99 protein-coding genes, 1 pseudogene and 2 riboswitches are annotated in these 100,790 nt (G+C 66.6%); of the genes and pseudogenes, 36 read left to right on the plus strand and 64 right to left on the minus strand.

Features of this window, described 5'->3' with window-relative positions:
- Positions 1-1,528, minus strand: a 1,528-nt coding sequence (locus tag JMF86_RS25235; protein ID WP_200052658.1) for a helix-turn-helix transcriptional regulator, incomplete at its 3' end; no start/stop codon positions are given.
- A 397-nt stretch (positions 1,529-1,925) separates the two neighbouring features.
- On the opposite strand from JMF86_RS25235, the gene JMF86_RS25240 reads away from it, so the two are divergent.
- From JMF86_RS25240 to JMF86_RS25250, 3 genes are all read left to right on the plus strand, one after another.
- Positions 1,926-2,090 carry a hypothetical protein gene (locus JMF86_RS25240; RefSeq protein WP_166488164.1) on the plus strand — a complete coding sequence of 55 codons (165 nt, stop codon included), beginning with the start codon at positions 1,926-1,928 and terminating at the stop codon, positions 2,088-2,090.
- 76 nt (positions 2,091-2,166) lie between these two features.
- Positions 2,167-2,517 (plus strand): BON domain-containing protein, encoded by a 351-nt coding sequence (locus tag JMF86_RS25245; RefSeq protein WP_006479803.1) that lies wholly within the window; start codon positions 2,167-2,169, stop codon positions 2,515-2,517.
- Positions 2,518-2,570: 53 nt separating this feature from the next.
- On the plus strand, positions 2,571-2,768 hold the full coding sequence (locus tag JMF86_RS25250) for a CsbD family protein (RefSeq protein ID WP_006479804.1): 198 nt from the start codon (positions 2,571-2,573) through the stop codon (positions 2,766-2,768).
- Positions 2,769-3,006: 238 nt separating this feature from the next.
- Here the strand turns inward: JMF86_RS25250 and JMF86_RS25255 are convergent, their stop codons facing one another.
- The gene (locus JMF86_RS25255; RefSeq protein ID WP_011694514.1) at positions 3,007-4,035 is read right to left on the minus strand and encodes a DUF1338 domain-containing protein; all 1,029 of its coding nucleotides are present in this window, start codon (positions 4,033-4,035) and stop codon (positions 3,007-3,009) included.
- A gap of 224 nt (positions 4,036-4,259) precedes the next feature.
- Between JMF86_RS25255 and JMF86_RS25260 the strand changes: the two genes are divergently transcribed.
- Positions 4,260-5,207 carry a LysR family transcriptional regulator gene (locus JMF86_RS25260; protein ID WP_006479806.1) on the plus strand — a complete coding sequence of 316 codons (948 nt, stop codon included), beginning with the start codon at positions 4,260-4,262 and terminating at the stop codon, positions 5,205-5,207.
- Between the two features lie 193 nt (positions 5,208-5,400).
- Here JMF86_RS25260 and JMF86_RS25265 read toward each other — a convergent pair whose 3' ends face one another.
- The 3 genes from JMF86_RS25265 to JMF86_RS25275 form a co-directional block, all read right to left on the minus strand.
- Positions 5,401-7,530: a TonB-dependent siderophore receptor gene (locus JMF86_RS25265; protein WP_041489630.1), complete on the minus strand. Its 2,130-nt coding sequence runs from the start codon at positions 7,528-7,530 to the stop codon at positions 5,401-5,403.
- Positions 7,531-8,114: 584 nt separating this feature from the next.
- Positions 8,115-8,480: a hypothetical protein gene (locus JMF86_RS25270; RefSeq protein WP_011694512.1), complete on the minus strand. Its 366-nt coding sequence runs from the start codon at positions 8,478-8,480 to the stop codon at positions 8,115-8,117.
- Between the two features lie 140 nt (positions 8,481-8,620).
- A complete protein-coding gene (locus tag JMF86_RS25275) occupies positions 8,621-9,592 on the minus strand; it encodes an ankyrin repeat domain-containing protein (protein ID WP_012338783.1) in 972 nt (323 codons plus the stop codon).
- A 668-nt stretch (positions 9,593-10,260) separates the two neighbouring features.
- Here JMF86_RS25275 and JMF86_RS25280 point away from each other — a divergent pair.
- The gene (locus tag JMF86_RS25280) at positions 10,261-11,889 is read left to right on the plus strand and encodes an NADP-dependent glyceraldehyde-3-phosphate dehydrogenase (protein WP_011694510.1); all 1,629 of its coding nucleotides are present in this window, start codon (positions 10,261-10,263) and stop codon (positions 11,887-11,889) included.
- 74 nt (positions 11,890-11,963) lie between these two features.
- Here the strand turns inward: JMF86_RS25280 and JMF86_RS25285 are convergent, their stop codons facing one another.
- Both JMF86_RS25285 and JMF86_RS25290 read right to left on the minus strand, forming a co-directional pair.
- Positions 11,964-12,596 carry a LysE family translocator gene (locus tag JMF86_RS25285; protein ID WP_011694509.1) on the minus strand — a complete coding sequence of 211 codons (633 nt, stop codon included), beginning with the start codon at positions 12,594-12,596 and terminating at the stop codon, positions 11,964-11,966.
- Positions 12,597-12,890: 294 nt separating this feature from the next.
- Complete coding sequence (locus JMF86_RS25290; protein WP_166488163.1) at positions 12,891-13,040, minus strand: hypothetical protein; 150 nt, start codon at positions 13,038-13,040, stop codon at positions 12,891-12,893.
- Positions 13,041-13,185: 145 nt separating this feature from the next.
- On the opposite strand from JMF86_RS25290, the gene JMF86_RS25295 reads away from it, so the two are divergent.
- From JMF86_RS25295 to JMF86_RS25310, 4 genes are all read left to right on the plus strand, one after another.
- On the plus strand, positions 13,186-13,509 hold the full coding sequence (locus JMF86_RS25295; RefSeq protein ID WP_006484612.1) for a hypothetical protein: 324 nt from the start codon (positions 13,186-13,188) through the stop codon (positions 13,507-13,509).
- Between the two features lie 365 nt (positions 13,510-13,874).
- Complete coding sequence (locus tag JMF86_RS25300) at positions 13,875-14,360, plus strand: hypothetical protein (RefSeq protein ID WP_011694508.1); 486 nt, start codon at positions 13,875-13,877, stop codon at positions 14,358-14,360.
- Between the two features lie 241 nt (positions 14,361-14,601).
- Positions 14,602-16,077, plus strand: coding sequence for a PepSY domain-containing protein (locus tag JMF86_RS25305; RefSeq protein WP_011694507.1), 1,476 nt, complete (start codon positions 14,602-14,604; stop codon positions 16,075-16,077).
- Between the two features lie 40 nt (positions 16,078-16,117).
- The gene (locus JMF86_RS25310) at positions 16,118-18,241 is read left to right on the plus strand and encodes a TonB-dependent siderophore receptor (protein WP_011694506.1); all 2,124 of its coding nucleotides are present in this window, start codon (positions 16,118-16,120) and stop codon (positions 18,239-18,241) included.
- Positions 18,242-18,329: 88 nt separating this feature from the next.
- Here JMF86_RS25310 and JMF86_RS25315 read toward each other — a convergent pair whose 3' ends face one another.
- On the minus strand, positions 18,330-19,574 hold the full coding sequence (locus tag JMF86_RS25315; protein ID WP_011694505.1) for an NADH:flavin oxidoreductase/NADH oxidase family protein: 1,245 nt from the start codon (positions 19,572-19,574) through the stop codon (positions 18,330-18,332).
- Between the two features lie 79 nt (positions 19,575-19,653).
- On the opposite strand from JMF86_RS25315, the gene JMF86_RS25320 reads away from it, so the two are divergent.
- Entirely contained in the window at positions 19,654-20,112 is a 459-nt protein-coding gene (locus tag JMF86_RS25320) for a MerR family transcriptional regulator (RefSeq protein WP_011694504.1), read from the plus strand.
- Between the two features lie 190 nt (positions 20,113-20,302).
- Positions 20,303-20,623, plus strand: coding sequence for a DUF1330 domain-containing protein (locus JMF86_RS25325; RefSeq protein WP_011694503.1), 321 nt, complete (start codon positions 20,303-20,305; stop codon positions 20,621-20,623).
- 29 nt (positions 20,624-20,652) lie between these two features.
- Here the strand turns inward: JMF86_RS25325 and JMF86_RS25330 are convergent, their stop codons facing one another.
- Positions 20,653-21,489, minus strand: coding sequence for an NAD(P)-dependent oxidoreductase (locus JMF86_RS25330; RefSeq protein WP_011694502.1), 837 nt, complete (start codon positions 21,487-21,489; stop codon positions 20,653-20,655).
- Positions 21,490-21,559: 70 nt separating this feature from the next.
- Between JMF86_RS25330 and JMF86_RS25335 the strand changes: the two genes are divergently transcribed.
- A complete protein-coding gene (locus JMF86_RS25335; protein WP_011694501.1) occupies positions 21,560-22,669 on the plus strand; it encodes a LacI family DNA-binding transcriptional regulator in 1,110 nt (369 codons plus the stop codon).
- Between the two features lie 76 nt (positions 22,670-22,745).
- Here the strand turns inward: JMF86_RS25335 and JMF86_RS25340 are convergent, their stop codons facing one another.
- Positions 22,746-24,038 (minus strand): MFS transporter, encoded by a 1,293-nt coding sequence (locus JMF86_RS25340; protein WP_201317171.1) that lies wholly within the window; start codon positions 24,036-24,038, stop codon positions 22,746-22,748.
- Between the two features lie 322 nt (positions 24,039-24,360).
- Here JMF86_RS25340 and JMF86_RS25345 point away from each other — a divergent pair, with 322 nt between their 5' ends.
- Together JMF86_RS25345 and JMF86_RS25350 are read left to right on the plus strand one after the other, a co-directional pair.
- Positions 24,361-25,839, plus strand: coding sequence for a DNA-3-methyladenine glycosylase 2 family protein (locus JMF86_RS25345; RefSeq protein WP_011694500.1), 1,479 nt, complete (start codon positions 24,361-24,363; stop codon positions 25,837-25,839).
- Positions 25,836-26,369, plus strand: coding sequence for a methylated-DNA--[protein]-cysteine S-methyltransferase (locus JMF86_RS25350; RefSeq protein WP_011694499.1), 534 nt, complete (start codon positions 25,836-25,838; stop codon positions 26,367-26,369). Before JMF86_RS25345 ends, JMF86_RS25350 begins: the two co-directional genes overlap by 4 nt.
- A gap of 13 nt (positions 26,370-26,382) precedes the next feature.
- On the opposite strand, the gene JMF86_RS25355 is transcribed toward JMF86_RS25350, so the two are convergent.
- Positions 26,383-27,201, minus strand: a complete 819-nt coding sequence (locus JMF86_RS25355) for a helix-turn-helix domain-containing protein (protein ID WP_011694498.1) — start codon at positions 27,199-27,201, stop codon at positions 26,383-26,385.
- A 78-nt stretch (positions 27,202-27,279) separates the two neighbouring features.
- Here JMF86_RS25355 and panB point away from each other — a divergent pair, with 78 nt between their 5' ends.
- Entirely contained in the window at positions 27,280-28,134 is an 855-nt protein-coding gene (gene panB, locus JMF86_RS25360) for a 3-methyl-2-oxobutanoate hydroxymethyltransferase (protein WP_011694497.1), read from the plus strand.
- A 29-nt stretch (positions 28,135-28,163) separates the two neighbouring features.
- On the opposite strand, the gene JMF86_RS25365 is transcribed toward panB, so the two are convergent.
- Positions 28,164-28,655 (minus strand): Lrp/AsnC family transcriptional regulator, encoded by a 492-nt coding sequence (locus JMF86_RS25365; protein WP_011694496.1) that lies wholly within the window; start codon positions 28,653-28,655, stop codon positions 28,164-28,166.
- Positions 28,656-28,811: 156 nt separating this feature from the next.
- Between JMF86_RS25365 and glmS the strand changes: the two genes are divergently transcribed.
- Positions 28,812-30,641, plus strand: a complete 1,830-nt coding sequence (glmS, locus tag JMF86_RS25370; protein ID WP_011694495.1) for a glutamine--fructose-6-phosphate transaminase (isomerizing) — start codon at positions 28,812-28,814, stop codon at positions 30,639-30,641.
- A 210-nt stretch (positions 30,642-30,851) separates the two neighbouring features.
- Here the strand turns inward: glmS and JMF86_RS25375 are convergent, their stop codons facing one another.
- The 6 genes from JMF86_RS25375 to JMF86_RS35115 all read right to left on the minus strand — a co-directional run bounded on the left by JMF86_RS25375 (position 30,852) and on the right by JMF86_RS35115 (position 36,079).
- Positions 30,852-31,220 carry a DUF4160 domain-containing protein gene (locus JMF86_RS25375; protein ID WP_197285609.1) on the minus strand — a complete coding sequence of 123 codons (369 nt, stop codon included), beginning with the start codon at positions 31,218-31,220 and terminating at the stop codon, positions 30,852-30,854.
- A 267-nt stretch (positions 31,221-31,487) separates the two neighbouring features.
- Positions 31,488-31,820, minus strand: coding sequence for a hypothetical protein (locus tag JMF86_RS25380; RefSeq protein WP_153188191.1), 333 nt, complete (start codon positions 31,818-31,820; stop codon positions 31,488-31,490).
- A gap of 42 nt (positions 31,821-31,862) precedes the next feature.
- Positions 31,863-31,966, minus strand: a riboswitch (SAM-I-IV-variant riboswitch).
- Between the two features lie 125 nt (positions 31,967-32,091).
- The gene (locus tag JMF86_RS25385) at positions 32,092-33,477 is read right to left on the minus strand and encodes an ATP-binding protein (RefSeq protein ID WP_011694490.1); all 1,386 of its coding nucleotides are present in this window, start codon (positions 33,475-33,477) and stop codon (positions 32,092-32,094) included.
- Between the two features lie 51 nt (positions 33,478-33,528).
- Positions 33,529-34,203 carry a response regulator transcription factor gene (locus JMF86_RS25390; RefSeq protein WP_011694489.1) on the minus strand — a complete coding sequence of 225 codons (675 nt, stop codon included), beginning with the start codon at positions 34,201-34,203 and terminating at the stop codon, positions 33,529-33,531.
- Positions 34,204-34,211: 8 nt separating this feature from the next.
- Entirely contained in the window at positions 34,212-34,865 is a 654-nt protein-coding gene (locus JMF86_RS25395) for a MipA/OmpV family protein (RefSeq protein ID WP_227745914.1), read from the minus strand.
- Positions 34,866-35,275: 410 nt separating this feature from the next.
- The gene (locus JMF86_RS35115; RefSeq protein ID WP_011694487.1) at positions 35,276-36,079 is read right to left on the minus strand and encodes a hypothetical protein; all 804 of its coding nucleotides are present in this window, start codon (positions 36,077-36,079) and stop codon (positions 35,276-35,278) included.
- A 96-nt stretch (positions 36,080-36,175) separates the two neighbouring features.
- On the opposite strand from JMF86_RS35115, the gene JMF86_RS25405 reads away from it, so the two are divergent.
- Positions 36,176-36,427 carry a hypothetical protein gene (locus tag JMF86_RS25405; RefSeq protein WP_011694486.1) on the plus strand — a complete coding sequence of 84 codons (252 nt, stop codon included), beginning with the start codon at positions 36,176-36,178 and terminating at the stop codon, positions 36,425-36,427.
- Between the two features lie 140 nt (positions 36,428-36,567).
- Here the strand turns inward: JMF86_RS25405 and JMF86_RS25410 are convergent, their stop codons facing one another.
- The 9 genes from JMF86_RS25410 to JMF86_RS25450 all read right to left on the minus strand — a co-directional run bounded on the left by JMF86_RS25410 (position 36,568) and on the right by JMF86_RS25450 (position 45,216).
- Positions 36,568-37,656 (minus strand): porin, encoded by a 1,089-nt coding sequence (locus JMF86_RS25410; protein ID WP_011694485.1) that lies wholly within the window; start codon positions 37,654-37,656, stop codon positions 36,568-36,570.
- A 192-nt stretch (positions 37,657-37,848) separates the two neighbouring features.
- A complete protein-coding gene (locus JMF86_RS25415; RefSeq protein ID WP_011694484.1) occupies positions 37,849-38,184 on the minus strand; it encodes a Rieske 2Fe-2S domain-containing protein in 336 nt (111 codons plus the stop codon).
- 3 nt (positions 38,185-38,187) lie between these two features.
- Entirely contained in the window at positions 38,188-38,499 is a 312-nt protein-coding gene (locus JMF86_RS25420) for a YciI family protein (RefSeq protein ID WP_011694483.1), read from the minus strand.
- 108 nt (positions 38,500-38,607) lie between these two features.
- Entirely contained in the window at positions 38,608-39,675 is a 1,068-nt protein-coding gene (locus JMF86_RS25425) for a maleylacetate reductase (RefSeq protein ID WP_011694482.1), read from the minus strand.
- A gap of 7 nt (positions 39,676-39,682) precedes the next feature.
- On the minus strand, positions 39,683-41,149 hold the full coding sequence (locus JMF86_RS25430; RefSeq protein WP_011694481.1) for an aldehyde dehydrogenase family protein: 1,467 nt from the start codon (positions 41,147-41,149) through the stop codon (positions 39,683-39,685).
- Positions 41,150-41,205: 56 nt separating this feature from the next.
- A complete protein-coding gene (locus JMF86_RS25435) occupies positions 41,206-42,225 on the minus strand; it encodes a hypothetical protein (protein WP_011694480.1) in 1,020 nt (339 codons plus the stop codon).
- A gap of 37 nt (positions 42,226-42,262) precedes the next feature.
- Positions 42,263-42,757, minus strand: a complete 495-nt coding sequence (locus JMF86_RS25440) for a hypothetical protein (RefSeq protein WP_006479834.1) — start codon at positions 42,755-42,757, stop codon at positions 42,263-42,265.
- Between the two features lie 115 nt (positions 42,758-42,872).
- The gene (locus tag JMF86_RS25445) at positions 42,873-43,802 is read right to left on the minus strand and encodes a LysR family transcriptional regulator (protein ID WP_011694479.1); all 930 of its coding nucleotides are present in this window, start codon (positions 43,800-43,802) and stop codon (positions 42,873-42,875) included.
- A gap of 160 nt (positions 43,803-43,962) precedes the next feature.
- Positions 43,963-45,216, minus strand: a complete 1,254-nt coding sequence (locus JMF86_RS25450) for an MFS transporter (RefSeq protein WP_041489629.1) — start codon at positions 45,214-45,216, stop codon at positions 43,963-43,965.
- A gap of 637 nt (positions 45,217-45,853) precedes the next feature.
- Here JMF86_RS25450 and JMF86_RS25455 point away from each other — a divergent pair.
- Entirely contained in the window at positions 45,854-47,332 is a 1,479-nt protein-coding gene (locus JMF86_RS25455) for an aminotransferase class V-fold PLP-dependent enzyme (RefSeq protein WP_011548374.1), read from the plus strand.
- A 96-nt stretch (positions 47,333-47,428) separates the two neighbouring features.
- Here the strand turns inward: JMF86_RS25455 and JMF86_RS25460 are convergent, their stop codons facing one another.
- A complete protein-coding gene (locus JMF86_RS25460; RefSeq protein WP_011548375.1) occupies positions 47,429-48,220 on the minus strand; it encodes a helix-turn-helix transcriptional regulator in 792 nt (263 codons plus the stop codon).
- Between the two features lie 109 nt (positions 48,221-48,329).
- Between JMF86_RS25460 and JMF86_RS25465 the strand changes: the two genes are divergently transcribed.
- The gene (locus JMF86_RS25465; RefSeq protein WP_011548376.1) at positions 48,330-49,409 is read left to right on the plus strand and encodes a zinc-binding alcohol dehydrogenase family protein; all 1,080 of its coding nucleotides are present in this window, start codon (positions 48,330-48,332) and stop codon (positions 49,407-49,409) included.
- A gap of 15 nt (positions 49,410-49,424) precedes the next feature.
- Here the strand turns inward: JMF86_RS25465 and JMF86_RS25470 are convergent, their stop codons facing one another.
- Entirely contained in the window at positions 49,425-50,525 is a 1,101-nt protein-coding gene (locus JMF86_RS25470) for a DJ-1/PfpI family protein (RefSeq protein WP_011694477.1), read from the minus strand.
- 88 nt (positions 50,526-50,613) lie between these two features.
- Between JMF86_RS25470 and JMF86_RS25475 the strand changes: the two genes are divergently transcribed.
- Positions 50,614-51,624: a GlxA family transcriptional regulator gene (locus JMF86_RS25475; protein WP_011548378.1), complete on the plus strand. Its 1,011-nt coding sequence runs from the start codon at positions 50,614-50,616 to the stop codon at positions 51,622-51,624.
- 89 nt (positions 51,625-51,713) lie between these two features.
- Here the strand turns inward: JMF86_RS25475 and JMF86_RS25480 are convergent, their stop codons facing one another.
- The 10 genes from JMF86_RS25480 to JMF86_RS25525 form a co-directional block, all read right to left on the minus strand.
- The gene (locus JMF86_RS25480; RefSeq protein WP_226292281.1) at positions 51,714-52,106 is read right to left on the minus strand and encodes a 2-oxoglutarate dehydrogenase; all 393 of its coding nucleotides are present in this window, start codon (positions 52,104-52,106) and stop codon (positions 51,714-51,716) included.
- 82 nt (positions 52,107-52,188) lie between these two features.
- A complete protein-coding gene (locus JMF86_RS25485) occupies positions 52,189-54,036 on the minus strand; it encodes a peptidase S10 (RefSeq protein WP_011548380.1) in 1,848 nt (615 codons plus the stop codon).
- A gap of 698 nt (positions 54,037-54,734) precedes the next feature.
- Positions 54,735-56,549 carry an ExeM/NucH family extracellular endonuclease gene (locus tag JMF86_RS25490; protein WP_011548382.1) on the minus strand — a complete coding sequence of 605 codons (1,815 nt, stop codon included), beginning with the start codon at positions 56,547-56,549 and terminating at the stop codon, positions 54,735-54,737.
- Positions 56,550-56,718: 169 nt separating this feature from the next.
- Positions 56,719-57,660 (minus strand): CopD family protein, encoded by a 942-nt coding sequence (locus tag JMF86_RS25495; protein WP_011548383.1) that lies wholly within the window; start codon positions 57,658-57,660, stop codon positions 56,719-56,721.
- Complete coding sequence (gene copC / locus JMF86_RS25500; protein ID WP_011548384.1) at positions 57,657-58,037, minus strand: copper homeostasis periplasmic binding protein CopC; 381 nt, start codon at positions 58,035-58,037, stop codon at positions 57,657-57,659. Before copC ends, JMF86_RS25495 begins: the two co-directional genes overlap by 4 nt.
- Positions 58,038-58,053: 16 nt before the next feature.
- Positions 58,054-58,398 (minus strand): copper-binding protein, encoded by a 345-nt coding sequence (locus JMF86_RS25505; RefSeq protein WP_011548385.1) that lies wholly within the window; start codon positions 58,396-58,398, stop codon positions 58,054-58,056.
- Positions 58,399-58,464: 66 nt separating this feature from the next.
- Positions 58,465-59,760, minus strand: a complete 1,296-nt coding sequence (locus tag JMF86_RS25510; RefSeq protein WP_011548386.1) for a multicopper oxidase family protein — start codon at positions 59,758-59,760, stop codon at positions 58,465-58,467.
- Between the two features lies 1 nt (position 59,761).
- Positions 59,762-61,264 (minus strand): TolC family protein, encoded by a 1,503-nt coding sequence (locus JMF86_RS25515; RefSeq protein WP_011548387.1) that lies wholly within the window; start codon positions 61,262-61,264, stop codon positions 59,762-59,764.
- Complete coding sequence (locus JMF86_RS25520) at positions 61,261-61,530, minus strand: hypothetical protein (RefSeq protein ID WP_041489495.1); 270 nt, start codon at positions 61,528-61,530, stop codon at positions 61,261-61,263. The genes JMF86_RS25515 and JMF86_RS25520 overlap by 4 nt, the downstream gene beginning before the upstream one ends.
- A gap of 88 nt (positions 61,531-61,618) precedes the next feature.
- Positions 61,619-61,975: a hypothetical protein gene (locus JMF86_RS25525; protein ID WP_041489424.1), complete on the minus strand. Its 357-nt coding sequence runs from the start codon at positions 61,973-61,975 to the stop codon at positions 61,619-61,621.
- A gap of 232 nt (positions 61,976-62,207) precedes the next feature.
- On the opposite strand from JMF86_RS25525, the gene JMF86_RS25530 reads away from it, so the two are divergent.
- Positions 62,208-62,879, plus strand: coding sequence for a heavy metal response regulator transcription factor (locus tag JMF86_RS25530; RefSeq protein WP_011548390.1), 672 nt, complete (start codon positions 62,208-62,210; stop codon positions 62,877-62,879).
- The gene (locus tag JMF86_RS25535; protein ID WP_011548391.1) at positions 62,876-64,285 is read left to right on the plus strand and encodes a heavy metal sensor histidine kinase; all 1,410 of its coding nucleotides are present in this window, start codon (positions 62,876-62,878) and stop codon (positions 64,283-64,285) included. The genes JMF86_RS25530 and JMF86_RS25535 overlap by 4 nt, the downstream gene beginning before the upstream one ends.
- Positions 64,286-64,308: 23 nt before the next feature.
- On the opposite strand, the gene JMF86_RS25540 is transcribed toward JMF86_RS25535, so the two are convergent.
- The 4 genes from JMF86_RS25540 to JMF86_RS25555 form a co-directional block, all read right to left on the minus strand.
- Positions 64,309-65,517: an MFS transporter gene (locus JMF86_RS25540; RefSeq protein ID WP_011548392.1), complete on the minus strand. Its 1,209-nt coding sequence runs from the start codon at positions 65,515-65,517 to the stop codon at positions 64,309-64,311.
- Positions 65,518-65,608: 91 nt separating this feature from the next.
- A complete protein-coding gene (locus JMF86_RS25545; RefSeq protein ID WP_006479855.1) occupies positions 65,609-65,794 on the minus strand; it encodes a DUF1289 domain-containing protein in 186 nt (61 codons plus the stop codon).
- 2 nt (positions 65,795-65,796) lie between these two features.
- Complete coding sequence (gene dmeF / locus JMF86_RS25550) at positions 65,797-66,810, minus strand: CDF family Co(II)/Ni(II) efflux transporter DmeF (protein ID WP_011548393.1); 1,014 nt, start codon at positions 66,808-66,810, stop codon at positions 65,797-65,799.
- A 12-nt stretch (positions 66,811-66,822) separates the two neighbouring features.
- Complete coding sequence (locus tag JMF86_RS25555) at positions 66,823-67,098, minus strand: metal/formaldehyde-sensitive transcriptional repressor (protein WP_011548394.1); 276 nt, start codon at positions 67,096-67,098, stop codon at positions 66,823-66,825.
- 116 nt (positions 67,099-67,214) lie between these two features.
- A riboswitch (yybP-ykoY riboswitch) is annotated at positions 67,215-67,383 on the plus strand.
- Between the two features lie 69 nt (positions 67,384-67,452).
- On the opposite strand from JMF86_RS25555, the gene JMF86_RS25560 reads away from it, so the two are divergent.
- Positions 67,453-68,463, plus strand: coding sequence for a sodium:calcium antiporter (locus JMF86_RS25560; protein WP_011548395.1), 1,011 nt, complete (start codon positions 67,453-67,455; stop codon positions 68,461-68,463).
- A 94-nt stretch (positions 68,464-68,557) separates the two neighbouring features.
- Here JMF86_RS25560 and JMF86_RS25565 read toward each other — a convergent pair whose 3' ends face one another.
- From JMF86_RS25565 to gstA, 6 genes are all read right to left on the minus strand, one after another.
- The gene (locus JMF86_RS25565; protein ID WP_011548396.1) at positions 68,558-68,926 is read right to left on the minus strand and encodes a copper-binding protein; all 369 of its coding nucleotides are present in this window, start codon (positions 68,924-68,926) and stop codon (positions 68,558-68,560) included.
- Positions 68,923-72,129: an efflux RND transporter permease subunit gene (locus tag JMF86_RS25570; protein ID WP_011548397.1), complete on the minus strand. Its 3,207-nt coding sequence runs from the start codon at positions 72,127-72,129 to the stop codon at positions 68,923-68,925. The genes JMF86_RS25565 and JMF86_RS25570 overlap by 4 nt, the downstream gene beginning before the upstream one ends.
- Positions 72,126-73,649, minus strand: a complete 1,524-nt coding sequence (locus JMF86_RS25575) for an efflux RND transporter periplasmic adaptor subunit (RefSeq protein WP_011548398.1) — start codon at positions 73,647-73,649, stop codon at positions 72,126-72,128. Before JMF86_RS25575 ends, JMF86_RS25570 begins: the two co-directional genes overlap by 4 nt.
- A gap of 11 nt (positions 73,650-73,660) precedes the next feature.
- Complete coding sequence (locus tag JMF86_RS25580) at positions 73,661-74,953, minus strand: TolC family protein (protein ID WP_011548399.1); 1,293 nt, start codon at positions 74,951-74,953, stop codon at positions 73,661-73,663.
- 91 nt (positions 74,954-75,044) lie between these two features.
- Positions 75,045-75,431: a hypothetical protein gene (locus JMF86_RS25585; protein WP_011548400.1), complete on the minus strand. Its 387-nt coding sequence runs from the start codon at positions 75,429-75,431 to the stop codon at positions 75,045-75,047.
- 87 nt (positions 75,432-75,518) lie between these two features.
- Positions 75,519-76,151: a glutathione transferase GstA gene (gstA, locus tag JMF86_RS25590; RefSeq protein ID WP_011694476.1), complete on the minus strand. Its 633-nt coding sequence runs from the start codon at positions 76,149-76,151 to the stop codon at positions 75,519-75,521.
- A gap of 136 nt (positions 76,152-76,287) precedes the next feature.
- Between gstA and JMF86_RS25595 the strand changes: the two genes are divergently transcribed.
- The 5 genes from JMF86_RS25595 to JMF86_RS25615 all read left to right on the plus strand — a co-directional run bounded on the left by JMF86_RS25595 (position 76,288) and on the right by JMF86_RS25615 (position 80,753).
- Positions 76,288-76,668 (plus strand): helix-turn-helix domain-containing protein, encoded by a 381-nt coding sequence (locus tag JMF86_RS25595; RefSeq protein WP_011548402.1) that lies wholly within the window; start codon positions 76,288-76,290, stop codon positions 76,666-76,668.
- A gap of 17 nt (positions 76,669-76,685) precedes the next feature.
- Complete coding sequence (locus tag JMF86_RS25600; protein WP_011548403.1) at positions 76,686-77,060, plus strand: hypothetical protein; 375 nt, start codon at positions 76,686-76,688, stop codon at positions 77,058-77,060.
- 211 nt (positions 77,061-77,271) lie between these two features.
- Complete coding sequence (locus JMF86_RS25605) at positions 77,272-78,663, plus strand: MFS transporter (RefSeq protein ID WP_011548404.1); 1,392 nt, start codon at positions 77,272-77,274, stop codon at positions 78,661-78,663.
- Positions 78,664-79,134: 471 nt separating this feature from the next.
- A complete protein-coding gene (locus JMF86_RS25610; protein ID WP_011694475.1) occupies positions 79,135-80,019 on the plus strand; it encodes a helix-turn-helix transcriptional regulator in 885 nt (294 codons plus the stop codon).
- Between the two features lie 143 nt (positions 80,020-80,162).
- A complete protein-coding gene (locus JMF86_RS25615; RefSeq protein ID WP_012338829.1) occupies positions 80,163-80,753 on the plus strand; it encodes a GNAT family N-acetyltransferase in 591 nt (196 codons plus the stop codon).
- Between the two features lie 41 nt (positions 80,754-80,794).
- Here the strand turns inward: JMF86_RS25615 and tam are convergent, their stop codons facing one another.
- Positions 80,795-81,580, minus strand: a complete 786-nt coding sequence (tam, locus tag JMF86_RS25620; protein ID WP_012338830.1) for a trans-aconitate 2-methyltransferase — start codon at positions 81,578-81,580, stop codon at positions 80,795-80,797.
- A gap of 138 nt (positions 81,581-81,718) precedes the next feature.
- Between tam and JMF86_RS25625 the strand changes: the two genes are divergently transcribed.
- Entirely contained in the window at positions 81,719-82,615 is an 897-nt protein-coding gene (locus tag JMF86_RS25625; protein ID WP_006479871.1) for a LysR family transcriptional regulator, read from the plus strand.
- A 61-nt stretch (positions 82,616-82,676) separates the two neighbouring features.
- Here the strand turns inward: JMF86_RS25625 and JMF86_RS25630 are convergent, their stop codons facing one another.
- The 4 genes from JMF86_RS25630 to JMF86_RS25645 form a co-directional block, all read right to left on the minus strand.
- The gene (locus JMF86_RS25630; RefSeq protein WP_011548408.1) at positions 82,677-83,111 is read right to left on the minus strand and encodes a GNAT family N-acetyltransferase; all 435 of its coding nucleotides are present in this window, start codon (positions 83,109-83,111) and stop codon (positions 82,677-82,679) included.
- 149 nt (positions 83,112-83,260) lie between these two features.
- A complete protein-coding gene (gene cynS / locus JMF86_RS25635; RefSeq protein ID WP_011548409.1) occupies positions 83,261-83,731 on the minus strand; it encodes a cyanase in 471 nt (156 codons plus the stop codon).
- Between the two features lie 30 nt (positions 83,732-83,761).
- Entirely contained in the window at positions 83,762-84,421 is a 660-nt protein-coding gene (locus JMF86_RS25640; protein ID WP_011548410.1) for a carbonic anhydrase, read from the minus strand.
- Positions 84,422-84,514: 93 nt separating this feature from the next.
- Positions 84,515-85,567: an RNA-guided endonuclease TnpB family protein gene (locus tag JMF86_RS25645; protein WP_011548411.1), complete on the minus strand. Its 1,053-nt coding sequence runs from the start codon at positions 85,565-85,567 to the stop codon at positions 84,515-84,517.
- Positions 85,568-85,686: 119 nt separating this feature from the next.
- Between JMF86_RS25645 and cynR the strand changes: the two genes are divergently transcribed.
- Positions 85,687-86,583, plus strand: a complete 897-nt coding sequence (gene cynR / locus JMF86_RS25650; protein ID WP_011548412.1) for a transcriptional regulator CynR — start codon at positions 85,687-85,689, stop codon at positions 86,581-86,583.
- 197 nt (positions 86,584-86,780) lie between these two features.
- Positions 86,781-87,083, plus strand: coding sequence for a DUF3304 domain-containing protein (locus tag JMF86_RS25655; protein WP_012338832.1), 303 nt, complete (start codon positions 86,781-86,783; stop codon positions 87,081-87,083).
- Between the two features lie 60 nt (positions 87,084-87,143).
- Here JMF86_RS25655 and JMF86_RS25660 read toward each other — a convergent pair whose 3' ends face one another.
- Together JMF86_RS25660 and JMF86_RS25665 are read right to left on the minus strand one after the other, a co-directional pair.
- The gene (locus JMF86_RS25660; protein ID WP_011548414.1) at positions 87,144-87,347 is read right to left on the minus strand and encodes a hypothetical protein; all 204 of its coding nucleotides are present in this window, start codon (positions 87,345-87,347) and stop codon (positions 87,144-87,146) included.
- A 34-nt stretch (positions 87,348-87,381) separates the two neighbouring features.
- Positions 87,382-88,701 (minus strand): DUF3422 family protein, encoded by a 1,320-nt coding sequence (locus tag JMF86_RS25665; RefSeq protein WP_011548415.1) that lies wholly within the window; start codon positions 88,699-88,701, stop codon positions 87,382-87,384.
- Between the two features lie 162 nt (positions 88,702-88,863).
- Between JMF86_RS25665 and JMF86_RS25670 the strand changes: the two genes are divergently transcribed.
- Entirely contained in the window at positions 88,864-89,739 is an 876-nt protein-coding gene (locus JMF86_RS25670) for a LysR family transcriptional regulator (protein WP_006485479.1), read from the plus strand.
- 27 nt (positions 89,740-89,766) lie between these two features.
- Here the strand turns inward: JMF86_RS25670 and JMF86_RS25675 are convergent, their stop codons facing one another.
- Both JMF86_RS25675 and JMF86_RS25680 read right to left on the minus strand, forming a co-directional pair.
- Positions 89,767-90,333, minus strand: coding sequence for a hypothetical protein (locus JMF86_RS25675; RefSeq protein ID WP_011548416.1), 567 nt, complete (start codon positions 90,331-90,333; stop codon positions 89,767-89,769).
- A 128-nt stretch (positions 90,334-90,461) separates the two neighbouring features.
- Positions 90,462-90,812, minus strand: coding sequence for a hypothetical protein (locus JMF86_RS25680; RefSeq protein WP_011548417.1), 351 nt, complete (start codon positions 90,810-90,812; stop codon positions 90,462-90,464).
- Between the two features lie 324 nt (positions 90,813-91,136).
- Between JMF86_RS25680 and blaOXA the strand changes: the two genes are divergently transcribed.
- Together blaOXA and JMF86_RS25690 are read left to right on the plus strand one after the other, a co-directional pair.
- The gene (gene blaOXA, locus JMF86_RS25685; protein ID WP_011548418.1) at positions 91,137-91,949 is read left to right on the plus strand and encodes an OXA-1043 family class D beta-lactamase; all 813 of its coding nucleotides are present in this window, start codon (positions 91,137-91,139) and stop codon (positions 91,947-91,949) included.
- Positions 91,946-93,085, plus strand: a complete 1,140-nt coding sequence (locus JMF86_RS25690) for an acyltransferase (protein WP_011548419.1) — start codon at positions 91,946-91,948, stop codon at positions 93,083-93,085. Before blaOXA ends, JMF86_RS25690 begins: the two co-directional genes overlap by 4 nt.
- Positions 93,086-93,325: 240 nt before the next feature.
- Here the strand turns inward: JMF86_RS25690 and JMF86_RS25695 are convergent, their stop codons facing one another.
- Positions 93,326-93,916, minus strand: a complete 591-nt coding sequence (locus JMF86_RS25695; RefSeq protein WP_011548420.1) for a class I SAM-dependent methyltransferase — start codon at positions 93,914-93,916, stop codon at positions 93,326-93,328.
- 173 nt (positions 93,917-94,089) lie between these two features.
- On the opposite strand from JMF86_RS25695, the gene JMF86_RS25700 reads away from it, so the two are divergent.
- Positions 94,090-94,344: a hypothetical protein gene (locus JMF86_RS25700; protein WP_011548421.1), complete on the plus strand. Its 255-nt coding sequence runs from the start codon at positions 94,090-94,092 to the stop codon at positions 94,342-94,344.
- Positions 94,345-94,384: 40 nt separating this feature from the next.
- Here JMF86_RS25700 and poxB read toward each other — a convergent pair whose 3' ends face one another.
- Together poxB and JMF86_RS25710 are read right to left on the minus strand one after the other, a co-directional pair.
- Complete coding sequence (gene poxB / locus JMF86_RS25705; protein WP_011548422.1) at positions 94,385-96,106, minus strand: ubiquinone-dependent pyruvate dehydrogenase; 1,722 nt, start codon at positions 96,104-96,106, stop codon at positions 94,385-94,387.
- A gap of 293 nt (positions 96,107-96,399) precedes the next feature.
- Positions 96,400-96,900: an Lrp/AsnC family transcriptional regulator gene (locus JMF86_RS25710; protein ID WP_011548423.1), complete on the minus strand. Its 501-nt coding sequence runs from the start codon at positions 96,898-96,900 to the stop codon at positions 96,400-96,402.
- Positions 96,901-97,095: 195 nt separating this feature from the next.
- Here JMF86_RS25710 and JMF86_RS25715 point away from each other — a divergent pair, with 195 nt between their 5' ends.
- Positions 97,096-98,112 carry a 1-aminocyclopropane-1-carboxylate deaminase gene (locus JMF86_RS25715; RefSeq protein ID WP_011548424.1) on the plus strand — a complete coding sequence of 339 codons (1,017 nt, stop codon included), beginning with the start codon at positions 97,096-97,098 and terminating at the stop codon, positions 98,110-98,112.
- Between the two features lie 196 nt (positions 98,113-98,308).
- On the opposite strand, the gene JMF86_RS25720 is transcribed toward JMF86_RS25715, so the two are convergent.
- The 3 genes and pseudogenes from JMF86_RS25720 to JMF86_RS25730 form a co-directional block, all read right to left on the minus strand.
- Entirely contained in the window at positions 98,309-99,322 is a 1,014-nt protein-coding gene (locus JMF86_RS25720; protein WP_011548425.1) for a hypothetical protein, read from the minus strand.
- 130 nt (positions 99,323-99,452) lie between these two features.
- Positions 99,453-100,280, minus strand: a complete 828-nt coding sequence (locus JMF86_RS25725; RefSeq protein ID WP_011545763.1) for a hypothetical protein — start codon at positions 100,278-100,280, stop codon at positions 99,453-99,455.
- Between the two features lie 120 nt (positions 100,281-100,400).
- Positions 100,401-100,790: pseudogene (locus tag JMF86_RS25730) on the minus strand (SEL1-like repeat protein); the annotation flags it as partial.

Here is a 100,790-nt window from a genome sequence, read left to right on the forward strand (position 1 = left end):
CCTTGCCCTTCGCGCCGCCCTTGTCGCCGCGCGCGCCGTTCGCTTCGGCCGCGCCGACGATCCCGCGCTCGCGCGCCCACACGATCGCCTCGCCGCGACTGTGCACGTCGAGCTTCGCGTAGATCGTCGCGACGTGATTGCGTACGGTGTTCGGCGCCAGCCCGAGGCGGCCGGCGATTTCCTTGTCGGCCAGACCGTGGCACAGCAGGTCGAACACGTCGCGCTCGCGCGCGGTCAGGTCGGACAGCTGCGCGCCCGCATCCGGCGCATTCGCGCGCCGCACGTTCGCGAGCTTCTCGATCAGCGTGCGGCTGAACCACGACGCGTCCTGCATCGCCGTCTCGATCGCATAGACGAGCTCCATCTCGGTACGCTTGCGGTCGCTGATGTCGAGCAGCGCGACCAGCAGGCAATCGCGCCCGTGAATCGCGACGGGGTCGGCCGACACGACGCAATCGCGCACGTCGCCGTCGCGCGTGCGAATCTGCACGTCCACGTTGCGCACGTGACCGTCGCCCGCGAGCCGGCCTTCGATACGCGACCACGCGCCGCGTTCGGCCCACAGCCCGATCTCGTCCGCGGATTTACCAAGGAGATCGGCCTGCGCATGGCCCGTCATCGCGGCAAACCCGTCGTTCACGTCGAGTAGCTCGAAACGGTCGGCCGTGACGATCGCCATCGCGACCGGCGCCATCCGGAAGGCCGTCGCGAAGCGTTCCTCGCTTTGCATCAGCGCGCGCTCGGCCTGCTTGCGCGGCTCGAGATCCATGAACGTGAACAGCATGCATGCCTCGCCGTTCATGTCGATCGGCTGCCCGGCGACCACCACCGCCTTGGTGCTGCCGTCGGCCAGCTTGAGCACGGCCTCCATCTGCGGGATCGTCGCGCCTTCGCCGAGCCGCTCGATCGCCAGCTCGCGCCGCTCGGCCTGTTCGAGCACGTCGATCTCGTACACCGAGCGGCCGAGCACGTCGTCGCGCGCGTGGCCCGTCATGTCGAGAAAGCCCTGGTTGACCTTCACGTAGCGCAAGTCGTCGAGCCGGCAGATCACGGCCGGCGCCGGATTCGCGTTGAAGGTTCGCTCGAAGCGTTCCTCGGCGCTCGCCCATTCGGTCGCGTCGTGCAGCACGAGCGCCAGGCAGTCGGGCGCGCCGGCCGCGTTCGTCAGCACCAGGCTGCGGATGCGGTGCACCCAGCTCACCGACTCGTCGGCGGCCGATTCGACTTCAACCGTCACGTCGCTGAATTCCTCGCCCGCAATCACGCGATCCATCGGATAGTGGCCGTCGCGCACCGGATGATTGTTCCGGTAACGCAGCCGGAATCGCTCGCGGTATTCGGTGACGTCCGCGCCGAGCGCCTTCAGCTCGGTCACGCCATGCATCGCGAGCGCGGCCTCGTTCGCCCAGACGATCCGCTGGTCCGGCTCGATCAGGATCACGCCCTCGGTCAGCCCCGCGATGATCTGGTGCAGCTGGCGCCGGTCGGTATGCGACTTGAGCGCCTGTTCGTCTACTGGTTCGTTCATCGAATCGTTGTCCCTTCTCGTCAACATGAGCGATCAACATGAGCGCCGGCCGAGCGCCCGTTGCAGCGACATGCCCCGGCCGGCGCGTGCGGCGATGATCGCGTGCCGCGCAACGGCGCGACACGCGCGAATGCACTATCTCGAATAGTACATTCGCACGCCGCCCGTGATCGTGCGGTGCCCCGCCGAATGGTGCGGTGCGGCCAGCGCGCCTGTCGCGCCGCGTTGCCCGGGTCGTGGTGCATGTCCCTGCCCACCGTCTGTTCCGTCCCCCAGTGCAAACGCACTAACCGATCCGGTGAATTTGCGCGATGTCCGCTCGCGTTCGCGTCGGTACGCTGGTACTGCATCGGCGCTCATGCGCTGCCCTTTCATACCGCAGAGGGAGGACACACGGATGAAATTGCATCAGACACCCGATCCGACGCGGCCCGAACCGCCCCCGGACCATCCGCCCGAACCGGCGCCCGGCACCGACCCGCCGGTACCGCTGCCGCCCGACGTACTGCGCCCGGACATGCCGCCGCGCGAGCCCGGCTACGACACGCCGATCGCGCGCTGAACGCGCGGGCACCGCACGGGAACGCGCCGTGCTCCCCGACTGATTGATTCAACCCGCCAATCGAAGGAGAACATCAATGAACAAGACCTCGCACCTTTCGACCCTGCTCGCCGTCAGCGCGGCCTTCCTGCTTTCCGCCGCGCCGCTCACGAACGCGCATGCCCAGGCCTCGTCGACCGACAGCGGCATGGCGAGCGAATCGAATCAGCCTGTCACCGACACGTGGATCACGACCAAGGTGAAAGGTGAGCTCGCAACCACCGACGGCGTGAAGAGCACCGACATCAGCGTGAAGACGGTGGACGGCGTCGTCACGCTGACGGGCGTGCTGCCGACGAAGGTCGCCGTGAAGAAGGCCGTTGCCGTGACCCGCGCGATCAAGGGCGTGAAGCACGTCGACGCATCCGGCCTGAAGGCGAAGGCCTGAGCTACCCCGCGGCCGAGCGCCGCACTTTTCTCCCCTTACGAAAGGAGCACACCATGAACGAAGACAAGATCAAGGGCCAGTGGAAGCAGCTCACCGGCAAGCTGAAGGCCAAGTGGGGCAAGCTGACCGACGACGACCTCCAGGTCGCGGAAGGCAATCGCGATTATCTGGCCGGCAAGATCCAGGAGCGTTACGGGATCGCCCGCGACGAAGCCGAGAAGCAGTTGAAGGAGTTCGACCGCGAGCTGTAACGCGCCAGTCGTCTCACCCCGCCGCGACGCGCACCGCGTCGCGGCCACGAGGAGGACCACGACATGGGCAAATATCTGATCGCATGGCTGCTCGGCGTACCGATCGGGCTGCTGGTGCTGTTTTTTCTGGTCACGCACCTCTTCTGACGCGCACGACGCGTCGTCAATGAAAACGGGCCGACGGCTGAAACCAGCCGCCGGCCCTTCTCTTTTGCGTGCGGTGCGTGACGCGCCGCGCTTACTTCGCCGCGTTCGCCGTCATCTTGAAGATGCCCTGCGCGTTGCCCGCATCGAAGCGCAGGTCGGTCACCCAGCGGCGCGCCGCCTGGTCGAACGTGCGCTTGCGCGTGATGAACTCGTAGAACGAACCCGGCACGTTGCGCTTCACCGTGCCGCCGTCGCGGGTGCGGAACTCGCGCTCGACGGTATCCGCGCGATAGGCCGTCTGGAACACGCGGCCCGAGCGCGAGCGTTCGACTTCGGGCTTCATCGGCCGCCCCTTCGCCTTCTCGTCGTCGGACAGCTTGAACACGTCGGCGACGCGGTCGGTCGCGTGATTGAACGCGTTGCCCTCGGTCGCGATCCACGCCATTTCCGCCGATTCCATCAGCAGCGTCTCGTAGTCGAGCTCGTTCGGCACGTCGTGCTGGCGCGCGAACGCGCCGACGATTTCCGGCAGCAGCGCATGGGCGTCTTCGAGCGACAGCCAGCCTTCGCGCTCGACTTCCCACAGCCGCGCGACGGCCGCCGGCGACAGCGGGTCGCGCGACGCGCCGACCACGTTCGTCACGGCCTGCTGGAATTCCTTCGAGAAGCGCTCCGGATGCAGTTCGCTCACGAAGAACTGCGCGATTTCGTCCGGCGCGTCTTCATGCGCATACGCGCGGCCGGTCATGCCGAGCTTGTCGAGCGGGTAGCGGCCGTTCAGGCGGAAGCCGAGCGGACGCAGGATGCGCGTGAACGCCGCCTCGCCCGGCGGCAGTGCGCCCGTGTGCGGCCAGCGCACCGTGCGCAGCGCGCCGTGGTCGAAATAGACCGAGCCACCGTTTTCGATCGCCTCGGCCGTGTACGCGCGGCCGTTCGCCGAACGCTCGAGCAGCCCTTCGAACAGCGCCATGTTCATCGCCTGCGCAATTTCCGCGCGGGTCACGACGCCGTCTTCCCATTCTTCGAGGATGGCCGGCATGTTCAGGGTCGAGAACAGGGCGTCGGTCTTCGCCTGTCCCAGCAGCTTGGTCAGCAAGCTGTCGATATTCGGATTGCGCATCAGGATTCTCGTCTCGGGGACTCGCCGGCAAACGTGCCGGCCACTCGTCGGCCGGCCGCCCACGGGCGCCAAGCCTTGCATGGCAAGCATTATTCAAAGGGTTGCAGCGGGGCGTAAAGCGAGATTAAATTGATACGTGATGAGTTTTTGGAATTATCAGCCGCGCTTCGCTGGCGCTTCACCCCGGCGGCGTGCGGGTCCGTTCGTCAGACGAATCGAGCATCATGCGCAAATTCAAGATCCCCAACATGGGCGCGCTCGTGGCTTTCGAAGCCGCCGCCCGCCACGAGAGCTTCACGCACGCGGCCAAGGAGCTGTTCCTGACCGAAAGCGCCGTGTCGCGGCAGATCGCGACGCTGGAGGCGAGCCTCGGCGTGCGGCTGTTCGCGCGCGTGAAGCAGCGCGTCGTGCTGACGCGCGCCGGCAAGCTGTACGGCACGCAGGTGCGGCGCGCGCTCGAAACGCTCGACCGCGACACGCTGTCGATCATCGCGCACGGCAGCGGCGGCGGCTACCTGGAACTCGCGGTGCTGCCGACCTTCGCGTCGCACTGGCTGATCCCGCGCATCAAGAGCTTCTACGACCGCACGCCCGACGTGCGCGTGAACATGGGCAGCCGCACCGACCTGTTCTCGTTCGAGGACACGCACTTCGAAGCCGCGATCCACTACGGCAAGCCGACCTGGCCCGGCACGTCGTCCGACTACCTGTTCGGCGAGGAAGTCGTGCCGATCTGCTCGCCCGCGCTGCTGAACGGGCCGGTCGAGCGCGTCGAGGATCTGCTCGCGTATCCGCTGCTGCACTCGACGACGCGCCCCGGCGCGTGGGCGCAGTGGTTCGAGACGCACGGCGTCGAGGACATCCGCACGATGCAGGGCGTGCGCTACGAACTGCATACGATGCTGATCAGCGCGGCCGCGGCCGGGCTCGGCGTCGCGCTCGTGCCGAAGTTCTTCGTCGAGGAACAGTTGCAGCAGCTCGGGCTCGTCGTGCCGTGCGACGCGGCAACCGTCGGCGATTCGGCGTACTACCTCGTGTATCCGACCGAGTTCAGCCACAGCAAGCCGCTGGAATCGTTCCGCGGCTGGCTGCTCGAACAGGCGAGCGCGTATGCAGCGCCGGAACGCGACGTGCAAGACGCCGATGAAGAGGATGACGAAGACGTCGAGTAACGGCGCGGTCGCACCGGTGTCATGACGCGGTGGCGCCGGATGCGTGCCGCGCCGGCACGCCGGCCGAAAGAATCTTCACCAGCAGCGCGCGGGCGCGACCGCTCATGCTCGACACATCAAGCGCGAGCCGGATCATGGGCGCTCGAGTGCGAGGCATCGTGAGGAAGCCCCGCATCGTCGCGCACCGCGTGCGTTACATGTGCCACTTCACCGTGGCGGTCAGCGTGCGCGGATCGCCGGGCATGTTGTACAGGTCCGCGTTGCCGTGCGCGGCGATGAAGTAGCGGCGATTGAACAGGTTGTCGAGCGTGAGCGTCACGTCGACCTTCTTGCTGCGATAGCCGGCGCCCAGGTTGAACACCGTGAACGACGGCAGCGTGACGAGATCGCTCGCCGACGTGTAGCGCGCCGACTGGAACTGCATGCCGGCCGCCGCATAGAAGCCGTACGGCAGCTCGCGCTTGAGCCACAGGTTCGCGCTGTGGCGCGGCATCAGCCCCGGCGTATTGCTCGATACCGCGAGGCCGGCCGCCGTCGATTGCGCGGAGCCGTCCACCGTACCGTTCAGGTACGCGTAACCCGCATACACCGACCACTTAGGCGCGATCTCGCCGGTGAAACCGAGCTCCATTCCGCGTACGTGCTGGGTACCGATCGGCAGCGCATAGCCGGGATTCGCCGGGTCGCCGATCTGCTGGTTGGTCTGGCGCATGTCGAACAGCGCGACGCTGGCCGTCGCCTTGCCGCCGAGGTCGAAGCGTGAGCCGACTTCATACGCGGTGGTCTTCTGCGGCGCAAGCGCGGCGCCGTTCGTAAACGCGCCGGAACTGATCAGCGTGTCGGCCAGCGGCGAGAACGACTGGCTGAACGACCCGTACAGCGTCAGCCAGTCGAGCGGTTCGTAGATCAGGCCGACGCGCGGGCTCCACGCATGGTCGGTGCGGTCGAGATTGACGTTCGACGACGTGTAGTCGTGGCGGATCTGGTTCAGGTAGTCGAAGCGCAGGCCGGCAAGCACCTTCCAGTGTTCGGTCAGCGAGATCAGGTCCTGCGCGTAGACGCCCGCGAGCCCGACCACGGTCGACGCGTTCGTCTTCGCACGCGTGCCGGTCGGCACGCCGGGCAGGACGACCGGCTGCGGATTGAAGAGATCGTAGGTCGCGACCTTCGACACGCTGTAGATCGTGTCGAACTTCTGCTGCTGCGACAGTTCGAGCCCGTACAGCAGCTCGTGGCGCATGCCGAACAGCGACGTCTTCTGCGTGAGTTCGAACAGCCCGTCGATGCCGTGATCGGTGCGCTGGCGCGTCGACTGGTCGAGCGTGACGACCGGGTGCGCGGCGGTCTTGATCGGCTCGTACGTCACGTAGTTCTTCCGCTCGAGCGAGAAGTCGTACGCGCGGATCGCGCCGTGGAACGACAGCGAATCGTTGAAGCGATGATCGAGCGACACCGTCGCGCTTTTCGCGGAGACGTCGTTGTACGAACTGTTCACCCCGTCGGCCGACCCGTAGTACGTGTTGATCGGCACGTCGACCGGCCGGCCGCGATACGCGGGGATCCCCTGGTCGGACGTGCGGCGGTCGTGCAGGTAGTCGAATTCGACGTTCAGTACCGTGTCGCGGTCGAGCTTGAACTGCGCGGACGGCGCGATCGCCTGCCGGTTGAGCTGGAACTGGTCGCGGAAGCTGTTCGAATTCTCGGCCGCGCCGGTCATGCGAAAGCGCGCCGCGTCGTTCGCATTCCAGCCGAGGTCGAATTCGCCGCGCCGCTCGCCGCGCGTGCCGAGCGTCACGCCCACGTCGTTCACCGGGTTCGCGAGCGGCCGCTTCAGCACGCGATTCACGATGCCGCCCGCCGAGCCGCGTCCGTACAGCACGGCCGCCGGCCCCTTCAACACCTCGACGCGATCGACGTTCGACAGGTCGCGGTAGTACAGCGCGTCGTCGCGAATGCCGTCGACGTACTGGTCCGTGATGCTGTTGAAGCCGCGGATCGTGATCTGGTCGCGCTGACCGTCGCCGACCGAGAAGCCGACGCCCGGCACGTTGCGCAACGCGTCCTGCAGCGACGTCGCGTTCTGATCCTCGATCACCGCGTGCGGCACGACGTTCACGGTCTGCGGCACGTCCATCAGCGACATGTCGGTCTTGGTCGCCGCGCGCGAATGGCCGCCGTCGTACGACGCATGCTCGGCGGCCGCGTTGACGGAAATCGCGGGCAGGGTCGCCGCGGCGTCGGCCGCCTGCGCGCAGGCGGCGCGTGTGCCGGCAAGCGACGAGGCGATCAGAAGGACGTGGCACGCGCTCTTGTTGAATTTCATCGTTGAAGTAAAGGCAGAGGGAAAATGGTGAGCGCAAACGCGTGCGGCCGACGCAAGGTCATCAGCCGGCGACTCGACAGGCGAACGCGTGTCTACGCACAACGGACGGCGCACAGAGAATCGCCTCGTCGCCCCGGCCGGCATGCCCGGCACGAAAACGCCGTTGCGACGCGTCACGGCTCGTAATGGAGCGAAATATTAAACGAGAATGATTCGCGTTATTAATCAATTTCCAACATGTCGCCTTCGTGCAACGTACCTCCGGCTAACACTGCGGATTCCTGACGAATAACTTTCAGTTTTGCGCATCGACGCGCGGATTTCGTAAAGAAATAGAAAGAAATTGAGCGGGCGCGGTGTGTTATGACCGTATGGATCGAAGGGCTGCTTGGGATGCGTCGTTCGAGGACATGCACTTCGGGCGCGATCCACGACGGCAAGCCGACCTGGCGAGCGCGTATGCGGCGCCGGAGTGCGATACGAAGAGGCCGATGAGGAAGACGACGAGGACGTCGAATGACGCGAGCCATTGCGACATCCCGCCGGCGCGTCGACGGGCCGGCGCGGCCCGTCGACGCCGGGTCTTACTTCAGGCGGCAATCGCGAACGGTCGCGATCCCCGATGCAAAGTCGCCCACGCAATGCAGCGTGACGCGCTTGCCGACCAGCCGCTGCGCCTTCTGTTCGGCCGCCGCATCGACGAACGACGCGCGCACCGCCTGATCGGCATCCACGTCTTCGCCGATCTCCGCGAGCGTCTTGCCTGTGAAGCCCTTCTCGAGACCGAGCAGCGTGCCCGTCAGCGCGACCGGCTGGTCGAAATACTTGTCGCCGCCCGAACCCGTATAGGCCTCGATCATCTGCGCGGCCGATACCTTGAGCTCGCCTTTCGCGGCCATGGCGCCCGAGACGATCGTCAGCGCGAGGGCGGCAAGTGCGATTCGTTTCATTGCGTGGTTTCTCCGTGGTTGAACAGTGTTTTGAAAAAGTTGGCGCTCGCGCGCCGGCGGAACACGACGGCCCTGCACGCACGCGCCCCGTGTCCGCCCCACGGGCAACACGACGGCGCACGACGTGCACGGCCTGACGGTTATTTGCGTGGGGCTGCTTCGATCAGCGCGACGGCCCTGCGGTCGTACACGTCGGGCGTCGCCTTCGCGCCGCGCGCGACCGCTTCGCGCACGCTGCCGGTGGCGTCATCCTTACCCGCGCCGATCAGCGCGGGCGCATCCGGATCCGCGCCGGCATCGAGAAGCGCCTTCACGCAGTCAGGGTTGTGCACGATCGCCGCGCGCAGCAACGGCGTCTCGCCCCAGCGGACGCGTTGCTCGCCCAGCCGCGGCTCGATCGGCGTGCCGGGTTCATGCAGGATCGCGATGCGCTCGGCCGCGGTCGGGTCGGGCTGACCGTCCAGTTCGTAGCGTCGCTCGCACACGAAGCTGAGCGGCGTCTGTCCGGTCTTCGCATGCGCGTACGGATCGGCGCCGGCGTCGACCAGCAGCTTGAGGATGTCGAGATCGGATGCCGCGCGTCCGGTCAGCACCGTGTATCCATTCGGATCGGTGGCGCGGGCATCGGCGCCAGACTTCAACAGCATCCGGACGAGCTCGGGCGACGGGGTATACGCATTCGCGGCCATCGCCAGCGGCGGCTCGCCGCTCGGTGCGATCGCGTTGACGTTCGCGCCCGCGCCGATCAGCAGGCGGATCGTTTCGAGCTGGTCGGGCTTGAGTTCGCCGAGCGTCGCGTTGCTGATCGCGTACGTCAGCAACGTCCAGCCCTTGGGCGACATCGGCATGTTGATCGCAACGCCGGACGCGATGAACAGTGCAACGACGTCCGGCACCTGGCTGACGACGGCCAGCCCCATCGGCGTGAGTTCGGCATCCGGCATCGCGTAGCGCTGCTTCGCCGTCTTGTCATACGGACGCGCGCCCTGCTTGAGCAGCGCGCTGACGCGCGCCAGGTTCCGCGGGGTTTTATCCGCCGCGTAGTCGCCCATGGCGACCATCAGCTTCCATTCCTTGCCTTCCAGCGCGTAGCTTGCACTGGACAACGCCATTCCGGCGCACAGGCACGCCACCCCCCGTGCCAGCACGGTAGCGGCTTTTTTCGTTCTCGACCGCATGAACGCTCTCAGTATCGTTGTGTGTATTCGTGGCGCTGTCGCGCGCCGACATGATCGACGAAATACCGCACACGCACAATGTTCGCGCGATACCTTCTAAAGACAGGACGGGAAAGCAATCAGGAAGACGAGGATGGGAAGCGACGCGTGTGGCCCGCTGCGAATGTCCGGTGCGCGCCGGACCGGGCAACCCCGACCCGGCGCTCCGGGCAGCCGACCTCGTATCGGCGGCGCGGCGGATCTTCTTCTGTTCTTCACTACGTCTGCTCTCAGGTTCACTGCATTTTTTTCCTCACCGCGTCGGGCCATTATCCGCTCAATTCAGCCGAAGTAAAACGTTTGCGGTTGCACCATGGCTGTTATACCGGCGATTCGGCAACAATCTTTCCAAATGCTTACGGTCATTTCGACGCGATAGCACCCAGGTTGCATTCATTGCGGCGTTCCTTTTAAATGGAACTGGTTCCATTCATTGAATCGGCCATGTTCGTGCGTGACGAGCAGCCGCGTGCGCGTCATGATGCCGATTCAGGATCGAGGATCATTCCGCTCAGGATTCGCATCGCCCGTCCTTCCCGGACACCCCGTCAAACGAGACCGTCATGCCCGATTCCGCCTCCCTGCAGCACCTGTTTCCCGCCTTGCAAGAGATTCCCGCCGAATTCCGGCTGGCTTCGCCGATCCACCAGCGCGTGTCGCTCGTCGACGGCGAATTGCGCCCGTGGGACGGCGCAACCAAGACCGTGCTGTCGCCCGTGTGCGTGCGGCAGGCGGACGGCAGCGTCGAGCAGGTCGAGATCGGCAGCTACCCGGTGATGGGCGAAACGGAAAGCGACGCGGCGCTCGACGCCGCCGTGCGCGCGTACGACGCCGGCCGCGGCGAGTGGCCGACGATGAAGGTCGAGCAGCGCATCGCGTGCATGCAGGACTTCATCAAGCGAATGGTCGCGCAGCGCGAACTCGTCGTGAACCTGATCATGTGGGAGATCGGCAAGAGCCTTGCCGATTCGCAGAAGGAATTCGACCGCACCGTCACGTACATGACGCAGACGATCGACGCGCTGAAGGAGCTCGACAACGCGAACTCGCGCTTCGTGATCGCGGAAGGCACGATCGGCCAGATCCGCCGCACGCCGCTCGGCGTCGTGCTGTGCATGGGCCCGTACAACTATCCGCTGAACGAAACCTTCGCGACGCTGATCCCCGCGCTGCTGATGGGCAACACCGTGGTGTTCAAGCCGCCGCAGTACGGCACGCTGCTGTTCGAGCCGCTGCTGGAAGCGTTCCGCGATGCGTTCCCGAAGGGCGTGATCAACACGATCTATGCGCCGGGCGCGGTGGTCGTGCCGCACATGCTCGCGTCGGGCAAGATCAACGTGCTCGCGCTGATCGGCTCGAGCAAGGTGGCCGATCACCTGAAGAAGCAGCACCCGAAGTCGCACCGGCTGCGCGCGATCCTCGGCCTCGACGCGAAGAACGCGGCGATCGTGCTGCCCGACGCCGATCTCGACCTCACCGTGAAGGAGTGCCTGCTCGGCGCGCTGTCGTTCAACGGCCAGCGCTGTACCGCGCTGAAGATGCTGCTCGTGCATCGTTCGATCGTCGACGAATTCCTGAAGCGCTTCACCGCCGCGCTCGAACAGTTGAAGATCGGCATGCCGTGGGAAAAGGGCGTCAGCATCACGCCGCTGCCCGGCATGCATCGCACCGCGTACATGACCGACGCGATCGATGACGCGAAGGCGAAAGGCGCACAGGTCGTCAACCATCAGGGCGGCGAATTCAGCAAGACGCTGTTCTACCCGGCCGTCGTGTATCCGGTGTCCGAAGGGATGAAGCTGTACCGCGAGGAGCAGTTCGGGCCGATCATTCCGGTCGCGCCGTTCGACGACGTGGAAACCGCGCTCGACTACGTGACGACGTCGGAGCACGGCCAGCAGGTCAGCATCTTCGGTTCCGATCCGGCGCAGATCGGCGCGCTCGTCGATCCGCTCGTGAACCAGGTGTGCCGCGTGAACATCAACTGCCAGTGCCAGCGCGGGCCCGACGTGTTCCCGTTCGCGGGACGCAAGGATTCGGCGGAAGGTACGCTGTCGGTGAGCGACGCGCTGCGCGCGTTCTCGATCCGCTCGATGGTCGCGGCGAAGCAGACCGACAGCAGCAAGCAGCTGCTCGACTCGATCGTGTCGGATCACCACTCGAAGTTCATCAATACGGGCTTCATTTTCTGAAGCCGGCTTGACTGATACCGGAGCCTCCGTCGCACGCTAATGCGGCGGAGCGCTTCCGGCACACGCTGCGCGGGCTAGACGTTCGTCACCAGCAGCCGAACGCCCGCCACGCCGAACACGACGGCCAGACACGCTTCCATCGCGCGCCGGCCGCGCACATACAACCGGCGCGCCCCGTCCATCGAGAACACCAGCGCATAGCCGCCGAACACCAGGCAGCCGATCGCCAGACAGCCCGGCACGACGGCGCCATGCGCGCCGCCCGCGCCGTTCGACGACAGCGCGACGATCGACACCCACACGAGAATCGCCTTCGGATTGGTCAGGTGCAGCATCGCGCCGCGCACGTAGAAGCGCGACAGCCGCTGCTCGCGCGCCGCGTTCGCCGCTGCCGCCGGCGGCCCCGCCAGCGCCGTGCGGCCCGACTTGAACGCGAGCCACAGCAGGTACAGCCCGCCGAACACCTTGATCGCGACCAGCAGCTTCGACCACGCGAGCAGCGCGGCCGAGATGCCGAGCGCCGCCACCGTCGCCCAGCACATCGACCCTGAAATCACGCCGAGCGCGAATGCGAGCGCCGCCTTGCGGCCCTGGTTCGCGGCGACCGACATGATCGCGAGATTGCTCGGCCCGGGGCTGGCCGTGCCGATGAAATAGGCCGTGTAGGCGAGCAGCAGGTTGGCCGAGAAGAAGGTGTGGACGTTCATGCGAACCTCGCGGGGATGATCGGGAGATTGTTGGCAAACCCGCGCCGTCTGCCCATGGACAATTACGCGGCCAATCGCTGGGCCAGTTGCGTGGCCATGCAACCAATCGCCGCGCCGAACCGTCTCTGTTTTGAAACAACTGGCGCGTTCGCCGCCGGTTCGCGCGATGCGGCGGCGTGCGCTCCATGCAGCCGTTTCACGTCGGCGAACGCACGGCGGGCATGGCCGCACCGCGCGGCACGCATCGTTCCGGCCATTCGCCGGCACGAGCGCGCGATGCGCCGGACGCCCGCGTTACGTTACATCCGTGAAGCATTTCGCGTCGCCGCGCCGCGTCAGGCGCCCGACGTCGCTTACCTGCCGCCCGTAGATGCCCTCCTCGATCGCCTGCGCGATCCAGTCCCGGCGGGACTCGCCGACCGACGCCGGATCACGGCTCAACATTGCTCAACAATCGTCCGGCGGGGCTGGTACGGAATCTGCATTCCGTTCGGGCAGAAGCCGCGCCCGGTACCGCGCGGACATGATTTCACCCTCGGGCGCTCCCACGGATACGCCCGTACGATATGCACACGCAGCGAGGCTCTTCATGGATGCGCAGCCCAATTCGTCCGATACGTCATTCCAGCTCTTCCTCGCGAAAGTGCTCGAACAGCCACTGCCCGACTGGACCGAAAAACAGCAGATGGAACTCGAGATGGCGCGCACGCTGTCGACGCAAATGGTCACGCTCGCCGAAGACATGCGCGGCCGCACGCCCGATCTTGCTCGTTGCCTCGTGCTGCTCCGCTACGCGAAGGTGCTCGACTTCATGCTGACGTCGCTCGCCGCGCACCGCGACATCCATCCGCAGACGCTGCGCACGCTGTTCCGGCTCGCGAACCTGAAGGTCGACGATGCGTATCCGGTGTGAGCGGACGCAAGGGATCGGGCGCCGCGCACGACCGTCGCGGCAACGCCGGCCATGCGCGATTCGCGCGAATGTCGGATAACCTCGCCGCATGAGCGTTAGAAATAGAAACCGGACATCCCGGCTCGCCGGCGAATTCGGCTTCTTCGTGAAGCAATACGGTCGCAACGCGCGGAAGCATCCCGATCGAACGATCGCCGCTACGATCACGACACCGAGCGCATGATGAAGCGACTGTCGCCGGCCGATCGCGCCGATCTGCTGGCCGACGGCGAACGGGACGTCACCCCTGGCTCCCCCTGACTTGCCCCACTCCACACGCACGGCCCGCCTGCCCCTCCACGCAAACGGAGGTACAATCGCGCGCCATGAACGCACTTCGCCGCTTCCTGCTCCGGCCAGGCGTCGCACGACAGTGGCTGTGGGGGTTCCTCCTCGTGACGCTGCTGTCCCGCGCGCTGATGTCGGGCGCCGTGATGCTCGATCCGGACGGTCCGGATGCGGGCTCGGTGGTGCTGTGTTCAGGCCAGGGCCCGCTGATCGTCACCGCCGCCGCGCTGGCCGCCCGCTTCGACGCGAGCGCGCCGATCACGCCGGCCAACGATGCGCTGGCGCTCGTCGATGCACTGAAGCACGACGCGCACGCCGACAAGGCGGCGTCTTCCGGTAACGGCGACAGCCTGTGCGCATTCGGCGCCGCGCTGTTCACCGCGATCGCATCGTTCGTGCTGCTGGTGCTGCTGTTTCCCGCGGCGCCGCCGCGACGCTTTCGCGTTCACTTCGACAGTCTTCCTTTCGTGCGATCGGTATTCGACGATCGCCCGCCCTCCCGCGCCCCTCCTCGGTTCTGCTGAACGTTCCGCCCAGTGGCGCAGGCACGTCGACGTGCCTGCGCGTTCACGCCGTTCGTTTCACCCGACCTGATTCACGCGTTCACCCGCCTGCCCGCATCGCGCGGGCGACGCCGCCCTGCGCCCCGTTTGCGCAGCGCACCGCGCCGCCTGCTGCGGCGATGCCCGCACGCGGGTGCGACGCACGTTGACGGCCGCCGGCCCGCGCCGGCCCCGCCGCTCGACGAACCGAGGAGTTCACACCATGTCGACCACCGTCGATCGGGCCATCTCGCCCGCCCGTTCCGCCAGCGCCGGTTACCGGACGCTCTGGCGCTGGCACTTCTACGCCGGCCTGTTCGTGATGCCGTTCCTCGTGATCCTCGCGATCACCGGCACGCTCTATTGCTTCCAGCCGCAGATCGAGCCGCTGCTGTACCCGCACCGGCTGGTCGTCGAACCGCGCGCGACGCCGCGGCTCGATGCCGACACGCTGCTCGCCCGCGCCCGCACCGCGATGCCGGCCGACGCCACGGCGGTTTCCGTGCAGGTCTCCACCGCGCCGGACCGCAGCGCCGAGTACGTGTTCCGGTTGCGCGACGGCAGCCGCGAGAGCGTGTACGTGAACCCGTACGACGGCAGCGTACTCGGCACGCTGAGCGTCGAGAACCGCTTCATGCAGGTCGACCGGATGCTGCATCGCAAGCTGCTGCTCGGCAAGACCGGCGAGTTGCTGATGGAGCTCGCCGCCTGCTGGACCTTCGTGATGATCGGCACCGGCATCGCGCTGTGGTGGCCGCGCGGCGCGGCACGCGTCGGGCGCGCGCTGCGGCCCGACCTGTCGCTGCGCGGCCGGCCGCTGTGGAAGAGCCTTCATGCGACGGCCGGCATCTGGCTCGCGGCCGGCACGATCGCGTTCATCCTGACCGGGCTGCCGTGGTCGGGCTCGTGGGGCAAGAACTTCAAGGCGCTCGCCGCGACAGTGAACCTCGGCGCGCCGGAAGGCGCGTGGGGCGGCGCGTCGATGCGCTCGACGCGTCCGGGTGCCGCCGCGACGGCCGCGCATGCGCCTGCGCAGGCCACCGCGCCGTCCGGCCATCACCACGATTCCGACGAATCGATGCCGGGCATGGTGATGGACGACCTGCCGTTGCCGCAAACGCCGTGGGCGGTCGGCAACGTGCCCGTGCCGCATTCGCCGGCCGCGCCGACGCCCACACCCGCGCCGCTGCCGCTGGCCCGCGCGATCGCGATCGTCGCCGGGCTCGGCGTGACGAGCGGCTACACGCTCGCGCTGCCGTCCGGCCCGGACGGCGTGTTCACCGCGTCGTACTTTCCGGCCGACCCGAAGGCCGAACGCACGATCTACGTCGACCAATACAGCGGCGCGGTCTTGAAGGACATCCGCTATGGCGACTACGGCGCGGTATCGAAAGCGGTGTCGTACGGCACGTCGCTGCACATGGGCCGTTATTTCGGGCTCGCGAACCAGATCATTTGCGCGGTGCTGTCGCTCGGGCTGGCCGCGATGGCCGTCACGGGCACCGTGATGTGGTGGAAGCGCCGCCCGGCCGGGACGCTGGGCGCGCCGTCGCGCGAACGCGGCACGCCGCCGATGCGCGGCTGGCTCGCCGGGCTCGTGCTGCTCGGCCTCGTCTTCCCGTTGATGGGGCTGACGATCGTCGCGGTCTGGTTGCTCGACCGGCTGCTGTTCGGCCGCGCGGCGCGCGCCGCGGCGTGATCGACGCAAGCGCTTCCCCCATTCTAAGGAAACCGAAACAATGAAGTTCAGATTGATGCTGCCCGCCGCCGTGCTCGCGGCGCTGTCGCCGGCCGGGCAGGCACAAACACAGGAACGCAGTGTCGACGGCGCCGGCGCCATGCTCGCACCGATTCGCGTCGACGCGCAGAAGGCGCCCGCCCTGACGCAACCGCTCGACACGGGCAGCCATCTCGGGCTGTCGCCGCTCGAAACGCCCGCGAGCGTCGAGCAGATCAACCGCGCGACACTCGACACGCGCGGCGACAGTTCGATCATCGACGCCGTGAGCCGCGCCGCCGGTATCAGCGCGTCGCCGCATCCCGGCAACGGCAACTCGGAGCTCGCCGCGCGCGGCTTCGTCGGCGCGTCGTCGGTCACGCAGCTCTACGACGGCGTGCGCCCGTACGGCGCGATCGGCGTCACGTTCCCGTTCGATACGTGGTCGGTCGACCATATCGACGTGCTGCGCGGCCCCGCGTCGGTGATCTACGGCGAAGGCGCAATCGGCGGCGTGGTCAACATCGTGCCGAAGAAGCCGACGCGCACGCCGATCCGCAACGAACTGCAAGTCGGCGGCGGCACCGAAGGCACGGCACGCGCCGCGTTCGGCAGCGGCGGCGCGATCAACGACAAGCTGTCGTACCGCTTCGACATCAGCGGCAACCGATCGTCGAACTGGGTCGACCGCGGCGATTCGCGCAACCTGTCGGTGTCCGGCGCGCTGCGCTACGACGTGACGCCCGACCTGTACGTGACGGCGTCGTATGCGCAGGGCTTCATGCATCCGATGCAGTATTTCGGCGTGCCGCTCGTCAACGGTGCGCGCGATCGCGCGCTCGACAAGAAGAACTACAACGTCGGCGACGCCGACATCGCGTTCCGCGACAGCTGGGCCACCGTCTCGGCGAACTGGCAGCCGAGCGACAGCCTGAACGTGACGAGCACGCTGTACCGGATGAAGAGCAACCGTCACTGGAAGGATGCGGAGTACTACACGTACCTGCCGTCGAGCGCGCAAGTGCGGCGCAGCAGCTACACGGAAATCTTTCACGACCAGGAACAGTACGGCAACGTGACGACGGCCACCGTCGGCGGCGCGCTGCTCGGCATGCGCAACACGTTTTCGGCGGGCGTCGAGTTCAACCACACGACATTCCAGCACGACAACAATTCGCCGTATGCGGGCACGTCGACGGTCGATCCGTTCAACTTCGATCCGGGCAGTTTCATCAACACGGCCGGCACGTTTCCGAAGTACCGCAGCCAGTCGAACCAGTACGCGCTGTTCGCGGAGAACCGGCTCGAGATCACGCCGCGCTGGTCGGTGATCGGCGGGCTGCGCTACGACCATGCGAGCGTGAACCGCGACGATCTCGTGAACGGCGGCGCATTCACGAAGGTGTTCGCGAACACCGGCTGGCGCATCGGCACCGTGTACGACGTGCGGCCCGGCCTCGCCGTGTACGGCCAGTATTCGGTCGCGGCCGATCCGGTCAGCTCGCTGCTGTCGCTCAATGCGTCGAAGGCGAACTTCACGCTCGCGACCGGCCGGCAGATCGAGATCGGCGTGAAGCAGTCGTTCCTCGACGGTAAGGCCGAATGGACGCTCGCCGCGTACCGGATCGTGAAGAGCAACCTGCTGACGGCCGACCCGGTGAACCCGAACCAGTCGATCCAGGTCGGCCAGCAGTCGTCGCGCGGGCTGGAGGCGACGGTCGGCGCGGAGATCGCGAAGGACTGGCGCGTCGATGCGAACGTGTCGATCCTGCGCGCGAAATACGACGATTTCCAGCAGTCGTCCGGCGGCACGACCGTGTCGCGCGCAGGCAACGTGCCGGTGTCGGTGCCGCAGCGGCTCGCGAACCTGTGGGTGAGCTGGCGCTTCGCGCCGGACTGGACCGGCATAGCGGGCGTCAAGTACGTCGGCAAGCGATTCGCCGATACCGCGAACCAGCTCGTGATGCCGTCGTACACGACCGTCGACCTCGGCCTCGCGTGGAAGCCGCGCAAGGACACGACGATCACCGCCCGTGCGTACAACGTGTTCAATCGCCGCTACGTGCAGTCCGCGTACTACAACGAGACGCAGTATCTGCTCGGCAACGACCGGCGCGTCGAGGTGCTGGCGAACTACCGGTTCTGAGCGCGCAGGCCGCCGCGCAACGTGCCAGGCGGCACGGCCGCGGCGGCGTGCCGGTCAGCCTTCGGCATCGCCGGCGCGCGTCGATGCATCATGCACGCGTGCCCGCCGCGCGCCCGGCCATCCACTTCCGGTAGCGCCGCGTCTGGCACTGCGCGGCCAGTTGCTGCCGCACCAGCGCGCGCAGCGGCGATACCTGCGGATGCGTGCGGCGCCCTTCGCTCAATCGCGTGAGCTGGAACTTGACGACGGCCATGTTCGCCAGCGCGCCCAGCGCCTTGTTCTTCCAGCGGATCGGCTGCAGCACCGGCGCGCTGTCCTTGCCGGCGCGCCAGTCGCGCGGCAGGTTCGGGTCGATCGACAGCGCGGTCGCGATGCCGACCATCGCCACGCCGCTGTTCACCACCTGCTCGGCCACCGCACGACGCCGGATGCCGCCCGTGACCATCAGCGGCATCCGCGCGACGGCGGTGATGTCGCGCGCGAATTCGAGGAAATACGCTTCGCGCGCCAGCGTGCGGCCGTCGCGCGCCTCACCCTGCATCGCCGGCACTTCATAGCTGCCGCCCGACAGTTCGACGAGATCGACGCCGAGAGGATTCAGCAGTTCGACCACGCGCTTCGCGTCGTCCGCGCTGAAACCGCCGCGCTGGAAATCGGCCGAGTTCAGCTTCACCGCGACGACGAATGCCGGCGACACCGCCGCGCGCACCGCCTTCACGATATCGAGCAGCAGGCGCGCGCGATTCTCGATGCTGCCGCCCCATTGATCCTGCCGGCGGTTCGTCAGCGGCGACAGGAACTGGCTCAGCAGATAGCCGTGCGCCGCATGCACCTGCACGCCGGTGAAGCCGCTTTGCTCCGCGAGCTGCGCGGCGCGCACGAAGCGCTGCTGCACGTCGGCGATGTCGGCGGCCGTCATCTCCTTCGGCACCGGGAACTGCTTCGACAGCGCGCCGAGCGCGAGCGGCACGGCCGACGGCGCGAGCGTCGTCTGGCCGAGCGCCGCCTGCATCTGGCGCCCCGGGTGATTGATCTGCATCCACACGTGCGCGCCGTTCGAGCGGGCGATCTGCGCCCAGCGGCGGAAACGATCGAGATGCGCGTCGTTTTCGAGCACGACGCCGTTCGGCCCCGTCATCGCGCGGCCGTCCACCATCACGTTGCCGGTCAGGATCAGCCCGGCCTGACCGTCGGCCCACGCCTGGTACAGGCGCAGCAACGCGTCGGACGGCGCGTGATCCGCATCGGCCATGTTTTCTTCCATCGCGGCCTTGGCCAGACGGTTCGGAATCACCGCCCCGTTGGGCAGTGTGAGGGGCGCAAACAGATTCATGGTGGGACATCCTTGATTGACGATGGCCCACGATAACTTTAAAGTCAACTTTAAGGTCAAGCCCTTTTTGGAGCCCATCATGAAAATCGGCGAACTGGCGAAGGCGAGCGGCCTCGCGGCGTCGCGCATCCGCTTCTACGAAGCAAGCGGCCTGCTCGAACCGGCCCGCCGGCAGGCGAACGGCTATCGGGAATACGGGCCGGAAGCGTTGACGCGGCTCGCGATCATCGACCGCGCGCAGTGCGCGGGCTTCTCGCTCGACGAGATCCGCGCGGTGCTGCCGCCCGATCTCGGCGCATGGCCGCACGACGAACTGCTGGTCGCGCTGCGGCACAAGGTCGACGAAATCGCGCTGCTCGAACGGCGTCTCGCGCAGAACCGGCAACATCTGGAAACGCTGATCGACGAAATCGAGAACAAGCCGGCCGGCGAGGATTGCGCGGGCGCCGCGCAGCGAATGCTCGACCGGCTGTGCGAGCAGGCCGCCGAGCCGCTGGAGGCGACGCCCGTCGTGCGGCCGGCGCGCAAGCGGGCGTGATGGAGTGTGCTGCAGGATTGTGATGCGGAATCGCGCCGCGCCGGCCATCGATCGATGCGCGCCACGGCCTGAAACACGATGCGGTGCAGTTGTCCGGATTTGCTTACGTCGCAGGTAATCGACGCGCGCAGCCCGCGCCGCGATCATGGCTTCATCGACTCTCGAACCGCATCACGCCAAGGAGCCCGCCATGACCGCCTACGCCATCGCCCACCTGCACGACGTCGAAATGTGCGACGACATCGTCGAATACCTCGAACGGATCGACGGCACGCTCGCACCGTACGACGGCCATTTCGTGATTCACGGCGCCCGGCCGGAGGTACGCGAAGGCGTGTGGCGCGGCGACCTGATCGCGATCGCGTTTCCGGATCTCGACATGGCGCGCGCGTGGTACGACTCGGATGCGTACCGGCAGATCCAGCCGCTGCGTGAACGGCACGCGAGCGGCCCGTTGATCCTGATCGACGGCGTCGACGAACGGCACAAGGCGACCGACATTCTGCGTTGATCGCCGACGCCCGAGGCCGCCGCCCTGACTTATTTCACGTTGCGCTCCATCGGCTCGCCGACGACGAACCCGCCGCCCTGGAACCGCTGCGCGGGATCGTCGTATTCGGCCGTCGGCGCCGTCACCGGGAACAGCCCCGCGAACTGCTCGGAGCTGTCACGCGGGCGAAAGCCGAGGAAACCGACCTTCGTGTTGTCCCACCACTTCACCGGGTTGTCCGACGCGCCGTAGACGATCGCGTGGCCGACGCGGTTCGTCAGCAGCGAGCAGCGCACGAGCTCGATGAAATCGCGATAGCTGAGGAACGTGACGAGCATGCGCGGGTTCTTCGGCACCTCGAACGACGAGCCGATCCGCAGGCATACGGTTTCGATCCCGAAGCGGTCGAAGTAGTAGCGCGACAGCGATTCGCCGAAGCACTTCGTCACGCCGTACAGGCTGTCCGGGCGCAGCGGCGCATCGGCGTCGAGCACCTCGGTGACCGGATGGAAACCGATCGCATGGTTCGAGCTCGCGAACACGACGCGCTTCACGCCGTGTTTGCGCGCGGCTTCGTACAGGTTGTACGTGCCGGTGATGTTCGCGCCGACCAGATCGTCGAACGGCGCATCGACCGAAATGCCGCCGAGGTGAACGATCGCGTCCACGCCGTCGACGAGCTGCATCACGGCCGGCCGGTCGGCCAGGTCGACCACGCGGAGTTCTTCATGCGCGGCCGCGTCGCCGAGCGCCGCGATGTCGCTGACGCGCACGACGTCGGCCCAGTCGGCGAGCGCGCCGCGCAACTGGCGGCCGAGGTTGCCGGCCGCGCCCGTCAGCAGCAGGCGGCCGAACGGTTTGCGCGCGGCGGTGGATGAGGCGTTCATCGAATCTCCTTGATCTGACCTAAATCGGAAAACGTTTTCCAACTATACGCGTGCGCGGCGTCGAGCGTCAATGGTCGAATCTGCTCGCAGCCATCCGCACTTTCCCGATATCGACGGGTGGCTGCGCGCCGTCTTTTTCTGCCACAATCCGGCGTTATCGAACGAAAACGTTACCCTTCCGATGAAAAAAGTTTCCTCGACGATCCGCGACGTGGCCGCCGAAGCCGGCGTGTCGGTCGCGACGGTATCGAAGTACGTGAACGGCACGCAACGCTTCTCGCCGACCGTCGAGGCACGGCTCAAGGAGGCCATCGAGCGGCTCGGCTACCGATCGAATCCGCTTGCGCGCTCGATGATCACCGGCCGCACGCGCACCATCGGCCTCGTGATCCTCGACATCAGCAACCCGCACTTCACGAACGTCGTGAAAGGCGCGAACCGCGTCGCGCTGCAGCACGACTACACGCTGCTGCTCGTCGATACCGAGGAAAGCCAGGCGCGCGAACGTTCGCTGATCGAGGCGCTCGCGCAGCGCGTCGACGGGCTGATCGTCAGCACGCGGATGCCCGACGAGGAAGCCGGCTGGATGCTCGACCTCAACAAGCCGCTCGTGCTGCTGCGTCGCAGCCCCGGCCTGCCGATTCCGAGCGTCGGCATCGACAACCGGCTGTCGACCTACATGCTCGCGCGCCACCTGCTCAACCTCGGCCATACGCGCATCGCATATCTCGGCTTCGGCACCGCGCGCGTGAACGACGAACGAATCCAGGGCGCGCGCGACTGCCTCGCCGAAGCGGGGCTCACGCTCGACGTGCACGACGCGCACGCGCCGACCGCCGAGGCCGGCGAGCGCGCGTGCTCGCGCGTGATGCTCGGGCCGCAGCGCCCGCAGGCCGTGATCTGCTACAACGACCTGATCGCGCTCGGCTTCATGAAGGAAGCCGCGTCGCTCGGCTTCCGGCTGCCGCAGGACGTGTCCGTCGCCGGCATCGACAACGTGCCGTACGGCGCATACGCGGCGCCCGCGCTGACGACCGTCGACATCCAGAGCGAGAACATGGGCGAACTCGCGATGCAGAAGCTGATCGATGCGCTCGCCGGGCGCACCGACGCGAGCTATTCGACGTTCGAGCCGCGGCTGATCATGCGCGCGTCGACCGCATCGGCCGCGGCCGGATAACGCAATCGCGACGCGTCACGCCCCCGAACGAAAAACGCCGCCCCCGAGGGCGGCGTTGTTGCTTGCCGACACGCGATCACGCATCGAGTTTCGCGGGCTTCATCTTCGGCGTGAGCACGTGCATCACGGCCAGCGCGATCAGGTAGGCCGACGCGCCGATCGCAAACAGCACCCAGTAGTGGCCGGTGCGCTGCAGCACCTGGCCGATCACTTCCGAGAACAGCACGCCGCCGATCGAGCCGGCCATCCCGCCGATGCCGACCACCGACGCGACCGCGCGGCGCGGGAACAGGTCGGACGCCGTCGTGAACAGGTTCGCCGACCAGCCCTGGTGCGCGGCGGCGGCGAGGCCGACGATCAGCACCGCGATCCACAGGCTCTGCACCTGCGATACGAACGCGATCGGCAGCACGCAACATGCGCAGATCAGCATCGCCGTCTTGCGCGCCCGGTTCACGCTCCAGCCCGCGCGCAGCAGCATCGACGACAGCCAGCCGCCGCCGATACTGCCGACCGTCGTCAGCGCATAGATGCAGACGAGCGGCAAGCCGATGTGCTGCATGTCCATCCCGCGCGATTCGTTCAGCCACTTCGGCAGCCAGAACAGGTAGAACCACCACACCGGATCGGTCAGGAACTTGCCGATCAGGAAGGCCCACGTCTCGCGCTTGCGGATCAGTTCGCCCCAGCGCGGCGCGCCGGCGTTCGCGTTCGCCGCGTCGAGCGCTTCGGCTTCGTCGCGCGGCTCGTCGTATTCCGCGGCGAGCGCGCGCGTGTCGGCCGTGCGATACATCACCAGCCACACCGCGAGCCACACGATGCCGATAGCGCCGATGATCACGAACGCCGCGCGCCAGCCGTAGGCCACCGCGATCGCCGGGATGATCGCCGGCGCGAACACCGCCCCGATGTTCGCGCCCGAGTTGAAGATGCCGGTGGCGAGCGCGCGTTCGCGGCGCGGGAACCATTCGGCCGTCGTCTTGATCGCGGCCGGGAAGTTGCCGCCCTCGCCGATCCCGAGCAGCGCACGCACGAACGCGAAGCCCGTCACCGAGCCGACCGCCGCATGCAGCATCGCGGCGATGCTCCATACCAGCATCGCCACCGCGTACGACACGCGCGTACCGAGCCAGTCGACGATGCGCCCGAAGCCGAGCAGACCCAGCGCATAGAACGCCGAAAACGCCATCACGATGCGGCCGTACTGCACCTGGCTCCAGCCGATGTCGTGCTGGAGCATCGGCGCGAGCAGGCCGAGGATCTGCCGATCCATGTAGTTGATCATGGTTGCGAAGAACAACAGCGCACACACGGTCCAGCGGTAGCGGCTGGCGGCCGCGCGCACGGCGCCGACGACGGCAGATTGCATGAATGTCTCCGATGCGCGGTCGCGCCCGTCGCGCCGCGCGGTATTCGTTGACCGGCGACCGGCGCCGGGGTGAACGGCCCACGCGCTGACGCACCGGCCCTTTCACCAACCTATCTGGAAAACGTTTTTCAAAGGATAGGACGTCTGCCGCTGCCGTGTCAGTCGGGGATTTCGATGAGTCATCTCAAATTAGTCGCGGTAAAAGAGACGACTGTTTCGCAGAGTGGTATTAACCGTTTTTCCCCTGATTTTCCCGCTGCGGCGCGGCAGGCGCGCGGCGGCCGACACACATGTCCGATTCCAGCCAGAATCGACCGCGAGGATGGTTTACAGTCGCCCCATGCGCCTCGATCCTGACACCTGCTACGACGCCCTGCTTTCGCGGAACCGCCGCTTCGACGGCTGGTTCTTCGTCGGCGTCGCGACGACCGGGGTGTACTGCCGCCCGGTCTGCCCGGTGAAGCCGCCGAAAGCGCAAAACTGCACCTACTACCCGACCGCCGCGGCCGCCGAGAAAGCCGGCTTCCGGCCCTGCATGCGCTGCCGCCCCGAACTCGCGCCCGGCCACGGGCTGCTCGACCTGTCCGGCAATCTCGCCGACGCGGCCGCGACGCTGATCGACGACGGTTTCCTGAATGCGCATTCCGTCGCCGCGCTCGCACGGCGCGTCGGCGTGACCGAACGCCATCTGCGCCGCATCTTCGGCGCGCAGTTCGGCGTGTCGCCGGTCGAGTTCGCGCAGACGCAGCGGCTGCTGATGGCCAAGCGGCTGCTGACCGATACCGCGCTGCCGGTGGCCGTCGTCGCGTCGACGGCCGGGTTCGGCAGCGTGCGACGCTTCAACGACCTGTTCCGCCAGCGCTACGGCCTCAATCCGCTACGGCTGCGCAAAGGGGCCGGCGCGTCGGCCGACGGCGACATGACCTTCCCGCTGCCGTACCGGCCGCCGTTCGCGTGGGCCGACCTGATGCGTTTTCTCGCGCAGCGGCAGATCGACGGCGTCGAACGAATCGACGCGAAGGGTTATGCACGCATCGTCGAATTGCCGAATCGACACGACGGCGGCCGCGTCGCCGGCTGGCTGTCCGTCACGCACGTGCCGCAGCGCTTCGCGCTGGCCGTCACCGTGTCGCCCGCGCTGACGCCGGCCGTGCCGGCCGTGCTCGCACGCGTGCGCCGGCTGTTCGATCTCGACAGCCGCCCCGACGTGATCGACGCGCATCTCGGCGATCTCGCGAGCGGCTCGCCGGGGTTGCGCGTGCCCGGCGCGTTCGACGGTCTGGAGATCGCGATCCGTGCGATCGCGGGCGAGCAGCTGGCGGCGGCGCAGGCCGATACGCCGTTGCTCGCACGGATCGCTGAGCGCTTCGGTCACTCGGTCGACGGTGCGCCGCCCGGCCTCACGCACGCCCTGCCCTGCGCCGCGACACTAGCCGCACTGCCGCCTTCGGCCCTCGAAACGATCGGCATCGAGCGAGACATGGCGCATGCGATCGTGTCGCTCGCCCGTGCTGTCGACGACGGCACGCTCGCGCTCGAACCGATGGCGCCGCTCGATGCGACGCTCGCCGCGCTGCGCGCGCTGCCCGGCTTCGACGAACGCGCGGTGCAGTACGTCGCGATGCGTGCGATGGCATGGCCGAACGCGTTCCCCGCCGACGACGCGTTGCTGCCCGCCCGCCCCGAGCGCACCGACCGCACGCGCGTGCCATCATCAGCGCCGCATGCGGCACGTTGGGCGCCGTGGCGCGCGTATGCCGCACTGCATGTGTGGCGCCTTCATGGAGATGGATTGCGATGACTCCCGCTCACCTGATTCCGAGCCCGCTGGGCGACATCGCCGTACGCATCGAGGACGATGCGCTCACGGGCCTGTACTTCGTCGGCCAGAAATACTTCCCGTCGCTTGCGATCCTGAACGACGCGCACACGCTCGCCACGTCGCCGATCGCACGTCGGGTCGCAGAGGAAATCGCCGAATACTTCACCGGCGCGCGCGACACGTTCTCGGTACCGATCCACCTGCGCGGCACCGCGTTTCAGCGACGGGTATGGCAGGAACTGCTCGCAATTCCGTTCGGCGAACTCGTGTCGTATGGCGACATCACCGAACGCGTCGGGCTGCCGATGAGCGGCGCACGCGCCGTGGGCGGTGCGGTCGGCCGCAATCCGGTATCGATCATCGTGCCATGCCATCGCGTGGTCGGCGCATCGGGCAGCCTGACCGGCTATGCGGGCGGCATCGAGCGCAAACGTGCGCTGCTGTCGCTCGAAGGCGCAGAACTTTCACGCGGCGCGCATCATCCGATGCAGCAGGCGCTCGCGTTCTGATCGACGAAGCGCGTCACGCGGGCAGCACCGGCCGGCGCGCTTCACGCTTCGCATATGCGCCGGGCGTCATGCGGAATTTCGCCTGGAACAGCGCGATGAACGACGACGTCGAGTCGTAACCCAGTTGTGCGGCCACCGTGCCGATCGGCTCGCCTGCATCGAGCAGCGGCAACGACGCGAGCAGCCGCACGCCCTGCCGCCATTCCGTGAACGACAACCCCGTGTCCTGCCGGAACAGCCGCGACAGCGTGCGCCGCGTCGCGCCGACCTGATGGCCCCATTCGTCGAGACTGCGCGTATCGCCCGGCGCCGCATGCAACGCGCGCGCGATTTTCAGCAGGCGCGGATCGCGCGGCAGCGGCACCGTGAGCGGCGCCGGCTGCATGCGCGCGATCCGGTCCGCGATCAGGCACACGAGCGCACCGTCGGGCCCCGCCTCGTCGTAATTCACCGGCAACTCGCCGGTCGCGATCACCAGCTCACGCAGCAGCGGCGTCATGCAGAGGATCGTGCAATCGTCGTTCACGTCGCCGCGCGCGAGGGCTGCGTCGAGATACAGGCTGTGGAACGCGACGCAATCGCGCGTCGACACCGCGTGCGGCACGTGTGGCGGAATCCACATCGCATAGTGCGGCGGCAGCAGTTGCCGGCCCGACGGCGTCGACACCTCGAGCACGCCGCTCGTCGCATACATCAACTGCGCCCACGGATGACTGTGCGCGTCGACGCTCACGTTGCCGGGAATGCCGAACGCGCGCACGTACAGCGGCCTCGGCAGGCGCGTCATCGGCGGCACTGCGTAAGGGTCGCCGGGTTGTCCCGCCAGCAACATAAGACGTCCTCCGAAGGTCATTGCACGAACGCACGCGATGCTACCGTGGCGGCTCCCTTTTTCACACGGCTTCCGCCCATGAGCGCTCATACCCGCATCACCCGCAAGACCGTCACCGCGATCCGTTCGACCAAAGGCATCGGCAGCCTCGTGTCGCTGACCGCGTACTCCGCGCCGATGGCGAAGCTCGTCGATGAAGTGGCCGACGTGATCATCGTCGGCGACTCCGTCGGCATGGTGCTGTACGGGATGCCCGATACGCTGCGCGTCACGCTCGACATGATGATTGCACATGGGGCGGCCGTCGTGCGCGGCGCCGCGCAGGCGTGCGTCGTCGTTGACCTGCCGTTCTCCACGTTCCAGGAATCGCCCGCGCAAGCGTATCGCTCTGCCGCGCGGCTGCTCGCCGAAACCGGCGCGCAGGCCGTGAAGCTCGAAGGCGGCTGCGAGATGACCGACACCATCCGCTTCCTGACCGATCGCGGCATTCCGGTGATGGCGCATGTCGGCCTCATGCCGCAGCAGGCCAACGCGGCGGGCGGCTTCCGCGCGCAGGGCATGGACCCGCGTTCGGCCGCGCAGGTGTTCGACGCCGCGTGTGCGGCCGAGCGGGCCGGCGCGTTCAGCGTCGTCATCGAAGGCACCGCCGAAGCGCTCGCGCGCCACCTGACCGAAACGCTGACGATCCCGACGATCGGCATCGGCGCATCGCCCGCGTGCGACGGGCAAGTGCTCGTGACCGAGGACATGATCGGCGCGTTCGATGCGTACACGCCGCGCTTCGTGAAGCGCTACGCGGATGCGAACGCGGTGATGCGCGACGCGATCCGCCAGTACGCTCACGACGTGCGGCAGCGCGTGTTTCCCGAGCCCGCGCATTGCTTCGGATACGGCAAGCCGCTGCAACTGGCGGACGCGGCCACCGCCGCGTGATGCCGGACGAACGACACGGTGGACTTACGTCATGTGCGTTTGCGCATCGCGTGCGCGACCCGCGCGTTCGCTTCGAATTTCGCGCGATGCGTCGAAAAAAACGTTCGCACGTTGCGGACGTTCGACGCGCCGGTGAACAGCCGCCGCGCGAATTCGTCGTATTCGGCAACGTCGGCCAGATCGGCGATCACGACGAAATCGGGCCCCGGCGACACGCGATAGCACTGCGTAACGGCCGGTTCCGCGCACACGTACGCTTCGAACGCGTCGTAGTCTTCGGCCGTCTGCCGGTCGAGGCTGATCTCGATCAGCGCGGTGACGGCCGTGCCGATCGCGACCGGATCGAGCACCGCGACCTGCCGACGGATCACGCCGGCTTCCGTCAGCCGGCGCACACGACGCATGCAGGTAGGCGGCGATGACAGCGCGCGCTCGGCGAGTTGCAGGTTGGACACCGACGCGTCGTCCTGCAGGATCGCGAGGATGCGCAGATCGAGTTCGTCGAGGGTGATGCCGGCCATCGGCCACTCCTTCCGATCAGAGAGTGAAATTTAATTTCAACATGATAGACTATCATCCGTTAGTTTCATATTTATTTGTTTTTTGAAATTTAATTCCATTTCACCGGCTCTACCATCGCTCTCACTGATCCAGACAGGACATTTACGGAGCGCGATATGTGTGGAATTGTCGGGGCGGTTGCCCAGCGGGACATCCTGCCGAACCTGGTCGATGGCCTGAAGCGGCTCGAATACCGCGGCTACGATTCGTGCGGCGTCGTGGTCTACCGCGACCGCGCGCTGGCGCGCGCCCGCAGCGTCGATCGCGTCGCGAACCTGCAGCGTGAGATCGCCGATCAGGCGTTGTCCGGTTACACGGGCATCGCGCATACGCGCTGGGCCACTCATGGCGCCCCCGTCACGCTCAACGCGCATCCGCACTTCTCGCCGAGCGACGCCAATGCGCGCATCGCGCTGTCGCACAACGGGATCATCGAGAACTGCGATCAACTACGTGCGGAATTGCAGACGCACGGCTATGTGTTCGCGAGCCAGACCGACAGCGAGGCGATCGCGCACCTGATCGACCACCTGTACGACGGCGACCTGTTCGAGGCCGTTCGGCGTGCGGTCGCGCGACTGCGCGGCAGCTATGCGATCGCGGTGATGTGCCGCGACGAGCCGCACCGGATCGTCGGCGCACGCGACGGGATGCCGCTCGTCGTCGGAGTCGGCGAAGGCGAAAATTTTCTGGCGTCCGACGCGATTGCACTGTCGGGTATCACCGATCGCATTGCCTATCTGGAGAACGGCGACGTCGCCGACATTCAACTGCATCGCTACTGGATCGTCGACGCGGCTGGCCAGCGCGTCGAGCGCGCGGTGCAACGCGTCGCCGCGCATAGCGGCGCGGCCGATCTCGGATCGTATCGCTACTACATGCAGAAGGAGATCTTCGAGCAGCCGCAGGCCGTGGCCGATACGCTGCTCGACGTTTCGTCGATCATGCCCGAGCTGTTCGGCGACGGCGCTTGGCGTGTGTTCAATGACGTCGATTCGGTGCTGCTGCTCGCGTGCGGCGGCAGCTATCACGCGGCGCTGACCGCGAAGTACTGGATCGAGAGCATCGCGAAGCTGCCGGCCAGCGTCGAGATTGCCAGCGAGTTTCGTTATCGCGACAGCGTGCCGAATCCGCGCACGCTGGTGGTTGCGGTGTCGCAGAGCGGCGAGACGGCCGACGTGCTCGGCGCCGTGCATGTCGCGAAACGCAGCGGGATGATGCACACGCTCGCGATCTGCAACGTGGCGACGAGTGCGCTGATGCGCGAATGTGCACTGCAGTTCGTGACGCGTGCGGGGGTCGAGATCGGTGTCGCTTCGACGAAGGCGTTTACGACGCAGCTCGTTGCGCTGTTCCTGCTGACGTTGTCACTGGCGCAGGTGCGCGGGCGGTTGAGTGACGACGAGGAGAAGGAACATCTGCGGGCGCTGCGGCATCTGCCCGATGCGATGTCGAAGGTGCTCGCGCTGGAGCCGCAGATCATGGCGTGGTCGGAGTTGCTCGCGAGGCGCGACAACATGCTGTTTCTCGGGCGCGGGATGCATTATCCGATCGCATTGGAAGGCGCGCTGAAGATGAAGGAGATTTCCTATATTCACGCGGAGGCTTATCCGGCGGGGGAGTTGAAGCATGGGCCGCTGGCGCTCGTCAGCAATGAAATGCCAGTGATCGCGGTTGCGCCGAATGACATGTTGCTTGAAAAGCTGCGATCGAACATGCATGAGGTCAGTGCGCGGAATGGGCGGCTTTTTGTGTTTGCGGATGTTGACTGTGGGATCGTGCCGAGTGAGGGGATCGAGGTGATTCGGCTTAACGAGTACTACGGGCCGTTGTCGCCGATCTTGCATACGGTGCCGATGCAGTTGCTGGCGTATCACGCGGCGCTCGCAAGGGGGACGGATATTGATAAGCCGAGGAATTTGGCTAAGTCGGTGACGGTGGAGTGAGGGGCGTTTTCCGCCCTTTCGTGGTGGTTTACAAAGATGTTGTCCTATCGCGCCTCGCTGCATGCTCGAACTTCAACAACGTCGTAACACGTCGCCGGAATCCCACAACATCGAAAGTCGATTCACCGCCTAAATGGCTAGGAAATTCCGCCGTAGATCAAGAAACGGAGCTTGAGCAGTTTCGCTATCAATTGTAGAGATTGATCCGTGCTACATAGCGGAAAGCGACTGAATGAACGGTGATTCAGGGGTACCGGACTGGAGTGCACGCCACACCGCCATCAAGTTCTCCCGGTTCGCTGCCGCCCACGCCGAAACCGACTTGTCGTATTTGCGATCGAGGGTTCCCTCGATTCTCTCGCCTGTGTCTATAGCATATGTCGCGACATGATTGTTTTTACCGTAATCGACATGAAAATGCGCCCTAGCATGTTGTTTTTCTTGATACATCTTAATTTTTATATTCTCATGCTTGAGCACTAATTGTTCAAGCATGCCAGATGCCTGACCACGAGATGGCCGAGACATCAAGTCAATTAACGCAAGTTGGTTTTGGAGTGATGCAAGATTCAGTTCCACGGCGTCTCTCGTCGGATGTAGTGATCGCGATCATATCGGATACACTTAGAAACCGTGAATTTCAATCGTTCCGTATTGCCCCGAGATTGTCGTCGTGATCTTTAGCCGGCTACTGACGGCAGCGGTACCGGTTACCTTACGAGCTTCACTCAAACGTTGCCTACCTCAAGGAATGCCCTGAGCCGAACAGAGCTCAGGGACAAGCTTATTTGCGAAGGTACACTTCGACTGCGCGAACGCATCGTCTGACGACCGCTCCTGCACATGTCAGGCCGCCGCTGATCGGCCCCGAACGAAATGATGCTCCACCCTCGTCCGTAGCACCCCCTCCACCGCCGCAAGCCGCTCACGCAGCCTTACCGCCTGCCCTTCCGTCATTTCACCGAGCACGATTTTTTGTTCGAGAACGTCGCCACAGCGCGTGATGGCCCACCGATCGACCGTAGCCGTTTCCCCTTCGAGCACGGCCGCCGCGGTCGAAACGATGCCCGGATTCCGTCTCGAAACGAGATGAACCGTATGCGTCAAAGTGAAACCGGGAAGAAAATGCGACCAGTCTTCACAGACCGTCTGATGGGAAGCGGAGGAAACTTGGCTCATGGTTGCTCCGGATGAATGGTTATCGAACCGGTGCCAGCCATGCTGCTCCCGTTTCGTTGCCGTCAATCGGCCGCATCGCCTCGAGGGCGTCCACCTTGCCCGGGAGGGCAGGTTGGCGTCGGGAAACCCGACTCTGGATGCTTGATTTCTCACGTTCGACATTCCGAACGTGGATTCATTATATCGAAAAATCGACGGCGAACAAGGAGTCTGTGAAAAGCAGCACTTCGGCGGGACAGGCGCCCCCGCCCGCCCCACCTCCACCGAGCGCCTAGTATGAGGGTCGGAATCCCGTCATATCCGACGAAAACCACACACTGAACCGCGTCCCCGTCGCCAGCACATCGACCGTCAGCTTCCATTGATGGGCCTCGGCAATCTCCTTGCAGATCGCCAGCCCGAGCCCCGCACCGTCATACCGCGAATCCGGCGCCCGCCAGTATCGATCGAAGACCAGCGGAAGATGTTCCCGCCGAATCCCCGGCCCTTCATCTTCGACATGAATCGCCGTATCAAGAACAGTCAGCACCACGACCCCGCCCGACGGCGACGCATTGATCGCATTCTCGAGCAGGTTCTTGAGCAGGATGAAAAGCGCCCCGCCATCCGCCCGTATCGGCGACGCGGAATCGCGCGCTTCGATATGAAGCGTCACCTGCTTCGCATCGGCCTTGCCGGCCAGCAAGCTCACGACGTCCCGCGCGACGTCGGCACCATTCACATCCCCGAAACTGAAGTTCTGCGCTTCGCTGACTTCAGCCAGATGCAGCAGTTGCTTGACCTGCCGCGCCATCAAATCGATCTCGCGAAGCAAAAGCGCCTTCTGGCTAATGTCCGGTTGCAGCTCGATCTGCCCTCTGACCAGCGTGAGCGGCGTCTGCAACTCGTGCGCGGCGTCGGCCAGAAACTGCTGCTGCACCGCAAAGCCATTCTCGAGCCGGGTCAGCGCGTCATTGAATGCATCGATCAGCGGCTTGATCTCGCTGGGAATCCCCGCCGACGACAGCCGCGTCTTCAGATTGCGCGGCTCGATTTCCCGCGCGGCACGCGATACCTCCCGCAACGGCTTCAGCACATGGCTGATCGTCAACGGCAGCGTCAGTCCGAAAATGACGGTCGCAATGACCAGCACATAAACGACGGTCTTCGGTATCGGATCGATCCGCGTCCTGACGAGCGCATCGACGAGTTGGTCGCTGTGCGCCACCTGCACGTAATAGACGACGCTCCCGTTCAACGCGCGCTGCGTCGCGACCGCGTATGCCTTGCCGTCGATCGTGGTGGGCAGCACCTTGCCTGCCACCGTCGCGAGGTCCTCTGTCAGCCACGGTCGATCGTCGCTCGAAGGCACCGACGCCAGCAACACCTTCCCCGTCGCATCGAGCACGCGATACTTCACGTCGGCCGGCAAGAGCCGGAACATCACCGCCGGATGCTCGCCCAATCGCACGGATGCCGGCCGCCCGGCCGCATCGAAACGCATCCCGGCCACGATATGACGGATGCTCTCCATCTGCTGGCGCCGTCCCAGGAACTCGGGATATCGATCCAGAAAATAGACGGAAAGCGCGGACAGCAACGCCAGGCTGATGGCGAACGCGGCAACGTTGGTCACCCACAGACGCGTCGACAGACGCAGGACCCAATGACGGAACATGGCGGTTTTCTTACGAGGGAGTAGCCACGTGCGACACGCGGCGAAGCATCGTCACGCGTCCCGCAGCGCGAAGCCGGCGCCGCGGATATTGGTGAGCCGCATCGTTGCGCCGATCGCCGTCAATTTCTTGCGCAAGCGGTGCACGGTCACCTCGAGCGCGTTCGGCGTGACCGCTTCCGCGAGCCCCCATGCGGCATGCTCGAGGTTCGAATGCCGGACGGTCCGGCCCGCCGCTTCGATCAGGCAAAGCATGATCTGCAGCTCGGCCGGGGCCAGCAATACCGTCCGGTCGCCACAGCGCATCGCCCGCTGGGGCGGGTCCACGGTCACGTCCGCGAACGACGCGACGAGCGTCGTGAGCAGCGCCGGACGCCGCATCAGCGTACGGACGCGGGCGACGAGTTCGCTCATTTCGAACGGCTTGGTCACATAGTCGTCGGCGCCGCTTTCGAGTCCGTCGATGCGGTCATGCAACGCGTCGCGTGCCGTCAGCATCAGGCAAGGCATCATGCGCCCCGCCGCGCGCAGCGTCCGCAAGAACGCCAGACCGTCTCCGTCGGGCAATCCGCGATCGATGATCAGCAGCGCGTAATCGGCCCGGTCGACACCGTAAGCAGCTTCCCGAGCATTGCCGAACCGGTCGGATTCTATTCCCGCCGCGGCCAACGCCTGGGACAACAGGCCGGCCAGGCGCTCGTGATCCTCGACAATCGCCACTCTTGGCATGCTCGCACTCACTTGAACCGATACATGTAGCCGATCCGGGCCTCGGGAATGAACCGCCTGCCGACGAGCGGACTGTCGGTGATGCCGTCGCCGAGACGCGACACGCCCACGTCCACGAACATCGTCTGCTGCTTCGTCAGCCGGTAGTCGACACGCGTGCCGGCCGACACGTTCACGGCCGAACCCGCGCTGTAGGCGGCGCGCCAGGCACGCGCCTCGGATGGTCGCACGCCGTAATAGTAGTCGACGTATTTGTTGCTCAGCCATTCCACGCCGACATGTGGCGCGATCGAAAATGCGCCGACGGCGAACGCCTTCTCGAAGCCGATCTTCGCGCGCTCGCCCTTGTTTCCGCCGAGCAGGAAGCTACCCGACAACGTGCCGAAGCCGGTGCTCCATGACAGTGCAGGGCCGTACCAGAACGCGCCCTTGCGATTTTCCATGCCGTTGAGGATCGGCGCGTCCGAGCCCTTGTATCCGTCGAACAGCGAGAACTGGCCACGAAACGCGAGATTGACGCCACTCCAGCTGCCGATTTTCAGATCGACCGTGGTGCCGATGGCCTGCACCCATTTGTTGTCGAAGTAGACCAGCGGAAAAGGCAATACACGGGTGCCGTCGCCCCTGTAGGCCGACGGCTCGATGCCGACGCCGGCGCCCAATCCCCAGTGCGTGACGTTCGTCGCGTTGTTGAGGATAGTCAGCCCCGTATTGTCGGGATCGGGCGGGCTCGCGCCCTCGTCCGCCCACGCGGAAGCAGATGAAAGTGCAAATGAAGCGGCAATCAGCCATAACGGGCGTGCGCGGCGAGAGGCAATTTTCACAATCGTTCCTGGAGTCGAGGGTCGAAACGGGGGCTACTGTAGGACCAGTCGACTTACCGCTCACTTACCAGGAAAAAATCATCGCTTTGCGGACTGTGCGGGAAATGCAGATCGTGGGAAATATCGACGCAGGGCGAGCCTGTGTCGCCCCCGCGCCTTTAAGGAATATCGCAGTGCGCCCCGTCAAAACACCGTATGCAACCCCATCCGTGCGACCGCCTGACTCGCGGAACTCGACGCCCCGTCATTCACTTGGAACGAGGTCCGACTTTGGCAATGTCATCGACGAGCTTCTCCAGCTTGCTGACATGGTGAGTGATTTCCGCAAGGTCCCGATCGCGCTCAATCTTGTTTAGTACCTCGACATCGATTTCGAGAATTTCTGCAATTTCCTTTGCGAGCGCGGCGGAAATCGGCCGATGCCCTTTCTTCCCTTTTGGCGTCAATATATGACTTACGCGGGACATGGAGCGCCATCCAAGCCGCAAAGCCAGATCCTTTTTAGTACCGACCGGCATTTTTTCCAACTGCGCGATCAGATTTCTCCGCCGACGCTCCTCGGGAGGCAGTTGAAAATCCTCGATAGGCCCACCTGTGTCGAATGCGAAATTTTGTCGAACCCTCGCCACTTCGTCCTTTGCCGCCTGTTCCTGTAACGACTCGCGCTTTCGCGCTTCAATTCTGGAGTTCAACCCGGCAAGACCACGTTGACGATTTCTCCGAGCCGCTCGAACATCATTACCAAGCTTGACGAGCGCGGAAATATCGCCCTTTTGTGCCGCCGTTACACATTCCAGTAAATGCGCCTCCAGAAATATCTGGTATTTCTCCAGCCAAACTGCTCGCTCGGCCCTTTGAGCTTGCCCGAACTCATCGACCCGACGCTGTAACGACGCCGACAGACCCGAGTCAAAACGTTCTTCGAGAAGTCGCGCGAGCTCCTGCCCTACGCTCGCTCCCCGCGCCTTCGCCGACGCGACCAGATTCCGCTTGAGACTCACCGGGATACGAGCAAACAGGGGCTCGGTGCGCGCTTTCAGTTTATCAACCATGCAATCACTTTAGCATGGCTGCTCGAAAACGACGCCATGGCCTAAAGTCGCTCCAGTCACACTCGTGGCCAACCTTCTCTAGAAAAAGAGGCAAATATGAGCAAACTCGGCATCGCGGAAGGCATTAAATTGCGCGGAAATGTCAATCGCATTACCGAAATCATGAAGCAAGGCACACTGGAGGACGCCGTCGCCTGTTTCGCCCTGGGCGGAATGACGCTGCAGGCGAGCGGCGGCGACGTCCCTCTCCTGCGCAATCTGTCGGAACTGACCCGTACGGCCTTGCCGAAACGGGTGGTCAAGGACTACTTCGGCGCAAGCAACGGCGTCGTCATGAGTCTCGCGTAAGCGAGTATGGCAATCGCAAACGCAGTAAAAGTCGAAAAGAAAACGGGCCGCCTGGCCCGTTTTCCGTTTGATCCGCCCAACGATAGGCGTCGCATACGCGACGCACCACGGCGCATCTGAAGCGCGGCACCGCCGCCCCGTCAAAACACCGTATGCAACCCCATCCGCGCGACCGCCTGAGTCGCGGAACTCGATGCCCCGTTCGGGTCCAGCACGCCATTCACCTGCGCATTCGCGCCGCCATTCGCGCGCTGACAATCCGCCGACACATACACCATCGTCCGCTTCGACAACAGGTATTGAAGCGCGACGCTGATCTGATGCGCATGGTTGTCGTTCACCGCTTCATTGCCCTTCATGTACATGTATTTCGCGCCCAGCACGATATCCGGCCTGATCCGCCACAAGCCGCCTGCCTCGGCCATCCACACGCCCGCATCGTTGAACGAATTGCGCACGGTGGTCATCAGCGCCTTCGCGGTCACGACACCAAAGTCGTAGTGCATGCCGACACCCCAGTTGCGCACGCTGGTCGACGGCACGCCCGGCGCCGGGCCGTACTTTTCGTTCGTATAGGCCGCGCCCACGCCGAAAGCCCCCAGCTCGTAGTTCACGCCGGCGCTGACGGCGTTGTCCGCACCGACCGAGCCGGCCACGCCGCCGAACGCATACATCACGCCGCCAGAAAAACCCGCGACCGTCGGCGAGCTGTACTTGACCGAATTCGCGATCGGCTTGCTGCCGGCCGTGCGGTCCCAGTCGAACGCGCCGGTCGGATTGCCCGGCAGCGCAAGACGCTGGAACGGGCCGTTCCGAAAGCCGTACAAGCCGGAAATGTCCCGCGAAATCGCGTTGCCCCTTGAAAAGAGCGCATCCACCATGAAGTCGTACTGATTGCCCAGCGTGATACTGCCGAACCGGTCGCTCTCGATGCCCACGTAGGCGTTGCGCCCGAAAATCCCGGTCCCGACGATGCTCCCGTTCGCCATCGAGAACTGGTTCACGAGCGCGAACGTCGCGCGATATCCGCCGCCGAGATCCTCGGTACCGCGCAGGCCGAACAGGTTGGGCGCGAATATGCCGTCGTCGAACTTGACGTTCTTTCCGCCGCCCTCGTTGCTGACGTACGTGATGCCGGAGTCGATCAGCCCGAACATCGTCACGCTGCTTTGCGCCCACGCGCCTTGTGCCACGGCGAGCATCGCCAATACACCCAACCTGAGTTTCATGTCGTCTCCGTCTTTTTTATGAAAATACGAGTCCGTCACCCGTCGCGGGGCGGGTGTTCGCTCATTGCTTTGTAGAAAATCGCCTTGATTCAGGCAGTCACATCAACACCAGAAATTAGTTTTACTGATTGATCAATTCGAAAAATTTCCAGTGAACCTGCATCGACGCGCAAGCATTCCAAATCCGCGAAATCAAGCGCCCCGAAAGACGATCCACGCGGATGCATCCACCTCGACGGCCACGGTTTCCAGCCCGGCCCCCGTGCAGGGCCCGTCGATACACACGCCGTCATCGAACCGGAACAACGCACTGTGATGCGCACACATCAACACCTGCGACCGGTAGCAGGACACAGTGCCCGGCACGAAATCGAGCGGCACCGAAAAGTGCGGGCAACGATTCACGTACGCCCACACCTGCGCGCCACGCCGCACCACGATAATGGGCTGACCGATACACGCTGCGTCGACGACTCGCGCGCCACCATCGGGCACATCGGCCACGCGGCACAGCTGTTTCGCTTCCATCGCTCACACCCTTTGCTCGGGATTGCCGAGGCTCCAGTCCCACGGACGCACCTCGACGTGCGAGAACAGGCCCTCCTTCACATACGGGTCGTTGCCGACGAACCGCATCACCGCATGGATATCGTCCGCCTCGATGACGAGCAGCGTGCCGTTCATCGCGTCGCCTTGCGGGTCCAGCGTCGGGCCGCCGAGCCGCACATACACGCCGTGCTCGGCCGCCGAGCGCAGATAGCTCCGGTGAATCGGGCGCATGCGGTCGCGCACGTCACGCATGCCCGGTTGGTCGGTGGCAAACACCGCGAAAAAACGCGCCATGGCGATCAGCTCCGATCGAGGATGAAGCCGGACATCGCTTCGCGGTACAGGCCGTGCAGGCCGATCTGGTGAGTCATCACGTCGTTCTCCGTTCGCCCATCCGGCCGCTCAATGCGGCGCGCGTCCTTCCCATGCGTGCTGAAGCAACGCGCGAATCGCCGCGCGTTCGATCGGCCGCGGGTTCGCATACGGATTCCTGCATGCCAGATCGGCTGCTTCGTCGAGCCCCTGCTGCGGCATCCCGATATCGGCGAGCGCCGGCGCGATGCCGAGCTGCGCGTTGAGCCTGAACAGCAGCGGCCCGGCTTCCGCCGCATCGCGCCCGCCCAGCGCCCGCGCGACGCGACGCAGCGCATCGGGCGCAGCGGCGTGGTTGTAATGCGCGGTATGCGGCAACATCGCCGCGTGCGTCTGCGCGTGCGGCAGGTTGAACGTGCCGCCGAGCGTGTGGCAGAGCTTGTGATGCAACGCCATGCCGACCGCACCGAGGCAGGTGCCGGCGAGCCACGCGCCATACAGCGCGCGGCTGCGCATCGCACGATCTTGCGGATCGCGCACGACGACGGGCAACGCTTCGCCGAGCGCACGGATCGATTCTTCGGCCATCAAGCTGATGACCGGGTTTGCATCTTCCGCGTAGAGCGCCTCGACCGCATGCGCCATCGCATTGACACCGGACGCCGCCGAAATGGCTGGCGGCAACGACACCGTCAGCGAAGGGTCGTAAATCACGGTCCGCGGCAGCACGCGCGCATCGCGCCCGGTGCGCTTCAACCGATCTTCGGTGAGCCCGTAGATCGGCGTCATCTCCGAGCCGGCATAGGTCGTCGGCACGGCGAGGATCGGTAGCGACGATTGGAGCGCGATGGCCTTGCCCAGCCCGATCGTCGAACCGCCGCCGACCGCGATGCAACAGTCCGCGCCCAGTTCGGCGGCCGTCTCGCACGCCGCGCGTGCGACTTCGACCGGCACGTGCATCACGGCCTGCGCGCACACGCCGGCCGCCCGCTCGCCCAGCACGTCCTTCACGCGATCGGCGAGCGGCTGCTGTTCGGGCGTGGAGAGGATGAGCGCGCGGCGTGCGCCGAGCGCCGACAGCTCGTCCGGCAGCCGGGCCAGCGCGCCCCATTCGAAGACCACGCGCGACGGGGTGCCCTGATAGACGAAGCGCTCCATACGAGCCTCAGCGCTTGAAATGCGGCGGCACGTTGCCGTCGACGTTGACCCACACCGAGCGCGCTTCCGTGTAGTCGTGCATCGCCTCGAAGCCCATCTCGCGGCCGTAGCCCGACTTGCCGACGCCGCCGAACGGGCTGCCCGGATTGACGCGCTTGTAGCAGTTGATCCAGCACATGCCTGCGTCGATCCGCGCCGCCATCCGGTGGGCACGCGACAGGTCGTTGGTCCACAGGCCGCTGCCGAGCCCGTATTCGGTTGCGTTGGCGATGGCCAGCGCTTCGTCGTCGCTGCCGAAGCGCAGCACGGTGACGAACGGGCCGAACACTTCCTCCTGCGCGACACGGTCGGTCGCACGCTTCGCCTCGATGATCGTCGGGCGCACGTAGTAGCCATTGGCGAGCGCCGGGTCCTGCGGTGCGCTGCCGCCGGTCAGCACGCGGCCGCCCTGCTCGCGCGCGACGTCGACATACGACAGCACGCGATCGAGGTGCTGCTTCGACGTGAGCGGCCCCATTTCGGTATCCGGATCGAGCGGATTGCCGATCCGGATCGACGAGGCGAGCGCGACGAAGCGTTCGAGGAACGCGTCCGCGATGCGTTCGTGCAGCACCAGGCGCGACCCCGCGATACAGGCCTGCCCCTGGTTGTGGAAGATCGCCCACGCGGCGCCGTTGATGGCCGCGTCGAGGTTGGCATCGTCGAACACGATGTTGGCGCCCTTGCCGCCCAGTTCCAGTTGCACGCGCTTCAGGTTGCCCTGCGACGCTTCGACGATGCGCCGGCCCGTCGCCGTCGACCCGGTGAACGCGATCTTGCCGACGCCTGGATGTTCGGCGAGCCGCTGGCCGGCCGTATGCCCGTAGCCGGGCACGATGTTGACGACGCCGGCAGGAAACCCGACCTCGGCCATCAGCTCGACGATGCGCAGCGTCGACAGCGGCGTGATTTCCGACGGCTTGAGCACGACCGTGTTGCCGGCGGCGAGCGCCGGCCCCATCTTCCAGCTCGTGAACATCAACGGAAAATTCCACGGCACGATCTGGCCGACGACGCCGATCGGCGCGCGTTGCACGTAGTTCAGGAAACCGGTCTCGACCGGGATCACCGAGCCTTGCAGCTTGTCGGCCATGCCGCCGAAATAGCGAAAGCAGGCCGCCGTGCGCGGCACGTCGAGCGCACGCGAATCGCGAATCGGGTGGCCGGTGTCCAGCGATTCGAGCTGCGCCAGCGCGTCCGCGTTGGCTTCGATCGCATCGGCCAGGCGCAGCAGCAGACGGCCGCGCTCGGCGGCCGGCATCGCCGACCAGGTCGGGAAGGCGCGCGCCGCGGCTTCGACGGCCAGATCGACGTCCGCCGCGGTGGCCGCCGCGATCTTCGTGATGACGGAGCCGTCGTGCGGGTTCAGCACGTCGATCGTGCCGCGATCGACGGCGTCGACGAAGCGCCCGTCGATGAAGAGTTGGGTTTGCATGAATCGTCCTCGGTGTATCGCAAAAGCAAAAGCGGAAGCTGCAACTGACGCGCGGCCTAGAACGCGATCGGGTACGGCGCGAGCTCGCCGCTCTCGTAGCGTTGCGGCAGATCCGGCGTCGCGTTTTCCCAGACCAGCAGCATCGAGCGCTTCGTCGAATAGCCCTGATGCCGGATATCGGCCGGCATCGCGCAGATGTCGCCGGCCCGCATCGTGATGCGCGCACGCGGCGCGCCGGTGTTCTTGTCGCCGATGTCCCACACGATTTCGTCGGACAGTTGCAGGAACCATTCGACGCGATCGTTGCCGTGGAACACCGGGAGGATGAATTCCTCGGTGGTCGGGCAAAACAGGCTGCGCCCGCACACCGACGTGACCGACGGATTCCACGTCACGTCCGAGCGCGACAGGTACTTGAACAGGTTGAACGCGTGCAGTTCGCCGTCGAAGCCCGGCTCGACATGCACTTCCGGTTCGTCCTGCGTCACGTCGAGAAACGCGCGGTTGACCGGCAGCTCGTCGCGCAGCGGCGAGTCGCCCTCGAGGCCCGGCATGCGGCGCGTCGCGATGCGCGTGCGCTCGATCGCCGCGCCGTTCTCGCCGTGCTTGCGGCCGAACGCCGTGCCCGTTTCCTCGGGCGCCGCGAACGGGTCGAAGCCTTCGTTGGTCCAGTCGTGCAGCATCGCCTTGAAGGTCGCCATGATCGTCGGCGTGTCAAAGGTCTCGGTGTAGTCGACGCCGGCGTCCTTCAGGATGCCGTTGAAGGTGCCCGCATACATGTCGACCTTGCCGTAGTGATTGCGCGTGCCGAATACGTGGTCGAAATTCACCCAGCCGTAGAAGAAGCCCCATGCGACGTCGCGCATCATCGCGCGCAGGAACGCGTCCGCCGGCATCGCATGCGTGCGGGTCTGGCCTTTCGCGGGCCAGCTGATCTTCACGAAATATTCGTCGCGCTGGAAGGCGAATTCGCCAAGCTGAAAGCGGCGGTAGCCGGTGACGGCATCGGCTTCGGTCGATCGCACCAGATCGGCGGCAAAGCCGGTAGAAAGGTCGAGGGTCTCGAGGGTGGCCATTACGTGTCTCCTGGAATAGTCGAATGCGGTCGGAAGGTCAGTGCAGGCAGATCTCGGCCCACTTCTCGACGGACAGCTCGCCGAGCACGGTCTGGACGAGCGCGACGCCCGGCCGGCTCGCGGTGAAGCGATACGCACAACCGGCCGGCAGCAGCGCCTGATGCCCTTTACGCAACACGACGTACCCCATGTTTCGGCCGGCCGGATGCGCGCCCGCGCGCACGGTGCCGCGGCCCGATTGCGGCGGATCGTCGAGCTTGATGAAGTCGATGCGGACTTCGCCGTCCATCTGGATCGCGAACTCGTCGTGCGCGCACGCGAACCACGGCGACTGCCCGTCGGTCCGCAACACTTCGATCACGTATTCGAGGTTCTTGCCGGCGACGACCTTTTCGTAAGGGGCCGACTTCGACGCCACCTCGAAGACGTTCGAGAAGGCGTAGTGCTGCGCGCTGCCGCTGGTGATTTCGATCTCGCCCTTCCGGTAACCATCGAGCGAACCGAAGACGGTGTGGAATGCCGTGCTGGTCATTGCTGTCTCCTGAGTTGAACCGCTTGTTGGATTCCACTCTAGGGGCAACGAACACCAGCAACAAGGCAACGGACGACGATTACGGCATTTGCGTTTCGCGAATAATCCGCGCGGGTCAACGCACCCAGCCGCGCGCCAGCAGCGGCAGATCCCACGGCGATTCGTCGCCGATGTATTCGGCGAGGAATTCGACCAACGCTCTCACCTTCAACGCCTGTCGCTGCGTCGCGGGATAAACGGCGGCGAAGCTCAGCGGCGCGAGCTGGTAGTCGGTCAGGATCGGCACCAGGCGGCCCGCGACGAGCGCGTCGCTCGCCACGAGCGTCGGCAGGCAGACGACGCCGCCGCCAGTCAACGCGTACTCGCGCAACAGATGAACGGAGTTCGAGCGGATCATGCCCGGCAACTCCATTTCGACGACCTCGTCCCCGCGCGTCATCGTCCAGCGGTTGCGCGACGGGTAGCCCGAATACAGCGCCGTGGTGTGTTGCAGCAGATCGCGCGGATGTTGTGGTGCACCATGCGCGTCGACATACGCTGGCGCGGCACAGAAGAGACGCCTGACCGTAAACAGCCGTCGCTCGATCAGCGACTCGGAAATCGGCGGGAAGATCTGGAACGCGATGTCGAACCCTTCTTCGACAGGGTCGACGACGCGATCGTTGACGATGATGTCGAGCTGGATGCCCGGATAGCGCTGATTGAATGCGGCGAGCGGCGCGCCGAAGTGATCGAGCGCGAAGCCGGGCAGCATCTGGATGCGCAGCCGGCCGGTCGGTGTGGCGCGCAGTTCGCGCATCTGGTCCGTCAGCTCGTTGACGCGGCCCACCACCTCGGCACACTCGCGATAGAACGTCTCGCCGACTTCCGACAGCCGCACGTGGCGCGTGCTGCGGTGGAACAACGGTGCATTGACGAACTTCTCGAGCTGCTGGATGCGGTTCGTCACGACCGAACTCGTCACACCCAGTTGCCGCGCCGCTTCGGCGAAGCTGCTGGCCTCCGCGACCCTCACGAATGCCTCGATGCTCAGAAACCGGTCCATACCGCACCTTTTTTCGACAGCGGAACCGGCAGTCTACCTGTGCGGGCGAAGCGCTGTGTCATGCAAAAGGCGTCACTGTGTCGCCAAATCGATGTCAATCGCCGGGCGCGCCGGCACCGGTGCTCGAAGGTACGCCCGCGCCGGTATGCGCTCGCCGGCATTACCGCGACTGCTCGCCGGCGGCCAGCCCCGGTTGCACGGCCGCGCGGCGCTGCAGCACGGCCGGTGCGGTTTCCTTCAGCAGCAGGCTGACCACGATGCCGAGCAGCACCGAGCCCATCGGCAGCCACAGAATGTTCTGGATGCCAAAGTGTGCGGCAACGTAGCCGCCCATCGCCGGCGCGATGCCGCCGCCGAAGATCTCGCCAACGCCGACCACCACGCCGATGGACGTCGACACGAGGCCGACCGGCGCGGCCTCGGTCGCTACCGGCCCGGACAGCAGCGACACCAGCCCGAGCGTGAAGAACGATGCGACGAACAGCACACCGAACAGCGCGAGCGGCTGCGGGCCGAGGCCGCGGAACACGTAGAGCATCACGGCCGTGCCCGCGAAGCCGACGATGCTGGCGATGCGGCGGCCGACCAGATCGGACAGGCCGGGCAACCCGAACTGGCCGAGAAAGCCGCCGAAGCCGATCGCGGACACGACGAGCCCCATCTTCTGCGTGCCGAGCGACAGGTAATCGGTCAGGTACAGCGGCAGCAGCGCGCCGAGCACGAAGACGCCCGTCATCGCACAGCACAGCGCGGCCATCGCGACGAGAATGTTGCGGCTCCTGAGCACATGCCCGAGCGACGCGGGTGCGTGCTCCGACGCGACCTCCTTCGCAACCTTCGGCTCGCGGATCACGAAGAACATGATCGCGCCGAGGATCAGGCCGGGCACGGCCACGAGCGCGAAGACCCAGCGCCACGACACGAAACCGAGCAACTGCGTGGCGATGATCGGCGACAGCGCGAGGCCGAACAGCGCGAAGCCGCTTTGCTGCAGGCCGAGGTTCAGGCCGCGCCGCCGCGGATGCGACGCATCGGCGGTCGCCGCAAAACTCGTCGGACAGAACGAGCCTTCCGCGACGCCCATCAGCCCGCGAATCGCCATCAGGCCGAGCAGCCCGCCCGCGAGCCCCGAGAAGCCCGACAGCAGCGAGAACGCGATGATGGCCGGTATCAGCACCTTCCGGCGGCCGATCTTGTCCGAGATACCGCCCATCAGCGCCGCGAAGATGCCCCACGACAGGCCGAGCACGCCGATGCAGTTGCCGACGTCCTGTGCGGTCAGGTCGAGGTCCTTCATGATCGAAGGAAACAGCGGCGCGATGAGCCAGCGGTCGAGGCCGACCAGCCCGAAGCCGAGCGCCAGCAGCGTCACCGCCTTCCACTCGTATGAGGTATCCCACTCGTTTGCTTGCATGTCCGTCTCCGTGGACGCCGGTTCGCCCGCGTGCGCCGCAGCGCCTGCGCATGGCCCGGGTCCGATGGTTTTTGTGTGCGACGCGAATCGCGAGGATCGCGAGGAAGTGCCGGCTGGCGTCCGGATTCGACGCATCGAACGGGCTCAGCCAACGCCACCACGATAGGTGCGCGGCCGCCGATCGGGTATGGAACAACCAGCGAACGCGTCATTCGCGAAACGCAAATAATCGGGAGCGGCGGGCGGGAAGGGGCGGCGGGAAAGCGTCGGGCGAAGGGTGCGGCACTGGAGTGGCACTCGCTCGCGTGTTACCGGGGGAATCCCTCATAGACCTCGGGGTGTCGGCGGACTGCTCGCTCGGTGCGGTCGATTCCGTGTTGGAAAACGTGCTCGATGGATGCGGAGCAACTGGAAAGAAGTGCTCCGGGCACCCTTCCGGCGAGCCGTCGCCGTCGAAAACTTCGTCGCCAATCTTCACCTGTATGGGCACCGGCCAGATCGAGAAGTAAATTCCATTATTCATCGATTTCATAAAACATTATTCCACACGGAGCCCAATCCCCAGCCAACTTTGGATCCTTTTTCCCTTCTGTCCCCCGTATCATTTCCGTCACTACGCAATCAGCAAGAGACGGACATGAGCGACACCACCCCGCTGCACTACCTCGACTACGCAGCCACGACCCCTGCCGATCCGCGCGTGATCGAAGCGATGACGGCCTGCCTCGGCTTCGACGGCATCTTCGGCAACCCCGCATCCAGTTCGCACGCCGCCGGCCGGCTCGCGAAAGACAAGGTCGAGCACGCCCGCGCGCAAGTCGCCTCCCTGATCGGCGCGGATGCCGACGAGATCGTCTGGACGTCGGGCGCCACCGAGTCGAACAACCTCGCGCTGAAGGGCTATGCGGAACACGCGACCGGCAAGCGCCACCTGATCACGAGCCGCCTCGAGCACAAAGCCATCCTCGACACGATGGCGAACCTGGCGAAACACGGCACACAGGTCACCTTCCTGACCCCCGATGCCCACGGCGAAATCACCGCCGACGCGGTGGCGGCCGCGATCGGCCCCGACACCGGCCTCGTGTCGCTGATGCTCGTGAACAACGAGATCGGCACGCTGACCGACATCGGCGCGATCGCCCGCATCGTGCATGCCGCCGGCGCACTGCTCCACGTCGACGCCGCGCAGGCGCTCGGCAAGACGCCGATCGACGTGCGCGCGCTCGGCATCGACATGATGTCGATGTCCGCCCACAAGGTGTACGGCCCGAAGGGCATCGGCGCGCTGTTCGTGCGCCGCGAGATCGCGAGCCGGATCGCGCCGCAGATTCACGGCGGCGGCCACGAGCGCGGCTTGCGCTCGGGCACGCTCGCCACGCATCAGATCGTCGGCATGGGCGTCGCATGCGCGCTCGCCGCTGAAAAGCTCGACGGCGAAGCCGCACGGATCGCGGCGCTCGGCGCGCGGCTCACCCGCGCGCTGTTCGCGCTCGGCGACGTCACGCAGAACGCGGCCGCCGCCCGCCGCATCCCGCACACGCTGAGCCTGACGGTGCATGCGCCGGGCTTCTTCCCGTTCATGCTCGGCGATGCGCTCGCCGTGTCGTCCACCTCCGCATGCAATTCGACCAGCGGCGCGCCGTCCCACGTGCTGACCGCGATCGGCCTCGATGCGGAAACCGCCGGGCGCACGGTGCGCATCAGCTTCGGGCGGTTCTCGACCGAACAGGACGTCGACTTCGCGATCGGCTGTTTCGCGCGGGCGATCGAGCAATGTCGGGCCGCGGCGGCGACCGGCTTCACCGCGTCGCGGCAGATCACGCCGGCCGACCTGAAGGCGATCCGCAATGCCGGTTTCCGCGCGGTGATCTGCAACCGGCCGGATGGCGAAGGCGACGATCAGCCGGCGTTCGAGGAGATCGCCGCGGCCGCGCGCGAACTCGGCATGGACGCGCGCTACCTGCCGGTCGAACGCGACCGCATCGGCGACGCGGAAGTCGACGCGTTCGGCGCGCTGGTCGACGCGCTGCCGAAGCCGGTGCTCGCGTATTGCCGCAGCGGCAGCCGCTCCGGCCTGCTTTGGAATCGGCTGTCCGCGCGACGCACGGCCTGAGCCGCCGCCCTTCCGCCGTTACGCGTCACCCCTGCGTTCACGCACGAAGCCGATGCCTCGCTGCATGAACGCCGGATGGCGCCGGTCACTTCCGCCTCACGTCTGTTCATCGCCGTTCACCGGCGTATAGATCGCCAGCTTCAGCGCGGGATCGTCGTTCGCCTGAAACGTCGCGTACTCGTAGCGCTGCGTGCCGCGTCGCGCATGCACGAGCACCTTCTCGCCCGACACGCCACTGCGCACGTCATGCGCATCCCACCATTGTGCGAACTCGCCGCTGCCGGTGCGCAGGCGCGCCACCAGCGCGACGAACGCCGGGTCGCTCGCGTAGAGATCGTGGTTCGCGCGAAACAGCGCGATCATCCGGCGTGCCTCGTCGGCCCAACTGGCGGCGAACAGCGCACGCGCGTACGGCGCCTCGAACATGTAGACGAGGATGTTGCGATCGGCCGGCGCCAGCCGGTCGAAGCCGAGCAGATCGGCCGCGGCAGCATTCCACGCGAGGATGTCCCAGCGCCGGCCGGTCACGTACGCAGGCTGCTGAAGATGCGCGACGAGCCGCGCGATGGCCGGCGGCACATGCTCCGGCACGAACGCACGTGCCCCGTCGCGCCGCGCGAGCGTGCGCAGGTGGGCGGCTTCGGCCTTGTCGAGCCGCAACGCGCGCGCCAGCGCGTCGAGCGTCGCATCCGACGGATTGACGTCGCGCCCCTGCTCGAGCCGCACGTACCAGTCGACGCCGATGCCCGCCCGTTCCGCGACTTCCTCGCGCCGCAGGCCGGGCGTGCGCCGGCGCGGGCCGTCGTGCAGGCCGACGGCATCCGGGCGCAGCTTCTTGCGCCGCGAGCGCAGGAAATCGCCGAACGGGGTTCGCGTGGTGACGGTCATCGGGTTCGCTCCGTGCTGGGTGGTACCGGCCGATCCTGGGTTCGCGCCGGGCCTTGTTGCCGATTCTAAGCCTGCCAGAATCGACGCGTCCCCACCCCGAGGAAGCGTCATGAAAGCTGCGATCCTGAAGTCGCTCGGCCAGCCGCTCGCGATCGAAACGATACCGGACCCCGTGCTCGGCACCGGCGAAGTCGTCGTGGACGTCGTCGCGACGCCGGTTCTGTCCTATGCACGGGAAGTGTTCAGCGGCGAGCGCCGCTATCCGATCGAGTTGCCGATGGTGCCGGGCTGCGGCGCGATCGGCCGGGTCCGGCAAACCGGCCCCGACGCGACGCAATTGCAGCCGGGCGACTGGGTGTTCTGCGACCCGACCGTGCGCTCGCGCGACGATGCGCGGATGCCCGACATCGTGCTGCAGGGCTGGAGTGCGCGCGGCGAAGGCGGCAAGCAGTTGCAGCGCTATTTCCACGACGGCCCGTTCGCCGAGCGGCTGCGCGTGCCGACCGAGAACGCGGTGCGCATCGGCGCGATCGCGCCGGCCGACGCCGCGCGCTGGTGCGCACTCAATACGCTGCTCGTGCCTTACGGCGGCCTGCTTGCGTCCGACCTGCGCGCCGGCGAAATCCTGCTCGTCAGCGGCGCGACCGGCAATTTCGGCAGCGCCTGCATCGCGGTGGCGCTGGCGATGGGCGCGCAATGCGTGGTCGCGCCCGGCCGTAATGCACGCGTGCTGGCGGAGCTCGAACGCCGCTTCGGCGAGCGCGTGCGCACGGTCGGGCTGACCGGCGACGAAACCGCGGACCGCATCCGCATGCAGCAGGCGGCGCCGGGGCCGATCGACTGCGTGATCGACCTGATGCCGCCGTCGGTGCCGGCGACGACGGTGCGTGCCGCCGTGATGGCCGTGCGTCCTTATGGACGCGTGGTGCTGATGGGCGGCGTCGGCATGCTCGGCGGAGCCGGGCTCGAGCTGCCGTATCCGTGGATCATGCGCAACGACATCACGCTGCGCGGCAAATGGATGTACCCGACGGAAGCCGTGACGCTGATGACCGGGCTCGTCCGCGGCGGGTTGCTCGACCTCGGGCATTTCGACGTAACGGTCTTCGCGCTCGACGACGCGAACGACGCGGTCGCGCATGCGGCGGAACATGGCGGGCCGTTCAGGATGACGGTGATCGCGCCGTAGCCTGCGCGATGGGTGCTACTTCGGATACTCCAGTTGCAGCGCGACCCAACTGGACGTCGCGTCGTCGTAGCGCGCCGCGATATCGGCAAGCACGCCGGGCAGCGCCGAATCGCCCCGCCGGCCAGCCGACATCGCCACACGCGCGTGCCGGACATCGGCCGGCTGCGCCAGCAACCGCAGCCCGTGCCTCGACTCGACTACGCTCGCATCGGCCGTCGCGACGACATCACTGCGCCAGGTCCGCGCCCACGCGTCGGCGGTCAACGCGACCGTGAGTTCGTCGAACCCGCTTTCGACCGGCAGATCGAACGTCTCGTGCCGCCAGAACGCGAGGCGGTTCATCAATGCGATCGCCACCGCGCGCGCGGTCAACCCGAACCGGCCACCGTCGTGATCATCGCTCCAAGCCTGTACGCCGAGGCCCCGCGCTGTCTCGCGCGCTGCGTTCGGTCCGGCCAGCACACCCAGCAACGCCAGCGAAGCGGGAATCGATGCGGATACGCCGGTCGTCGTCATGACGTTGCCGTCCATCACGTAGCGACGATCGTCGACCCATTTCGTCTCGGTGAAGCGGCGACGCAGGCCCTCGCGCGAATACCAGTGCGACGTTGCGGTGCGCTGCCGCAGCAGGCCGGTGTTCGCGAGGACCTCGGCGCCATCGCAGATCGCCACCATCGTCGCGCCGGCAGCAGCCTGCCTACGTAGCCAGGCCAGCACGGCCGGCCGGTCCGCACGATGCAGCGCGGGAACGATCACGACGTCGGCGCCCGCGGGCACCGTCGCGTCGAACCGGTCGAACGTGGTATCGGCCAGCATGCGCAGGGCGGGCATCAGTTCGACCGTGCCTTCGTCGGCCGACACGGCGACGACATCGACGGCGCCGGAGCGCTTCAGAATCGCGTACGGAACGATGAAATCGGTCGTCTCCGTGCCGGCGTTGTCCGCGACGATCACCACGAGCGGCCGCGTGCGGCCCGCCTTCGGCATGGCGATCGTCAGCGTCCGGGCCGCCGCCGGCGCATCTTCCGCCATCGCCCGCGTCGGCCCCCCCAATGCCCACGCACCCAACAGCCCGCACACGAGCAACACCGCGCTGCCTGTCTTCCGTTCCCGCATCGTCCACCCGTATCGATCGATTGCATGTCCGGAAAATTACAAGGATCATGCTCGCGGTCACAAGGACAACTCCACCGCACTTTCCGCCATGTCCCAGTCAACCTGTTCGGCACGCGACATCGTCGTCGTCGGCTTCGAAGGCGTCCAGTCGCTCGACATCACGGGGCCGATGGAAGTGTTCGCGGTCGCGAACCGTCATCTTCCGGCGCACGCCGCCCCATACCGGCTCACGCTCGCGTCGCAACACGGGGACGACATCGTCACGCACGCGGGCCTGCGCCTCGCCGGCGCGGCCGCACTGGCGGCGCTGCCCGCACGAATCGACACGATCATCGTCGCGGGCGGCGATGAAGCGGCGCTGCGGCACGCCGCGTCGGAAGCCGGCGTGCTGCCGTGGCTCCGCACGCGGATCGCGGACACGCGGCGCATCGCGAGCATCTGCACGGGTGCGTTCGTGCTCGCCGCCGGCGGATGGCTGGACGGCAAGCGCGCGACCACGCACTGGAACCAGTGCGCGACGCTACAGGCGCTCTGTCCCGACGCGCGGATCGAACCGGACGCGCTCTACGTGAGCGATCCGCCGTTCCATACGTCGGCCGGCGTGACGGCCGGCATCGATCTGTGTCTGGCACTCGTCGAGGCGGACTGCGGCGCGCCCACCGCGCTCGCGGTCGCACGCGAACTGGTGCTGTTCATGCATCGTCCCGGCGGACAGGCGCAGTTCAGCGTCGGGCTCGACATCCAGGCTCGTGCGACGCCGCGCATGCGTTCACTGCTCGCCGACATCGCCGACGATCCGGCCGGCGACCTCGGCGTCGCCGCGCTGGCCGCGCGAATGCACATGAGCGAACGGACCTTCGCGCGCAATTTCTTCAGGGAGACCGGCGTGTCGCCCGCGCAGTACGTGCTGGCCGCGCGTGTCGAGCGAGCGAAGGCGCTGCTGGAGCGGGCCGACTGGCCACTCGAACGGATCGCGGAACGCGCGGGATTCGGCAGCGTGGACGCGCTGCAGCGTGCGTTCGCGAAACGCGTCGGCGCCTCGCCGCGCGACTATCGCGCGCGCTTCGGGCCGCGACGCGAGAAGCGGCGGAGGGAATAGGACGCCGGCCGATCCAGCGCCTGCGCCCGCCGACATTCGGCGGCCCGCGCGACCGAAAGCCGCGCCGGCTGCCGCCCTGCCCGGCTACGTCACTCGTCCTGCTGTTCCTGCTGCGCCTGCACCTGCCGCTGCCGGATGAACTGCCGGACATCGCTCATCGTCACGCGGCCGGTGTGCTTCGCATCGATCTCGTCGAAGTGCTTCGACACGAAGCCGAGCCCGCTGCTCTGCGCCTGCGCTTTCGTCACCGCCGCGCCGTTGCTCAGCACGGTATTGCCGCCGAGCCGCGCGTCGACGCGCTGTTGCGCCTGCTGTTGCAAGGCCGCGCCGGTCGACGGCAACACCGGCGCCGCGCGCGTGGCCGGAAAGAACGGACCGTCGACACCGCGCCCGCCGTGCGGCAGCTTCACCGGCGCCACCGCCTGCGGCGGCAACGCATGGGCACTGCTCATCACGGCACCGAGCACGATCAACGGAGACATACGCCGCATCAATTGGATTAGGGACATGATCGCTCGCATTCAATGGATGAAGAGAGGGTTCCTTTGATAAGGACTCCGTCGCTCAAGGGGTTGCCGCCAGCGTCGTCGCGGCGGTCGCGCCTGGCGTGCTGCCGGTCGGGACGCTCGGCGGGTTTTCATCCGGCCACGGCGGCGGCAGCGTGTGCAGCGTCAGCGCCGTCGGAATCCGCGCGCCCTTGTAGAAGGTCTGCAAATCCCGCTTCATCTGCGGGCGCGCGACGTCGTCCAGATAGATCATGTGACCACCCTGGAAGAAGTTCACCTGCAGCTTCGGATTCAGGCCCTTCACCGTCTGCAGCCGCGCGAGTTGCTTCTCGGTGTTGAAGAACGGCGTCGCGAGATCGTGGAAGCCGTTCTCCGCGAGCACGCGAAGCTTCGGGTTGAGCTGCAGCGCGCCGAGCAGATCGGGGATCGTGTCCGGCATCGGCTGGCCGTCGTGCGAGAAATCCCAGACCTCGATGATGTTGTCGTTCAGCGGCAAGTACGTCGCGTTCGGGGCCGTATAGCCGAGGTAATCCGGCATCTGCGTCGCGAGCGCGTTCGTGAACGGCTGAGAGATCAGGATGTCGGACGGATCGCCGTCGTTCTGCAGCCGCGGGTCCGAATTCGGCAACGACACGCGCCCGTCGTACCGGCCGATCGTCGTGCCGGGCAGCAGGCTCGTGCCGAACGGATTCGCGTTGAAGTAACCGCGCAGCGCCTGCTGGGTGAGGCTCGACGGGATCGACCACAGCCTGAGCGTCGCATCGCTCGGGAACACCGGCGTGCCGAGCGCATCCGGGATGCCGAGCTGGCTCAACACCCACGACTGCGAGTACTTCTGCAGCTGGCTGTAGATCAGCGTCGTGAACAGTTCCGTCTGCAGTGCATACAGATCCTGGTTCACCGGCGCCGGCGACACCTGGTTGAAGTACGCCGCGACCGCCGCGTAGCCGGGCAGATAGCCGGCCACCGTGTCGGTATCGAGCAACAGCCCTTCGGTCGATTGCGTGATCGCCACCGCTTCCACCGCGTCCGCGAAGTAGTTCAGGATCGCCGACTGCAGCACGATGCCCGTCAGGTGCACGCCGGCCGATTCGAGCGCGAGCGCGAGCATGTCGGTACGCGGCGTGCCGTACGATTCGCCGTACAGGTAGATCGGCGACGTGCCGCGGCTGTTGACGTTCAGGTAGCGCTGGATGAAGTCGCGCATGATGTTCACGTCCACGTCGGAACCCCAGTACTTCTGGTTGGTGTTCGGCAACACGGCTTCCGACAGCCCGGTGCCGGGCGGGTCGATGAACACGAGGTCGGTGGTGTCGATCAGGCTCTCCGCATTGTCGACGAGCGGATAGTTCGGCCAGTTGTTGCCGAACAGCGGATCGGGCGTGGCCACGCGGGTCGGCGCGAACGAGCCGAGGCGCAGCCAGATCGACGACGAGCCGGGCCCGCCGTTATAGACGAACGTGACCGGGCGCGGCTTGCCGTTCGTGCTGGGCGCGGTGTACGCGACATACGACATCGACGCTTCCGGGTTGCCGTTCGCATCCTGCGCGGTCAGGTGGCCGGTGGTGGTCGTGTAGTCGATCGTCTTGCCGCCGCCTTTCCACTGGTAATGCATGACGGCCGCTTTCTCGGACACCTGCGACGGCGCAAGGCCGTCGGTCGCGTTCATCGAGTACGCGACCGGGTCGACGTACGGCTGGTTGGTGGCCGGCGCCTGGGTGCCGGCGGCCTGCGCGCTGGCCTGCTGGCTCGCGGTGGCCTGCGCGAGACTCGACGCGCCGACGGACGACGAATCGTCACCGCCGCATGCCGCGAGCGCCAGTGTCATGGCAGTCAATGCGCCTAGCCCGGCCAGCCGGCCGCGACGAACACGGCGGCTGCCGGTACTGCTCCTGTCTGGTTTCATTCTCTGCCCTTTGATTTCGGATACCGTGTCACAAAGGCCGCCAACGCCCGCGACACGCGCAAGCTGACCCGCCACTCGCGTTGCACGATCGGCAGTCGGCGGTTGGGGATGGGACTGCTAAGAGACTGAACTTGATACAGACACAGCAAACTGCTGGCGAGAATGATGCCCGGACGCGCCCCCTGCAGTTTGGACAACTTTTGTATGACTGAAACTTGAGCCATGACAAAAATAGGCGGTGCTGCGCCGCGTTGTCAAAGATCATTCGGATATTAAAAATCCCGCAATGATGCGAAGGCTGGACAGTGTCTGGTATTTGAAAGAAAACGGAATTATTCGTGCAAGGCGAGCTTTATCGGCTATGTCGCGTCGAATATTTTACTTTTTCGGCATAACACGGAAGCCTTTCCTGCATTGGAGAAACGCATCGAAAGCCTTCAGATCGACAGGACTATTCTTTCAATTTTATTATCGTCAATCGATTAAGACGATGCAGCAGCATGCACACGTCATTCGATGATTCTTTCCATTTCAATCGCACTTCAATCGAAGTATCGATGTGCACCGCATCATCCATAAAATACCGGTTCGATTAATTGTTCACGGCATTATTTACCCGGTATTCGAACGGCTTTCCGGAACGGGCGCGATGTCCGGCATTGCCGCACATCGCGCCGTCACCAAGACTCAAACCACGCTTACTTTCCGCCGCCCGGCAGCGCGATATCGATCAGCACCGGATCGTGATCCGACGAACGATACGCATCGGCCGCGTAGAACGTCTTCTGCTGCTCGGCCGACTTGTACGCAAGCGTGTACTGCAGCGCGAGCGGCTCGTCCGCATTGATGTGCCATTCGTGCACGGCCTTAACGTGCGACGCGAGCGGCAGCGTCGCCAGTGCGTGGTCGAGATAACCGGCTTCGCCGTTGTACACGTAGCTGTACGCATTCGCGCCGATCCAGCGCGCGACGAGGTTGCGGTAGCCGCGCGATTCCAGCGTGCGGATCGGATCTTCGTACGTGTAGCTGTTGAAGTCGCCGATCAGCAGCACGCCCTGGCTCTTGACGCCCGTCGGGTTGCCGGCCAGCCAGTCGGCGACCTTCGCCGCCGCGCGCGTGCGCGTCGGGTTCCAGCAGCCTTGACCATCGCCCTGGTCGAGATCGTCGTTCGCGGCGTCCGGGCAGTTCTTCGACTTCAGGTGGTTCACGGCCACCGTCAGCGCCTGCTTGTTGCCGTTGACCAGCCGGAACGACTGCGCGAGCGGCTGGCGATTCTTGTCGTCGATCGCGAGCGTCGCCGCACGGCCGACCGGCTCGACCTTGCGGCTGTCGTAGATCATCGCGACCGCAATCGCATCGCCGCCGAGCCGCGACGTGCCCGGATCGACCACGCGCCAGTGGTTGCCCAGCTTCGCCGCGAGCTGGCGCACCGCGCTCAGTTCGCCATAGCCGTTGTTCTGGATTTCCATCAGGCCGATCACGTCGGCGTCGATCGCCTTCAGCGCGCTGACGATCTTCGCTTCCTGGCGCTGGAATTCCTGGAACGTCTTCGCGCCGCGATTGTTCGGATCGTCGAAGCCGCCGCCGAGACCGTTGCCGTTGAAGTAGTTCAGTACGTTGAACGATGCGACGCGCAGGTTCGATTTCGGATCGCGCGCCGGTGCGATGGTGCGCGGGTTCGAACGCGCGTCGAACGCCGGCACGGCCGCGCCCGGCAGCGGCTGCACGCGCCAGGCGCCGTAACGCACTTCGAGCACGCCTTCCACGTCGCGCACGGTGTAGCCCGCGCGCAGCGTGTTCGCGGCCGACAGGCCCGGCGCCGGATACGGCACGGTCGCGGGGTTCTGCTTGTTCGAGCCGTCGTCGAGGATCAGGCGGTTGCGCGCGTTCGCGTCGATCTGCGTCTGCGCCTGCGCGGGCGGCACGACGCTCGTCGGCGTACGCAGGCGGCCGTTGCTGAGCATCACGCTGCCGTAGCGGCCGAGTTCGTAGTTGTCGGTGACGCTCAGCGTCTGCGGCAGGCGCACGAGCATCCCTTCGTATGCGGCGAACGCGCTCGGGCTGTCGACCGGCAGCGTGAGCGTCGCGGGCGTGACCGTCTGGCCGTTCGCGCATACCGCGATCGCGCCCTGCAGCGTGAGCTGCGTCTGCCCGTATTTCTCCTCGACCTTGCCCGTTACGTGCACGAGATCGCCGGCCTTCGCGCGCGCTTTCGGCGCATAGACGAACAGGCCTTCGGACACGCCCGGCTGGTTGCGGCGCTGCGCGTCCGCCTGCTGGACGAAGAAGCCGCCGAAACCGTCGGTGCCGCCGAAATCGGCGGTGACGACCGCTTCGATCGATGCGTTCTGACCGGCGAGCGGCGACGGCGCGCCGGCCCCCTGGATATCGGCGATCGGCGTCGTGCTGCCGCCGCAGTTCGCGCTGACGGGCGCGGCAGTGGCGGCGAATACCGGCGCGGCGAGCGTCGGGAGCAACAATAGCGGGGCAAACAGGCAGATTGGCGAGCGCATGGCGGGAATCCCGGTTGTGAGGGTGGCGAAAGCTTAGCGGCGCTCAATGACAGTTTTTGGTAATCGCGAGACAGGCCGATGTAATCGTCGTCATCACGCCGCGATCGCCATGCGTCGTCCGGTCAAGTCTCGACAATGCAGCCGATCTTCCGACGACGAAGCCCCGCCGCTAGGCCGTCCCCGGCAACGCGCTCGACACGAGCACGGCCGCCACCATCAGCACGCCGCCGAGCACGACCGCCTCGACTCGCAACACCATGCCGAACCGTCTCAACGCGCGTACCGGTATCGCGGCGGCCGGGTCCTTCAACGCGGCCAGCAGCTCCGGCATCCCGAAGAAGCGGTTGTGTCCGCCGAGCATCGCGGCAATCAGCACGAGCACAAGCTTCAGCAGCAGGATTTGCCCGTACGTCGACGCGAACAGGTTGGCGGGTGTATCGACGCCGCGCCAGCCGTTGTACGCGCCGGTCGCGAACAACACGACCAGCGCGTAAGTGGATGCGTCGGACAGCGACTGCACGAACGATGCGCCCGTCGCGCGTTCGCTCGCCGGCATGCGGGCGAGCCGCGACATCACGCCGAATGCCGTCACGAGCACGAGCCCCACCCACGCGCTGATCGCCAGCAGATGCAGCCAATCGATCCACACTGGCACGCTGAACAGCCCGGCGTCCACCGGATGGCCGCCGTTGCTGCGCGCCAGCGCGACACAAGCGAGGGCAGCCACCATCGCGAACGGAAACCGCGTGTCGTCCGTGCGTCCGACGAACGACAGCAGCACGACGACGAGCATGAACGCCGCCCCGGCCAGCCACGCATGACCGAAGCCGGTGCGCGCGAGCATCGAACACACCGCCAGCCCTGCGTCGAGCAGCGACACCTCGCTCATCAATGCGCAGTGCGCCCAGAATGCGGCGACGCTCGCGAGCAGCGATACGACGGACGCAATACGCAGCGTCGCGGCGAGCCGCCGCCCAACGTCGTGCTGCCACGCGGACACGCCACGTGCGAGCCAGTGCCGGCCGAGCAATGCGCCGACGACGACCGCGAACCCGGCGTTCTGGATCGCCACCGCCACGAGCCGCAGCAGGCCGACGATGCCGTCGTTCATTCCTTCACCCGGAACGTATAGGCGCCCTTCGTGCGATGCGCATCGGCCGTCATCGCCGCCCACTGTACGGTGTACGCGCCTGCCGCAAGCTTCGGTATCGCGACGGTCATCACGCGCGGGTTCGACGCGTCGACCTTCGCCTTGTCCTGCGTGACGGCGTTGCCGCTCGCGTCCGACACCTTCACCGAGCTGAACGCCGGTTCGACGTCTTCGTTGAACGTGAGCCGCACCGTGTCGGGCGCCGCATCGATCGTGCTGCCGGCCGCCGGTACGGCGCGCTCCAGCTTGCCGTGCGCCGACGCCGCGACCGGTGCGCCTGCGAAGATGGCGGTAGCCGCGGCAAAGCCGGCCAGCCGCTTGAGCATCGAGATCGTCATGTTCACGCGCTCCGCTTCACGGCTTCTTCAGCTCGACGACGGTCAACGCACCGTCCACGTCCTCGGCGACGAAATCGATCGTATCGCCCACCTTCACCTGCGCCAGCATCGCCGGGTCCTTCACCTTGAACACCATCGTCATCGCGTCCATCCCGAGGTTCTCCAGCGGGCCGTGCTTGATCGTCAGCTTGCCGGCCGCCGTGTCGACCTTGCGGATCTCGCCGTGCGACATGCGCGACGCCGCGGCGCCCTGCTTCGCATTCGCGCTCATGTCCATGCCGGCCATGTCGCCGGCCGCGTACGACGCCGCGGAGAACGCCAGCGCGCACCCCGTCGCCATCAAAACCAGTCCCTTCTTCATCGTGTCGACTCCCGTGTGAGTGAATGGAAACCGGCGGCCGCATCGACGCGGCCGCCGCATGCTGCTTCAGCCGTCCGGCAATTCGCCGGTGTATTCGTATGCGACGGTGCCCTTCGGATGCCGGAACCAGCCCGGATCGCGATAGTCGTTGCGGCCCAGCCCCTGCCGCACCTTGAGCACCGTGAACATGCCGCCCATCTCCAGCGGCCCGAACGGGCCGGTGCCGGTCATCATCGGCAGCGTGTTGTCTGGCAGCGGCATCTCCATGCCGCCCATCGCGCCGCCCGTGCTGCCCATCGCCATGTAGTCGGGCACGAGCTTGCCGATGCGCTTCGCGAGATCCTTCTGCGGTACGCCGATCAGGTTCGGCACCTGATGGCCCATCGCATTCATCGTGTGGTGCGACTTGTGGCAATGGAACGCCCAGTCGCCCGGACGATCGGCGGTGAACTCGATCGCGCGCATCTGACCCACCGCGACATCGGCCGTCACTTCCGGCCAGCGCGCGGCCGGCGGAATCCAGCCGCCGTCGGTGCCCGCGACCTCGAAGCTGTAGCCGTGCAGGTGGATCGGGTGGTTCGTCATCGTCAGGTTGCCGAAACGAATCCGCACGCGGTCGCCGGCGCGCACCGGCAGCGGATCGATGCCCGGGAACACGCGCGAGTTGAAGGTCCACATGTTGAAGTCGGTCATCTCGTTCACGCGCGGCGTGTAGCTGCCCGGGTCGATGTCGTATGCGGCGAGCAGGAACACGAAATCGCGATCGACCGCCATCGTGCCGCGGTCCTTTGGATGTACGATGAACATCCCCATCATCCCCATCGCCATCTGCACCATCTCGTCGGCATGCGGGTGATACATGAACGTGCCGTGCGCTTCGAGCTGGAACTCGTAGACGAAGGTCTTGCCGGGCGGGATATGCGGCTGCGTGAGGCCGCCGACGCCGTCCATCCCGTTCGGCAGCCGCAGCCCGTGCCAGTGGATCGTCGTGTGCTCGGGCAGCCGGTTGGTCACGAAGATGCGGACCTTGTCGCCTTCGACGGCCTCGATCGTCGGGCCCGGCGACTGACCGTTGTAGCCCCACAGGTTCGCGTTCATGCCGGGCGCCATCTCGCGCACGACGGGCTCGGCCGTCAGGTGGAATTCCTTCCAGCCGTTCTTCATCCGCCACGGCAGCGACCAGCCGTTCAGCGTCGCGACGGGCGTGTACGGGCGGCCGTTGGGCGGCACGAGCGGCGGCTGCGTGCCGGCTTTCGCCATCGTCGGCGCGTCGGGCAACGACGCGGCGCCAGCCTTGCTGACCATCGCCGCACCGAGCAGTGCGGCGCCCGAGCCGCTGAGAAATTGTCGACGGGACACCATGTCAATGACCTTCCGGATGCGGTTGCGTGGCGGGCGCCGACGGCGCCGCGGGAGTGGAAGCCGGCTGCGGCGCAGCGTCGGCGCTGGATGGGGATTGGGGTGCGGATTCGGCGGAATGCGTCGCGCTCGGCACGGCACCCGGTAACGGCAACCGGCCGCCGACGGCCATCTGCAGATCGGTTTCCGCGAGCCAGTAGTCCTTCAGCGCATCGATGTAGCCGTTGACCGCGCCGACCTGTTCGCGCGCATCGGTCAGCAGCTCGAACACGCTCGCGAGCATCCCGTTGTAGCGCAGCAGCAGTTCGTCGGAGATCGTCTTGCGCAGCGGCACGACTTCGTCGCGATAGTGCGTCGCGACGTCGTAGCTCGTCACGTACGCCGCATACGATTCGCGTACTTCCGAGCGTGCATCGATGGCCGTTTTCGCGAGCCGGTTCGCGGACTGCATGTAGATCGCCTCGGCGCGCGCGACCTTGGCGCCACCCCAGTCGAACAGCGGAATCTCGACGCTGATCTCGTAACCGTGCTCGTGGCCCTTGCCGGTCTCGTAGTCGTTCACGTAGCCGAGCTCGACCGCGTTGACGAAACGCGTGGCCTTGCTCAGGCCGAGCGACGACGCGACGCCCTGCGTCTGCAGCTTCGCGGCCTGGACGTCGAGGCGATTGCCCATCGCGAAGCGTTCGAGGTCGGGCAGGTTCGGGCGCGCCTTCGGCAGATCCGGCAAGCGCTCGGGCAGCGCGTACCGCGTGCGCTCGCCCCACAGCCCCATCGCGCGCGTGAGCTTCTCGCGTGCGGCGATGGCCTGCTGCCGCGTTTTCGCGTGCTGCGCGACCGCGTCGGCGTGAAACGCCTGTTCACGGGCGTAGTCGAGCCGGCTGAAGTTGCCGGCCTGCCGCATGCGCAGTGCGAGTTCGGCGGCCGCGCTCGCGGCGTCGCGCACCTGCTGCGCATAGTGTGCGGCCTGCTCGGCGGCGACCGCCTCGACATACGCGCGGCGCGCGTCGGCCGCGACCTTCAGCATCGCATCGGCCGTTTCGAGCTTGGTCTGCTCGAAACGGCGGCGTTCGATCTTCGTTGCGAGCGGCATCGTCAGCAGCGCGAACACGTTCGCCGAGAACGTGCGGCCAAGCGTCAGCTCGCCATCGCCGGCACGCGTGCGGCTGAACGCGAAGCGCGGGTTCGGCAACCGGCCGGCCTGCACGAGGTCGGCCTCCGACAGCCCGAGTTCCGCGTACGACGCCTGCAGCCCGCGGTTGTTCAGCAACGCGACCTGCACCGCGTCGTCCATCGACAGCGGCTTGCCGAGCAGTTCCTTCGTCCGCTGGTCGACCGCTTCGCGGTCGGCGTCGGTCCTCACCACCACCGCGTCCTTTCCGATGCGTTCCGATGCAGCCGACGACACGGCGTCGAACCCGCCATCCTTCGAAAACGTCGTGCAGCCCACGAGGAACGCCAGCGCGATCGCGGCCGCGCCGATCCTCGGTGATATCGCGAGCGTCGTCATCGCGTGGCCCCTCCGTGCGTCGAATGGGGCGCGGCGTTGCCGGTCGTGCGCCCTTTCGCGGGCCGCTCCATCACGTCCCGGTTCAGTTGCTTCCAGCCCGGGCCTGCGTCGTCCCGATACGGCCGGTAGCCGTCGAACGCGGACGTCACGGTGACGTCCGGCACCGACGCGGCGGCGTCCGCCGGATCGGGAAACGGAGTTTGCGCGGGCGCGAGCGACGGCACGAGGGCCGCCACGCCCAACAGCGCCGCAATGATCAATCGCATGAACATGTCTCGTCGTAAGTCGTCCGGCGCGCCGGATGCGGCCGCCGGAGCGGATGGCGGATCGCGGCGCATCGGCCGCGGGCAGCGACTAGGCGGGCATCCGGCGCGGCGGCCGGTCGATGCCGCCCGTCAGGAACGACACGCCCCCGGCCGAACGCGGAGGCGCGACGATGGTGACGCCGACGCTCGCCGCGGCGGGCACCGCAGGCGCACTCGACATCCCCGTGCCAAAGCAGCAGGACACGCACGCGGCACATGACGACGCATGCCGCGCGTGATCGCCGTGATCGTGATGGCCACCCTGCGCGGCCGGCATCGCGTGCGACGCCTTTTCCTCTTGCGGCACGGCGGCGCCCGGGCACTGCATCGAAACCGCCGCGAACGACGGGATCGACAGGCTCAGCGCGAGCAACACGACGACGAGAAATGTGCGCCAGTACGACATGGATGCGAGATCAGGCAGACAGCGATCGTTAGGGCCGGCGCGTCGCACGACGGCGCGCTCCGGGGACAAGACGGTCGCAGCTTATCGCCGCCGCGGTGACGACGGCATGGCCGAAACATGACCGGCTTTTCATGACAATTCCGTCATCCGCCGGTCATTCTTCACGCACGCGCGCTGCCGTACGCTCCGGCGTTACACTGACCGGCTGGAATCACGGACAGCCTGCCTCACCATGCGGATACTGATAGTCGAAGACGAACCCAAGATGGCGTCATACCTCCGGAAGGGGTTGACGGAGGCGAGCTACACGGTCGATGTCACGGAAAACGGCCAGGACGGCCTGTTCCTCGCCTTGCACGAGGATTTCGACCTGATCGTGCTCGACGTGATGCTGCCCGCGCTGGACGGCTTCGAGGTGCTCAGGCGGCTGCGCGCGCAGAAGCAGACGCCCGTGCTGCTGCTCACGGCCCGCGAGGCGATCGAGGACAAGGTCGCCGGGCTCGAACTCGGCGCCGACGATTACCTGCTCAAGCCGTTCGCGTATGCCGAATTCCTCGCGCGTATCCGCTCGCTGCTGCGCCGCGCGCCACGCAACGTGCGCGACATCCTGCACGTCGCCGATCTCGAAATCGACCTGCTCAAGCGTCGCGTGCGGCGCGCGGACACTCGCATCGACCTGACCGCGCAGGAATTCGCGCTGCTGCAGTTGCTCGCGGAACGCGAAGGCGAGGTGCTGACGCGCACCTTCATCACGTCGCAGATCTGGGACATGAATTTCGACAGCGACACGAACGTCGTCGACGCGGCGATCAAGCGCTTGCGCGCGAAGATCGACAACGCGTACGAGAAGAAGCTGATCCACACGATCCGCGGCATGGGCTACGTGCTCGAGGATCGTTCGTGACCGCGCGCCCCGCGTCGTATTCGCTGCTGCGGCGCCTGACGCTCGCGTTCGCCGCCGTCGCGGCGCTGGTATTCGCGCTGACTGGCGCGTATCTCTACCGCTCGTTGTCCGCCGAATTGACACGGCGCGACGACATCGAGATCTCCGCCAAGCTCAACCAGTTCCTGCAACTCGCGCGCGCCAGCGGGTCGACAGCCGCGCTGCGCGCCGATCCGGCCGTGTTCCACGACGTGCTGCTGTCGCATCCGGGCGTCTATCTCGGCATCTACGATGCGCAACACCGCCCGCTTGTCGAGCATTCCGACGAAGCCGGCAACACGCTTGCGTCGGTGATCTCGGCCTCGCATCCGGCTGGCAACGCCGGCAGCCCGTTCACGTGCGCGCCGCCCGGCATCGGCACGTCGCGCTGCGTGTATGCGCGCGAAACGCTGCCGTCCGGCGAAGCGATCCAGGTCGCGCTCGCGCGCACCGCAACCGATCGCCAGTCGCTGCTCGAAAGCTATCGCGTCGACATCTGGCTCGCGGCGGCCGTCGGCGCGCTGCTGGTCGGTGCGCTCGGCTATGCGGTCGCGTCGCGCGGGCTGCGCCCGGTCGAGAGCCTCGGCCGACAGACGTCGCGCATCGAGGCGCACAACCTGAACGCGCGCCTCGACGCGCGCGGCGGCCCGGTCGAATTGCGCGAGCTCGCCACGTCGGTGAACCGGATGCTCGACCGGCTCGAACGCGCGTTCGTGCGGCTGTCGCAGTTCTCATCCGATCTCGCGCACGACATGCGCACGCCGCTCGCGAACGTGATCAGCTCGTCGCAGATCACGCTGTCGCGCGCGCGCACGACCGACGAATATGAAGCGCTGATCGAATCGAATATCGAGGAATGCGAACGGCTGCAGCGGATGATCGAGAACATGCTGTTTCTCGCCCGTACCGACAATGCGCGGCAGCACCTGAAGACCGCCGAACTCGATGCGGGCAGCGAACTGCGCCGGCTCGCGTCGTATTTCCAGGCGCTGGCCGACGAGGCCGGCGTGCGCATCGACGTGCATGGCGAAGCGCCGGTCGTCGCGGATGCGACACTGTTCCGGCGTGCGGTGAGCAACCTCGCGTCGAATGCGCTCGAACACGCGCAAGCCGCGTCGACGATCGAACTGGCCGTGTCCGTACAAGGCAGCTACGCAGTCGTCGAAGTCACGAATCGCGGCGTCGCGATTCCGCCCGAACAGGTCGAGCGGATCTTCGAGCGCTTCTACCGGATCGATTCGTCGCGGCACGGCGCGGCGCGCAACGCGGGGCTCGGGCTCGCGATCGTGAAGTCGATCATGGAGCTGCATCGCGGCAAGGTGGAAGTCGCGAGCCGCGACGGGCGCACGACGTTCGCGCTGTACTTTCCACGCGGTACGGATAGTTAAGTCATGCGCCGCCGCATTCGGCGCTAGCGATCCTGCACCGCGCCGAACGACGTGCGAACGCACACGAGCAACACGATGGTCGCTGCGCTGAATACGGCCCCCGCATAGAACGTGGCGGCGGCGCCCATCTGGTCCCACAGGGCACCCGCGACGACGCTCGATACGAGCGTGACGATGCCGCTGATCAGGTTGAACACGCCGAACGCCGTCCCTCTCAATTCGGCCGGCGCGGCCTGCGCGACCATCGTCGCGAGCAGCCCTTGCGTCATCCCCATATGGAGGCCCCACAGCGCGACACCGACGAGCACGGTCGGCCAGTGCGCGCCGTGCGCCAGCACGATATCGGCGACGATCAGCAGCGCGAGCCCGACCACCATCAGTTTCGTGTGGCTCGTCGTATCGGCGAGCTTACCGAACGGGTAAGCGGACAACGCGTATACGACGTTCATCGCGACCATCACGAGCGGCACGAGTGCGACGGGCACGCCGCTGCTCATCGCGCGCAGCACGAGGAACGCCTCGCTGAAACGCGCCAGCGCGAACACGCCGCCGACGGCCACGACCCACCAGTAGCGCGCGCCGAGTTGCGCGACGACCTCGCGGCGAACCGGATTGACGCGCTTCTCGCCCGGCGCACGTGCGGGCTCATCAATGCCGACCGCGAGCAGCGCCACGGCGAGCACGCCGGGGATCACGGCCAGCCAGAACGCGAGGCGGAAATCGTCGCGCCACATCAGCATGATGACGACGGCCAGCAGCGGCCCGAGGAACGCGCCCACCGTGTCGAGCGACTGACGCAACCCGTACGCGGCGCCGCGCAGGTGAACGGGCGTCACGTCGGCGACGAGCGCATCGCGCGGCGCGCCGCGAATCCCCTTGCCGACGCGGTCGACGATCCGTGCGGTCACCACGACACCGATCGTCGGCGCGATCGCGAACAGCGGCTTGCTGAGCGCGCCGAGGGCGTAGCCGGCCACCGCGAGCCATTTGCGATTGCGCAGATAGTCGCTCAGCGTGCCGGAGAACACCTTGACGACCGGCGACGTCGCCTCGGCGATCCCCTCGATCAGGCCGATCGTCGTCGCGCTCGCACCGAGCCCCGCCATCAGGAACATCGGCAACAGGCTGTGGATGATTTCGGACGACACGTCCATCAGCAGGCTGACACAGCCGAGCACCCACACGCTGCGCGGAATCTGCCGAAGAATGCCGGTCGATGAGTCGGTCTGCATGGGTCGTCCCCGGTTCAGGAATCCTGACGCTGAATGCCTGTGATGCTACTGCAGTCCCGTGACACGATCGCAGGTTGCGCGTGCACCCTGGTTATTCCGCCGCGTCGCGCCGGAGTTTCGCCTGCCGGCGCGTGCGGTCGTTGAGGATCTGGTGCCGGCGATGGTCGGTCAGCTTCTTCCAGTCGCGCGCCTCGTCGCGGGTGCGCAGGCAGCCGACGCAAAAGCCGGTGCGGCCGTCGAACGCGCACAGCTCGATACACGGCGATTTCACGGCCACGATCAGGCCGCCTTCGCGGGCGTCAGCACTTCGACGGTCACGTGCGACACGCCGTCGAAGCCCGCGACCAGCGCATGATAAAAGCGCGCATCGCGCGCGGCGTCGCCCGATTCGACCGACACGATCGCGCTCATGTGCCCGGGGCCCACGCGCCACACATGGAGATCGTTGACCTTGTCGCCGAGCGCCTCGATCGCGCGGCGCACGTTGTCGGTCAGCTTGCGATCGACGTTGACGTCGAGCAGGATTCCGCCCGTATCGCGCATCAGCCCGTACGCCCAGTTGGCAATCACCAGCGCACCGACGATGCCCGCGAGCGGGTCCATCCAGACCCATCCGAACGCCCGCGCGAGCAGCAGGCCGACGATCGCCAGCACCGACACGGCCGCGTCGGCGATCACGTGAACGTAGGCCGACCGGATGTTGTGATCGCGATGCGCGGCCGAGTGCGACCCGTGAGCATGATGCGCGTGGTGTGCGTCGTCGTGGTCATGGTCATGGTGATCGTCGTGCCCATGCGCATGATGATGGCCGTGATCGTGCCCGTGATGGTGATCGCCGCTCAGCAGCCACACGCTGGCGAGGTTCACGGCAAGCCCCAGCACGGCGATCGGAATCGCTTCGTCGAAGTGAATCGGCACCGGCGCCAGCAGGCGCGCGATCGCCTCATAGCCGATCAGCAACGCGATCATCGCCAGCACGATCGCGCTCGTGAAGCCGGCCAGGTCGCCGAGCTTGCCGGTGCCGAACACGAAGCGCGGATCGTCGGCGTGCCGGCGCGCATAGGTATAGGCCAGCGCGGCGATCAGCATCGCGCCCGCATGCGTCGACATGTGCAGCCCGTCCGCGACCAGCGCGAGCGACCCGAACAGCGTGCCGCCGACGATCTCGGCGATCATCATCGCCGTGCACAGGCCGATGACCATCCACGTCTTCCGCTCGTTGCGCGCATGGGCGGCGCCCAGAAACGCGTGACTGTGCGCGCCGCCGGCCGCCGGGCTCTTGAATTCGTTCATGTTCCGATCCGCTTACTTGAAATAGCTGTGGACGACCTCGATCAGCTGCTCGGTCGCGCTGCCTTCGTGCGCGTCGGGCGTGTCCGCATCGACGAGATGCGACCGGATGTGATCTTCCAGCACGACCGCCAGCAGGCCGTTCATCGCGCCGCGGCAGCTCGTGATCAGTTGCAGCACGTCGTTGCAGCCGCGCTCGTCTTCCAGCGCCCGCTCGATCGCCTCGACCTGTCCCTTGATACGGCGCACGCGGTTCAGCAGCTTCTGTTTTTCGCGAACGGTATGACTCATCGATGGCTCCTGTATAGGGTAGGGGAGTATATCTCCAAAGCGCTGCCCCTATAGGGTGGAGGGGTATATTTTTTCGAGACGAAGGCTTGTCGAAAGAAAACCGCTCGGCTAGACTGCTTTCCGTCTTTGGGGAGTAGCCTGCTTTCCGTCCCCCGGAAAGCGAACGCGTCAACACACTCGGCCTGCGGCCGTGGCGCGTTCAACCTGATCGGCTTGGCGAGACCATCGGCACATCGCGTCGTTCCTGGTCGGACGTCGGCGGATGTGTCATGGTTCGTCAGCGTCCGACCACGGAGTCCCCATGTTCCTCCCTGCTCACCTGCCCCACGCCCCCGCTGCCTGCGGAGGTGCCGCATGACCTTCATGTTCGTCGAACTCGCGTTCATGCTGATCGTCATCCTCGTCGCGGCCGAAGTCTTCACCAATGCGCTCGAACATCTCGGCGAACGCCTGAAGATTTCCGAAGGCGTGACCGGCTCGCTGTTCGCGGCCGTCGGCACCGCGCTGCCCGAAACGATGGTGCCGCTGCTCGCGCTGGCCGGCGGCACGTCGAGTCAGGCCGTCAACGAGGAGATTGGCGTCGGCGCGATCCTCGGCGCGCCGCTGATGCTCGCGACGCTCACCACGTTCCTGATGGCGCTCGCCGTGATCCGCTCGCGCGGGCCGCGCGGCACGATTGCGCCCGAACGCACGGGCTTCGTGCGCGACATGAATACCTTCCTCGCCGCCTTCTCACTGGCGACCGTCGCGATGTTCGTCCCGCATCACAACTGGGCCGTGCGCGCGCTGCTCGCCGCGATGCTGGTCGGCCTCTACGTGATGTACGTCGTGCTGACGTTCCGCGCGTCGACTCGGCTCGTCGATGCCGGGCACGGCACCGAGGCGCCGCATGCGATGTTGCTGTCGCGCATCGGCCTGCCGACCAACCTGGCGACGATCGTGCTGCAACTGCTGATCGGCGTCGCGCTGCTGGTCGGCGGCGCGAAGGGCTTCATTCACGGCGTGGAAGGCGTGTCGCACGTGCTCGGCGTGTCGGCGCTGCTGCTGTCGCTGATCATCGTGCCGATCGCGACGGAGCTGCCGGAGAAGGTCAACAGCGTGCTGTGGATTCGCCGCGGGAAAGACACGCTGGCGTTCGGCAACATCACCGGTGCGATGGTGTTCCAGGGCACGCTGCTGCCGGCCATCGGCATTATGCTGACGCCGTGGGAGCCGCGCCCCGAAGTGCTGACCGGCGTGATCATCACGCTCGCGGCGGCGGCCTGGCTGCGCGTCAATGCACGTACGCGCGGGCTCGCGATCTGGGCGTTGCTTGCGAATGGCGCGGGTTATGCGGGATATCTGGCGGTGACGCTGGCGCGTTGAACGCCGGTCGGGCGCGCCGGCCGACCAACACGTCGGCGCGCGCGCTTCACGGCGCCGGATGCGGGCGGCAGCTGCGACGCCCGCATCCCGCCGATCAGGAACCCTTGACGAGTTTGACGATCGTCAACGTGCCGTCGACTTTCTCGATCCGCACCTTGACCTTGTCGCCCGCATGCGCTTGCGCGAGCATCGCCGCATCCTTCGCCTTGAACGCCATCGTCATCGGCGGCATCCCGACGTTCTGCAGCGCGCCGTGCTTCAACGTGATCTTGCCGCTCGCGGCATCGACCTTCTTCACTTCGGCGTCGGTCAGCGCGGCGTTCGATTCCGTCGCGCCGTCCGACGACATCTTCATGCCGGACATGTCCATGTTCGACATCTCGCCGGCGGCAAGCGCCGGTACCGCGAAAGCACTCAGCGCGACGACAGCGGTTACAGCAGCGATCAATTGATTCATCTTCATCGTGATTCTCCGGTGGGAAGGGATGGCACGTTCGTGCCGGAAGGAACTGCATCGGAATGCCGCGCTCGGCTCGCGCTTCGCGCACGACGGCGCTGCAGCAGAAGCCACGCGGCGGGAATGACGAACATCGACAGCAGCGGCGCCGTGACCATGCCGCCGACCATCGGCGCGGCGATGCGCTGCATGACTTCGGAACCGGCGCCGTGGCCGATCATGATCGGCACGAGGCCGGCGAGCACGACGGCGACCGTCATCGCCTTCGGCCGCACGCGCAGCACCGCGCCTTCGCGAATCGTGTCGAGCAGCAACGCATCGGTCAGCGGTTCGCCGGCATCGAGCCGGCGCTGCAGCGCGCCCTTCAGGTACAGCAGCATCACCACGCCGAATTCGGCCGCCACGCCCGCCAGCGCGATGAACCCGACCGACGTCGCGACGGACACCGCATGGCCGAGCGCCCATACGAGCCAGAATCCGCCGACCAGCGCGAACGGCACCGTCGACATCAGCAGCAACGCGTCGGCCGCCGAATCGAACGTGACGAACAGCAGCACGAAGATCACGACGAGCGTGACGGGCACGACGGTGCGCAGCGTCGCCGCCGCGCGTTCGAGATACTCGAACTGTCCCGACCACGCGATCGAATAGCCGGGCGGCAACGCGACCTGCCGCGCGACGGCCTGCTGCATCGCACGAACCGCCGTGCTCAGGTCGACCCCGCGGAGATCGACGTACACGTAGCCGGACAGCCGTGCGTTCTCGCTGCGGATCATCGGCGGCCCGTCGGCGATCGCGACACGCGCGACGTCGCCGAGGCGAATCTGCGCGCCGCGCGCGGTGACGACCGGCAGTTGCCGCAAGTTCTCGAGCGAATCGCGGATCTCGCGTGGATAGCGGATGTTGATCGGGAAACGCTCGCGCCCGGCGATCACTTCGCCGATGTCCTCGCCGCCGATCGCCGACGACACGACCGACTGGATATCCGCCACCGACAGCCCGTAACGCGCGGCGGCGAGCCGATCGATGTCGACGTCGACGTAGCGGCCGCCGTTCAGCCGTTCCGCGAGCGCGGACGTCACGCCCGGCACGCGCTTCACGGCGGCCTCGACCTGCGTCGCGATCGCGTCGATTCCCGTCAGGTCCGGCCCGGAAATCTTCACGCCGACCGGCGTCTTGATCCCGGTGGACAGCATGTCGAGCCGGTTGCGGATCGGCGGCACCCATACGTTCGACAGGCCCGGCACCCTCACCGTCCGGTCGAGTTCGTCGACGAGCTTCTCCGGCGTCATGCCCGGCCGCCATGTGCTGCGCGGCTTGAAGCGGATCGTCGTCTCGAACATCTCGAGCGGCGCGGGGTCGGTCGCGGTATCGGCTCGGCCCGACTTGCCGAACACAGTGTCGACCTCGGGCACGGTCTTGATCAGCCGGTCGGTCTGCTGCAGCAGCTCGCTCGCCTTGTCCGCCGAGATGCCCGGCAGCGCGGTCGGCATGTACAGCAAGTCGCCTTCGTCGAGCGGCGGCATGAATTCGCCACCGAGCCGCGACAACGGCACGGCCGTCAGCACGAGCGCGACGACCGCCACGCCGATCGCGGCCCACGGGCGCCGCAACGTCGCTTCGAGCAGCGGCCGGTACAGGCGGATCAGCACGCGATTGATCGGGTTCGCGTGCTCGTGCGGAATGCGGCCGCGCACCAGATAGCCCATCAGCACCGGCACCAGCGTCACCGACAACCCGGCGGCCGCCGCGATCGTATAGGTCTTCGTGAACGCCAGCGGCGCGAACAGCTTGCCCTCCTGCCCTTCCAGCGAAAACACCGGAACGAACGACAGCGTGATGATCAGCAGCGAGAAGAACAGCGCGGGCCCGACTTCCGCGGCCGATGCCGCGACGAGCTCCCAGCGACGCGCGGCCGTGAGCGGCTCGCCCGGATGCGCGTGGTCGTACGCTTCCAGATGCTTGTGCGCGTTCTCGATCATCACGATCGCCGCGTCGATCATCGCGCCGATCGCGATCGCGATCCCCCCGAGCGACATCAGGTTGGCATTCACGCCCTGGTAGCGCATCACGATGAACGCGGCCAATACGCCGAGCGGCAGCGACAGGATCGCGACCAGCGCGCTGCGCAGATGGAACAGGAACACCGCGCAGACGACACCGACGATGACGAATTCCTCGATCAGCTTGTCCGTCAGGTTGTCGACCGCGCGCGCGATCAGTTGCGATCGGTCGTAGGTCGTGACGATCTCGACGCCGGCAGGCAGCGAACGCTTGAGGTCGGCGAGCTTCGCCTTCACCGCGTCGATCGTCGTCAGCGCGTTCTTGCCCGAGCGCATCACGACGACACCGCCCGTCACTTCGCCCTGCCCGTTCAGTTCCGCGATACCGCGCCGCATCGCCGGGCCGACCTGGATGCGTGCGACGTCGCCGAGCAGGACCGGCGTGCCGGTGTCGTCGGTGCGCAGCACGACGTGACGGAAATCGTCGAGCGTGCGCAGGTAGCCGGACGACCGCACCATGTACTCCGACTCGGCCAGCTCGACGACCGAGCCGCCGGATGCCTGGTTGGCCTTGCCGAGCGCCTCCGCGACCGCCGCCTGCGTGATGCCGTATGCGCGCAGCTTGTCCGGGTCCAGCACGACCTGGTACTGGCGCACCATGCCGCCGATGCTCGCGACTTCGGAGACGTCCGGCACGGCCTTCAGTTCGAACTTCAGGAACCAGTCGTTGAGCGCGCGCAACTGGCCGAGATCGTGACGGCCGGTGCGATCGACGAGCGCGTACTCGTATACCCAGCCGACGCCGGTCGCATCGGGCCCAAGCGACACGGTCGCGCCCGCCGGCAGGCGGCTCTGCACCTGGCTCAGGTATTCGAGCACGCGCGAGCGCGCCCAGTACTGATCGGTGCGGTCGTCGAACAGCACGTAGACGAACGCGTCGCCGAACGACGAGTAAGCGCGCACGGTTTTCGCGCCGGGCACGCCGAGCAGCGTCGTCGTCAGCGGATAGGTCACCTGATCCTCGACGACCTGCGGCGCCTTGCCCGGATACGACGCCTTCACGATCACCTGCGTGTCCGACAGGTCGGGCAATGCGTCGAGCGGTGTCTGCCGCAGCGAATGCACGCCCCATGCCGCGAGCAGCACGGTGGCCAGCAGCACCAGAAACCGATGATGGACGGACCAGTGAATGAGGCGCGCGATCATCGCTCACCTCCCTGCGGCTCGACCTTCGTCAGCCGGTAGCCGTCGTCGGCCTGCGTGAACGCGAAACGCACGGTCTGCCCCGGCTTCACGTCCGGAAACGCGTGCGCCGACGGCTTGCCGAACGCCATCGTCATCGCGCCCCAGCCGAGCGCCGGCACCGGCTGATGCGAGAACGTGATGTCGTCGGCCGTGACGTTCTCCACCTTGCCGGTGGTTTCGTAGACCGGCGCGCTTGCCGTCGCGGACGATGCGGCCGAGCTTGCGCCTGCCGCCCGCTCCAGCCGCGGCAGCACGCTTTTCAGGCTGGCTTCCGAATCGATCAGGAACTGCCCCGATGCGACAACCGTATCGCCTTCGTTCAGCCCGCCGAGCACTTCCGTGTCGCCGCCGACGTCGTTGCCGACCGTCACCGACACCGGCTGGAGCCGGCCGTCGCCGAGCTTCGCGATGACGATCGTGCGCTGGCCGGTCGCGATCACGGCCTCGGACGGCACGAGCAGGCGCGACACCGTCTCCTTCGCGGCGACCCGCACGCGCATCAGCATGCCGGGCGTGAGCTTCAGCGATGCGTTGTCGATCTCCACACGCGCCTGCAGCGTGCGGCTGCCCGTGCTGATGCCGGGCAGCACTTCGCGGATGCGGCCGCTGAAATGCCGGGCCGGATCGCCCGCGAACGTCGCGTCGACCGACATTCCCGGCTGCACGTTCAAAGCGAGCGCTTCCGGCACCTCGACGACCAGCCACAGCGTCGCCAGCCCGGCGATCTTCGCGAGCGTCTGGCCGGGCGCGACCATCGCGCCGTCGCGCACGTTCAACTCGCTGACGACGCCCGTCTCCGGCGCGCTCAGCACGACGTGCGTCTGCGCGCGGCCGGTACGATCGAGATTCGCGATCATCCCGTCCGGAATCGACAGCGCGCGCATTCGTGCGCGCGCCGCATCGAGCAGGTTGCCGTCCATGCCGCCGCGCTTCAGCGCGAGATATTCCTCCTGCGGCGCGAGCCAGTCGGGCACGAACAACGATGCGACCGGCGCGCCCTTCGCGATGCGCTGCATCGGCGCGCGTGCATACAAATGGTCGATGTAGCCCGTGACGCGCGACTGCACGACCTCCACGCGCGCTTCGTCGAACTGCGTGGTGCCCACCGCGTCGAAGCCGGCCGCCGTCTGCTGCCGACGCACGGTCGCATAGCGGATGCCGAGGTTCTGCTGCAGGCCCGGATCGATCCGGATGCCTGCCGCGGCACCGCCTTCGTCCGCATAGACCGGCTGCAACTGCATGTCCATGAACGGCGATTTGCCCGGTTTGTCGAAGTGCTGGTTCGGCACCATCGGGTCGTGCCAGTACAGCACCTTGCGTGCGGCCTGCTGAGCCGGCATACCCGACGGCGCAGCGGCGGGCACTGAGGCCGTCGCCGCGCCGTTCGTCGCACGGCGAACGCCCGCGAAATAGCCTGCGCCGACGAGCACCGCGCCGGCGGACGCGATCAACACCGCACGCATCAGTGATTGCCTTGTCATGAGCATCTCCTTCACTGCGCGGCGGCCATCGCCGACGGCACGACCTGATATTCGAGCTGTGCCCAGGTCTGCGACACGTCGCGCCTGAGGTCGAGCACCTGTAATTGCGCTTCGAGTTGCGCACGCCGCGCGGCGAACGTGTCGGCGAGCGACCCCGTGCCGGCCCGGTACGCCGCCGTCGCGAGTTGCACGCGCTGGTCGGCGGCCGGCAATAGCGCGGCGCCGAGGTTCGCGATGCGTTCGCGGCCGCTCGCCAGCGTGTCCGATTGCGTGCGGATGTCGGCCTGTACCTGGCGCAGCGTGTCCTCGTACATCAGGCGCGCCTTCGTCGCGAGCGCCGCCTTTTCGGCGACGTCGCGATTCTGTCGATTCTTGCGATTGAGCGGCAGCGGGATCGAGACGCCGACCGACACCATGTTCGAATACGCGCCGCCGCGCTGCTGGTACGCGATTTCCCACGTCCAGTTGGGGCTGCGCTCGCTGTTCGCGACCGCGGCGTCGGCTTCGGCCACTGCGATATCGTCCGCGGCGGCGACGAGCGCCGGCTGCGACAGGCGCAGTTCGTCCGGCGGCAACGACGATACGAAGGATTCGGGCGCGGGCGGCGTACCGGCCACGTCCGTCACGGGCACCGCCGTCCAGCGGGCCAGCGCGATGAGCGCGGTGCGATACGCCTGCTGTGCCTTGAGCACCTGGTCCTGCGTCTGCGCGAGCATCGCGCGGGCCTGCACGACGTCGCCCGCGCTCGCCTTCGCGCCGCGATACGACGCCTGCGTCGCGTCGAGTTCATGGTTCATGTGACCGAGCAGCGCCTGCTGAAGCGCGAGCGCCTGCTTCGCATAGACGGCATCGAGCCACGCCGTCGCGGTCTGCCGGCGCACGGCCGCGAGTTGCACGAGATAGCCGGCGCGCTCGCGGCCGACCTGTTCGTCGGCCAGCGCGGTACGCAGCCGCCGCTTGTCGCCGGACACCCATTCCTGCTCGATGCCGATGCGGCGCATCGTCATGAAGTCCTGACCGACGGTGAAGCGCTGCCCGCCGTTGACCGGCAGGTTGTCGATGCCGGCCTTGAGCATCGGGTCCGGCAACTGGCCGGCCTTGACGGCCGCTTCGGAACGCGCGAGCACGGAAGCCTGCGCGGCCTGCATCGACGCGGAACGATCGGTGGCGGACTGCAGCGCGGCGTCCAGCGTCAGCGACGACGGCTGCGCGTGAACGGCGCCCGCCACCAGCAGCGCGGCCCACGGTACGGGCGCGCGCCGACCTGCACGCGGCATGCGCAGCGTGCGGAAAACGAATGACATGGTGTAACCCCAAATCGGAATCCAAAGGGATTCCACGTCCTGCGCGCAGGACGAACCTCACCGCGTGCGCGGCGAACCGGTCAAATCGGGATCAGCTGATGCGTGGCGGCCGCCACAACCCGTTCGGGTCGCGAGCCGGGACGGACTGCGTGTAGTGGAAGACGATCGTGCTGGCGAATGCAGCGGGACGGCTGACGTCGGCGCGGGCGGCCGGGTGGTAGAGACTGCCGAACTGGCATTGGGCCGTCACCTTGCAGGCCATGCCCTTGGCTTTGGCCTTCGCGTGATCGGCGGATGGCGGCTGCATCGAATCGCAATCGCTCATCTCGGCGGACATGGCCATGTTCATGCCCGTGTCCGCGTCCATCGACATCGTGTGCTGCATCGGACATTCACCGGTCAGGCCGCTGGCTGCCAGCCCCGTGATGGGCAGCACCGCGCACAGCAGCAGCAGGATGAAGGTCCGAAGCAGTTTCATGGCGGCGATTATAGCGCGCACTGTTGCGGCATGGCGCGGCGCCGCTACAACGAAATGATGCGCCCTCCCCGCTGCGGCGGCCGCGCGTCATCGCAACAGGTTGTCCGCCGCCAGCGCCGCCTGCACGGCCGGCCGCTCCCGCACCCGCTCGTACCACGCACGCAGATGCGCATGCCGGCTGAGGTCGATATCCGCGTTGTATACCGAGCGCATCCAGTCGGCCTTGCCCCAGCCGGTCAGCGCGAACAGGTACGCATCGGCGACGGTGAACGTGTCGCCGGTCAGGAACGTCCTGCCGTCGAGCTGGCGGTCGATCCATGCGAAGCGGCTGTCGAGCTTCTGCCGCACGGGTTCGACGTACCTCCCCGCCTGCACCGCATACAGCAGCGGGATGAAGCCCTTGTGGATCTCGGTGCCGAGAAAGTTCAGCCATTCCATCAGCCGGTAGCGCGCGAGCGTGCCGTAAGCGGGTGCGAGCGCGGCCTCCGGGCGCTGGTCCGCGAGATACTGCGCGATCACCGGCCCTTCGCGCAGTATCGTGCCGTCGTCGAGTTCGAGCAGCGGCACGTAGCCGAGTTCGTTCACGTCGTAGTAATCGCGGCCGCCGTCGACGACATGCTTGCGCGCGTCGACCTTGACGATCTCGGCGTCGATATCGCCTTCGCGCAGCACGATGCAGATCGCCTGCGAACAGCTGCCGGGAGCGTGATAGAGCTTCATATGGTTCCTTCGTGGGTTGTCCATGTATCGATTCGCCGCGACGCGGGCGCTAATATCTCGCATCGGCACACGGCTGAGAAGACGGCAGTCGTTTGTGCCGTAGTCACAAAAAATTAACCGACCAGGATTCGGCGCGATGAAAACGAGTGCGACAGGATGTTCCGTTGAAGAAGCGATGCGCCTGCTCGGCGGCCGCTGGCGGCTGCTGCTGGTGTCGTATCTGCTCGACGGGCCGCGCCGCTTCAGCGACCTGCGGCGCGACATGCCGGGCATCTCGCAGCGCATGCTGACGCTCGACCTGCGCGCGCTGGAAGACGCGGGGCTCGTGCGGCGCACCGTCTATCCGGAAGTGCCGGTGCGCGTCGAGTACGATCTCACCGCGGACGGCGACCGGCTGCGGCCGGTGGTCGACGTGATGCGCGAATTCGGGCTGTGGCTGAAGGCGCGCGACGCGCACGTCGACGCAATGCCCGACACCGCGGCTGCGATCGAAACGACGATGCACGCTCATAAATAACCCTTCAGCAGGAATCGATGCTCATGGAACTGCACGCTACCGTCGGCGCGGCCACGTCCGACCTCGACGACGACGAAAGCTTCGCCAATATCTACTGTCACGATGCGGAGCAGGACTATTGCTTCGCGCTGTCGCGCTTTCCGGACGATGCGCTGATCGAAGTGATGGTGCGCGACCAGCTCAACGTGCGCGTCAAGGATCTGTCGGTGCAACTGACCGACGATACGATCGACGTCGAGATCGAACCGGGCGTCGCCGCGCGGCTCGACGGCCAGACGCGTTACGTGATCCATCTCGCGCCCGGTCAGTACGATCCGGGCACGCTGCGCGCCGCGTTGAAGGAAATCTTCGTCGGCAAGAGCGGCTATCGCGACGACAGCACGCGGGGCTGACCGGTCGCCTGCTTGCTCTCCTTCGTGACGACGCCGGTCCGCGCCGGTCGGCACGTTCCCATATATTGAACGGCACACGTCCCATTAATGGGGATACCTGCCCAAATGTTGACGCACGCCGCGCCACGGCTCTAACGTTCGCCCCAACGCCATTCGATTCGGCCGCCTCGTTCGCGAGCGCCGGCCGGGGCATAGAACACAGGAGACGACCGTGGGCCCATCCGCGTCACGCACCCATGCCAACCCGCCGCAGCGGCCATCCGCGCACACCGGTACCTCATCCGAATCAGCTACCCGCGCGGCCGCCGCCGCGGCCCCGGCCACGCCGCCGAGCCGCAAGCGGCTGCTGATCCTCGCGCTACTGTTCGTCACGGTCGTGATCAACTATCTCGACCGCAGCAACCTGTCGATCGCGGCGCCCGAACTGTTCAAGGAACTGAACATCGATCCGGTCCACGCCGGCCTCGTGTTCTCCGCGTTCGGCTGGACCTATGCGCTGATGCAGATTCCGGGCGGCTGGCTCGTCGACAAGGTGTCGCCGCGCGTGCTGTATGCGGGTGCGCTCGCACTGTGGTCGGCCGCGACGCTGCTGCTCGGCTTCGCCGGTTCGTTCGTCGGACTGATCGTGCTGCGCCTCGCGGTCGGCGCGCTCGAAGCGCCGGCCTATCCGATCAACAACCGCGCGGTGACGACCTGGTTCCCGACCCGCGAGCGGGCGAGCGCGATCGGCGGCTACACGTCGGGGCAGTTCGTCGGCCTTGCGTTCCTCACGCCGGTGCTCGCGTGGCTGCAGGTGCATCTCGGCTGGCACATGGTGTTCGTCGCGACCGGCCTCGCCGGCATCGCGTGGGCCGCGGTCTGGTATGCGGTGTATCGCGAGCCGCGTGCGTTACGCGGCGTCAATGCGGCCGAAATCGCGCTGATCCGCGACGGCGGCGGGCTCGTCGATCTCGAGGACCGCATCGCGGCGCGCAGCGACCGCGCACCATCGACGTGGCGCGATCTCGGCGTCGTGCTCGGCCGGCGCAAGCTGTGGGGCATCTACCTCGGCCAGTTCGCGCTGAACTCGACGCTGTGGTTCTTCCTCACGTGGTTCCCGACCTACCTCGTCAAGTATCGCGGGATGGACTTCATCAAGTCGGGCTTCCTCGCGTCGCTGCCGTTCCTCGCCGCGTTCGTCGGCGTGCTGTGCTCGGGTGTGCTGTCGGACTGGCTGATGCGGCGCGGCGCATCGCAGGGCTTCGCGCGCAAGCTGCCGATCATCTCGGGCCTGCTGATCTCGACCTGCATCATCGGCGCGAACTACGTGAGCTCCACCGGCTGGGTGATCGCGTTCATGACGATCGCGTTCTTCGGCAACGGCTTCGCATCGATCACGTGGTCGCTCGTGTCGGGGCTCGCACCCGCGCGACTGCTCGGCCTCACGGGCGGCGTGTTCAACCTGGTCGGTAACCTGTCCGCGATCGCGACGCCGATCGTGATCGGGCTGCTGGTCGACGGCGCGGACTTCTCGCGCGCGATCACCTACATCGCCGCAATGGCGCTCGCGGGCAGCCTGTCGTACGGGCTGCTCGTCGGCAAGGTCGAGCGCATCGACGCGTAAGCGCTGCAAGGGCGGCGCACCTGCGCCGTCCGGCCTGACCGCTGCCCCGGCCGACGCGACACACCGCCGATGCGGCCGACTCCGGAAACGCGCCCGACCCGCCCCCGCCTTCCCGACAGCCGTCGATTCAGTTGCCGCGCCTGCCTTCGGCCGCGCGCCGATCGCTTTCGTCCCCCCGAAGTCGAGCCCCTTCGATTCGCCCAGGCGCGTGCCCTGCGGCACGATGCGCCTGATCAGGTCGGTCATCGGAATCGCTTGTCGCTCGATTGAAAAAGACGGGGACGCAGTGACTCGTTTACACTGCCCCGGTATGCCCTCTTCGGGATGACACGCGACGTTTTACGAGGCGAACGGATCGGCAGGTCGCCTGCCTGTATTCCCTCCCGACTCCCTCCCGATCACGAGCCGAACAGATGCTTTTTTCGTATCAACGAAACGCGCGTCATGGGCGGAACAGGCCTTGGGAATCGCATGCTGCTCAACGTGAACGCCATCCACCGCGACAACGATCGCATCAACATATCGTTCAAGGCATTGGGCGAGCTGATCGAGACGGTCGGCACGCCGCACTTCGTGCCGCGCCTCACGCAACTGCTGAACGAGGTCGTGCCGCTCGACGTCGCGCACGTCGAACGCTCGCGCGTCGACACGACGATGCCCACCGGCTACCGTTGCGAATGGATCGGCAGCAGCGGCATCGGCACCGCGTCCACCGACATCTCCGACGTGATGACGCTCTACTACGAGCGCTTTCTCGACAGCGACCCGCTGTTCGCGGGGCTGCGCGGCAAGACCGGCACGATGCTCGTCGTGCGCGACATCGCGGCGATCCCGCCCGGCGAATTCCGCCAGCGGCTGTTCGACGACGTGCATATCGGCCACGAATGCGTGCTCGCACGGGGCACGCGCTATTCGCAGCATTCGATCGCCCTGGAGCGCGGCCGTGACCGGCCGCCGTTCACGCTCGCCGAGATGAACCGCTTCCGCAGCATCAGCGACATGCTGTTTCCGCTGCTCGAACTCCATGCGTCGACCACCGCCGCACGGCGCATCGCGCATGCGACGCCCGACGTCCATCCGCTCGCGCAGTTCGATGCGCGGCTCGCGGCCGACGGCGTGAAGCTGTCGAAGCGCGAATACGAAACCTGCAAGCACCTGCTCTCCGGCAAGACCGTGCCGGAAACCGCCGACATTCTCGGCGTGCGCGTCGCGTCGGCCGAGTCGTACGTGAAACGTGCATTCGCGAAGCTCGGCGTGCGCACGAAGCGCGAACTCGCCGCATGGGGTTCGGCCACCGCCGTGCTCCCCGCCGCCGGATCGTATGACGACGGCGCACCGCCGGCCATCCCGCGCTGACCTGAGCCGCTGCGTCTGCGTCCCGGCGCAGCGAACGAAGCAACGACGAGGACGCGATGCGGCGCGCATTCATCGCACCGACGATCGCATCACGGATACCATCACATCATCGCGCCATCGCGCCGAAGACAGGACACCGACCTATGGACCGAGCCGAACACATCAGCATCGAACCGGCGCTCGCGCTTGCCGCCGACGAACTGGACGGACGCGATTTCTCGTTCGACATCGCGTGGGAATTGAATGCGCCGTATCAGGACTTGCTCGATCTTCGCGCGCTACCGGCGCGGCGCAAGGACTACGGCTTCGATCCTGCCGGCTGGGCACGCGACGCATCGGGCCGCACGGCGCTGTTTCGCGCGACGGCCGGCGAACGGCTCGCGGGATTCGTCGCGATCGAGGAAAGCTGGAACGGCATGGCCGAGATCGCGGAACTGGCCGTCGACCGCCACTGCCGGCGCCAGGGTATCGGGAAATTCCTGCTGGCAGCCGCGGAAGCGTGGGCGCGCAGCCACGGGTTCGGCTTCATGCGGCTCGAAACGCAGGCGAACAACGTCGCGGCCTGCTCGACGTATGCGCGTGCGGGCTTCGTGCTCGGCGGTCACGACCGCTTCCTGTACGCCGATGGCGAGAACGCCGGAGAAGTCGCGCTGTTCTGGTACAAGGATCTGCGCGACGGGCAGACCGCGCGAAGCCGCACGGTCGACCCGGCATCGGTGCAGCCGATGCGTTGATGCACGGCTGATCGTCACGTCAATGCAGTGTGATTGCCCCGTTACTTGCGCGTCGCCACGATGAACAGGCGCGGAAACGGCAACAGCACCGTACCGTCGTCCTGCACCGGATAACCGTTCGGGCCGGCCAGCGCGTCGCGATAGCGCGCGAGAAACGCGCGCTGTTCGGACGCGTCGAGCGCCGCGAGGAACGGCCGCAGTGCGCTGCCCTTGAACCATTCGACGACCGCGTCCGCGCCGCCGCGCAGCGGGTGGTAATAGGTCGTGCGCCACACGTCCACACGCGAACCCAGCGGCGCCAGCAGCGCATGGTAATAGCGCGCATCGAATCGCTCGGTGCGCGCCGCGCCTTTCAGCTTGTCGGCCCACGGCCCGCCTGCGGCGACTTCGCGCATCAGCCGGTGCGCGGGTTCGTCGAGATTGTCGGGCATCTGCACCGCGAGATGGCCGCCTCGCGCGAGCCGGCCGACGAGCCTCGGGAACAGCGTGTCGTGCGCAGGCACCCATTGCAGCACCGCATTCGACAGGATCAGGTCATAGCCTCCCGGATCGTCCCAGGTGGTGACATCGGCAAGGTCGAAACGCAACGCCGGCAGGCGCTTGCGCGCGGCCTCGATCATGTCCGCCGACGCATCGATCCCGTGGATCGTCGCGTCCGGCGCGCGCGCGATCAGCGCTTCCGTCGAATTGCCCGGCCCGCAGCCGATATCGATCGCGGTATGGATCGGCGTGTTCGGCACGGCGGCCAGCAGATCGCGCACCGGGCGCGTGCGTTCGTCCTCGAACTGCACGTACTGGTTCGCGTATTGATCGAGCGGGGTCGTCATGATAGTTCTCCTGGTCGGCATGAGCAGCCGCCGCGCATCCGGGCACCGGATGCAACGGGCCGTCGATTCAGCGCATTCTGCGACTGCCGCCGACCTTCAGTAAAATGAATTTAATATCGTGATTGATTCAAAATTCTGATGAAGATCGATACGCTCGGTGTCCAGGCTTTCGTCGCGATCGCCGACGGCGGCAGCTTCAGGCAGGCAGCCGATACGCTGCACGTCACGCAGACGGCGATCACGCAGCGGCTGCGCAAGCTCGAAGCGTATCTCGGCGTCGCGCTGGTCGAGCGCACGACGCGCCGTACCACGCTGACCGAGATCGGCCGGCGTTTCCTGCCGCAGGCGCGCCGGCTGCTGAACGAACTGTCCGATGCGCTGACCGAAATCCGCGAGACGGGCCTGAGCCAGCGCGGCGACGTCACGATCGCGTGCGTGCCGACGGTCGGCGTGCAGTACCTGCCGCGCATCCTGCGCGCGTTCTCCACGCACCGGCCGCATGATCGCGTGAAGATTCTCGATCACGCGTCGGCGTCGGTGTTGCAGGCCGTGCTGCGCCGCGAGGCGGAATTCGGCATCAGCATCGCTGGCGACCAGCACCCGGAACTGGTCAGCGTGCCGCTCACGCACGACCCTTACGTACTCGTGTGCCGCGACGATCACCCGCTCGCGAAGCGGCGGCGCATCCGCTGGGCGGCGCTGCAGCCGCATCCGCTGATCTTCGCCGGCGAAGTGAGCGGCAATCGCGGGCTGCTCGATGGCGCGTTGAAGACGAGCGGCGTATCGCTGCATTCGTTCTACGAGGTGCAGCGCAGTTCGACCGCGCTCGGGCTCGTCGCGGAAGGGCTCGGCGCGGCCGTCGTGCCGAAGCTCGCGATCCAGAAGAATGCGTATCCGATGATCCGCACGATCGAGCTCGTCGAGCCGTCGGTGTCGCGCACGCTCGTGCTCGTCATGCGGAGGAACGCGCAACTGTCGCCCGCCGCGCGGGCGCTGTGCGACATGATCGTCGAGCGGGCGACGCCCGGGCGGTGATCCATGAGCCTTCCGGCGCTACCAGCTTGTCACGAGATGTCAGGAAACCGCCCGTTGCCGCTCAAAGCACCTTGACCATAAATACGCGCGCGGCGCCTGCCGGCTCGCACGGCACTTCGCCGAATGTCTCGTAACCGTGCTTCCGGTAGAAGTCCGGCGCCTGGAACGAGATCGTGTACAGCACCGCACGCGCACAACCGCGCCGCTTCGCTTCCGCTTCGGCCTCGCGCAGCAGCCGGCTGCCGAAGCCGTCGCCGCGCAGCGATTCGGGCAGATAGAACAGATCGATGAAGAACACGCCGAGCGACGTGCGGCCGGCGAGGCCGCCCAGTACGTCGCCGGTCGCGGGATCGGTCACGTAGACGTCGAGCGCGGCCGTATCGGCGCGCCCCGTCATCGCATGGTTGAATTCGCCGAGCTTGCGGCTGATGAAGTCTCGGGCGGCCGGTTGCTCGGTGTCGGTCAGTTGAAGGGTGACGTCGGGATGGGCTGTCATCGAAGCGAACGCGTGCGTGAATAGACCGCCGGGCGGGCGGCGCCCGCGGCGGGTATGACACGACTATAGCGCGTCGTCATGCGCCGTGACGACGCGCGATGATCGCTCGATATCGCGCGACGCCGTGACGCCACGACGCGCCGCCGGCGTCAGAACGGCTTGGTCGGCAGGTACTTGCCGTCGAGCGTGATCACCGCACGCGAACCGCCTTCCGGATCGTCGACCTTCTTCACGTCGAGCCGGAAATTGATCGCGCTGATGATGCCGTCGCCGAACTTCTCGTGCACGAGCGCCTTCAGCGTCGTGCCGTACACCTGCAGCATTTCGTAGAAGCGATAGATGGTCGGGTCGGTCGGCACGCGATCGTCGATGCTGCCGCGCAGCGGGATCATTTGCAGCAGCAGCACCGCGTCGTCGTCGAGGCCGAGCTTGTCGGCGACGACGCGCGCCGCGTCGGCCGGCAGCGCATGTTGCCCGAGCAGCGCGGCCGTGACGAACGCTTCGCTCAGGCCCGTGCCTTCGGTGAGCTGCGCGAACGACAGGTTCTTGCGCGCCTTCGCGAGGACGACGGTTTCCGCCAGCGCGTGGCGCGCCGTCTGACTGTGCTGGGACTGGATCATGGTAATGCCTCGTAGTGGAGTGGGAGCGATTCAGGCCGCGACGGGGAATGTCGCGGGGGTTGCACGGACGCCGGGATGGTCCGCAAGGGGAACGAACCGGCCGCTCGCGCCGTCGTAGGCGTCGATGCAGCCCGATTCGATGTCGTAGACCCAGCCGTGCAGCGCGAGACGCCCTTCCTCGAGCGCGAGCCGCACGGCGGGATGCGTCTTCAGGTTGGCCAGTTGCGCGACGACGTTCTCGCGCACCATCGAGTCGATCCGTTCGCGCTCGCTGCGATGCATGCGCGCCTCGTTCACGACCCGTGCCGAATCGGCATAGCGCAGCCAGTGGCCGACGGCCGGCATGTGGTCCATGCACTGGCAGGTCGCAATCGCGGTCATCGCGCCGCAATCGGAATGCCCGCAGATCACGACGTCGGTCACGCGCAGCGCGGCGACCGCATATTCGACCGACGCCGACACGCCGCCCGGCTCCGGGCCGTACGACGGCACGATGTTGCCCGCGTTGCGGACCACGAACAGGTCGCCCGGCTCGCGCTGGGTGACGAGCTCCGGCACGAGCCGGCTATCCGAGCACGAGATGAACAGCGCCCGCGGATTCTGGCTACGTGCGAGATCACGGAACAGCGCGTCGCGCGCCGGATAGGCGTCGCGCTGGAACTTCAGGAAGCCCTCGATGATGTCCGTCATCGCGTGTTCTCCGGTGCGGGTGGAATCGATGAAGGGCAGGTTACGCCCGACTTCCGATAACGTAAAAGACTGATTTTTGACGTCCTCCTACGCCTAAAGGCAGAGGATTCCCACACCTGGCGATGCACGTCCGCATCGGAGAATGTTCAGCGCAGCGTTGATATCTCGATCATGCACGACACCACATCTACTGCAGGCCCACTCTCTTACTCGCAGCCCCGCGATACCTTTCGGCCGCGTCGTGCTGTCTTGCGATCCGCACGCCGAACAGGACTGGGTAGAACCACTTTCGTCCACCTCCTCGAACGTGGCCCCGTGCGCGATCGCTTTGTAGCGGAGCTTGTTTCGGAAGGACGACCAGGATGCGTCGTAGACGCTCTTCGCCATCCTGGTTCTGGCGAGTTTTGCGGCCGACACGTTGCCGACCGCGATGTAATCGAACCGCCGCACCAGATCGAGCGCGAGCTTGTGCTGGAAGTCGGCGCGGGCATTGGCGATCTTCGCGTGCAGCTTCGCGATATGCCGCTTGTGCTTTCGCGCTCGCTGCGCTTTCGCCAGCTTTTCCGCCGCTCGTCGGCCGAACCGGTCATTGGGCAACTTCTCGCCGGTCGAAAGTGTGGCGAAGTCTTTCAAGCCGAGATCGATGCCGACACCGGAACGAATCGGGCGGGCCTGCACATCGGGCATCTCGATCACGATATTGAGAAACCAATTACCACGCGCGTCCTGCGCGAAGTTGCTCCTGTCCTTGATCTTGCCTTCGGGAAGCGGTCGACTGTTGAACACGCGGAAGGTGTTGCCGGCAAAGCGAAACGCTTCGCCTTCGCGCTTCAGGTCTCGGCCCTTCAGCGGCACCCAACCGAGCGATTTCCTGCCGCGATAGCGCAGATAAGGGCGTCGACGCTGGCTGCGCGACTTCGCATATTGCTCGCACGTCGCGTTAACCGTGCCGGAGTGAATACCGAGTTCCTTGCTGCTGCCGGTCGTCAGCACGTTCAGGTCGAATCCTGTAGGCCACTTCTTGCCCCACTTGAGCGCGTGCTTCTGCGTGTCGTTGCAGAAGTTCCAGACGTAGTTCACCGCGCGGCCCTGCTTGTTAAGCAGTCCGTTGAGCGATTTCACCCGGTAGCGGTAGACAAGGATCATGCCGGTAATCCTAACCCGTGGAAGAAGCTGCCTGTCAACAGCACGCCCTTCCTTCCCGCCATCAATGGCGGGTCTCTCGGAGAAAATCGACCGGATAAGCACGACTTATAGGAATCGCCATGCTGCTGCGTCACATCCACTATTTCCTGGCCGTCGCCGAACACCGCAGCTTCACGCGCGCGGCCGCCGCGCTGCACGTGTCGCAGCCCGCGCTGTCGCAGCAGATCCGCCAACTCGAGGACACGCTCGGCGCGCAACTGTTCGACCGCACCGGCCGCGTCACGCGGCTGACCGATGCCGGCGACGTGTATTTCCGCTATGCGCGGCAGGCGCTGCATGATCTCGCGGAAGGCCGTCGGGCGATTCACGACGTGCAGGATATGAGCCGCGGCTCGCTGCGCGTCGCGGTCACGCCGACCTTCACGAGCTATCTCGTCGGGCCGCTCGTCGAGGCGTTTCACCGCCGCTATCCGGACGTATCGCTGTCGGTTCGCGAGATGTCGCAGGAGCGTATCGAGGCACTGCTCGTCGACGACGAGCTCGATGTCGGCATAGCATTCGACGAGGTGCAGACGGCTGATATCGACGCGCAGGCGCTGCTGGTCGAGACGCTCGCGCTCGTCGTGAACCGCGGACACGCGCTCGGCAGCCAACGCAAGGCCGGCCTGCGCGCGCTGCACGACGCGCCGCTCGTGCTGCTCACCGCGGAATTCGCGACGCGCATGCAGATCGACCGCTATTTCCGAGAGCACGACCTGCAGCCGCGCGTGCTGATGGAAGCGAATTCGCTCGGTGCGGTGATTGAGATCGTGCGCCGCACGAACCTCGCGACGCTGCTGCCGGCGACGATCGCGGTCGAGCACGACGATCTCGTCGCGGTTGCGCTCGATCCGGCGGGGCTGAGGCGCACGGCCGTGCTGCTGCAGCGCAAGGGTGGGTATCGGAGTGCTGCGGCGCGGGCGTTCGTCGAGCTGGCGCTGGCGCGGGGGGCGGGGCCGGTCAGGCCCGCGCGCTGACCTCAGCTGCCGGCAACGGATCGTCGCCGGCGAACCGACTCATGGAAACATCGACATGTCGAACCTGCTACGCCGCATGACGCTCAACCCGCTTGCCATCGCCGCGCTGCTGGCAGGCGCAGCCTGGTGGGTCCACGCACAGACGCGCGCCAACGGCCCGTATCGCGTCGTGGGGTTCACGTGGCGTCTACAGCTTCGTGGTCGACGGCTTCGGCGCCGGCAGCGTGCACGCACGCCAGTTCGGCGGCGGGGGTGGCACGGTGTGCTGCATGAGCGTGCCCCGCGGCAAGCAGACCTGGCACGTCAGGGTCACTTACGACCTGACGGCTGAAGAAGACGCCAGGAACCAGGCACCTGAAATCGTCGAAACCGAGGTCGCCGTGCCGGCTTTGCCGAACCGGCGAGACGGCTATATCGAGTTTCGTTTCCTGCCCGGCCGCAAGATCGACGCCCGATGGGCGGCGTACCCGACGATGCCACGCATGCGCGATGGCGGTTGATCGGAGAAGGGCCGCTCGTGGATGCTGCGTAGCCGCGCGGAATAGTCGCGCGACGCCGCGTCAGTTGTACCCGAGGATCGCCACCGCCGCGACGTCCGGCCGATCGATGGTGCTGCCGACGAGCGACGTCATCGGTTCCTGCAGCACGGCCTGATACGACGTCACGCGCGCGTCTTCCGGTGCGCCGCTTTCGCCCACGACCGGCTCGTCGAACGCAACATCGAAACCGCTATAAAACCCCGCTTGCTTCTGCGAAAAAGTCATCTCCACTCCTTTGCCTTGATAGGTCGTTGATGTTCTAGCTGGCCTGCTTCAACGCCGCCGCATGCACGGGCGCACTGTCATGCACTGCCTCGGCCCGCGCAAGCTGCGCGCGCGTACGCCGCGTGATGTGGATCACCGCGAACACGACCGGCGCGATCAGCAGCCCTTCCGCCAGCTCGGGATCGACCGGCAGGTTCATCACGTGCAGCGCCTTGAACGCCGCCGTCGCGAGCGACAGCACGTAGTACGAAATGGCGGCCACCGACAGCCCTTCGACCGCGTGCTGCAAATGCAGCTGGTTGCGCGCGGTGCGCTCCATGCCGGCCAGCAGCCGCGTCACGTCCTTTTCCTGCGCGAGATTCACGCGAGTGCGCAGCAGGTCGACCGCCCGTGCGATCCGCGCGGCGATCTGTTCGTGGCGCGCCCATACGCTACAGCAGGTTTCCATCGCCGGCGCGAAGCGCCGCTCCATGAATTCGGCGATCGTCGGCATCCCTTCGATACGCTCCTCGCGCAGCTCGTGGATGCGCGCCAGCACGAGCTTTTCGTACGCGCGCGACGCGCTGAAGCGCGCCCCCGATCCCGACAACGATTCGACCCGCACCGCGAGATGCGTGAGCTTGACGAGCAACGCCGCATCGTCGCCGTCTGCGCCGCTCGCATCCATCCGCTGCATCAGCGCGTGCAGCGCCGCATGGATCTCGTCGAGCTCGCGGCTCATCCGGCGCGCGACGGGGAGTGCCAGCAGCGCCATCATCCGGTACGTTTCGATTTCATACAGACGCTGCAACAGGCGGCCGCCCTGCTCCTCGCGGAAATCCTCGTCGACCACGAGAAAGCGCATGAAGCCGTCGTCGCGCACGTGCCAGTCGCAGAACACCTTGCCGCCGCCGAGCACGCGGCTGCCGACGAGCGCGGGCCCGTCGATCCAGCGCCGCAGGTCGCCGCATACGCGCCGCGCGGCGTCGCCGGACAGCAGCTCCATCCGCACCGCGACGAAGCGGATGCCGGCCAGCCGCGCGAACCACGCGGCCGGAATGCCGTCGATCGCGAGATCGTCGAAATAACCGGTGTCGCGACGCGGCGCGACGAACGTGAAGGTCGAGAATTCGGTGTGGCGCTCCCACTTCAGGTGCCAACCGCACGGCGACTGCACCGCGTAGTGCGTCGCGCCTTCGTGCGGCGCGTCGATGCCGGTATCGCGGCACAGCGCGTGCAGCAGCGTTTCGTGGATGTCGGGCTGGCCGTCCGCATAGATCGCGTAGTGCGTGAGCGACACGGCTTCGGCGAGCCGCAGGAACGGCCGGGCATGCAATTCCGCGGCCAGTGCGGCGCGCAACGGATGGTCCATCATCGATTCACCACGCTTTCCTGTTCAGTCCCGCACGCCGGATTGGCGCGGCCCGACCGCCGCGCCACCCTCGGGCGAAACGCCAGCGTGATCGCACTATGGCAGACACACAGCAACAATAAAAACGCATAATGCTGATCGTTACGTTCAGTTTTCCTGATACCCATGAAGATGCTCGATCACGACGTGCTGGCCACCGTCGTCGCCGTCGCGGAAACCGGCAACATGACCCGCGCGGCCGAGGCCGTGAACCGCTCGCAGTCGGCCGTGAGCATGCAGATCAAGAGCCTGGAGGACGCGATCGGCCGGCCGCTGTTCGTGCGCAAGCCGCGCAGCATCGTGCTGACGCGCGAAGGCGAGGTACTGCTGGGATTCGCCAGACGAATGCTGGCGCTGCGTGACGAAGCATGGGCAGCCGTGGTGCGGCCGGAGGTGACCGGCAAGGTCGTGATCGGCGTGCCGGACGACTATGCGTCGTCGCTGCTGCCGTCGGTGCTGAAGAAATTCTCCGCGACCTACCCGAAGGTCGAGATCCAGGTGATGGGGCTGCCGAGCAGCGCGCTCGCGCCGCTGATCAAGGAGGGCACCGTCGATCTCGTGTGCGGGACGCGCATCAAGGGGCTGTCGGGCGACTTCATCCGCCACGAGCCGATGGCGTGGGCCGCGATGACGAACGGGCCGCGTGTCTGGGAGGAACGGCCGCTGCCGATCGCGGTGTTCATGCCGGGCAGCGTCGCGCGCGAGAACGCGATCCGCAGCCTCGAACGCGCGAAAGTGCCGTACCGCACGTCGTATGAAAGCCCGAGCCTGCTCGGGCTGCTCAGCATGGTCGAGGCCGGCCTTGCGGTCGCGCCGCTTGCCCGCTGCGCGATTCCCGCGCAACTGTCGATGCTCGGCCGCTCGCACGGGCTGCCCGACCTGCCGCCGCTCGAGCTGATCCTCGCGCGCAGCACCAAGTCGAAACGGCCGCCGTGCGACTTCCTGGCGGAACAATTGATGGAAGACCTGCAACGGCAGACCGGGCAGACCGGCGACGCGTGAGCCCGCCGGCGGCCGCGCGCCGCCGCGTCACCCGTGGCCGGTCGTGCCATGCCCGGCCACGCGCAACGCCGCGTTGACGATACCGGCCACCGTGTCGACGAGCGCTTCCAGCGTGTCGCCGTGCACGTGACGCCCTGCCGGCGGAACGTGCTCGTTGCGCCGGCCGCCCCACTGCGAACCGGCCGTGACCGACAGCGTCGCGCTGAACCGCTGGCCATGCCGCCGGCCGAAGATGCCGATGCGCCGCTCGGCGACATAAGCCTGTTCGGGAAGAAACAGGCGGATCTCGACCGCCGCTTGATCGGGGTCGGCCGCACACGTATCCGCATCGAACGCCGGTGCGAATGCCTTGACGATGCGGAACGTCACGTGAGAATCCCACGCGGTGAGCGGCCCGCCGGCCGCATCGACGCGTTCGGCGTCGACCAGCCACTGATGGCGATCGGGCACGCGAATCGCCTGGCGCAGCAGCACGTCCGCCGTGCGAACCGTCACCATCAACTGCCGGGCAAGCTGCCTGCCCGACGGCAACGCCGCGGTATGCGCGCGACGGGCAGCCGGGCGCGCAATACGCACTTCTTCCGTAAGGTACATAGGCCCTCCCTGTTCAGGGGTAGCGCCGCGTTCGACGCAGCGCACAAACGTCCACCATCGGCGGCCGGCGGACAGCACGGCGGCCGGCGAATCGGCGGCGGATTAGCCAAGCAATCGCCGTTCCCGGCTCAGCGCACGCCAGCCGGAACGCACAATTGGCGCGCGATCGGCCCGATCACCGCGTCGACTTGCTGCGCGATCAGCGTGTGCAGCGTGAAATCCAGATCCTCCGGGGCGATGTCGAAATGCACGTGGATCACGTTGCGCACGGCGCGCGCGCTGACGACATACACACCGAGCGGGGAATGCAGCAGCGCGGCAAGCCGGGCGTGCGCCGCCGCGGCGGAGTCGGCCGTCAGTGTGACAGGCAATTGCAGGCGCGGGCGCGGCGCCGGGAACGGCGTGACGTTGCCGGGTGCGCCGGCACGCAACCGCCGGCCGGCGACATCGAACGCGGGAAAGGGACGAATAAAGGTCATGGCGCGGACGCAAGCCGTCTCGGCTGTTCGACACGTCCCCAGCTTAGAAGAGGCGGTATAAACGCCGTGCAAAAAAACGGGGCGGCCGTGCAAAAAACGGCATGCCGGTCGGGCCCCGGCTCGTATGGACAATGTAATACGGCCGCTCGGCCGTCGCCAGCGCCCCCGTCAACCATGACAGGTCGACAGCCGGCGATCCGTCGATACACTGTGAGCCATCCCGACGGCCGCGATCGCCCTCACCGATGCCGGCCGCCGCTTCGCTTGCGCACGGCTTCCCGCTTTCCGTCCGCCCCGCGCATCTTCCGCACGCTTTCCAAGGAATTGCACTTGAAGCACTGGCATTACGCGCTGTTCGCCTTCGCCGGCCTCCTGGCCGCCGCGTCCTCTCACGCGCACCCCGTCTGCACCGTCGTCGCCGACGCCGCCACCGGCAAGCTGCTCGTGCAGCAGGGCGACTGCTCGACCCGCGTAACGCCGGCATCGACGTTCAAGGTCGCCATCGGCCTGATGGGCTTCGACGCCGGCGTGCTGAAGGACGAACACACGCCCACGCTCGAGTTCCACGCCGGCTACCCCGACTGGGGCGGCGCGCCGTGGCGCGAACCGACCGATCCGGCGCGCTGGATGAGGCTGTCGGTCTTCTGGTATTCGGAGCAGGTCACGCAGGCGCTCGGGCAGGCACGCTTCCAGCAGTACACGAGCGCGTTCGACTACGGCAACGCGGACGTCACCAGCAAAGCGGGCGAACTCCCCGGCATGATGGGCGCGTGGGTCAATTCGTCGCTACGGATCTCGCCGCTCGAACAGGTCGCGTTCATGCGCAAGATCGTGCAGCGGACGCTGCCCGTCAGCGCGCACGCGTATGACATGACTGCGCGCATCACGCTGCTCGACGCGCAACGGGGCGGCTGGACGGTGCACGGCAAGACCGGCACCGGCTCGCCGGGCATCCAGTACGACGCGGCACACGCGTACGGCTGGTTCGTCGGCTGGGCGACGAAGGGATCGCGCACGCTGGTGTTCGCGAACCTGATCCAGGACGACGAGCGGCAAACGCCCAATGCCGGCCTGCGCTCGCGCGACACGTTCCTCGCGGCGCTGCCGACGCTCGCCGCCGCGGCCCCGCCGCAATGAGCGCCGCTCCCCGCAACGCCCGCATCGACCTGCTGCGCGGCGTCTCGATCCTGCTCGTCCTGCTGCATCACTTCAACATCGCATATCCGCTGCGCGACACCGCGCTCGCCCGCGTGCTCGGCTGGGACACGATCCATGCGATCGTGCGCAACGGCAACTACGGCGTGACGATGTTCTTCGCGATCTCGGGCTACCTGATCACGTCGAACGCGCGCCGCCGCTGGGGCAGCCTCAGCGCGCTCGACGTGCGTGCGTTCTACGTGTCGCGCATTGCACGGATCGTCCCGTGCCTGCTTCTGCTGCTCGCGCTCGTCAACGGCCTCGCGGCGGCCGGTGTGCCGATCTTCACGAACCATGCGCCGCAGGGCATCGCCGTGTCGTACTGGCTCGTGAATCTGGCATCGCTCACGTTCTGGATGAACGTGCTGATCGGCGCGTACGGATGGGTCAACTACGCGCTCGGCGTGCTGTGGTCGCTGTCGGTCGAAGAGGTGTTCTACCTGTCGTTCCCGCTGCTGTGCATCGCGTTGCGCCGCGACACGCGGCTGTTCGCGTTCTGGCTGCTGATTGCGGCGATCGGTCCCGTGTACCGCTACACGCATCCGGGCGACGAAGGCGGCTTCCTGTACGCGTACTTCGCCTGCTTCGACGGTATCGCGATCGGCTGCTGCACCGCGCTGCTCGCCGAACGCGCGCGCTGGCAGATGCTCGCGGCGGCGCCCGTGCAATGGCTGGTCGCAGCACTGATGACCGCGCTCTATCTCGCGTGGCCGATCGCGCAAAGCCATGTGTTCGGCGTCTCGGCGATGGCGCTCGGCACAGCCGTGCTGCTGATCGGCGCACACGCCGAACACGCCCCCGGTCACGGTCGCCTGCTCGCGCCGCTGCGCTGGAGCGGCCGACTCAGCTACGAGCTGTATCTATTCCATCTGATCGTGCTCGGCGCGCTGCGCACGTTCTGGCCGCCGTCGTCCACGCAGGGCGACGGCAAGCTCGCGCTGCTCGTCGCGTACCTGGCGCTGTCGGCAGCATTGAGTGCGGTCATCGCGCGCGGCTACGCGACGCCGCTCGACCGCTTCATCAAGCGCATCGCATCGCGGCCAGCGGCGCGGATGACCGACAGCGCGCGCGTCTAGTTTTCCGCGTGCGGCGGCGAACAAAAGCCGGCGTCAACGTCAACATCCGCGTCGGAATCCCTGCCTTCGGGGAGCCGAGGACATCAAGTAGCCTGTGCTGCTCACCACGGATGCTTTCGAAATGAAAGGCGATGGTAGGAACCGGATGTGACGGCAAGATGAAGGGAAACTGGAAGGATCGGCAGGGCCGCTGAAAGGATGCGACGGGGCGCCACGTCCGGGCGCCCCGCGCGCGGCGGGTCAGCCGGCGTATTCGGCGGCAGCGCAGCGTACGGTCACGATGCGCGCAGGCGGAATATTTGCCCAGACGATCCGGCTGCCGCTGGCAACGAATGCCGAATCGCCGAGCGGATGGCGACCGGGAGGGCGCAAATCGTACGTGAACTGGATCATCACGCCGTCGGCCGACAGCACCCTCTGACATTGACCGACGATCGCCGCCACGTCCTCGCGCGGCAGCGTGCGCAGCGGCAGGCACGACACGATCGCATCGACCGTGGCGCCCGGCGGCAACAGCCGTTCGAGCCGCCGCGCGTCGCCCGACACGATCGAGATCCCGGGAAAGCGCCGCCGCAGATGCTGCACGAACGCCGGCGAGCGTTCGACCACCACGAGGCGCCGCGGCGCGACACCGCGCTCGAGCAGCGCCGCGGTGATCGCGCCGGTGCCGCCGCCGAGCTCGACGACCAGCCCGTCGCCATCCGGCACCGCGTCGGCCATTTCGCGCGCCAGATGCCGCGAACTCGGGCACAACGCGCCCACCGCGGCCGGCCGGCCGACCCACTCGCGCACGAACAGTGCCGAGACACGCCACGCGTTCGGCCACATCATAGGCAGGCCTCCGGCGCTTGCGCGGTTGGCGGCGGTGTGCCGATGACGGCACGGAACGGGGCTACGGCGACACGGGCAAGGTTCATGTGCATCCTCCTCGGCGAATCGGTCCGCCGCGGGGCGCGCGACGGTCAATCGATTCTAGGAAACGCAAACTTAAGGCGACGTGAAGATTGACCCTGATTCGCCTGACCAATTCGTGCCCGATCACCCGTCGATTTGCGGTTGGCGATCGACGCTCTGCTGAAGTGGGCGGGATAACGCTCGGCGACGATCCGGATCTGCTGGGGCGCCATCTCGATCGCGGCGAGATCGTCGGCCGTCAGCGCTACGACGGTCGAAATAGGGTCAGTATTTCAGCGCGCGGCGTCTCTGCTGCCGCTGCTCGCCGAAGCCGTGCGCGAGCGGGCAGCACAGCCGAGTTGTGAACCGCGCGCCATGCTCACCGCACGACGCGCGCGCCTACCGTCACCGCAAGTTGGTTCTCGCGAGTTCCACGATTTCGTCACCGCGCCCGCTGAGGATAGCGCGCAGCATGAACAGGCTGAAGCCCTTCGCATGCGCGAGCTCGATCTTCGGCGGCATCGCGAGCTCGTACTTCGACGTGACGACGTCCACCACCGCCGGCCCGTCATGCTCGAACGCCGTGCGCAACGCGTGCTCGACGTTCTCCGAATGCTCGACGCGCACGCTGAAGATACCGGCGCCCTTCGCGATCGCCGCGAAGTCGGTCGGGCTCAGATCGACGTTCGTGTCGAGATAGCCGGCCGCCTTCAGCTCCATCGACACGAAGCCGAGCAGGCTGTTGTTGTACACGACGACCTTGATCGGCAGCTTGAGCTGGCGCGCGGTCAGCAGATCGCCGAGCAGCATCGACAGCCCGCCGTCGCCCGACAGCGACACGACCTGCCGCCCCGGATGCGCGCCCTGTGCGCCGAGCGCCTGCGGCATCGCGTTCGCCATCGACCCGTGATTGAACGACCCGTGCAATTGCCGCTTGCCGTTCATCGTCAGGTAGCGCGCGGCCCACAGCGTCGGCGTGCCGACGTCGGCCGTGAAGATCGCATCCTCCGCCGCGACTTCGTCGACGATCTTCGTCAGATACTGAGGATGGATCGCGCGGCCCGGCGGCTCGGCCACCGCGAGATCGTCGAGCCCCTTGCGCGCGGCCGCGTAGTGCTTCAGCGCGTTCTCGAGGAACCGCCGCTGCGTCTTGCGCGTCAGCCGCGGCAGCAGCGCCGCGATCGTTTCCTTCACCGTGCCGACGAGCCCGAGCGCGAGCGGCGCGCGATGGCCGAGCTGCGAGCCCTTCCAGTCGATCTGCGCGATCTTCGCGTTGGCCGGATAGAACGGCCGGTACGGGAAATCCGTACCGAGCATCAGCAGCGTGTCGCACGACTCCATCGCGTGATAGCCGGAACTGAAACCGATCAGCCCCGTCATCCCGACGTCGAACGGGTTGTCCCATTCGACGAACTGCTTGCCGCGCAGCGCATGCACGACCGGCGCGCCGAGCGTGTCGGCCAGCGCGACCACCTCGTCGTGCGCGCCCTGCGTGCCGCTGCCGCACAGCAGCGTGACCGCATCCGACCCGTTGAGCAGCGCCGCGAGCCGGTCGAGATCGGCATCGGCCGGCAGGATCGACGGCGGCGCCGATTCGCTCCACGCCGGCGCCTCGTCCGGGCCGTCGCCGAGCGCGATGTCGCCCGGCAGCACGATCACCGCCACGCCGCGCTCCTCGATCGCGGTGCGCATCGCCCGCGCCAGCACGCGCGGAAACTGCGACGCGTTCGTCACGAGCTCGGCGAAGTGACTGCATTCGCGGAACAGCTCCTGCGGATGGGTTTCCTGGAAATAGCCGAGACCGATCTCGGTCGACGGAATGTGCGCGGCGATCGCGAGCACCGGCTGGTGATTGCGGTGGCAGTCGTACAGCCCGTTGATCAGGTGCAGGTTGCCGGGCCCGCAACTGCCCGCGCACACCGCGAGCCGCCCGGTCGACGCGGCGTCGGCGCCGGCCGCGAACGCCGCGCTTTCCTCGTGCCGCGTGTGCATCCAGCGGATCGAGCCGAGCTGGCTCAGGCTGAACGACAGGCCGTTCAGGCTGTCGCCCGTCACGCCCCAGATGCGCTCGACGCCCGCTGCCGCCAGCGTCTTCGCCAGGTATTCCGCCATCGTCTGTCTTGCCATGATGCCCTCGCTCGTTGATCGGTCGTCGATTGATCCGGCGGCGGCGCCTGCGGCCTTCGCCGAGATGACGGGACGAGCATACGCGATCGCGCCGGGCGGCGTCGTGACGGTGCAAGCGGCATGGCATGCGCGACAGCGCGGCCGGGCCCGTTCGCGCGGTCAGCCCGCTCTTTCCGCGCGATCGGAAGAGCGTCGCTGCCGCCTGGGCAATCCGTGCACGCGGGCCGACACGAGCTCGACCGGACGCCGCTTCGTCCGAAAGCGTCCACCCGGCCACGCGCGGACGTCATGCGCTATACCGGCAGCGCATGCGTCGACAGGATCTCCTTGAGCACCATGAACGAGCGCACCTGCCGTACCCCGGGCAGGTACAGCAGCTGTTCGGCATGCAGCCGATTGAAGCTGTCGTTGTCGCGCGTACGAACGAGCATGAAATAGTCGAATTCGCCGGTCACGACATGGCATTCGACACACCCTGACACTTTCTGCGCGGCCTTCTCGAACGCGGCGAACGTTTCCGGCGTCGAGCGATCGAGCACGAAGCCGATCACGACCAGCATCCCGGCACCGAGCGGCTTCGGGTCGAGCAGCGCGACGATGCCGCGAATCAGCCCCATTTCCTTCAGCCGCTCGACGCGCCGCAGGCATGCCGGCGCGCTCAGCTTCACTTTCGCCGCGAGGTTCACGTTCGAGATCGAGGCGTCCTGCTGCAGTTGCCGCAGGATCGCGCGGTCGATGCGGTCGAGCGCCGGTGCGGCGTCGGCGGGTGATGCGCTGCCGCGGTCTAATTTCATTGCGCCAATCTCCTTTTCAGCGAATCGTAATTGTTTATTTTTAATTCACAGCGTCGATAAAGTAGGTCGACGCAATTCATTTCGCAAGCTCATTTCCCGCGCTTCTGCCTATCATTTTCGTCATCGGCGCACGGCCTGCCGGCCGCGCCCGAACGATCCGATTTCCCGCCTTGTTCCCCTTCCGGAGCCCCGCCGATGAATCTGCAACGCTTCCCCCGTTATCCGCTGACGTTCGGCCCGACGCCCATCCAGCCGCTCAAGCGCCTGAGCGCGCATCTCGGCGGCAAGGTCGACCTGTATGCGAAGCGCGAGGACTGCAACAGCGGCCTCGCATTCGGCGGCAACAAGACGCGCAAGCTCGAATATCTCGTTCCCGACGCGCTCGCGCAGGGCGCCGACACGCTCGTGTCGATCGGCGGCGTGCAGTCGAACCAGACCCGCCAGGTCGCGGCCGTCGCCGCGCATCTCGGAATGAAATGCGTGCTCGTGCAGGAGCACTGGGTCAACTATGAAGATCCGGTGTACGACCGGGTCGGCAACATCCAGTTGTCGCGGATGATGGGCGCCGACGTGCGGCTCGTCTCCGACGGTTTCGACATCGGCATTCGCCGCAGTTGGGAAGAAGCGATGGAGAGCGTGCGACAGGCGGGGGGCAAGCCGTATCCGATTCCGGCCGGCTGCTCCGAGCATCCGCTCGGCGGGCTCGGGTTCGTCGGCTTCGCGGAAGAAGTGCGGGCGCAGGAAGCGCAGCTCGGCTTCAAGTTCGACTACGTCGTCGTCTGCTCGGTGACGGGCAGCACGCAGGCGGGAATGGTCGTGGGCTTCGCGGCCGACGGACGCGCGGACCGCGTGATCGGCATCGACGCATCGGCGAAGCCGGAACAGACACGCGAACAGATCACGCGCATCGCGCGGCATACGGCCGAGCTGGTCGAGCTGGGCCGCGATATCGTCGAACAGGACGTCGTGCTCGACACGCGTTACGGCGGACCCGAATATGGTCTGCCGAGCGACGGCACGCTGGAAGCGATTCGGCTGTGCGCACGGCTGGAAGGCATGCTGACCGATCCCGTTTATGAAGGGAAATCGATGCACGGGATGATCGACAAGGTGCGGCTCGGGGAATTCGAGCCGGGGTCGAAGGTGCTGTATGCGCATCTCGGCGGGGCGCCGGCGTTGAGTGCGTATAACGGGATTTTTCGCAACGGGTGACGTCGCTTTTCGAGACAGTTCGCACTCAACGGCCCCGGTACCCAAACCGACACACGTATAAATTGAAATGCCGCCGGCAAACCGGCGGCAAAAGATGCGTCCACGGATGCGGCGCACCTGAGGCACTCGATTCAACGTGCTCGGATCGTGCTAGTTGCAACGACTCGCGCAATGCAGCAGCGGGCAACGCGCCCGCTTAGTTCTGCGTGAGCGGATTTAGCGTCGTGCACAGGAAGCCCGTGCAGTTCTTCGGCGTGAAATAGAACGACGCCGTCACCGGCGCGGGGGTGCCGAGCGCGATATCGCTCAGATAGGCGGCGCCCTGCGCGCCGAACGTATTCGCCTGCTGCACGAAGCTCGCGCCGGTCGACTGGATCGCGGCCGACTCGTACGAGAAGGTCGGCGACTGCGTCTGGTCCTTCACGTAGATCCACGAGATCGCGGTGCCGAATGCCATCCCGCCCTTCGCGCGATAACCCTTCGCCCCTTCGCTGTTGGCCTGTGCGACGAAGTCGCTGACCGTCGACGTCGGCGCCAGCGCGTCGTACGTATAGGTCGCGTTCGACGCGTTGTTCTTCATGTACACGTTCGCCTGCACGGCGCCCACCATCAGCGGGCCGAGGAACCAGTAGCCCGACTGGCCCTGGCCGTTCGCCTGCGTGAGGAACGCGTTGGCATCGGCCGGCAGGCCGGTCGTCGTGTACGTGTAGGTGGCGGACGAACCGCCATCCTTGCGATAGAGATCGCCGTACGTGAGCGGCCCTTCGTAGCGGTAGCCGCTCGCCCCTTGCGCGTTGGCCGCGTTGACGAAGGACGTCATGTCCGCCGGCGCCGTCTGCAACTGGTACGTGTAGGTCTGCGCGGTGCCGTCGTTCACGAAGATCGACTGCGTTCCGCCGTTGCCCGCGGTGTAGAAGTAGTCGCCCAGATAGCGATAGCCCTTCGCGCCTTCGTTGTTGACCAGCGTCAGGAAACTCGCGCGATCGGCCGCGACAGGCTGCGCCTCGTAGCGCCACGTCAGCGTGCTGCCGCCCGAGCCACCCGAACCGCCGTTGCCGCCGGAACCCGTGCCGCCCGAACCGGTGCCGCCGCTTCCGCCGTTGTTGCTCGTGCCCGATCCGCCGGACGCCGCGGGCGAGGAATTGTCGTCACCGCCGCCGCAAGCGGTCAGCGCGAGGCAGGTCAATGCGATCAGTGCAACGGCTTTCATCGGGGTCACCTTCTGAACGAACAGGACGAACGCAGCCCGTACGCGCGAATCACGCCGCACGCACCGGCCATCACGAATCAAGAATCAGAAATCAGGAATCGGCCGGCGGCATCCCGCCGGCCCGGCAACGTCAGTTCACCTGCAGCTGGCCACCGCGGCCCAGCCCGCCCTTCACGTCCTGCGCCTTGTAGCTGCGCAGCGCGACGACCATCTTGTTGTACGCGTCGATGAACGCCACGACCGTCGCCTTGCCTTCCGGCGTCGACGAGAAGCCCGCCAGCGCGCCGCCCACGCCGCCGCCGAAGCCGCCCAGCGCCGCGCCGTAGTTCGTCGCCGTCGAGCTGCCTTCCGACGCCGCGATCTGCACCGCCGAGCGCACGTCGAACAGCGTCAGCGTCACCACCGACGCCTTCGTCTGCAGGTGGCCCGCCACCGCCGCCACCGCGCTGTTGCCGATCAGCCCGCCGATCATGCTGCCGATCCCGCCGATCGGCGAATCGTTGATCACGATCTGCGGCTCCATGTAGTAGTCGGCCGCGACACGCTGGCCCTTCTGCTGCTTCGAGCCCGCGCGGTATTCGCCCGAGTTGCGCTGCAGCTGCGTGATGCGCGACAGGCGCGCGTCGCTCTTCTGGTTGCCGATCGACGTGATCACGAAACAGTTCGACTGCTGCACGGCCAGCCGCAGCAGCGGATCAATGCTCGTCACCTTGGTGGCGCTGCCGAACTGGCCCCACCAGTCGGCGTTGCGGCCGTCGTCGACGGCGATCGTGCCGAGCGGCGACGTGCAGCGCTGCAGTTGCGAATCGGCGCCGGCGCTCGCGCCGCCTGCCGCCGCGCCCGTCACGCCCGCGTTCTGGCCGCCGGGCGTCACCACGCCGCCGCAGCCCGCGACGGACGCGCCAAGCGCTGCCACCAGCGCACCTTGAGTGAGACGTTGGGAAAGGTTGGTCTTCATGTCGTTGTCGATCGATTAGAGTCGTTGTTCGGCTTATGTGTCCGTGCGAACTTCGATAAGCCCCCCGGCGTGGCGCGCGATGGTGGTCTCCCCGCGGCTGCCCCGTTGCCCGATGCCCGGTCAGTAGTACCAGTACGTCTGCTGCCAGACGCCGTAGTACGGATAGCCCGAGTACCAGTAGCCGTAATAGGTGTCACGCCATTGCGTGCGCCATTTCCAGTCTTCTTCGTCCTCTTTCTTCGCCTTGCGCGCGAGATCGAGCAGCTTTTTCGATTCCTTGTCGCCGCGAGCGGCCGCGATCGACAGCCACTTCTCCGCTTCGCGCGCATCCGAGCCCATTTCCTCGAGACCGAACAGGTAGAAACTGCCGAGCGCCTTCTGCGCGTTCAGGTCGCCGCGCTCGGCCGCTTCGCGCATCCACTTGAGCGCCTGATAGCTGTCCTGGCGCACGCCGTCGCCGCGGAAATAGCGCAGGCCGAGGTCGTAGGCGGCCTTCGGCTGGGTTTTCGC

The sequence above is a fragment of the Burkholderia sp. E168m15 genome, assembly GCF_016586105.1.
GTDB lineage: Bacteria > Pseudomonadota > Gammaproteobacteria > Burkholderiales > Burkholderiaceae > Burkholderia > Burkholderia orbicola.

Bases quoted from the DNA above. Each gene is read 5' to 3' on its own strand.
- JMF86_RS25240 (WP_166488164.1), top strand. From the start codon at position 1,926: ATGAAATTGCATCAGACACCCGATCCGACGCGGCCCGAACCGCCCCCG.
- JMF86_RS25245 (WP_006479803.1), top strand. From the start codon at position 2,167: ATGAACAAGACCTCGCACCTTTCGACCCTGCTCGCCGTCAGCGCGGCC.
- JMF86_RS25250 (WP_006479804.1), top strand. From the start codon at position 2,571: ATGAACGAAGACAAGATCAAGGGCCAGTGGAAGCAGCTCACCGGCAAG.
- JMF86_RS25255 (WP_011694514.1), bottom strand. From the start codon at position 4,035: ATGCGCAATCCGAATATCGACAGCTTGCTGACCAAGCTGCTGGGACAG.
- JMF86_RS25260 (WP_006479806.1), top strand. From the start codon at position 4,260: ATGCGCAAATTCAAGATCCCCAACATGGGCGCGCTCGTGGCTTTCGAA.
- JMF86_RS25265 (WP_041489630.1), bottom strand. From the start codon at position 7,530: ATGAAATTCAACAAGAGCGCGTGCCACGTCCTTCTGATCGCCTCGTCG.
- JMF86_RS25270 (WP_011694512.1), bottom strand. From the start codon at position 8,480: ATGAAACGAATCGCACTTGCCGCCCTCGCGCTGACGATCGTCTCGGGC.
- JMF86_RS25275 (WP_012338783.1), bottom strand. From the start codon at position 9,592: ATGGCGTTGTCCAGTGCAAGCTACGCGCTGGAAGGCAAGGAATGGAAG.
- JMF86_RS25280 (WP_011694510.1), top strand. From the start codon at position 10,261: ATGCCCGATTCCGCCTCCCTGCAGCACCTGTTTCCCGCCTTGCAAGAG.
- JMF86_RS25285 (WP_011694509.1), bottom strand. From the start codon at position 12,596: ATGAACGTCCACACCTTCTTCTCGGCCAACCTGCTGCTCGCCTACACG.
- JMF86_RS25290 (WP_166488163.1), bottom strand. From the start codon at position 13,040: ATGTTGAGCCGTGATCCGGCGTCGGTCGGCGAGTCCCGCCGGGACTGG.
- JMF86_RS25295 (WP_006484612.1), top strand. From the start codon at position 13,186: ATGGATGCGCAGCCCAATTCGTCCGATACGTCATTCCAGCTCTTCCTC.
- JMF86_RS25300 (WP_011694508.1), top strand. From the start codon at position 13,875: ATGAACGCACTTCGCCGCTTCCTGCTCCGGCCAGGCGTCGCACGACAG.
- JMF86_RS25305 (WP_011694507.1), top strand. From the start codon at position 14,602: ATGTCGACCACCGTCGATCGGGCCATCTCGCCCGCCCGTTCCGCCAGC.
- JMF86_RS25310 (WP_011694506.1), top strand. From the start codon at position 16,118: ATGAAGTTCAGATTGATGCTGCCCGCCGCCGTGCTCGCGGCGCTGTCG.
- JMF86_RS25315 (WP_011694505.1), bottom strand. From the start codon at position 19,574: ATGAATCTGTTTGCGCCCCTCACACTGCCCAACGGGGCGGTGATTCCG.
- JMF86_RS25320 (WP_011694504.1), top strand. From the start codon at position 19,654: ATGAAAATCGGCGAACTGGCGAAGGCGAGCGGCCTCGCGGCGTCGCGC.
- JMF86_RS25325 (WP_011694503.1), top strand. From the start codon at position 20,303: ATGACCGCCTACGCCATCGCCCACCTGCACGACGTCGAAATGTGCGAC.
- JMF86_RS25330 (WP_011694502.1), bottom strand. From the start codon at position 21,489: ATGAACGCCTCATCCACCGCCGCGCGCAAACCGTTCGGCCGCCTGCTG.
- JMF86_RS25335 (WP_011694501.1), top strand. From the start codon at position 21,560: ATGGTCGAATCTGCTCGCAGCCATCCGCACTTTCCCGATATCGACGGG.
- JMF86_RS25340 (WP_201317171.1), bottom strand. From the start codon at position 24,038: ATGCAATCTGCCGTCGTCGGCGCCGTGCGCGCGGCCGCCAGCCGCTAC.
- JMF86_RS25345 (WP_011694500.1), top strand. From the start codon at position 24,361: ATGGTTTACAGTCGCCCCATGCGCCTCGATCCTGACACCTGCTACGAC.
- JMF86_RS25350 (WP_011694499.1), top strand. From the start codon at position 25,836: ATGACTCCCGCTCACCTGATTCCGAGCCCGCTGGGCGACATCGCCGTA.
- JMF86_RS25355 (WP_011694498.1), bottom strand. From the start codon at position 27,201: ATGTTGCTGGCGGGACAACCCGGCGACCCTTACGCAGTGCCGCCGATG.
- panB (WP_011694497.1), top strand. From the start codon at position 27,280: ATGAGCGCTCATACCCGCATCACCCGCAAGACCGTCACCGCGATCCGT.
- JMF86_RS25365 (WP_011694496.1), bottom strand. From the start codon at position 28,655: ATGGCCGGCATCACCCTCGACGAACTCGATCTGCGCATCCTCGCGATC.
- glmS (WP_011694495.1), top strand. From the start codon at position 28,812: ATGTGTGGAATTGTCGGGGCGGTTGCCCAGCGGGACATCCTGCCGAAC.
- JMF86_RS25380 (WP_153188191.1), bottom strand. From the start codon at position 31,820: ATGAGCCAAGTTTCCTCCGCTTCCCATCAGACGGTCTGTGAAGACTGG.
- JMF86_RS25385 (WP_011694490.1), bottom strand. From the start codon at position 33,477: ATGTTCCGTCATTGGGTCCTGCGTCTGTCGACGCGTCTGTGGGTGACC.
- JMF86_RS25390 (WP_011694489.1), bottom strand. From the start codon at position 34,203: ATGCCAAGAGTGGCGATTGTCGAGGATCACGAGCGCCTGGCCGGCCTG.
- JMF86_RS35115 (WP_011694487.1), bottom strand. From the start codon at position 36,079: ATGGTTGATAAACTGAAAGCGCGCACCGAGCCCCTGTTTGCTCGTATC.
- JMF86_RS25405 (WP_011694486.1), top strand. From the start codon at position 36,176: ATGAGCAAACTCGGCATCGCGGAAGGCATTAAATTGCGCGGAAATGTC.
- JMF86_RS25410 (WP_011694485.1), bottom strand. From the start codon at position 37,656: ATGAAACTCAGGTTGGGTGTATTGGCGATGCTCGCCGTGGCACAAGGC.
- JMF86_RS25415 (WP_011694484.1), bottom strand. From the start codon at position 38,184: ATGGAAGCGAAACAGCTGTGCCGCGTGGCCGATGTGCCCGATGGTGGC.
- JMF86_RS25420 (WP_011694483.1), bottom strand. From the start codon at position 38,499: ATGGCGCGTTTTTTCGCGGTGTTTGCCACCGACCAACCGGGCATGCGT.
- JMF86_RS25425 (WP_011694482.1), bottom strand. From the start codon at position 39,675: ATGGAGCGCTTCGTCTATCAGGGCACCCCGTCGCGCGTGGTCTTCGAA.
- JMF86_RS25430 (WP_011694481.1), bottom strand. From the start codon at position 41,149: ATGCAAACCCAACTCTTCATCGACGGGCGCTTCGTCGACGCCGTCGAT.
- JMF86_RS25435 (WP_011694480.1), bottom strand. From the start codon at position 42,225: ATGGCCACCCTCGAGACCCTCGACCTTTCTACCGGCTTTGCCGCCGAT.
- JMF86_RS25440 (WP_006479834.1), bottom strand. From the start codon at position 42,757: ATGACCAGCACGGCATTCCACACCGTCTTCGGTTCGCTCGATGGTTAC.
- JMF86_RS25445 (WP_011694479.1), bottom strand. From the start codon at position 43,802: ATGGACCGGTTTCTGAGCATCGAGGCATTCGTGAGGGTCGCGGAGGCC.
- JMF86_RS25450 (WP_041489629.1), bottom strand. From the start codon at position 45,216: ATGCAAGCAAACGAGTGGGATACCTCATACGAGTGGAAGGCGGTGACG.
- JMF86_RS25455 (WP_011548374.1), top strand. From the start codon at position 45,854: ATGAGCGACACCACCCCGCTGCACTACCTCGACTACGCAGCCACGACC.
- JMF86_RS25460 (WP_011548375.1), bottom strand. From the start codon at position 48,220: ATGACCGTCACCACGCGAACCCCGTTCGGCGATTTCCTGCGCTCGCGG.
- JMF86_RS25465 (WP_011548376.1), top strand. From the start codon at position 48,330: ATGAAAGCTGCGATCCTGAAGTCGCTCGGCCAGCCGCTCGCGATCGAA.
- JMF86_RS25470 (WP_011694477.1), bottom strand. From the start codon at position 50,525: ATGCGGGAACGGAAGACAGGCAGCGCGGTGTTGCTCGTGTGCGGGCTG.
- JMF86_RS25475 (WP_011548378.1), top strand. From the start codon at position 50,614: ATGTCCCAGTCAACCTGTTCGGCACGCGACATCGTCGTCGTCGGCTTC.
- JMF86_RS25480 (WP_226292281.1), bottom strand. From the start codon at position 52,106: ATGTCTCCGTTGATCGTGCTCGGTGCCGTGATGAGCAGTGCCCATGCG.
- JMF86_RS25485 (WP_011548380.1), bottom strand. From the start codon at position 54,036: ATGAAACCAGACAGGAGCAGTACCGGCAGCCGCCGTGTTCGTCGCGGC.
- JMF86_RS25490 (WP_011548382.1), bottom strand. From the start codon at position 56,549: ATGCGCTCGCCAATCTGCCTGTTTGCCCCGCTATTGTTGCTCCCGACG.
- JMF86_RS25495 (WP_011548383.1), bottom strand. From the start codon at position 57,660: ATGAACGACGGCATCGTCGGCCTGCTGCGGCTCGTGGCGGTGGCGATC.
- copC (WP_011548384.1), bottom strand. From the start codon at position 58,037: ATGACGATCTCGATGCTCAAGCGGCTGGCCGGCTTTGCCGCGGCTACC.
- JMF86_RS25505 (WP_011548385.1), bottom strand. From the start codon at position 58,398: ATGAAGAAGGGACTGGTTTTGATGGCGACGGGGTGCGCGCTGGCGTTC.
- JMF86_RS25510 (WP_011548386.1), bottom strand. From the start codon at position 59,760: ATGGTGTCCCGTCGACAATTTCTCAGCGGCTCGGGCGCCGCACTGCTC.
- JMF86_RS25515 (WP_011548387.1), bottom strand. From the start codon at position 61,264: ATGACGACGCTCGCGATATCACCGAGGATCGGCGCGGCCGCGATCGCG.
- JMF86_RS25520 (WP_041489495.1), bottom strand. From the start codon at position 61,530: ATGCGATTGATCATTGCGGCGCTGTTGGGCGTGGCGGCCCTCGTGCCG.
- JMF86_RS25525 (WP_041489424.1), bottom strand. From the start codon at position 61,975: ATGTCGTACTGGCGCACATTTCTCGTCGTCGTGTTGCTCGCGCTGAGC.
- JMF86_RS25530 (WP_011548390.1), top strand. From the start codon at position 62,208: ATGCGGATACTGATAGTCGAAGACGAACCCAAGATGGCGTCATACCTC.
- JMF86_RS25540 (WP_011548392.1), bottom strand. From the start codon at position 65,517: ATGCAGACCGACTCATCGACCGGCATTCTTCGGCAGATTCCGCGCAGC.
- dmeF (WP_011548393.1), bottom strand. From the start codon at position 66,810: ATGAACGAATTCAAGAGCCCGGCGGCCGGCGGCGCGCACAGTCACGCG.
- JMF86_RS25555 (WP_011548394.1), bottom strand. From the start codon at position 67,098: ATGAGTCATACCGTTCGCGAAAAACAGAAGCTGCTGAACCGCGTGCGC.
- JMF86_RS25560 (WP_011548395.1), top strand. From the start codon at position 67,453: ATGACCTTCATGTTCGTCGAACTCGCGTTCATGCTGATCGTCATCCTC.
- JMF86_RS25565 (WP_011548396.1), bottom strand. From the start codon at position 68,926: ATGAAGATGAATCAATTGATCGCTGCTGTAACCGCTGTCGTCGCGCTG.
- JMF86_RS25570 (WP_011548397.1), bottom strand. From the start codon at position 72,129: ATGATCGCGCGCCTCATTCACTGGTCCGTCCATCATCGGTTTCTGGTG.
- JMF86_RS25575 (WP_011548398.1), bottom strand. From the start codon at position 73,649: ATGACAAGGCAATCACTGATGCGTGCGGTGTTGATCGCGTCCGCCGGC.
- JMF86_RS25580 (WP_011548399.1), bottom strand. From the start codon at position 74,953: ATGTCATTCGTTTTCCGCACGCTGCGCATGCCGCGTGCAGGTCGGCGC.
- JMF86_RS25585 (WP_011548400.1), bottom strand. From the start codon at position 75,431: ATGAAACTGCTTCGGACCTTCATCCTGCTGCTGCTGTGCGCGGTGCTG.
- gstA (WP_011694476.1), bottom strand. From the start codon at position 76,151: ATGAAGCTCTATCACGCTCCCGGCAGCTGTTCGCAGGCGATCTGCATC.
- JMF86_RS25595 (WP_011548402.1), top strand. From the start codon at position 76,288: ATGAAAACGAGTGCGACAGGATGTTCCGTTGAAGAAGCGATGCGCCTG.
- JMF86_RS25600 (WP_011548403.1), top strand. From the start codon at position 76,686: ATGCTCATGGAACTGCACGCTACCGTCGGCGCGGCCACGTCCGACCTC.
- JMF86_RS25610 (WP_011694475.1), top strand. From the start codon at position 79,135: ATGCTGCTCAACGTGAACGCCATCCACCGCGACAACGATCGCATCAAC.
- JMF86_RS25615 (WP_012338829.1), top strand. From the start codon at position 80,163: ATGGACCGAGCCGAACACATCAGCATCGAACCGGCGCTCGCGCTTGCC.
- tam (WP_012338830.1), bottom strand. From the start codon at position 81,580: ATGACGACCCCGCTCGATCAATACGCGAACCAGTACGTGCAGTTCGAG.
- JMF86_RS25625 (WP_006479871.1), top strand. From the start codon at position 81,719: ATGAAGATCGATACGCTCGGTGTCCAGGCTTTCGTCGCGATCGCCGAC.
- JMF86_RS25630 (WP_011548408.1), bottom strand. From the start codon at position 83,111: ATGACAGCCCATCCCGACGTCACCCTTCAACTGACCGACACCGAGCAA.
- cynS (WP_011548409.1), bottom strand. From the start codon at position 83,731: ATGATCCAGTCCCAGCACAGTCAGACGGCGCGCCACGCGCTGGCGGAA.
- JMF86_RS25640 (WP_011548410.1), bottom strand. From the start codon at position 84,421: ATGACGGACATCATCGAGGGCTTCCTGAAGTTCCAGCGCGACGCCTAT.
- JMF86_RS25645 (WP_011548411.1), bottom strand. From the start codon at position 85,567: ATGATCCTTGTCTACCGCTACCGGGTGAAATCGCTCAACGGACTGCTT.
- cynR (WP_011548412.1), top strand. From the start codon at position 85,687: ATGCTGCTGCGTCACATCCACTATTTCCTGGCCGTCGCCGAACACCGC.
- JMF86_RS25660 (WP_011548414.1), bottom strand. From the start codon at position 87,347: ATGACTTTTTCGCAGAAGCAAGCGGGGTTTTATAGCGGTTTCGATGTT.
- JMF86_RS25665 (WP_011548415.1), bottom strand. From the start codon at position 88,701: ATGATGGACCATCCGTTGCGCGCCGCACTGGCCGCGGAATTGCATGCC.
- JMF86_RS25670 (WP_006485479.1), top strand. From the start codon at position 88,864: ATGAAGATGCTCGATCACGACGTGCTGGCCACCGTCGTCGCCGTCGCG.
- JMF86_RS25675 (WP_011548416.1), bottom strand. From the start codon at position 90,333: ATGTACCTTACGGAAGAAGTGCGTATTGCGCGCCCGGCTGCCCGTCGC.
- JMF86_RS25680 (WP_011548417.1), bottom strand. From the start codon at position 90,812: ATGACCTTTATTCGTCCCTTTCCCGCGTTCGATGTCGCCGGCCGGCGG.
- JMF86_RS25690 (WP_011548419.1), top strand. From the start codon at position 91,946: ATGAGCGCCGCTCCCCGCAACGCCCGCATCGACCTGCTGCGCGGCGTC.
- JMF86_RS25695 (WP_011548420.1), bottom strand. From the start codon at position 93,916: ATGATGTGGCCGAACGCGTGGCGTGTCTCGGCACTGTTCGTGCGCGAG.
- poxB (WP_011548422.1), bottom strand. From the start codon at position 96,106: ATGGCAAGACAGACGATGGCGGAATACCTGGCGAAGACGCTGGCGGCA.
- JMF86_RS25710 (WP_011548423.1), bottom strand. From the start codon at position 96,900: ATGAAATTAGACCGCGGCAGCGCATCACCCGCCGACGCCGCACCGGCG.
- JMF86_RS25715 (WP_011548424.1), top strand. From the start codon at position 97,096: ATGAATCTGCAACGCTTCCCCCGTTATCCGCTGACGTTCGGCCCGACG.
- JMF86_RS25720 (WP_011548425.1), bottom strand. From the start codon at position 99,322: ATGAAAGCCGTTGCACTGATCGCATTGACCTGCCTCGCGCTGACCGCT.
- JMF86_RS25725 (WP_011545763.1), bottom strand. From the start codon at position 100,280: ATGAAGACCAACCTTTCCCAACGTCTCACTCAAGGTGCGCTGGTGGCA.